Source organism: Robiginitalea aurantiaca (assembly GCF_030380815.1).
GTDB classification, from domain to species: Bacteria; Bacteroidota; Bacteroidia; order Flavobacteriales; family Flavobacteriaceae; genus Robiginitalea; species Robiginitalea aurantiaca.
On record NZ_JAUDUY010000004.1, the window covers coordinates 173,015 to 288,357 of the forward strand.

The 115,343-nt window shown below is 47.2% G+C and carries 114 protein-coding genes (2 of these 114 running past the window's edge); 49 read left to right on the plus strand and 65 right to left on the minus strand.

The window, feature by feature from the left end:
* Positions 1–293, plus strand: partial view of a sigma-70 family RNA polymerase sigma factor gene (locus QU605_RS09805; RefSeq protein WP_289725128.1) — the 3' portion only. Its footprint begins 571 nt before the window's first position; the window shows 293 of its 864 coding nt (coding positions 572–864); its start codon lies off the left edge, out of view; the stop codon is at positions 291–293.
* Positions 294–743: 450 nt separating this feature from the next.
* Here QU605_RS09805 and QU605_RS09810 read toward each other — a convergent pair whose 3' ends face one another.
* The 5 genes from QU605_RS09810 to QU605_RS09830 all read right to left on the minus strand — a co-directional run bounded on the left by QU605_RS09810 (position 744) and on the right by QU605_RS09830 (position 8,786).
* Complete coding sequence (locus QU605_RS09810) at positions 744–1,961, minus strand: YaiO family outer membrane beta-barrel protein (RefSeq protein ID WP_289725129.1); 1,218 nt, start codon at positions 1,959–1,961, stop codon at positions 744–746.
* An 11-nt stretch (positions 1,962–1,972) separates the two neighbouring features.
* Complete coding sequence (locus tag QU605_RS09815; protein ID WP_289725130.1) at positions 1,973–3,271, minus strand: tetratricopeptide repeat protein; 1,299 nt, start codon at positions 3,269–3,271, stop codon at positions 1,973–1,975.
* 4 nt (positions 3,272–3,275) lie between these two features.
* Positions 3,276–4,703, minus strand: coding sequence for a glycosyltransferase family 2 protein (locus tag QU605_RS09820; RefSeq protein WP_289725131.1), 1,428 nt, complete (start codon positions 4,701–4,703; stop codon positions 3,276–3,278).
* Positions 4,696–6,777, minus strand: a complete 2,082-nt coding sequence (locus QU605_RS09825) for a HEAT repeat domain-containing protein (RefSeq protein ID WP_289725132.1) — start codon at positions 6,775–6,777, stop codon at positions 4,696–4,698. Before QU605_RS09825 ends, QU605_RS09820 begins: the two co-directional genes overlap by 8 nt.
* A 278-nt stretch (positions 6,778–7,055) precedes the next feature.
* Positions 7,056–8,786: an ATP-binding response regulator gene (locus tag QU605_RS09830; protein WP_289725133.1), complete on the minus strand. Its 1,731-nt coding sequence runs from the start codon at positions 8,784–8,786 to the stop codon at positions 7,056–7,058.
* Positions 8,787–8,932: 146 nt separating this feature from the next.
* Here QU605_RS09830 and QU605_RS09835 point away from each other — a divergent pair, with 146 nt between their 5' ends.
* Positions 8,933–10,225, plus strand: coding sequence for a dipeptidase (locus tag QU605_RS09835; RefSeq protein ID WP_289725134.1), 1,293 nt, complete (start codon positions 8,933–8,935; stop codon positions 10,223–10,225).
* Here the strand turns inward: QU605_RS09835 and QU605_RS09840 are convergent.
* Complete coding sequence (locus QU605_RS09840; RefSeq protein ID WP_289725135.1) at positions 10,222–10,617, minus strand: acyl-CoA thioesterase; 396 nt, start codon at positions 10,615–10,617, stop codon at positions 10,222–10,224. The two genes, QU605_RS09835 and QU605_RS09840, sit on opposite strands and share 4 nt — an antisense overlap.
* A 422-nt stretch (positions 10,618–11,039) precedes the next feature.
* On the opposite strand from QU605_RS09840, the gene QU605_RS09845 reads away from it, so the two are divergent.
* Positions 11,040–11,453, plus strand: coding sequence for a glyoxalase (locus QU605_RS09845; protein ID WP_289725136.1), 414 nt, complete (start codon positions 11,040–11,042; stop codon positions 11,451–11,453).
* On the opposite strand, the gene QU605_RS09850 is transcribed toward QU605_RS09845, so the two are convergent.
* Positions 11,439–12,119, minus strand: coding sequence for a DUF2461 domain-containing protein (locus QU605_RS09850; RefSeq protein WP_289725137.1), 681 nt, complete (start codon positions 12,117–12,119; stop codon positions 11,439–11,441). The two genes, QU605_RS09845 and QU605_RS09850, sit on opposite strands and share 15 nt — an antisense overlap.
* Before the next feature lie 121 nt (positions 12,120–12,240).
* Between QU605_RS09850 and epsC the strand changes: the two genes are divergently transcribed.
* Entirely contained in the window at positions 12,241–13,035 is a 795-nt protein-coding gene (epsC, locus tag QU605_RS09855; RefSeq protein ID WP_289725138.1) for a serine O-acetyltransferase EpsC, read from the plus strand.
* Positions 13,025–13,909, plus strand: a complete 885-nt coding sequence (gene cysM, locus QU605_RS09860) for a cysteine synthase CysM (protein ID WP_289725139.1) — start codon at positions 13,025–13,027, stop codon at positions 13,907–13,909. The genes epsC and cysM overlap by 11 nt, the downstream gene beginning before the upstream one ends.
* Positions 13,910–13,953: 44 nt before the next feature.
* Here cysM and QU605_RS09865 read toward each other — a convergent pair whose 3' ends face one another.
* From QU605_RS09865 to QU605_RS09875, 3 genes are all read right to left on the minus strand, one after another.
* The gene (locus tag QU605_RS09865) at positions 13,954–14,454 is read right to left on the minus strand and encodes a Dps family protein (RefSeq protein WP_289725140.1); all 501 of its coding nucleotides are present in this window, start codon (positions 14,452–14,454) and stop codon (positions 13,954–13,956) included.
* 133 nt (positions 14,455–14,587) lie between these two features.
* Positions 14,588–15,691, minus strand: a complete 1,104-nt coding sequence (corA, locus tag QU605_RS09870) for a magnesium/cobalt transporter CorA (RefSeq protein WP_289725141.1) — start codon at positions 15,689–15,691, stop codon at positions 14,588–14,590.
* A 20-nt stretch (positions 15,692–15,711) separates the two neighbouring features.
* Positions 15,712–16,509: a tRNA pseudouridine synthase A gene (locus QU605_RS09875; RefSeq protein ID WP_289725142.1), complete on the minus strand. Its 798-nt coding sequence runs from the start codon at positions 16,507–16,509 to the stop codon at positions 15,712–15,714.
* Positions 16,510–16,736: 227 nt separating this feature from the next.
* On the opposite strand from QU605_RS09875, the gene QU605_RS09880 reads away from it, so the two are divergent.
* Positions 16,737–17,237, plus strand: a complete 501-nt coding sequence (locus QU605_RS09880; RefSeq protein ID WP_289725143.1) for a hypothetical protein — start codon at positions 16,737–16,739, stop codon at positions 17,235–17,237.
* A gap of 65 nt (positions 17,238–17,302) precedes the next feature.
* Here QU605_RS09880 and QU605_RS09885 read toward each other — a convergent pair whose 3' ends face one another.
* From QU605_RS09885 to QU605_RS09985, 21 genes are all read right to left on the minus strand, one after another.
* Positions 17,303–18,775 carry an AAA family ATPase gene (locus QU605_RS09885; protein ID WP_289725144.1) on the minus strand — a complete coding sequence of 491 codons (1,473 nt, stop codon included), beginning with the start codon at positions 18,773–18,775 and terminating at the stop codon, positions 17,303–17,305.
* A gap of 14 nt (positions 18,776–18,789) precedes the next feature.
* On the minus strand, positions 18,790–19,932 hold the full coding sequence (locus tag QU605_RS09890) for a vWA domain-containing protein (RefSeq protein ID WP_289725145.1): 1,143 nt from the start codon (positions 19,930–19,932) through the stop codon (positions 18,790–18,792).
* A gap of 52 nt (positions 19,933–19,984) precedes the next feature.
* Complete coding sequence (gene hisIE, locus QU605_RS09895; protein ID WP_289725146.1) at positions 19,985–20,599, minus strand: bifunctional phosphoribosyl-AMP cyclohydrolase/phosphoribosyl-ATP diphosphatase HisIE; 615 nt, start codon at positions 20,597–20,599, stop codon at positions 19,985–19,987.
* Between the two features lie 12 nt (positions 20,600–20,611).
* A complete protein-coding gene (hisF, locus tag QU605_RS09900; protein ID WP_289725147.1) occupies positions 20,612–21,367 on the minus strand; it encodes an imidazole glycerol phosphate synthase subunit HisF in 756 nt (251 codons plus the stop codon).
* A 3-nt stretch (positions 21,368–21,370) separates the two neighbouring features.
* Positions 21,371–21,889, minus strand: coding sequence for a DinB family protein (locus tag QU605_RS09905; RefSeq protein ID WP_289725148.1), 519 nt, complete (start codon positions 21,887–21,889; stop codon positions 21,371–21,373).
* The gene (gene hisA, locus QU605_RS09910; RefSeq protein ID WP_289725149.1) at positions 21,889–22,662 is read right to left on the minus strand and encodes a 1-(5-phosphoribosyl)-5-[(5-phosphoribosylamino)methylideneamino]imidazole-4-carboxamide isomerase; all 774 of its coding nucleotides are present in this window, start codon (positions 22,660–22,662) and stop codon (positions 21,889–21,891) included. The genes QU605_RS09905 and hisA overlap by 1 nt, the downstream gene beginning before the upstream one ends.
* Before the next feature lie 7 nt (positions 22,663–22,669).
* Positions 22,670–23,251 (minus strand): imidazole glycerol phosphate synthase subunit HisH, encoded by a 582-nt coding sequence (hisH, locus tag QU605_RS09915; protein ID WP_289725150.1) that lies wholly within the window; start codon positions 23,249–23,251, stop codon positions 22,670–22,672.
* Positions 23,252–23,259: 8 nt separating this feature from the next.
* Complete coding sequence (gene hisB, locus QU605_RS09920) at positions 23,260–24,399, minus strand: bifunctional histidinol-phosphatase/imidazoleglycerol-phosphate dehydratase HisB (protein ID WP_289725151.1); 1,140 nt, start codon at positions 24,397–24,399, stop codon at positions 23,260–23,262.
* Between the two features lie 7 nt (positions 24,400–24,406).
* Positions 24,407–25,459 (minus strand): histidinol-phosphate transaminase, encoded by a 1,053-nt coding sequence (hisC, locus tag QU605_RS09925; protein WP_289725152.1) that lies wholly within the window; start codon positions 25,457–25,459, stop codon positions 24,407–24,409.
* 11 nt (positions 25,460–25,470) lie between these two features.
* Positions 25,471–26,763: a histidinol dehydrogenase gene (gene hisD, locus QU605_RS09930; RefSeq protein WP_289725153.1), complete on the minus strand. Its 1,293-nt coding sequence runs from the start codon at positions 26,761–26,763 to the stop codon at positions 25,471–25,473.
* A 17-nt stretch (positions 26,764–26,780) separates the two neighbouring features.
* Positions 26,781–27,638, minus strand: coding sequence for an ATP phosphoribosyltransferase (gene hisG, locus QU605_RS09935; protein ID WP_289725154.1), 858 nt, complete (start codon positions 27,636–27,638; stop codon positions 26,781–26,783).
* A 189-nt stretch (positions 27,639–27,827) separates the two neighbouring features.
* Entirely contained in the window at positions 27,828–28,643 is an 816-nt protein-coding gene (locus tag QU605_RS09940) for a prohibitin family protein (protein ID WP_289725155.1), read from the minus strand.
* Positions 28,644–28,654: 11 nt separating this feature from the next.
* Complete coding sequence (locus tag QU605_RS09945) at positions 28,655–30,682, minus strand: VWA domain-containing protein (RefSeq protein WP_289725156.1); 2,028 nt, start codon at positions 30,680–30,682, stop codon at positions 28,655–28,657.
* Positions 30,683–30,844: 162 nt separating this feature from the next.
* Positions 30,845–31,591: a 3-oxoacyl-[acyl-carrier-protein] reductase gene (gene fabG / locus QU605_RS09950; protein ID WP_289725157.1), complete on the minus strand. Its 747-nt coding sequence runs from the start codon at positions 31,589–31,591 to the stop codon at positions 30,845–30,847.
* Positions 31,592–31,630: 39 nt separating this feature from the next.
* On the minus strand, positions 31,631–32,503 hold the full coding sequence (gene sucD / locus QU605_RS09955; protein WP_289725158.1) for a succinate--CoA ligase subunit alpha: 873 nt from the start codon (positions 32,501–32,503) through the stop codon (positions 31,631–31,633).
* 59 nt (positions 32,504–32,562) lie between these two features.
* A complete protein-coding gene (locus QU605_RS09960) occupies positions 32,563–33,498 on the minus strand; it encodes a UDP-3-O-(3-hydroxymyristoyl)glucosamine N-acyltransferase (RefSeq protein ID WP_289725159.1) in 936 nt (311 codons plus the stop codon).
* Between the two features lie 10 nt (positions 33,499–33,508).
* Complete coding sequence (gene efp, locus QU605_RS09965; protein WP_289725160.1) at positions 33,509–34,075, minus strand: elongation factor P; 567 nt, start codon at positions 34,073–34,075, stop codon at positions 33,509–33,511.
* Between the two features lie 2 nt (positions 34,076–34,077).
* On the minus strand, positions 34,078–34,863 hold the full coding sequence (gene lpxA, locus QU605_RS09970; RefSeq protein WP_289725161.1) for an acyl-ACP--UDP-N-acetylglucosamine O-acyltransferase: 786 nt from the start codon (positions 34,861–34,863) through the stop codon (positions 34,078–34,080).
* Positions 34,864–34,868: 5 nt separating this feature from the next.
* Positions 34,869–36,260, minus strand: coding sequence for a bifunctional UDP-3-O-[3-hydroxymyristoyl] N-acetylglucosamine deacetylase/3-hydroxyacyl-ACP dehydratase (locus QU605_RS09975; protein ID WP_289725162.1), 1,392 nt, complete (start codon positions 36,258–36,260; stop codon positions 34,869–34,871).
* Positions 36,261–36,263: 3 nt separating this feature from the next.
* The gene (lpxD, locus tag QU605_RS09980; RefSeq protein ID WP_289725163.1) at positions 36,264–37,286 is read right to left on the minus strand and encodes a UDP-3-O-(3-hydroxymyristoyl)glucosamine N-acyltransferase; all 1,023 of its coding nucleotides are present in this window, start codon (positions 37,284–37,286) and stop codon (positions 36,264–36,266) included.
* Between the two features lie 48 nt (positions 37,287–37,334).
* A complete protein-coding gene (locus QU605_RS09985) occupies positions 37,335–38,561 on the minus strand; it encodes an HD domain-containing protein (RefSeq protein WP_289725164.1) in 1,227 nt (408 codons plus the stop codon).
* Between the two features lie 98 nt (positions 38,562–38,659).
* Between QU605_RS09985 and porX the strand changes: the two genes are divergently transcribed.
* Complete coding sequence (gene porX / locus QU605_RS09990; RefSeq protein ID WP_289725165.1) at positions 38,660–40,204, plus strand: T9SS response regulator signal transducer PorX; 1,545 nt, start codon at positions 38,660–38,662, stop codon at positions 40,202–40,204.
* Between the two features lie 4 nt (positions 40,205–40,208).
* Here the strand turns inward: porX and QU605_RS09995 are convergent, their stop codons facing one another.
* Positions 40,209–40,535, minus strand: a complete 327-nt coding sequence (locus tag QU605_RS09995; RefSeq protein WP_289725166.1) for a DNA-binding protein — start codon at positions 40,533–40,535, stop codon at positions 40,209–40,211.
* A gap of 198 nt (positions 40,536–40,733) precedes the next feature.
* On the opposite strand from QU605_RS09995, the gene QU605_RS10000 reads away from it, so the two are divergent.
* Positions 40,734–41,087, plus strand: coding sequence for a hypothetical protein (locus QU605_RS10000; protein WP_353655883.1), 354 nt, complete (start codon positions 40,734–40,736; stop codon positions 41,085–41,087).
* Positions 41,088–41,114: 27 nt separating this feature from the next.
* On the opposite strand, the gene QU605_RS10005 is transcribed toward QU605_RS10000, so the two are convergent.
* Complete coding sequence (locus QU605_RS10005) at positions 41,115–41,822, minus strand: hypothetical protein (RefSeq protein WP_289725168.1); 708 nt, start codon at positions 41,820–41,822, stop codon at positions 41,115–41,117.
* Positions 41,823–42,345: 523 nt separating this feature from the next.
* On the opposite strand from QU605_RS10005, the gene tsaE reads away from it, so the two are divergent.
* The 5 genes from tsaE to QU605_RS10030 all read left to right on the plus strand — a co-directional run bounded on the left by tsaE (position 42,346) and on the right by QU605_RS10030 (position 45,613).
* On the plus strand, positions 42,346–42,765 hold the full coding sequence (gene tsaE / locus QU605_RS10010; RefSeq protein WP_289725169.1) for a tRNA (adenosine(37)-N6)-threonylcarbamoyltransferase complex ATPase subunit type 1 TsaE: 420 nt from the start codon (positions 42,346–42,348) through the stop codon (positions 42,763–42,765).
* Positions 42,766–42,955: 190 nt separating this feature from the next.
* On the plus strand, positions 42,956–43,189 hold the full coding sequence (locus QU605_RS10015) for a hypothetical protein (protein WP_289725170.1): 234 nt from the start codon (positions 42,956–42,958) through the stop codon (positions 43,187–43,189).
* 119 nt (positions 43,190–43,308) lie between these two features.
* On the plus strand, positions 43,309–43,944 hold the full coding sequence (locus QU605_RS10020) for a hypothetical protein (RefSeq protein ID WP_289725171.1): 636 nt from the start codon (positions 43,309–43,311) through the stop codon (positions 43,942–43,944).
* 100 nt (positions 43,945–44,044) lie between these two features.
* A complete protein-coding gene (locus QU605_RS10025) occupies positions 44,045–45,241 on the plus strand; it encodes an alanine dehydrogenase (protein ID WP_289725172.1) in 1,197 nt (398 codons plus the stop codon).
* 3 nt (positions 45,242–45,244) lie between these two features.
* Positions 45,245–45,613 (plus strand): DUF4258 domain-containing protein, encoded by a 369-nt coding sequence (locus tag QU605_RS10030; protein ID WP_289725173.1) that lies wholly within the window; start codon positions 45,245–45,247, stop codon positions 45,611–45,613.
* 11 nt (positions 45,614–45,624) lie between these two features.
* Here the strand turns inward: QU605_RS10030 and QU605_RS10035 are convergent, their stop codons facing one another.
* Positions 45,625–46,794: a proline dehydrogenase family protein gene (locus QU605_RS10035; RefSeq protein ID WP_289725174.1), complete on the minus strand. Its 1,170-nt coding sequence runs from the start codon at positions 46,792–46,794 to the stop codon at positions 45,625–45,627.
* 93 nt (positions 46,795–46,887) lie between these two features.
* Between QU605_RS10035 and aroB the strand changes: the two genes are divergently transcribed.
* On the plus strand, positions 46,888–47,949 hold the full coding sequence (gene aroB / locus QU605_RS10040) for a 3-dehydroquinate synthase (protein WP_289725175.1): 1,062 nt from the start codon (positions 46,888–46,890) through the stop codon (positions 47,947–47,949).
* A 102-nt stretch (positions 47,950–48,051) separates the two neighbouring features.
* Positions 48,052–48,360 carry a hypothetical protein gene (locus tag QU605_RS10045; RefSeq protein WP_289725176.1) on the plus strand — a complete coding sequence of 103 codons (309 nt, stop codon included), beginning with the start codon at positions 48,052–48,054 and terminating at the stop codon, positions 48,358–48,360.
* A 2-nt stretch (positions 48,361–48,362) separates the two neighbouring features.
* Here the strand turns inward: QU605_RS10045 and QU605_RS10050 are convergent, their stop codons facing one another.
* From QU605_RS10050 to QU605_RS10060, 3 genes are all read right to left on the minus strand, one after another.
* Positions 48,363–48,884, minus strand: coding sequence for a DinB family protein (locus QU605_RS10050; protein WP_289725177.1), 522 nt, complete (start codon positions 48,882–48,884; stop codon positions 48,363–48,365).
* Between the two features lie 18 nt (positions 48,885–48,902).
* Positions 48,903–49,382, minus strand: coding sequence for an Lrp/AsnC family transcriptional regulator (locus tag QU605_RS10055; protein WP_289725178.1), 480 nt, complete (start codon positions 49,380–49,382; stop codon positions 48,903–48,905).
* 101 nt (positions 49,383–49,483) lie between these two features.
* On the minus strand, positions 49,484–50,569 hold the full coding sequence (locus tag QU605_RS10060; protein ID WP_289725179.1) for a M14 family zinc carboxypeptidase: 1,086 nt from the start codon (positions 50,567–50,569) through the stop codon (positions 49,484–49,486).
* A 254-nt stretch (positions 50,570–50,823) separates the two neighbouring features.
* On the opposite strand from QU605_RS10060, the gene QU605_RS10065 reads away from it, so the two are divergent.
* The 3 genes from QU605_RS10065 to QU605_RS10075 are packed head-to-tail and all read left to right on the plus strand — an operon-like array spanning position 50,824 to position 52,416.
* Positions 50,824–51,201, plus strand: a complete 378-nt coding sequence (locus QU605_RS10065; protein ID WP_289725180.1) for a helix-turn-helix transcriptional regulator — start codon at positions 50,824–50,826, stop codon at positions 51,199–51,201.
* A 31-nt stretch (positions 51,202–51,232) separates the two neighbouring features.
* Positions 51,233–51,604, plus strand: a complete 372-nt coding sequence (locus QU605_RS10070; RefSeq protein ID WP_289725181.1) for a DNA topoisomerase IV — start codon at positions 51,233–51,235, stop codon at positions 51,602–51,604.
* Positions 51,605–51,606: 2 nt separating this feature from the next.
* Positions 51,607–52,416, plus strand: coding sequence for a TerC family protein (locus QU605_RS10075; protein ID WP_289725182.1), 810 nt, complete (start codon positions 51,607–51,609; stop codon positions 52,414–52,416).
* A 69-nt stretch (positions 52,417–52,485) separates the two neighbouring features.
* On the opposite strand, the gene QU605_RS10080 is transcribed toward QU605_RS10075, so the two are convergent.
* The 3 genes from QU605_RS10080 to ychF form a co-directional block, all read right to left on the minus strand.
* Entirely contained in the window at positions 52,486–55,125 is a 2,640-nt protein-coding gene (locus QU605_RS10080; protein ID WP_289725183.1) for a DNA gyrase/topoisomerase IV subunit A, read from the minus strand.
* A 26-nt stretch (positions 55,126–55,151) separates the two neighbouring features.
* Positions 55,152–57,005, minus strand: coding sequence for a DNA topoisomerase IV subunit B (locus QU605_RS10085; RefSeq protein WP_289725184.1), 1,854 nt, complete (start codon positions 57,003–57,005; stop codon positions 55,152–55,154).
* A gap of 139 nt (positions 57,006–57,144) precedes the next feature.
* Entirely contained in the window at positions 57,145–58,239 is a 1,095-nt protein-coding gene (ychF, locus tag QU605_RS10090; RefSeq protein WP_289725185.1) for a redox-regulated ATPase YchF, read from the minus strand.
* Positions 58,240–58,410: 171 nt separating this feature from the next.
* On the opposite strand from ychF, the gene QU605_RS10095 reads away from it, so the two are divergent.
* Entirely contained in the window at positions 58,411–59,865 is a 1,455-nt protein-coding gene (locus QU605_RS10095) for a carboxypeptidase-like regulatory domain-containing protein (protein ID WP_289725186.1), read from the plus strand.
* On the opposite strand, the gene QU605_RS10100 is transcribed toward QU605_RS10095, so the two are convergent.
* Positions 59,866–60,219 (minus strand): 4Fe-4S dicluster domain-containing protein, encoded by a 354-nt coding sequence (locus QU605_RS10100; protein ID WP_289725187.1) that lies wholly within the window; start codon positions 60,217–60,219, stop codon positions 59,866–59,868.
* A 105-nt stretch (positions 60,220–60,324) separates the two neighbouring features.
* On the opposite strand from QU605_RS10100, the gene QU605_RS10105 reads away from it, so the two are divergent.
* The 3 genes from QU605_RS10105 to QU605_RS10115 are packed head-to-tail and all read left to right on the plus strand — an operon-like array spanning position 60,325 to position 63,511.
* Complete coding sequence (locus tag QU605_RS10105; RefSeq protein WP_289725188.1) at positions 60,325–61,401, plus strand: acyl-CoA reductase; 1,077 nt, start codon at positions 60,325–60,327, stop codon at positions 61,399–61,401.
* Between the two features lie 52 nt (positions 61,402–61,453).
* Positions 61,454–62,518, plus strand: coding sequence for a 3-phosphoserine/phosphohydroxythreonine transaminase (serC, locus tag QU605_RS10110; RefSeq protein ID WP_289725189.1), 1,065 nt, complete (start codon positions 61,454–61,456; stop codon positions 62,516–62,518).
* A 36-nt stretch (positions 62,519–62,554) separates the two neighbouring features.
* The gene (locus QU605_RS10115) at positions 62,555–63,511 is read left to right on the plus strand and encodes a D-2-hydroxyacid dehydrogenase (protein WP_289725190.1); all 957 of its coding nucleotides are present in this window, start codon (positions 62,555–62,557) and stop codon (positions 63,509–63,511) included.
* Between the two features lie 11 nt (positions 63,512–63,522).
* On the opposite strand, the gene QU605_RS10120 is transcribed toward QU605_RS10115, so the two are convergent.
* Genes QU605_RS10120 through QU605_RS10135 form a run of 4 tightly spaced genes read right to left on the minus strand, consistent with a single transcriptional unit; the run spans position 63,523 to position 66,402 of the window.
* Positions 63,523–64,179 (minus strand): hypothetical protein, encoded by a 657-nt coding sequence (locus QU605_RS10120; RefSeq protein WP_289725191.1) that lies wholly within the window; start codon positions 64,177–64,179, stop codon positions 63,523–63,525.
* Positions 64,176–65,006, minus strand: coding sequence for an ABC transporter permease (locus tag QU605_RS10125; RefSeq protein ID WP_289725192.1), 831 nt, complete (start codon positions 65,004–65,006; stop codon positions 64,176–64,178). The genes QU605_RS10120 and QU605_RS10125 overlap by 4 nt, the downstream gene beginning before the upstream one ends.
* Positions 65,003–65,863: an ABC transporter ATP-binding protein gene (locus tag QU605_RS10130; protein WP_289725193.1), complete on the minus strand. Its 861-nt coding sequence runs from the start codon at positions 65,861–65,863 to the stop codon at positions 65,003–65,005. Before QU605_RS10130 ends, QU605_RS10125 begins: the two co-directional genes overlap by 4 nt.
* Positions 65,860–66,402 carry a hypothetical protein gene (locus QU605_RS10135; protein ID WP_289725194.1) on the minus strand — a complete coding sequence of 181 codons (543 nt, stop codon included), beginning with the start codon at positions 66,400–66,402 and terminating at the stop codon, positions 65,860–65,862. The genes QU605_RS10130 and QU605_RS10135 overlap by 4 nt, the downstream gene beginning before the upstream one ends.
* A gap of 122 nt (positions 66,403–66,524) precedes the next feature.
* Between QU605_RS10135 and QU605_RS10140 the strand changes: the two genes are divergently transcribed.
* The 3 genes from QU605_RS10140 to QU605_RS10150 all read left to right on the plus strand — a co-directional run bounded on the left by QU605_RS10140 (position 66,525) and on the right by QU605_RS10150 (position 68,043).
* Positions 66,525–67,157, plus strand: coding sequence for a DUF937 domain-containing protein (locus tag QU605_RS10140; RefSeq protein ID WP_289725195.1), 633 nt, complete (start codon positions 66,525–66,527; stop codon positions 67,155–67,157).
* An 84-nt stretch (positions 67,158–67,241) separates the two neighbouring features.
* Positions 67,242–67,691, plus strand: a complete 450-nt coding sequence (locus QU605_RS10145; RefSeq protein ID WP_289725196.1) for a DUF6146 family protein — start codon at positions 67,242–67,244, stop codon at positions 67,689–67,691.
* 31 nt (positions 67,692–67,722) lie between these two features.
* A complete protein-coding gene (locus QU605_RS10150) occupies positions 67,723–68,043 on the plus strand; it encodes a DUF6787 family protein (protein WP_289725197.1) in 321 nt (106 codons plus the stop codon).
* Between the two features lie 26 nt (positions 68,044–68,069).
* Here QU605_RS10150 and QU605_RS10155 read toward each other — a convergent pair whose 3' ends face one another.
* Both QU605_RS10155 and folE read right to left on the minus strand, forming a co-directional pair.
* Positions 68,070–68,363 carry a hypothetical protein gene (locus QU605_RS10155; RefSeq protein ID WP_434967925.1) on the minus strand — a complete coding sequence of 98 codons (294 nt, stop codon included), beginning with the start codon at positions 68,361–68,363 and terminating at the stop codon, positions 68,070–68,072.
* A gap of 31 nt (positions 68,364–68,394) precedes the next feature.
* A complete protein-coding gene (folE, locus tag QU605_RS10160) occupies positions 68,395–68,994 on the minus strand; it encodes a GTP cyclohydrolase I FolE (RefSeq protein ID WP_289725199.1) in 600 nt (199 codons plus the stop codon).
* A gap of 160 nt (positions 68,995–69,154) precedes the next feature.
* Between folE and QU605_RS10165 the strand changes: the two genes are divergently transcribed.
* From QU605_RS10165 to QU605_RS10175, 3 genes are read left to right on the plus strand one after another with little or no spacing between them, the layout of a single operon-like run.
* Entirely contained in the window at positions 69,155–69,829 is a 675-nt protein-coding gene (locus tag QU605_RS10165; protein WP_289725200.1) for an ABC transporter ATP-binding protein, read from the plus strand.
* Positions 69,819–70,379, plus strand: coding sequence for a CPBP family intramembrane glutamic endopeptidase (locus QU605_RS10170; protein ID WP_289725201.1), 561 nt, complete (start codon positions 69,819–69,821; stop codon positions 70,377–70,379). The genes QU605_RS10165 and QU605_RS10170 overlap by 11 nt, the downstream gene beginning before the upstream one ends.
* A complete protein-coding gene (locus QU605_RS10175; protein ID WP_289725202.1) occupies positions 70,376–71,143 on the plus strand; it encodes a TIGR02757 family protein in 768 nt (255 codons plus the stop codon). The genes QU605_RS10170 and QU605_RS10175 overlap by 4 nt, the downstream gene beginning before the upstream one ends.
* Before the next feature lie 95 nt (positions 71,144–71,238).
* Here the strand turns inward: QU605_RS10175 and QU605_RS10180 are convergent, their stop codons facing one another.
* On the minus strand, positions 71,239–72,381 hold the full coding sequence (locus QU605_RS10180) for a Gfo/Idh/MocA family protein (protein ID WP_289725203.1): 1,143 nt from the start codon (positions 72,379–72,381) through the stop codon (positions 71,239–71,241).
* A gap of 135 nt (positions 72,382–72,516) precedes the next feature.
* Here QU605_RS10180 and QU605_RS10185 point away from each other — a divergent pair, with 135 nt between their 5' ends.
* From QU605_RS10185 to QU605_RS10220, 8 genes are all read left to right on the plus strand, one after another.
* Entirely contained in the window at positions 72,517–74,010 is a 1,494-nt protein-coding gene (locus tag QU605_RS10185; RefSeq protein WP_289725345.1) for a S10 family peptidase, read from the plus strand.
* 6 nt (positions 74,011–74,016) lie between these two features.
* Positions 74,017–74,595: a hypothetical protein gene (locus QU605_RS10190; protein ID WP_289725204.1), complete on the plus strand. Its 579-nt coding sequence runs from the start codon at positions 74,017–74,019 to the stop codon at positions 74,593–74,595.
* A gap of 70 nt (positions 74,596–74,665) precedes the next feature.
* Positions 74,666–75,367, plus strand: coding sequence for an SGNH/GDSL hydrolase family protein (locus QU605_RS10195; protein ID WP_289725205.1), 702 nt, complete (start codon positions 74,666–74,668; stop codon positions 75,365–75,367).
* 24 nt (positions 75,368–75,391) lie between these two features.
* Positions 75,392–76,396 carry a glycosyltransferase gene (locus QU605_RS10200; RefSeq protein ID WP_289725206.1) on the plus strand — a complete coding sequence of 335 codons (1,005 nt, stop codon included), beginning with the start codon at positions 75,392–75,394 and terminating at the stop codon, positions 76,394–76,396.
* A 109-nt stretch (positions 76,397–76,505) separates the two neighbouring features.
* Positions 76,506–78,422 (plus strand): BatA domain-containing protein, encoded by a 1,917-nt coding sequence (locus QU605_RS10205; protein WP_289725207.1) that lies wholly within the window; start codon positions 76,506–76,508, stop codon positions 78,420–78,422.
* A complete protein-coding gene (locus QU605_RS10210) occupies positions 78,419–79,672 on the plus strand; it encodes a dihydroorotase (RefSeq protein WP_289725208.1) in 1,254 nt (417 codons plus the stop codon). Before QU605_RS10205 ends, QU605_RS10210 begins: the two co-directional genes overlap by 4 nt.
* The gene (locus QU605_RS10215) at positions 79,673–79,999 is read left to right on the plus strand and encodes a hypothetical protein (RefSeq protein ID WP_289725209.1); all 327 of its coding nucleotides are present in this window, start codon (positions 79,673–79,675) and stop codon (positions 79,997–79,999) included.
* The gene (locus tag QU605_RS10220) at positions 79,999–80,667 is read left to right on the plus strand and encodes an alpha/beta hydrolase (protein ID WP_289725210.1); all 669 of its coding nucleotides are present in this window, start codon (positions 79,999–80,001) and stop codon (positions 80,665–80,667) included. The genes QU605_RS10215 and QU605_RS10220 overlap by 1 nt, the downstream gene beginning before the upstream one ends.
* On the opposite strand, the gene QU605_RS10225 is transcribed toward QU605_RS10220, so the two are convergent.
* The gene (locus QU605_RS10225; RefSeq protein ID WP_289725211.1) at positions 80,668–81,162 is read right to left on the minus strand and encodes a hydrolase; all 495 of its coding nucleotides are present in this window, start codon (positions 81,160–81,162) and stop codon (positions 80,668–80,670) included.
* Positions 81,163–81,166: 4 nt separating this feature from the next.
* Entirely contained in the window at positions 81,167–81,931 is a 765-nt protein-coding gene (locus tag QU605_RS10230) for an MBL fold metallo-hydrolase (RefSeq protein WP_289725346.1), read from the minus strand.
* An 88-nt stretch (positions 81,932–82,019) separates the two neighbouring features.
* On the opposite strand from QU605_RS10230, the gene QU605_RS10235 reads away from it, so the two are divergent.
* Positions 82,020–83,480, plus strand: a complete 1,461-nt coding sequence (locus tag QU605_RS10235) for a TonB-dependent receptor (RefSeq protein WP_289725212.1) — start codon at positions 82,020–82,022, stop codon at positions 83,478–83,480.
* Between the two features lie 30 nt (positions 83,481–83,510).
* Here QU605_RS10235 and bcp read toward each other — a convergent pair whose 3' ends face one another.
* Complete coding sequence (gene bcp, locus QU605_RS10240; RefSeq protein ID WP_289725213.1) at positions 83,511–83,966, minus strand: thioredoxin-dependent thiol peroxidase; 456 nt, start codon at positions 83,964–83,966, stop codon at positions 83,511–83,513.
* 45 nt (positions 83,967–84,011) lie between these two features.
* Here bcp and nth point away from each other — a divergent pair, with 45 nt between their 5' ends.
* Positions 84,012–84,674 carry an endonuclease III gene (nth, locus tag QU605_RS10245; protein WP_289725214.1) on the plus strand — a complete coding sequence of 221 codons (663 nt, stop codon included), beginning with the start codon at positions 84,012–84,014 and terminating at the stop codon, positions 84,672–84,674.
* Between the two features lie 222 nt (positions 84,675–84,896).
* Here the strand turns inward: nth and QU605_RS10250 are convergent, their stop codons facing one another.
* The 3 genes from QU605_RS10250 to QU605_RS10260 form a co-directional block, all read right to left on the minus strand.
* Positions 84,897–85,481, minus strand: coding sequence for an RNA polymerase sigma factor (locus tag QU605_RS10250; RefSeq protein WP_289725215.1), 585 nt, complete (start codon positions 85,479–85,481; stop codon positions 84,897–84,899).
* 278 nt (positions 85,482–85,759) lie between these two features.
* The gene (locus tag QU605_RS10255; RefSeq protein ID WP_289725216.1) at positions 85,760–85,903 is read right to left on the minus strand and encodes a hypothetical protein; all 144 of its coding nucleotides are present in this window, start codon (positions 85,901–85,903) and stop codon (positions 85,760–85,762) included.
* A 120-nt stretch (positions 85,904–86,023) separates the two neighbouring features.
* Positions 86,024–86,605 carry an RNA polymerase sigma factor gene (locus QU605_RS10260; protein ID WP_289725217.1) on the minus strand — a complete coding sequence of 194 codons (582 nt, stop codon included), beginning with the start codon at positions 86,603–86,605 and terminating at the stop codon, positions 86,024–86,026.
* A gap of 240 nt (positions 86,606–86,845) precedes the next feature.
* Here QU605_RS10260 and uvrA point away from each other — a divergent pair, with 240 nt between their 5' ends.
* Both uvrA and QU605_RS10270 read left to right on the plus strand, forming a co-directional pair.
* Entirely contained in the window at positions 86,846–89,629 is a 2,784-nt protein-coding gene (gene uvrA, locus QU605_RS10265; RefSeq protein WP_289725218.1) for an excinuclease ABC subunit UvrA, read from the plus strand.
* 143 nt (positions 89,630–89,772) lie between these two features.
* On the plus strand, positions 89,773–91,002 hold the full coding sequence (locus QU605_RS10270; RefSeq protein WP_289725219.1) for a hypothetical protein: 1,230 nt from the start codon (positions 89,773–89,775) through the stop codon (positions 91,000–91,002).
* A 60-nt stretch (positions 91,003–91,062) separates the two neighbouring features.
* On the opposite strand, the gene QU605_RS10275 is transcribed toward QU605_RS10270, so the two are convergent.
* The 4 genes from QU605_RS10275 to QU605_RS10290 are packed head-to-tail and all read right to left on the minus strand — an operon-like array spanning position 91,063 to position 96,506.
* Entirely contained in the window at positions 91,063–92,517 is a 1,455-nt protein-coding gene (locus QU605_RS10275; RefSeq protein ID WP_289725220.1) for a lipopolysaccharide biosynthesis protein, read from the minus strand.
* A complete protein-coding gene (locus QU605_RS10280; protein WP_289725221.1) occupies positions 92,508–93,788 on the minus strand; it encodes a glycosyltransferase family 4 protein in 1,281 nt (426 codons plus the stop codon). The genes QU605_RS10275 and QU605_RS10280 overlap by 10 nt, the downstream gene beginning before the upstream one ends.
* Positions 93,789–93,791: 3 nt before the next feature.
* The gene (locus QU605_RS10285; RefSeq protein ID WP_289725222.1) at positions 93,792–96,227 is read right to left on the minus strand and encodes a YfhO family protein; all 2,436 of its coding nucleotides are present in this window, start codon (positions 96,225–96,227) and stop codon (positions 93,792–93,794) included.
* Between the two features lie 18 nt (positions 96,228–96,245).
* Positions 96,246–96,506: a DUF4834 domain-containing protein gene (locus tag QU605_RS10290; RefSeq protein ID WP_289725223.1), complete on the minus strand. Its 261-nt coding sequence runs from the start codon at positions 96,504–96,506 to the stop codon at positions 96,246–96,248.
* A 77-nt stretch (positions 96,507–96,583) separates the two neighbouring features.
* Between QU605_RS10290 and QU605_RS10295 the strand changes: the two genes are divergently transcribed.
* Positions 96,584–97,612 carry a transporter gene (locus QU605_RS10295; RefSeq protein ID WP_289725224.1) on the plus strand — a complete coding sequence of 343 codons (1,029 nt, stop codon included), beginning with the start codon at positions 96,584–96,586 and terminating at the stop codon, positions 97,610–97,612.
* A gap of 90 nt (positions 97,613–97,702) precedes the next feature.
* Positions 97,703–98,824, plus strand: a complete 1,122-nt coding sequence (locus QU605_RS10300; protein ID WP_289725225.1) for a GTP cyclohydrolase — start codon at positions 97,703–97,705, stop codon at positions 98,822–98,824.
* A 204-nt stretch (positions 98,825–99,028) separates the two neighbouring features.
* On the opposite strand, the gene capB is transcribed toward QU605_RS10300, so the two are convergent.
* The 3 genes from capB to QU605_RS10315 all read right to left on the minus strand — a co-directional run bounded on the left by capB (position 99,029) and on the right by QU605_RS10315 (position 103,690).
* A complete protein-coding gene (capB, locus tag QU605_RS10305) occupies positions 99,029–100,288 on the minus strand; it encodes a cysteate-C-fatty acyltransferase (RefSeq protein ID WP_289725226.1) in 1,260 nt (419 codons plus the stop codon).
* Positions 100,289–100,440: 152 nt separating this feature from the next.
* Complete coding sequence (capA, locus tag QU605_RS10310) at positions 100,441–101,484, minus strand: cysteate synthase (protein ID WP_289725227.1); 1,044 nt, start codon at positions 101,482–101,484, stop codon at positions 100,441–100,443.
* A gap of 70 nt (positions 101,485–101,554) precedes the next feature.
* Positions 101,555–103,690 (minus strand): S9 family peptidase, encoded by a 2,136-nt coding sequence (locus QU605_RS10315; protein WP_289725228.1) that lies wholly within the window; start codon positions 103,688–103,690, stop codon positions 101,555–101,557.
* A 52-nt stretch (positions 103,691–103,742) separates the two neighbouring features.
* On the opposite strand from QU605_RS10315, the gene QU605_RS10320 reads away from it, so the two are divergent.
* On the plus strand, positions 103,743–104,066 hold the full coding sequence (locus tag QU605_RS10320; protein ID WP_289725229.1) for a YbaB/EbfC family nucleoid-associated protein: 324 nt from the start codon (positions 103,743–103,745) through the stop codon (positions 104,064–104,066).
* A 47-nt stretch (positions 104,067–104,113) separates the two neighbouring features.
* Here QU605_RS10320 and QU605_RS10325 read toward each other — a convergent pair whose 3' ends face one another.
* Together QU605_RS10325 and QU605_RS10330 are read right to left on the minus strand one after the other, a co-directional pair.
* Positions 104,114–105,151, minus strand: a complete 1,038-nt coding sequence (locus tag QU605_RS10325) for a threonine aldolase family protein (protein ID WP_289725230.1) — start codon at positions 105,149–105,151, stop codon at positions 104,114–104,116.
* A gap of 9 nt (positions 105,152–105,160) precedes the next feature.
* A complete protein-coding gene (locus QU605_RS10330; RefSeq protein WP_289725231.1) occupies positions 105,161–107,566 on the minus strand; it encodes a zinc-dependent metalloprotease in 2,406 nt (801 codons plus the stop codon).
* Positions 107,567–107,927: 361 nt separating this feature from the next.
* On the opposite strand from QU605_RS10330, the gene prfB reads away from it, so the two are divergent.
* The 4 genes from prfB to QU605_RS10350 all read left to right on the plus strand — a co-directional run bounded on the left by prfB (position 107,928) and on the right by QU605_RS10350 (position 112,432).
* Positions 107,928–109,020, plus strand: a protein-coding gene (gene prfB / locus QU605_RS10335; protein ID WP_289725232.1) for a peptide chain release factor 2 whose coding sequence is annotated in 2 segments (ribosomal slippage) — positions 107,928–107,984 and positions 107,986–109,020 — 1,092 coding nt in all. Because the reading frame shifts where the segments join, the coding sequence is not laid out codon by codon here.
* A gap of 22 nt (positions 109,021–109,042) precedes the next feature.
* Entirely contained in the window at positions 109,043–109,384 is a 342-nt protein-coding gene (gene arsC / locus QU605_RS10340; RefSeq protein ID WP_289725233.1) for an arsenate reductase (glutaredoxin), read from the plus strand.
* Positions 109,385–109,488: 104 nt separating this feature from the next.
* Entirely contained in the window at positions 109,489–109,944 is a 456-nt protein-coding gene (locus QU605_RS10345; protein ID WP_289725234.1) for a hypothetical protein, read from the plus strand.
* A gap of 7 nt (positions 109,945–109,951) precedes the next feature.
* Positions 109,952–112,432 carry a TonB-dependent receptor gene (locus QU605_RS10350; RefSeq protein WP_289725235.1) on the plus strand — a complete coding sequence of 827 codons (2,481 nt, stop codon included), beginning with the start codon at positions 109,952–109,954 and terminating at the stop codon, positions 112,430–112,432.
* A gap of 45 nt (positions 112,433–112,477) precedes the next feature.
* On the opposite strand, the gene QU605_RS10355 is transcribed toward QU605_RS10350, so the two are convergent.
* Positions 112,478–112,651 (minus strand): hypothetical protein, encoded by a 174-nt coding sequence (locus QU605_RS10355; protein WP_289725236.1) that lies wholly within the window; start codon positions 112,649–112,651, stop codon positions 112,478–112,480.
* A gap of 135 nt (positions 112,652–112,786) precedes the next feature.
* On the opposite strand from QU605_RS10355, the gene fumC reads away from it, so the two are divergent.
* Positions 112,787–114,187: a class II fumarate hydratase gene (gene fumC, locus QU605_RS10360; RefSeq protein ID WP_289725237.1), complete on the plus strand. Its 1,401-nt coding sequence runs from the start codon at positions 112,787–112,789 to the stop codon at positions 114,185–114,187.
* A gap of 60 nt (positions 114,188–114,247) precedes the next feature.
* Here the strand turns inward: fumC and QU605_RS10365 are convergent, their stop codons facing one another.
* Positions 114,248–115,135, minus strand: a complete 888-nt coding sequence (locus QU605_RS10365) for a DUF8428 domain-containing protein (RefSeq protein WP_289725238.1) — start codon at positions 115,133–115,135, stop codon at positions 114,248–114,250.
* Positions 115,136–115,294: 159 nt separating this feature from the next.
* Between QU605_RS10365 and QU605_RS10370 the strand changes: the two genes are divergently transcribed.
* Positions 115,295–115,343, plus strand: the start of a protein-coding gene (locus tag QU605_RS10370) for an MBL fold metallo-hydrolase (protein ID WP_289725239.1). It continues 755 nt past the right edge of the window; the window shows 49 of its 804 coding nt (coding positions 1–49); the start codon lies at positions 115,295–115,297; the stop codon falls past the right edge of the window.

Here is a 115,343-nt window from a genome sequence, read left to right on the forward strand (position 1 = left end):
ATTCCAATCTTTACGACGTGTTGAGGTCTGGAGAATCTCCCAGACCGGATAAGACCTTAATGCAACAATCGCTGAATACGGAAATTAACAGGGCTCTTGAAACCTTATCTCCCCGCGAAGCAGATGTCATCAAACTCTATTACGGAATCGGAGATCAGCAATCCATGACGCTTGCTGAAATTGGCCAGACCTTTGATCTGACCCGTGAACGGGTCAGGCAGATCAGGGAAAAGGCGATTCGAAAGCTGCGGCATCAGTCCAGGAGCAAGTTGCTCAAAGCGTATTTGGGTTAATTAAAAAATTGGTTAAAATGAAAAAAGCGGGCCTTTCGGCACCGCTTTTTTCGTTCACACACTAATAAACACTAAGAACAATTAAGTCTGCTTATGTCGAAATCTCCAAGGATTTCATTCAGACTCTGGATAAAATCCAGATAGGCTGCGCTGTTTTGATTTTCTTCTGCCATAGAAATTCGCTTTAGAAATAACCGATAAGGACTAGAGGTAGTCTACTTCGGCCAGTTTGTTTATACTTAAAATTTCATTCAATTCTTGAAGGAATGTTAGGTATTCCTCTCCGTAGGTTTCGTATAGCATAGCAAGATTGGGTTTTGAAATGCAAAAATACTAACGCCGATAAAGTCGACTCTCGTATAAAAATTCCGTTTTTTCCGACTATTTGATGGGAATTTGTGGTGAATACCCCATTTTTTGTGGCCAGAAGCCCCCATTAAAAGAAGACTTTTAAATCTGTAAGCGATAGTTCAGGCCTCCACTGACCACCCAGAAAAATGCACCGGATTCCAATAAATACTCCTGCCGCCCTACGCCGAATTGGGCCTGATACAAGTGCTTTCCTTTACCCGGACCGAACTGATATTCAAAAAACAACTGTTGGGATTCGAGAAATAAAACGGATTCGGCCTGCAGCACATCTCCATTAAAGAGTTGACGCAGTTCAGGGCTATAGCCAAAGGAGGCCGTAAGCCCGAGGTAATTGAAATTGTTTGTCAGATACTTTCGCACCGTCATCGTACCGGAACCTACCGGTCCCCTGCCGCCGACAATACTCAAATAAGGCCGGATGCTGAGGTAATAATTCCCTCTGTATATTCCCACGGATGCAGTCAGCAACGTTGCGTTCACATTGCGGAAATCGAGGAATCTGGCCCCCAATGAGGTCTCCATTGCTTTGGGCAGGTTTGCGTAAACCTCCAAAGCCCCTTTGTGATTCGGATAGAGTTCGGAGTCCGAAAATCCATAATTCACATAGGCATAAAAGGTGTTTGAAAGGGTCGGATAAAGATCGAGGTCGTATTGGAGGGCATCCATTCCAAAGCGATTGCTGTAATTGACCCTTGGAATTACTTTTCCGTATTTGGTGTTGCGCTGATATTCCAGGCTGGTATACATCATCGGGTCATAATACGCATCAAAGGCCTCCAGGCGATTGTAAATTGCAATCCTGTTCTTATAATTAGGCGCCTCTTCTTCTACTTCTGCCAGGGCCTCATCCGCCCTGTAGGTTCCCATGATTTCAGCCCTTAACTTGCTGATCGCCTCATTTTCTCCGAGGTAGTTCAGCGCCTTATTGGCCAGTCCTAGCGCTATGGACCTGTTTCCCGCCTGACGCTCGTTGTATATGGCCGAAATCCAGGCATCCTCATTTTTTCGGTCTCTGGATGTAATCCGGTTTAAGTGTTTTCGGGCCCTGGAATAATCCCCCTCCCAGCGATAGGTATTGGCCAGTAAAGTCTGGGCATCCGAATAACGTGGATACGCTTCCAGGATATCTGTCAGGAGCTGTCTGGCCTCACGCCCATTCCCCTGAAAAGCCAGCCCCTGTGCTTTTGAGAAAACAGTTTCAGGATTCATGGCTTCCTCCTGCCCCACCACACCCATAAAGGGGAACCAGAGCAATACCAAAGTGAAATTGAATAATTTATGATTGATTATTTTCATCGTTTTAGGTTTCAGGAAACAGGGAGGTTTACGGGGTCCAGGCTCAATCCAAGTTCCGGTTCGGCACGGGATTCCTGCTTCATTTGTTCCGCGCGATGCAGCTTCTGCTGCAAGACTTTATTCTCTTTAAAATGCCTGTCTATATGGGATTTTAAGGCAATACTTCTTTTGAAATCCCCACCCCAGTAATAAGTATCGAGCAATGCCGCATAGGCATCCTCATAATGCGGGTGCTTTCGTATGACTTGTTCAAGGATTCCCGCAGATTTCGAAAATTCGCCCTCCCAGGCCAGGATACGTCCCAAAAGAATTTCCGCATCTACATGTGAGGGTACCTCTGATAAAATGTACTGACAGAGTTCTATTGCTTTATAGTATTCCCCTTCATGTGCCAAATCACGGGCCAATTCGAAAGCCCTGTCGTAGTCACGTCCCCGAAAGGTGCTTTGAATCCGAAGCAGTTCCCTCTTTTCAGCCTTCGGATAAGGTAAGTAGCCGTTCGGATGGCCTGAAAATGGATCAGTGATATAACCTGCACCATGGGCCATCCCGGAAATTGCCCCCGGATGAATCAGCGTACCTCCTTCATTTCGATACCCTTGCCAAACCTGGGTTTCTTCCAGGCGATAGATTTCTTCCAGTGGGTCCGGGCTGATTGCATAATGGGTGTTATCCTTTCCTGAAGACTGAAGCGGGATGGTTTTTTGATACCAATCGACCAGGGCGTATTTGGTCTTATTCGCAGTCAGTGGAGCGGATTGCGCCAGTAAGGTTGCCAGAAAAAGCGAAAAAACCGCCAGGGTAAACGGGTACACGCGTCCCATCCATAATTGCATGGGGGCACTCAACTTATACAACCCGTAGAAGCATAACCCAAGTGCCACACATACGGACACAACGGGTAAAATCAAAGAAGATGACGTCTTTGTAAGCTCCAGGACCGCTGCCAAATTGGTGCCTGGCATTTCAAACCGGGTTACAAAAAACACCGTAAGAATTCCTTCCACCAATAAGCATCCGGTGAGCACTACCCCGGTAACATAGAGCCCCAATCGAGGTTTGAGTGCTTCGAGCGCATTAAAGGTAAAATACAGGAAGAGCGATAATAGGGCTGTAAACCCCAGATGCTGGGCAGCGAGGATAATTAGGTTGATTCCGGCAAAGGAATCCAAAACACCCTCCGAATACAGGCTGATTTGCTGATAAATCCCAAGCAATAGCAAGCTGGCATAGAATGCGAGAATTAGCCGGGTATAGTCTCCCATCCCCTTTCGCGAAGTCGCCATCTGTTTTTGAATATCCTTTTCCATGGTTTTATGCTTTAGCAAATCCCTTGCGAACCTGAGTTCCCCATCCGGCAGGCACCCTGAATAATTTTTTATAATTCCCCTGAACAGAAGACCAAACTACAATGGGCTGGAATAAGATCGGCTCGAGGAAGGCACAGGCGATTAGCAGGAAAACATCCTTTGTTCGCTGGTACTGATTGTAAGACCATACTTCCCATAAAATGGCATAGAGCGAAAACATGACGGCAAAAGAGTAGACCGCCAGGGTAATCGCCAGGAAAAATTCGAAATAGAGAATCCCCATGGCCCAGAAGAGTATAATGGTCAGGAATCCAAAGAATTCCAGCAAAGGTGACAGCCATTCGTAGAAAAACCAATAGGGATAACTCAACATTCCCAACCTGCCGAAACGGGGGTTGAAAAGCATATCCCGATGCCTGCGAAGCGTTTCCAGGGTACCACGGGACCACCTGTCACGCTGGTTTACAAGGGTTTTCAGGTTTTCCGGGACCACGGTCCAGCAAAGGGGGTCCGGTAGGTACTCAATGGTGTAAGGCAGTCCCTTTTCATGCATATGCCTTCTCATGCGAAAGACGATCTCCATATCCTCTCCAACCGTATCGGTGTCAAAGCCGCCTACGTCCACAGCGATCTGCCGGTCGAAGAAGCCAAAGGCCCCCGAGATGATTAGCAGGCTGTCCAGACGTCCCCAACCCATCCTCCCAAGAAGAAATGAACGGGTGTATTCCAATAACTGAAATCGAGCCAACCAGCTTTTTGGAAGCCGGATTTCTTTGAGTTGCCCCTCGTCTATTTTACAAGAATTAGCTACGCGCAACACACCTCCAACGGCGATTACCCGTTTTCGGGATCTTTGGAAAAAGGCGCGCACTACATGGAGGAGCGCATCCGGATGCAGAAGGCAATCGGCATCTATACAACCGATATACTTGCTCTCGGACAGGTGAATTCCCGTATTGAGTGCATCGGATTTTCCACCATTTACTTTATCGATTACGGTCAGCCGCGAAAATGAAGGATTCGTGGATTTATAGATTCCCTTAATCGGTTTTGAGGGCCATTCCGAGTCCATTGCATGTGGCTTCTTAACAAGATCATAGGCTTCGACCAAACGTTCGAGGGTATCGTCCCGACTTCCATCATTCACCACCATAATATCGTACTTCGCATATCTGAGGGCGAGGAGTGAACGCACATTGTCGACGATCGTAAGGGACTCATTATAGGCCGGTGCGATTATCGTAATACTTGGAGCCATGGGGGTATCCACTAACCTGGAAATATCCCCGATGCTGTGTTTCTTTCGGTAGTGTATAGAACTTCTTGAAGAAAGATATCCAATGGTCGAGAACAGCGTAAAGAGTACCAGGGCAAACACCATAAAAACGATGTTGATGTACTCAATTCCCATTTGAAACAGATCGTTATACATCGCTCTTATTTTTAGTGCCCTTTATCTGGTTGAGCAATCGGTAATAGCCGTTTTCAGATTCCGGATAAAGCGTATCTTCGGCTTCATCTTCACAAGGAAAACTAAAATCAGGATCGGGGGAGAAACTAAAATATTCATCTTCTGAATCCTCCGAGACTTCGCCGGATTCGACCTCTGCTTCCGTATGGGATGAAGGTTCCCAAAGTACCTTCCCCGGTGGGTTTAAATTGGCTTTGGGATCTTGTTTCATGCGTTTTTTCAAAAGCACAAAACTCCTTTTGGCCTTTTTTTGTATGCTTCGGTCGGGATCTGTAAATAGCCCTTTTAGGAATAGCAGCTCTTTCGGGCCACCTACTATGTGAATCTCATCCAAAAGGATGAGTTTTGATTCGGTATCATAGGACCTGAAGAATTCTTCAAAAATGGAGAAACAGCCAATTTCAGAATCCGTATGGGAAAGTTCGTGTCCACCATCCAATTCATTCCTGGCCTCTTGAATTTCTTCCGGTTCCACTATGAATTCCGGTAAAAGATCCGATAAAGGCAAGGCTTCATCAAAATCACCCGATTCGATGAACTCAGGGGGTTCCTCTCCGCCCAAGACCGGAACAAATTCCGTTTCCAACACATGCTCAGTCTCCCGCAATTCCTCTAACAGTATTTCTCTTAGAACCCCCAGATAGCCCGTTGATCCAGCCAATGACTCTATTTCAACTTCCAGTTCCCGAATCCATTCAGGGGTCAGTGTGCCAGGTTCCATGTCATACGGTTTTTTAATTTGGTCAACAATAAGTGGCAGGAATCCATCATCTGGTTGTGAGGACGAAGCCTTCACGGGATCCTCCCTAAGGATATCCAGGAGTTCTTCTATAATACAATCCTCAAATACGGATTCGTGTTCTTCGGTCCACATTTCAAGCGGGATGTCATCTGGTGTTTCCGACAGGAGCTCCTCAAACGAACTGCTGTTCCTTTCCGTTTGCAAATCCCCTGAAGGTATTGTGAGTAACGAGGCAGAGAAATCCGGCCTGAGTGTATTGATCAATTGGGGTTCTGAAGAAAACAGATTTAAATCGTCATCGGATTCCACAAAAGCATCCTGGGGTAGTTCAGCAGGGATTTCAGGATCTTCTTCGCTGGGTTGGGATGTCCAGAATTCAAATTCACCCTGTGCGGCAATACCAGGTAAGATGTCCGCGGACTGCAATGTATTGATTACCATGCCCGCCTTTGAACGTACCAGAAAGGATTCATCCGAATCCGCCTGTATCTGCAACCATGGAATATCCCTGGAATTTCCAATGGTTTCAAGCGTGCTCAGGATATGAATTTTTATTTCAGCCGTGGCATTTTCAAAACAAGCTATAAGGGCATTTCGCGCCGGCACGTATCTGAAGTCACCTATGCATTCCAGAGCAGCGATCTGAATGCGTTCTGATTTGTGATGCAAGAACATCAAAAGTGCCTGTTGGGCGTCGGCCTGTTTAAATACCCGGATAAGGCGGAGAGAAAACAGGACCACATCCTGGTTTTCCGATATCAGCCAATTCCTGAAACTCGGCGGCGTATAGGCTGATTTCGAAGTCAGAATTTCCATTATCCTGACTTGCTGCCATTGGGAAATCGGAAAGCGCGCTGTATCCAGAAAGTATTTTATACCCTCCTCTTTCAAGCGTATTGTGGCTAATTGAGCTTGTTTGCGTACAATACTATTCTTGCTGTTGATATGCTCTTTTATGGCATCATAAGCCTGTGAAACCTGCATTTCAGTCAATTCAGAAATCGCACGGGAGACCTTATCCCACTTGCGGCTTTCCAGGTGCCGCAGGGGTTGATCGTGTAGGTCAAAATGCTGATACAACTCGGAAATTCGCGACCGGGTGGCCGGCAGTGCCTCCCGCTGCACCTCCAAAATGATTTCTGTGATGACACCCCGATCAACCGGGTTTTTAAGCAGTTGTCGAATCTCCATTTTCATCCAGAGTAAATCCGACTCATTTTCGGAGGCTGACTCTGTCTGTTCCAGGAGATAATTGCGAATTACGGGTTCCAGGGCAGCTTTTCTTGTGCTCACCAGGTGACTTTTCGAAACCAAGCGGTTTCTGAAATAAAAAATCATCAGGAAACAAAAGCCCGCCAAGCCCCCGAAAATCATCACGAGTTGCCAGAGAAAATCCGTCTTAATGGCCAAAACCTCCATTAAGGATACCGTCTGAACTAAGTGTATGCTGTATATCATAATTTCTGTATTCTTCAGCCTGTCCAATCGAGGAACAAACTTTTATGTTGTGGCCGAACCCTTAGTGTACATCTGAAATACTCAGAACTTTCTTGGGGCGGCTTCAACCTTCTTTAATCGCGCGCGTCCATATAGCGTTCCAGCGCATCGGCGACTTCCGGATATCGGTCCAGGTAAACGCTGAACGAACGGATGATTTTATTTTCATCCACACCCTCCACCGAAGCCTTACGGATTTGTGACACAGCGGGTATGAGGCTATGGGCCTTTATCATTTCCAGGGCGATCAATAGCTTTTCGGCCCCTTCTCCGATCCCGCTGTAATCCTGGCGTTTCAACCCTATTCGAGTTCGGCCGGCGAATTCCAGCATGCCGTTTCGCAATGCCCTGATCAGGATATGCATACTCTGGACATCACCCTTGCATTTGGATTCGAGATAACTCAGATCTACTAGCCCGGTCCCAGCAGTGGCTTCCCCACCCGTAACATCCAATGAAGCGGCTTGAACAGGAGCCCCTGCCCTTAAATTCTTTAGTTTATTAAAGAGTGCTTCCTGGGTGAATGGTTTTAGAATTACTTCATCGACACCGGCTTCTTTCAGCTGAAGCCCTGAGGCTTCATTTATATCACCTGACAGTGCCAGTATTGGAAAATTGCGGATGTACGAATTGGCATGAGACCTGATTTCATCCAGTGCCTGCATGTCTTTTTTACTTTGGATCCGAAGGTCCAGCAGTAGCATATCCACGGGTTGCGTTTCGAGTAACCCAATTCCCTCCTTCACAGTGGCAACTGTAAAAACGGCGCAACCCATGACCCCAAGCTGGTGCTGCAGTAAATCCAGGTTCAGGGTGTTGTTCTCCATTATAAGAATACGTTTGCCTTTTAGGGCATTCGTAAAGTCTTTAGAATTCGCTCTGGCTGCACTGATTTCTTTTGCAGGTTTTACAGGACCAAAGGGCAGTGTAAACCGAACCTTTGTGCCCTTTCCTTCCCGACTGGATATCTCAATTTTCCCAGCATTTTTCGCAAGGAGTTGTTGTACGATGCTCAAGCCAAACCCGGTTCCTTTTGCCGCTAAATCCATGGCCTGCTTTCCCTGGTAATAAGGGGTGAATACATGGGGTAATTCTGCCTCGGGAATCCCAATTCCCGAGTCGGAAATTTCAACCCTTAATTCCTGTAGCTTCTCGTTTTTTAAAGCGTTTGCTGTTATATGGATCCTTCCAGATAGGGTATACCGGCAGGCATTTTGAATGATATTCATAAGGATGCGCCTAAAATCTGAGGGATTACCCACCAAGCACTCATGCAGTCCATCCTCCAGATCCATACCAATATCCACGGGCTTATCGAGGATTTGAAGCCTCGCATAGGCTGCTGCTTCTTCCAAAATCCGAGCGGGAGAAAAAGGAATTGTTACGGCTTGTCCGCCCCCGTTTTTCAGGCGGTAAAAAGCCCCAAGTTCCTCCAGGGTTTCCGCCATAGATTCGGAAGCCATATGCATAGAGGCCGCAATGGATTTATAAGGTTCCGCTATGGGCGCCTCTGAAAGTATCTGTGTGAACCCGAGTATCCCGTGCAAAGGATTGCGAAGGTCGTTCCCTATGGCTTCGAGGGCTCCCTCGTATTGCTGATGTGTGGTTTTAGGGCTGTTTTCTGAGGGTATCGTTCCTTTTCGCGCAGGATCCCATATACGGGTTTCAAGCTGTTTCCGGAATATGTCATAGGATTTTTTAACGGTTCGCGCTTCAGCCGCAGTCATTTTTTCAAAGGAATAATCCTCGAGTGCAAGCTGAAGGTCCGTAAGGTGTTCCAGGAGATCTTTCGATGTAATGGGCATATTCTAGGTTTAACTGCAAATTTTATCGGTAAAATGCATTCACTTCCTAAAAATCAATATTTGTGTACCCGTGAACAATTAAATGTTCCCTATCTTTCGATTCTTGTTGTCAAACCCGATTAATTGTAGGTAAAATCAAAACCACCATGCGCATTTACTCCCTTATTTTGAGCATGTTATTGCTTGTAGCGTGCCAGGAAAAAGACCAGAAAAAACCCGAATTGTCTATGGAAGAAGAAGCCCTAAGGATTCACAATAAAGTGATGACGGTAGACACACACGTCGACATCAACGTCCGGAACTTTACCGATAGCGTTAACTATACCCAGCGCTTAAATACCCAGGTAAACCTTCCTAAAATGGAAGAAGGCGGGCTGGATGTCGCCTGGTTTATCGTGTATACGGGGCAGGATACCCTGACGGATTCAGGATATGCGAAAGCAGAAGCGAATGCCCTCGGAAAATTTGAAGCCATCCACCGCCTATGTGAAGAAATTGCGCCGGATCGTATAGGCCTTGCTACAACCTCCGCCGAGGCGCGTGAAATCTATAATTCAGGTAAGAAAGTTGCCATGATTGGTGTTGAAAACGCCTATCCCATGGGAACCGACCTCGCCAATTTTGAAAAATACCACAGCTTGGGTGCCCGCTATGTTTCTCTGGCCCATAACGGACACAGCCAGTTTTCCGATTCCAATACCGGAGAAACTGATGATATATGGCTTCATAATGGTTTAAGTGATTTAGGCAAAGAGGCTGTTGTTGAGATGAATAGACTAGGGATCATGATTGATATTTCGCATCCGTCCAAAGAGGCGAATATGCAGATGCTAGCCCTTTCCAAAGCGCCGATTATCGCGTCCCACTCTTCGGCCAGGGCCCTTTGCGACCACAGCAGGAATCTCGACGATGATCAATTGTTACGCCTTAAAGAGAATGGTGGCGTTGTGCAGACTGTGGCTTTAGCGGGATATGTCAATAAGGAGAAAAGTGCTGCCCGGGATGCTTTTATGAAAGATATTATGGAAGAGGTTGCAGATTCCCTAGGAGTAACGTGGTACGAGCGTTCTGAGTTCCGAAACCTCTCAGAAGCAGAACAGGAGGCTTTTATAGCCGTAATCCCTCAAGTGACCTCTATTGCGGATGAAATAGCTGCAAACCGGCCGGACACCCCACCCGCAGTTGATGTTTCCGATTTTGTGGACCATATCGACTATATGGTAGAGCTCATAGGGATTGATCATGTGGGCATCAGTTCAGATTTTGACGGGGGTGGCGGAATTCAGGGATGGTCAGATGCCTCAGAAACCTTTAATGTTACCCTGGAACTCGTGAGCAGGGGTTATTCCGAGGAGGACATTGCCAAGCTCTGGGGCGGGAACCTGCTCCGGGTCCTGGATGAAGTTCAGGCTGTTGCCGAAAACTGGCCTGCGGATTAGGACTCGGACTCCAGTCGGTCTTTTACATACTCGACTTTTGTTTTCCCGTGTACTTTGGGTTTCCCCTCGGCATCCAAAACAACGAAAATCAGCTGATCTACCGTGGCAATGGCCTCTCGGGTCAGCTTATTGCGCACTTCGGATTTCAAGGTAATGGAAGTTGTTCCAAAAGAAATCACTTCAATGCCAATCTCAATAATCCCCCCCTGACTAACAGGATTGATAAAGTTGATCTCCGACATATACTTCATTACACAATTCTGATCCTCAAGCTGAATGATGCTGTAAAGCGCCGCTTCCTCTGTAATCCAGGACAACAGGCGACCTCCGAAAAGCCGGCCATTGGCATTCAGGTCTTCAGGTTTGATCCATTTTCGGGTATGAAAGCGCATAGGTTCTAAATTGGTTTAAAGGTAACGCCAAAAACCCGGGAGTGTTTGCCGCAATATGGAGAATGGCCGATTTTTCTCAAATCCTAAAAATTGTTAAGCATACAATAAACTTTTCCTAAACCAAGGTCTGTTATAATTTGTTTCCACTAATTTAAAGGAGCCAATTAATAGCAGCGCCATGCAAGTTTTAGTTAAGTATTTAATCCTTATTACCCTGATTGTGCTGAAAACGCTTTTATGATACCCAATAATTGCACGCTACCATCAAAGTCAGGTAATTGGAAGTTTGAAGGGTCTAACACACAGTGAAACCCAGGCCGGTCAGCACACGCCCAGACGTGTTTATAAACCCGTTGACAACTTCTTGACCCCAGCATGCCTCACCACGAGCTTTTGGCTAATTTTAATCAAACACTCCCATCATGAGTTCTCGCTCCACCGATTTGATTCGAATCAGACCGGATTTGTCCTCCTCGTTTCGCACACAGGCCGATACCACAAACAACGAACAGTTTCAGAACGGCACGCTCAGGCCCGTCATTAAATTTCAGAATGACCTCCTATTGGCTGCCTTTCGGAATTATGCTGTGAAACACAAAGGACAGTTTTTCGAAATGTCCCAGGAAAAAAAAGTGAAGTATATCGAGAATGCCATTCAAAAGGATATTAAGTTCCGCAATTCTCTTAAAGGCATGCTGATCGGCCAATTTACACTGGAAGAATACGAACGTTATATCCAGAACTCCTCTGCGCTGAATAAACGGATGATGCAGATGGTTATCGAACGACTGAAGGACCAGATGCAACTCTTACACCCCCCTTTAATCCAATATTGATTCGCCGTTCAGGTCTGTGGTCAGGATTTCGCTCATCAAATCAAAAAACGGCCTGATTTCCCGGTATGAGGAACTGATAATCTCCGGAAACACGGAGGCCTTTACTTCTTTATCCGTAAAGTTACGCGTGAATATAAATTGTTTTTTGCGAATCAATTCAATATTGGGATGTTCCCTTTCGAAACCTTTTGGGGCAGTTTTTACTGCATCGCCCTGCAGATCTCCCCAGACCGATTGAAATTCAGGATTGTCGATCACCCGTTTAAAGGGCTCTGCGTCCAGTTCGAGTTCTTTGCGGATTCTCAGTAAATCCTCCTTATTCGGATCCCAGAATCCGCAGGCAATAAAGGACGCTCCGGGTCGAATCCTCAAATAATAGCCACCCCGTCGCTCGGCCCCGGATCTGGAAAATGAAACGGCAAAATGGGGTTTGTAGGGAGTTTTATCCTTTGAAAAGCGAAGGTCCCTATGGATTCTGAACAATTTCATCTTTTCGATTTCATCGTGGCTCTGCAATGCCATTTTTTGGGCTTCGCTGAATTGCAGCATGGATGAGCGCGCTGCCTCATAGGCCTTGCGATTGGCCTCAAACCATTCACGGTTATTATTTTTCCCCAGTCCTTTTAAAAATCCAAGTATTTCGTTTGAAATCAGCGGTGTTTGCATGTATTTGAATTTAATACGGGCCACCTGCCTTCGCCGGGCCTGCTTACGTCCTAAAGTTAACGGTTTTTCAACAGGTCTCCACAGGATTATTAGATACCTTTGAGATGTAGAAACGGTAATTATGGATTTAGATCAAATCATCACTGAGATTAAAGCCTGCAAATCTGAAAATCCGCTGCGATTTCGCCTGAAACGCCTGATGGAGTCTTTTACGGATCGGCTTTTTCTTATGCTTTTTGACTGTGAAACCCGTGTGGCAACGCAGATTAAACCCCTTGAAAGCGAATTTGAAGCCATTCTCCTGCTTTGCGGTTGGGAGTCCAACCCACCGTGCCGCGACCTCTGGAGGACCTATATGGCAGAATTACCTGAAATTCTGAGGATGCTTAAACTGGACGCCGAGGCGATAGCCGAATGCGATCCCGCTTCGACTTCAAAAAAGGAAATATACCTCGCTTATCCCGGATTTTACGCCACAGCTATTTATCGTCTGGCACATCCGTTCTATCGCTACGGGTTGCCGCTGCTTCCCAGGCTGATGACGGAATATGCACACAGGCAAACCGGGGTTGACATCAATCCGGGTGCACAGATCGGCGAGTCTTTTTTCATCGACCACGCAACCGGTGTTGTGATTGGGGAAACGGCTAAAATTGCAAACAACGTCAAGGTTTACCAGGGTGTTACCCTGGGTGCACTCTATGTCGCCAAAGACCTGCAGAAAACAAAACGACATCCTACGATCGAAGATAATGTAACCATTTACGCCAACGCTACAATTCTGGGTGGCAAAACGACCATCGGTGCAAATTCCACAATCGGAGGAAACGCATGGATTACACAATCGGTACCCCCGAATTCAAAAGTGTACCACAATCCTGAAATTCATATTAAAACTGAAGAAGATGCCCTTTGATATGTTTGACCTGATCGGCAAGACCCCCCTTGTAGCTTCCAGAAAGTTATTTCTAAAGCCCGGGGTCACCCTGTTGTTTAAATTGGAAGGACAGAACCCCGGAGGAAGCGTTAAGGACCGGGCTGCGCTTAATATGATCCGGTCGGCCCTTGAAAGAGGTAGCATTCACAAGGATTCTAAACTTATTGAGGCTACAAGCGGGAACACCGGAATAGCACTGGCAATGATCGCCAGCCTTTTCAACATGGAAATTGAGCTCGTTATGCCCGAAAATGCGACCCGGGAACGGGTTCAGACAATGCGCGCATATGGCGCCAGGGTAACCCTTACTCCCGCTGAGGAAGGGATTGAAGGTGCGCGGGATTTTGCCGAAAAGCGCGTGGAGCAAATGGGGTACGTGATGCTGGATCAATTTTCAAACCCCGATAACTGGAAGGCCCATTACCAAACAACCGGACCCGAAATCTGGAGGGACACCATGGGAAGCGTCACACATTTTGTGTCTTCCATGGGGACTACCGGAACCATTATGGGTACTTCTTCCTATTTGAAAGAACAAAACCCCAATATTTCTATCATCGGCGTCCAACCGGATGGAGATTCAAAAATTCCAGGAATTCGAAAATGGCCCGAAGCCTACCTGCCACGGATATTCGAACCCTCAAAAGTAGACCGGATCATTGAGGTTAGTGAAACCCAGGCACGCGATACTGCCAAAGCGCTGGCGGTACATGAAGGGATTTTTGCGGGTATGAGCAGTGGAGGGGCCACAGCGGCGGCTATACAGCTCGGGCAGGAACTCGAGCAGGGCACCATTGTTTCCATAATCTGCGACCGGGGGGATCGGTATCTTTCCTCTGATTTATTTGAATAAAAAAACGCCCGAAGGCGTTTTTTTTATTTATATAATTATGTCGACTAGGCCAGTGTCGGCTCCTTTAGGAATTCAGCGTCGGCGCGGTTCCAGGCGGCCAGCATCCAACTCGTTTTTTCTAACTCCCGAATATAGGCTCCGATCAGGTCTATAGTTCCTTCATCTCCTGCCTTTTCGGCCTTTTCAGAGGTTTCGTACATCCTTTGAATGAGGATCTGATGCGCTTCGAGCAAATCCCTGACCATTTCTGAATCTGATAAATTGGATTTTGATTCGCCAATAGAGGCTGCTTTGAGGTAGTCACTCAAATTGCTTAACGGCCGGTAGCCCAGAGTGAGTACCCGCTCAGCAATTTCATCTATTTTAGTTCGGGCGTCAGTATAGAGTTCTTCAAACTTCTCATGGAGCTGAAAGAAATTGCGCCCGTGTATGTTCCAGTGAAAATTTCGCAGTTTTTGATAATAGAGATGGTAGTCCGCCAACAACTCGTTCAAAGAGGCGCCAACAATTAATAACTCTTCATCTTTATTTTTCAAATAATTCATAATATATCTATAGGATTTATAAGAAGGGTAACTCCCCTCCTTTGGTTAAACTTACACTATATAATATATTATTTATTTAACTAATATCCAGTTATTTAACAATTTTAACGCTTATTAAGAAATCGATAAGTATTTACAGCCAATCCTTGCGTTTAAAATAGACCAGAAGGACTATAAAGACCCCGAGCATCACTCCCAGGATAGCAAAATATCCGTAGTTCCATTCCAGCTCAGGCATGTTCTTAAAATTCATTCCGTAGATGCCCGCAATAAATGTGAGGGGAATAAAAATACTCGCCATTATGGTCAAAACCTTCATGACCTGGTTCATTTTGTTACTCACCTGGCCCATATAGAGTTCCATTAAACCAAAGGCCATTTCACGCTGTATATGGAGTGTTTCATTAATTTCAATGGTATGGTCCAGGATGTCCCTGAGAAAAACCTTCGTATCCTTCGTAATCAATGGGGATTCCGTTTCGATAAGTCGTGCGATAAGTTCGCGGACGGGGGCCATAGACTTCCGGATTTTCAGGATATCCTTTCGAAGTTGCTGGATTTCGTAAACGGTTTCCTCCCTCGGATTTGTATAAACGACCAGTTCCAGAGCGTCCAGTTTTTCTTCCATGGTTTCCAGCACCATAAAATAATGATCAATCACGGCATCAATCAGGGCGAAGAAAAGATAATCACTCCCCCTGCTCCTAATCCTGCCCGTATGTTGTTCAAGCCGGTTGCGAACCCCGTCGAAAATATCATCTTCAATTTCCTGATAGACAAAAACCCGACCCGGCTTTAAAACCAGCGCGAGGTGTTCTTTTACGATACGACCCTCCTTATTGGGATAAAGCATTTTAAGAACCACAAAAATGTACTCCGTATACTCATCAATCTTTGGACGACTCTCGGTATTAACGATATCTTCCATCACCAGAGGATTCAGGCCGCTCACTTTGGCGAGATTCAGCATGGAGGCTTCATCATTGAGACCTTTTATGGTAAACCACTGGGTTTTGGTTGTCTGTGCACCTATATCCAAATCCTCTGAAACCTTTACCTCTTGTTTCACTAAGTCGGAGTCGTCGTAGGCGATTAAATTCAGTGAGGATTTCTTCGCTTTTCGTTGTCCTATATAGGTTACAGTTCCCGGAGCCTTACCGAGCTTAATACTCCGCTGGCCTTTTGGTCGCTGAAGCGTTTTTATCATCTGGAGGGTTGACTTTGCTTGTTTTCTCATCGGTACATTCTAAAAATCGTTTACATTGAAAGGTCCATTTGGACATCCGTTAAATGCAGGCCGGATGCGGGAGCAATGCGCTTTACAGGCGGGGAAATCCCATTTAGCAGCGCATCCCGGAGCGCTTCTTCATCAACTTCCCCCCGACCCAGAGCGACAAGGGCCGCCATCATTAAACGCACCTGGTACCGTCCAAATCCGGGACCTGTAATTTCCAGATAATACGTATTTTTCGGGAAAAAGCTGGCTGTCAAAGCAGTATTATGGCGTACTTCACAGGATATTATTTCCCGAATCAGGAGCGTGGCAGGACTCGGCTGGGCGATAAATCCTTTAAAATTATGGGTTCCTATGAAAAGGGCAGCCCCATCGATCATTCGTTCGAGGTCCAGCGGTCCCGGGAAGTAGCCCAGAAATGGTGCGCAATAGGGATGAGGTTTGGATCCAAAACAGAAATAGTATCGGTACGTTTTGGAGTTACTGTCCCGTATTGCGTTGAAGTCTTTCGCAACCGGGATTGCCGATTCCAGCAGAATATCCGCGGGTAAATTCCGATTCATTTCTTCAACAAACTCAGGAAGTCCGGCAAGGGGCTTCCCTTTAAGAAGCAGTTGTGCCGCAAAGTGGTTTGCGGACACCCGGGCATCTGTGCGCCCTGCCCCCAAGAGTTTTACAGATCTGCCAGGAAGTACAAAACCCAATGTCTTTTGTACCATCCCTTCGATAGATTTCACCCCGGGTTGCTGCTGCCAGCCCTGGAACCTAAATCCCAGAAAGCTCAGGCGAAGTAAATAATAGTGTTTCCCTAATTCGGTCATTGGAGGTATTCCATGAGAGGAAAGATATCAATTTGTCTTCACAAAAAGGGACAGATTTCAATTCAGGAGGTATCCGAACCGGCTTTTCGAATTTGACTACTGCCCAGGCCCTGCATTTCACAACACTTTGGGCGTGCTTGACAACAAGACCAGCCGTTCATCGAATTCCCTGAAATATCCCCGACAAAAGGTCGTTTTTTAATTTCAAACAAACCCCCGAAACCCTCGTGAGTTTACACAAAGAAATTCAAACACAGAATCGATCCTACCTCTGGAAGTTCTGCTTGTATACTTCTCTGCTACTCCTTTCTGCCTTAATCGTGTTCAGCTTTTACGGCCTGTATAGCAATCGCTTTTATTTTCTGAAAGTCGACAATTACATCTTCCCTTTGTTCAGCGTACTTCACTTTGTGTTCCTGTACGTCCTGAATTTTAAGATTCGGGAGGGCGAATATCCGGATCCCATTATGCGAAACATCGAGTACGGAATGTATGCCGTACTCTTGATCTATATTTTTAAGTGTTTTGATACCTATTATATCCTGATGAGCTATGAGGAGTACCAATCCTATATGATTCCTGAAACGTTTATCCCCATAGGTTTGCTGATCCTCTCACTCCACCTCCTGCTGGTAGGATTTACGTTCCTGAGTTTTTATCAGCGAAAAGTGTTGATCGGTTCCTATGAATTCGAACAGATCGATAAAAATATGAATTCCTGGCAATAGCCGGTATTCTTGTGTTGTGGCAAAAAAAAGCCCCGGTTTTCCGGGGCTTTTTTGATTTTGATAACTCAGAGCCTGCTGATATAGCTCCCGTATAAGTCGCGAAACCTGAAGCCTTCTGAAATCCTTTTTTTACTGAGTTTTTCAAAGCCTTCAAGACCCCAGAGTACCATTTCATGGGCAAAAGGAAGGTCGCGCTCCTCGAGCTCCGGGAGGTGCTTTCCTACCAGCGCCCGAAGCGGACCGATTTCCGTGAGCACGCTTCGGTACTCCGAATCCGTGAGGTCATCCATCAGATCAATGCCCTCGGATTCAAAAAACCAGGCAATCAGGGCGTCATACGGGGTTTCTTCATCTTTGCGTTCCAATTTCCTGATCTCTGGAAAATGGGTTGAGAATACCGTCTTAACCGCTTCCTCTACAAGGATCTGGGCAACATTATCCGCTCCTTCCTGCTCTCCTTCATAGACGAGCTCTATCTTTCCCGTGATGGCCGGAAGCACACCCATAAAGTCGCTGAGGCGTATGGTCGTGGTGGTATCTCCTGTTTTGAGCATTCGTCGTTCAGCGGTACTGAGCAAATTTTCATAGGCCGTAATACTCATTCGGGCACTAACCCCACTTTTCCGGTCCACATACTCACTTTTCCGGGCCTCAAACGAAATTTGCTCCAATAAATCCCTGGCCAGTTCCGGAACGTGAATCCCTTTTTCCTGAGCAGGTACAAGGGCTGCCTCCTGGGCAGTAATCCGCCGGGCCGTCTGAAGATCCTGCGGGTAGTGGGTCAGAATCTGAGACCCAATCCGATCTTTCAATGGCGTAACAATACTCCCCCTATTGGTGTAATCCTCCGGGTTGGCCGTAAAAACAAACTGCACGTCCAGGGGCAGCCGCACTTTGAATCCGCGAATCTGAACATCTCCTTCCTCCAGTATATTAAAAAGGGCCACCTGAATCCTCGATTGCAGATCAGGAAGCTCATTGATCACAAAGATGCAGCGATTTGCACGCGGTATCATCCCAAAATGAATCACGCGGTCATCTGCATAAGACAGTTTTAAATTTGCAGCTTTAATAGGATCCACATCCCCTATAAGATCTGCCACCGTAACATCGGGGGTTGCGAGTTTTTCATAGAACCGGTCCGACCGGTGTACCCAGTTGATTTCTGTATCATCGCCCTTTTCGCGGATCATCTCGCGCGCATATCGCGATATGGGCTGAAAAGGGTCATCGTGAATCTCACTTCCGGCCACCTCAGGGATCCATTCATCCAAAAGTTCCACCATCAGGCGGGCGAGACGTGTTTTTGCCTGTCCCCTCAGCCCCAGAAGGTTTATGTGGTGCCTGGAGAGGATCGCCTGCTCCAATTGCGGGATCACAGAATTCTCATATCCCCATACCCCCTCGAACGAAGGCTTATCCTCCTTCATCCTCAAGATGAGATTTTCCCGGAGTTCATCTCTTATAGGCCGGGTTTTATAACCCGATTTCTTTAGGTCTCCGAAAGTTCTAATTGCGGGTGCTTTTTCCTTGCTCATGTATCCTTGACTAATTAACCTCTTAAACGTTTTTTTCGGTTCTGTTCGTAATCTTCAAAAATCATTTCCCCAAGGCCTTTTAAACCTGTAAAAAAGGCTTTACCCTTATTTGCCTCTGTAAAATGCCTGACAAATTGCATCAGATACGGGTCCTGGGCAATCATAAAGGTGGTGATCGGGATGTGTAATTTGCGAGCCTGGCTCGCCATATTGTAACACTTTTCCACAATGTAGTCGTCCAGGCCGACACTGTTTTTGTAATACGTTCCATCAGGCATACGCAGACACGAGGGTTTGCCGTCGGTGATCATAAAGATCTGTTTGTTTGTATTGCGCTTCCGCCTGAGTAAATCCATCGCCAGTTGTAATCCTGCAACGGTGTTGGTATGGTAAGGCCCCACCTTCAGGTAAGGCAATTCAGCTACACTTATCGGCCAGGCGTCATTCCCGAAAACCAGAATATCCAGGGTGTCCTTTGGGTATCGGGTAGTGATCAGTTCAGTAAGTGCCATAGCCACTTTCTTGGCCGGAGTAATCCTGTCTTCCCCATAGAGGATCATACTATGGCTGATATCGATCATCAGCACCGTACTCATCTGTGCCTTGTGATGGGTATCCTCCACCACCAAATCATTTTCTTCCAGCCTGAATTCATCCATGCCGTGGTTCACCTGGGCATTTCGCAAACTTTCAGTCATCGAAATCTGTTCCAAACGGTCTCCAAAACGATAGGCTCGAAAATCCCCTGTGTGTTCGTCTCCCTGCCCGGTTTTACCCGTTCGGTGATTCCCGCTTCCTCTTCTCTTGAGCTTACCGAAAATCTGGTCCAGGGCGCGCCTGCGCAGCATGCGCTCAAGTTTTGCCGTCATCGAAAAAGAAGGGTCACCGGACTGGCCCTCACCGGAGCCCTCAGGGTCCAATTCAATTTCCTCCCGGAGGTAACCTTTGGCCTTAAGATCTTCTATAAAATCATCGATCGTATAGTCGTCATCGGTGAGTTCGTATTCCTTGTCGAGCTCCCGCAACCAATCAAGAGCCTCTTCCACCTCACCTGAAGTATGGGTGATGAGTTCCTGGAAAATATCGAATAGCTTATCAAAAGGAGATTGTTCAGCAGCCTTATAGGAAGTGAACCTGAAGCCTAGTCTTCTGTTCATAGCGTACTAAAAATACGACTTTTGGAGCAGGTAGTCCAAATATTAAGAAATCTTAACGTGTCGGCTGGTGCCGCGTTTCGAGAACAGAAACAACGTCTTTGAGCGTAAATCCCTTGGCCTGAACCAAAACCATCAGGTGAAACAACAAATCCGCACTTTCATTCAGAAAAAGTTCGTCCTGGCTGTCCATAGCCTCAATAATCGTTTCCACAGCCTCCTCCCCCACTTTCTGAGCGATTTTATTGATCCCTTTATCAAAGAGGGATGCGACGTAGCTGGATTTTGAGGCACCTGAACCCGCCTCCTCCTTCCGGGATGCGATCACAGCTTCAAGTTGGTCCAGAAAGCCAACCCCTTCGTTGACTTCTCCCCAGCAGGTGTCGGTCCCCTTGTGGCAAACCGGACCCAAAGGCCGTACCCGAACCAGGAGTGTATCGTTATCGCAATCCACCCGAATCCCTTCCAGGTGCAAATGGTTGCCGCTTTCCTCTCCTTTGGTCCAAAGCCTTTTTTTAGACCTGCTGTAAAAAGTGACCAAACCAGTAGCCTTGGTTTTCTCCAGGGCTTCCCTGTTCATATATCCCAGCATGAGAACTTTGGCTGTTTGTGCGTCCTGAATTACGGCAGGAACCAGCCCGTCCCCTTTGGTAAAATCGATCTCTTCCATTCTATTGTAGTTTTACAAGCGGACAGGGATGTTCCTGCCCTTTAAAAATTCTTTCAATCGGGGAATCGGAATTTCGCCAAAGTGAAAAACACTCGCAGCCAGGGCTGCATCTGCCCTGCCTTTGGTAAAGGCCTCTTCAAAATGCACCAAATCCCCCGCACCCCCGGAGGCGATAATAGGGATATTAACCGTTTCAGACAGCTCCTTAAGTGCTTCGTTCGCGAAGCCATTCTTGGTCCCGTCATGCTCCATACTGGTAAAGAGCAATTCCCCTGCACCCCGTTCGGCCGCTTCCCGCGCCCATTCGAAAAGGGCGACATCTGTGGGGATTTTGCCTCCCATCAGGTGTATTTTCCAAACCTCGTCAATCCTCCGTGCATCAAGGGCCACCACGATACACTGTGACCCAAATTTGGATGCAAGACGATCGATTAGTTCAGGGTCCCGGACGGCTGCCGAATTTACGGAAACCTTATCCGCCCCATTGTGCAACAGCACATCCACGTCTTCCACGGAGCTTATGCCCCCTCCGACTGTAAACGGAATATCGATGCGTTCAGCCACCCTCCACACGAGGTCCGCCAGTGTTTTGCGATTCTCTTCTGTGGCAGAAATATCCAGGAAAACCAATTCATCTGCCCCTTGTCTGGCGTAGGTTTCCGCGAGTTCCACGGGATCACCGGCATCCCTGAGGTCCACAAAGTTAACCCCTTTAACCGTGCGGCCATCTTTGATATCCAGACAAGGTATGATGCGTTTAGTCAACATGGCTTATTCGTTTTTCTGATTCAAGTCAAAATCCCTGTAAAACCCGAGATCAATATTCCGGTACAATTTTGTCAGGTATGCGATCTGACCCGTGTGATAGCTCAAATGCTCAACCACGTGAAGGATGATACCTAGCCCTGAAAGCTCAAAACCCTGTACGCGCTTTCGCTCCAACAAGACCGAATCGGGTACGGCCCGAATCAAATCTTGTGCGTTCCGGGCCACCTCGACGAAGGATGAGGTTATCGTCTCCCGATCCGCGTCGGTCGATGCGTCAAATTCTGCCGGACGATCCCTGAGGTCGGGGTTCCCGCCAAGGCCGCTTATTATATACTGCCCGATGTTCCCCTGTAAATGTCTCAGTAACTGGGCTACCCCGTTGGAATTTTCATTGGGTATCGCCCAAAACATCGTATCGTCCAATTCCTTCAGACACCCCTGGATTTTATCCATGGATTCCTGAATTCGCACAACTGCCTGCTCCTTAAAATCCTCAGACAGGGAAGGTCCTGTTTGTTCCATTATTCCTCTATCAAAGTTGGAAGGTCATCCAGACTGATCTGCCCTTCGTACAACGCCTTTCCGATAATTGCGCCTTCACAGCCGATGCGCCGCAGCTTGCGAAGGTCATCCAAACTGCTCACGCCTCCGCTTGCAATAAGCGCAATTCCAGGCTTTTCAATATCCTCCACACCGCTCATCCCTATACGGGTTTCCAGAATAGAGGTTCTTTTAAGGAGGTCTTTGTAGAGGTCAAATGCGGGGCCCTCCAACATGCCGTCCTTGCTTATGTCGGTACATATGACATAACGAACTCCTTTTTTCTGGTAACCACTCACAAAGGGAACGAGCTTCTTTCCGGTAGCTTCCTGCCAGCCCGAGACTGAAATAAACCCATCTCTCGCATCTGCTCCGAGAATAATCCGATCCGATCCATAGGTGTCAAGCCACTGTAGAAACTGATCGGGGCGGGAAGCCGCAATACTTCCTCCGGTAATTTGTGATGCCCCGGATTCAAAAGCGATCCGGACATCTTCATCCGACTTAATACCTCCTCCAAAATCCACTTTCAGGCGAGTATGAGAAGCTATACGCTCAAGAACTTTGTGGTTTACTATGTGCTGGGAACGCGCCCCGTCCAGGTCCACAAGATGCAAATGCCTTACCCCTGCCCCTTCAAAGGCCTTAGCCATTTCCAGGGGATCTTCGCTGTATATTTTTTTAGTTGAATAGTCCCCTTTGGTCAGACGCACACATTTGCCGTCAATCAGGTCTATGGCTGGAATTATACGCATGGTCAAATTATATTTTAAGGAAATTAGCAAGGATTTGGGCGCCGGCCTTTCCGCTTTTTTCAGGGTGAAACTGGACGCCGTAAAAATTATCACGCGCCAGGGCAGCACTGTAGGCACCTCCGTAATCACTCACAGCTATGGTTTCTTCAGACAAAGGGGCATAGTAACTATGGACGAGATAGATGTATTCATGCTCAGAAATCCCCTGAAACAGAGGAGACTTCAATTCGTGTATTCCATTCCATCCGATCTGGGGAACTTTTAAATCTTCAGAAAAGCGGACAACCTCGGTTTGGAAGATACCTAATCCTTTGGTCGCACCCTCTTCGGAGTACCGGCACATCAGTTGCATTCCCAAACATATGCCAAGCACGGGTTGTTTTAACTCAGGAATGAGGTGATCCAGGCCAGAGTGCTCCAATTTCCGCATGGCGCTTGAAGCCTCTCCCACCCCCGGAAAAATTACTTTGTCTGCACTTCGAATCCGATCCGGATCCGAGCTGAGCTCCAGGTCATACCCCAATCGCTGAAACGCAAAGCGAATGCTCTGTATATTCCCAGCCCCGTAATTGATAATAACTAAGTCCATGTCTAAATCTAGAGTAATCCCTTGGTTGTCGGAAGTATTTGCTTATCAGGATTTCGGTGAACAGCCATTTTAATCGCTTTGGCAAAGGCCTTAAAAATAGCTTCAATCTTGTGGTGTTCGTTTGTTCCTTCGGCCTTGATGTTCAGATTTGAACCTGAGCTGTCCGAAAAGGATTTAAAAAAATGCATGAACATCTCGGTAGGCATATCACCCACTTTTTCGCGTTTGAAATCCGCATCCCATACAAGCCACGGGCGGCCTCCGAAATCGAGGGCCACCTGAGCGAGGCAATCGTCCATCGGCAGGCAAAAACCATATCGCTCAATGCCCATTTTGTCCCCCAGCGCCTTAGTTACTGCGGACCCCAGGGCGAGTGCTGTATCTTCAATGGTATGGTGTTCATCTACGTGAAGATCCCCGTCGACCTTTATATAAAGATCGAGTTGTCCGTGTCTGGCTAACTGATCGAGCATATGATCAAAGAAAGACAGGCCGGTACTTATCTCGCTTCTGCCGGTGCCATCGAGATTAATCCGTATCTCGATTTCGGTTTCTGCCGTCTTTCGGGACACATCAGCCTGTCGAGCTCCCTGAGCCAAAAATTCATAAATACCTTGCCAGGAACTACCCTCCCATGCAATAAATTTAGCGAGATCCGATTTTGCCGTTTTAACTTCCTCCGTCCCGAGCTCTGCATTATTATTGATGTACATTCCTTTGGCATTTAGGTTTTTGGCCAGCTCCATATCGGTTAATCGATCCCCGATCACAAAACTGTTGGCCAGGTCGTACTCCGGACCAAAATAAGCCTGTAAAAGCCCGGTTCCCGGTTTACGGGTTGGGGCATTGTCTTGAGGAAATGTCCGGTCAATAAGTACTTGTTCAAAGGCAATTCCCTCCGCTTCGAAGGTGCTCATGATAAAATTGTGAACAGGCCAGAAGTCCTTCTCGGGAAAAGCCTCCGTACCCAGTCCATCCTGATTGGTAATCATGACCAGTTCATAGTTGAGGTCTTTGGCGATTCGCCCGAGGTATTTGAAAACCTCTGGATAAAACCTTAATTTTTCGAAGGAGTCAATTTGTTCGTCCTCCGGTTCCAGAATAAGCGTTCCATCCCTGTCGATAAACAATATCCGTTTTTTTTCCATTTTACATTCAGGTATCGAGTGCTGTTAAAGTGTTAAGCAGTGTGGTGTTTTCCTCCGGGGTCCCTACGGTAAATCTGAGGGTGTTTTCGCAATGCATCTGAGAAGACCGATCCCGCACTACAATCCCCTGGTTGATTAACTGCCTGTATCTCAGGGGAGCGTCATCCACACGCGCCAGGATAAAATTAGCGTCCGTGGGAAAAACCGACCTGACAAAGGGAACCTCTTTCAGGCCCTCCAGCAATGCCAAGCGTTCGGCCTTTAGTTTCCCTATTTCCATCTTTATTTTTTCCGGGTCCGCCAGGGCTTTAAGCGCGCGTTGCTGTGTGAGTTCATTCACGTTGTAAGGAGGCTTGACGCGTTTTAAAAAAGCGATAATTTCGGGGGCCGCAAAACACACCCCTAACCGAATACCCGCAAGGCCATATGCTTTTGAAAACGTTTGGGTAACGACCAGGTTTGGAAAGGTATCCAGGAGTGGGACATAACCGTCTGCATCCGAGAAGTCTATATACGCCTCATCGATGACAACGAGTCCGGGAAATTCATTTAACAATCTGATGACCCGGTCCGAATCGAGACTATTGCCCGTCGGATTGTTCGGAGAGCATAAAAAGATGATTTTAGTGTGTGCTTCTGCGCTTTCCAGGATCTCAGGGACATCGGGCTGGAAATCGGAAGTTAAGGGGACCTCAATATTCTCAATGGCATTGATACCTGCCAACACCGAATACATTCCATAAGTAGGTGGAAGGGTTAGCACGGAATCCTTATTGGGCTCACAGAAAACCCGGAACAGCAGATCTAAGACTTCATCACTTCCATTACCCAAAAGGATCTGCTCCGGCGAAACACCCCTGAGACGCGCGATCTCCTCTTTTAAGGACTTTTGATGCGGATCCGGATAGCGGTTTACGCCATTGTCGAAGGGGTTCTCGTTTGCATCCAGGAAAATCATGGAATCCCCCCCTCCGCTATATTCATCACGGGCCGAGGAATACGGTTTCAGGCCCAATACGGTGGGCCGGACTATCGCTTTAAAGAATCCATCCTTTTCCATGATCTGTTTTTCTACTGAACCTTGTTCAGGGTGTTGAGGCGGAGGGTAACCGCATTGGCATGAGCCTGCAGTCCTTCTGCCCGGGCCATGGTTTCTACTGCGGGTCCAATCCCCTGTAACCCTTCAGGGGTAATACGCTGATAGGTAATGCTTTTTGTATAACTCCCCAGGTTCACACCCGAATACTGACGGGCATATCCATTGGTTGGGAGGGTATGGTTTGTTCCAGAGGCGTAATCCCCAGCGCTTTCCGGGGTGTAATTCCCCAGGAAAACCGACCCGGCGTTTTGAATATGCTCAAGCATAAAAGCTTCCTCCTTATGTGCAATAATAAGGTGTTCCGGAGCGTAGGTATTCACCATGTCGGTTATCGCTTCCCTGTCCTTCAAAACAATCCCCCGGCTGTTGGCCATGGCACTACGCGCGATTTCCTGCCGGGGAAGTTTTGCCAGTTGCGCCTCCAGTGCGTTATCCACCGCTTCCTGAATATCCGGGTCGTCCGTGAGGAGGATCACCTGGCTGTCCGCTCCGTGTTCGGCCTGGCTCAGAAGATCTGAAGCAATAAATTCCGGAACGGCTGAGGCATCGGCCACTACAAGCAATTCGCTGGGTCCTGCAGGCATATCTATGGCAACCCCCAAACGGCTCGCCCATTGCTTTGCTGCCGTGACGTACTGGTTACCCGGACCAAAAATCTTGAATGTCTTAGGTACGCTTTCAGTGCCGTAGGTCATGGCAGCTACTGCCTGAATTCCACCTACCCTGCAGATGGTGGTTACACCACAGCGCGAAGCGGCGTATAAGATTGCAGGATGCAAATTTCCCTCAGTGTCCGGGGGAGAACAAAGTACTATCTCCGTGCAACCAGCAATCATCGCAGGAATCGCGAGCATGAGCACAGTTGAGAATAAAGGGGCACTCCCCCCGGGAATGTAAAGACCTACCCTGGAAATGGGGCGTTTCTCCATCCAGCACGATACCCCAGTCCGGGTATTGACCCGCACAGGACCGGTACGCTGTGCAGCGTGGAAGGCATAAATGTTTTCATAAGCGAGTTCTATGGCCTCCTTGAGCTGAGGGGATACCGCTTGCCCGGCGGCAGCAACCTCCTCTGGACCAACCCGTATCTCCTCCAGGGTCGCGCCATCAAAGGTGCGGGTATATTCTTTAAGGGCTGTATCGCCTTCAGAGCGCACATTTTTAAACACCCCGTCTACCAGGTCTTCCAGGGCCCTGAAATCCTTCGCAGGCCTTTTTAGTATTTCTTCCCAGGAGTTCGTTTCAGGCAAATACACCCATTCCATAGTCCTTAATTTTAAAATCAGACGATCATCTTTTCTATAGGGCATACCAGAATGCCCTCTGCTCCTTCTTTCTTTACCTGGTCGAGTACTTCCCAAAACCGGTCCTTGTTAATAACCGTGTGAATGGAGCTCCAGCCACTTTCTGCCAGTGGTAAAACAGTTGGGCTCCGCATTCCCGGTAAAAGCGATATGATAGCTTCCAGGCTTTCATTGGGCGCATTCATGAGTACGTACCGGTTGTTTCGGGCCTCCAGAACAGATTGAAGACGGAAACGCAATTGTTCCAGTATTTTATGCTGTTTCGCCCCCGCCTTAGGCGAAACCGCCAGTACGGCTTCACTTTGCAGCAGGACTTCAACTTCTTTCAGGTTATTTTTAAAGAGTGTACTGCCGCTGGAAACGATATCGCAAACGGCATCCGCAAGACCGATATTCGGGGCGATTTCCACCGAACCATTGATAATGTGTAAATCCGAGGTTACCCCTTTCTGATTGAGGTATTGCAATACAGTATTCGGATAAGAGGTCGCAATGCGTTTTCCCTCAAGGTCATTGATCGAATTGTATTCCACGTTTTTGGGAACGGCAATAGAAACCCGGCACCTTGAAAACCCAAGTTTTTCGACTACAGGGATATCGGCTCCTTTTTCTATCAGGACATTCTCCCCGATAATTGCGATATCCACTACCCCATCCTTGAGGTACTGGGGAATATCGCCGTTGCGAAGGTAGAAAACCTCCATGGGAAAGTTCCGTGCCGAAGCGCGCAACTGGTCCCTTCCATTGTCAATAGAAATACCGCAATCCTTGAGGATTCTCAGGGAATCCTCATTCAGGCGTCCACTTTTCTGGACCGCTACTTTAATCGTTTCCATTTCCTGCAAATTTTTTACGATAAAAAACCCCGTTTGATCACTCAAACGGGGTTTCGGAATATGATGGATTCACAACACATCTTCCCTACCACGCCTGAGCGCCGATAGTAAAGTGGTGATGTAATCTTGTTTTTTTCATCTCACGACAAAAATAAGGGATAGTTTCAGAAACTCAAAAACTGTAACCTATTAATTATTTCCTAAAATCAGGGGTAACCCCGAATCTCCCGAACCAACCACGACCACTTTGGCATTAGGCGACTCTGAGAGTTTCAGTGTGGCTTCGATCCCTTTATCCTGTAGGATCTTATCGGTCAGGGATGCGCTCAGGATACGGTTCGCATCTGCCTTACCCTGGGCTTCGATACGCTGCCGCTGTGCTTCCTTATCGGCACTGACCAGGCGGAACTCATATTCCAGGGACTCCTGTTCCTGCTTGAGCTTACGCTCAATAGCGTCCTTGATCGTCGCGGGCAGGGTTACGTCGCGCACCAGCACTTCGTTTAACTGGATGTACTGATCTTCTACGATTCGTTTGGTTTCCTCAAAAATTTCATTTTGGATGGCATCCCGCTTGGTGGAATACAAATCTTCCGGAGTATATCGGCCCACAACTGAACGCGCCGCAGAGCGGATTGCGGGTAGCAAAATACGTTCCTTGTACTGATCCCCTTTCTCCTGGTGAAGCCGGCCTAAATCCTGAAATCTGGGCTGGAACCAGGCAGAGGCATCGAGTTGAATATCCAATCCGTTGCTGGAGAGTACTTTCATTTTCTCAAAGACTTCCTGCTGGCGAACTTCGTAAATAAAGACTTTGTTCCAGGGAGCAACCAGGTGAAAGCCTTCCCCCAATGGCGGCTCATCGATAACAACCCCTTCACCAAATGTTTTGTACAAAACACCTGCCTCACCAGAGCCGATGACAATGGCCGATTTACTGACCAGAATAATTGCTACGATAATAAGTAAAATTGTCGGTAATGCTATTTTAGGTAATTTATCCATTTGCTTTTTTTTTATAATAATCCGTTGTACTTCCTGATAAACCACTCAATTCCCAGAGTCGCAACCACAAACCCGAGGAGCCAGCGGAAATCTATCAAAGATACTACATTTCTCTGGGTTCGGCTTATGGGTCGAAAGCGTTCTGAAGTCATCAGACTATCTTTAAGATCATTCAGCTGGGATGGATAATACAAACCTCCCCCACTCGATTCTGCGAGTGCCATCAAGGACTCCGGATCACTGCGGACCTGCTGGTTTTCCAGATCGAATTCCTGCATGCGGAACTGGCCTGACCTCCTGTAATCGGTATCCAATACCTGAACGTCAAAGGCATAGGTCCCGGGGGGCAGATTGCTGATATCCGCCTGATACTCGCCCCTTGCCAGGGCCATGGGAAACGAATTCATAACGGTACCCGTACTGTCTTTCAGGTCAAGCCTGAGCCGTGCTGTCGGATCGAAGCGGAGGGCTTCATCAAAAAACCGGGCCCGGATGACTGCAGCCTGTTGTCCGTCCAACAAGCTTTCATATTCAAGGTTGAGGCGTTCGCTTTCTTTTCCTGCACCCAGGAACAACCAGATTTTGCTAAATAGCGCATCAAAATTCTCGAAATTAGCATCCCGCTTAAAGGAGTGCATCCGCCACTTCCAAATCCCACTTCCGAAGATGACCGCCTCGCGTCGGTCGGACCCTTTCAATAGCGCCATAAGGGGCTGGTTCAATGCGACTCCACGAACCCGCTGGCCAAGCAACTCCTCATTCGGCTGAAGAATCAGGTATTCCCCCAGATCTCCTGAGAGGGGTGGATAACCACTGACATCCCATTCACTCGCATCAAAATAGGCGAAGGCGGCATTGGAAACGGGCAGGAGTTCCTCAGAAGGCCCGGAATCCTCCAGTCGGAATGCCGTTTGCACAGAGTTCAGGAAATTCCAATTTGCAAGGTCCCCGGCGATCGTAAGCAAAGGCTTACGTGAATTCGCTATAGTTTCATAAGCTCTCCTGAAGGACGGATCTGGTTGATAAAAGATCCAAATATCCGTTTCAGTGGCGTATGCCGGAACTTCCTCTGGTTTAATGAAGGACACCTGCCGCTGTTCATTGGCTTCTATAGACCGGGTAAGGGCACCGATATCCGGGTGAGACCGATTGGATACAATACGTACCCTGGTGGTCTCATCGATAATTTCAATCCCCGTTGTCAGGCGGTTGTTCCGGGTATTGCGTTCATTTTCGAGGGCCGAGACCTCTGCAGTAAGGGAGTGAAAGCCCACCTCTTCAGCGGTCAATAAAACCGAGATGCGCTCCGTGGCCCGTCCGGCAGACATTCGAAGGGTAGAACCGTATACCTGTTTTCCATTATCCCTTAGGACAATATTGGTATTTACAGGCTCGGCCCCGCGATATGAAATAAGGATCTCAATCGGATACTGATTCCGTAAAAAGGCGTATCGGTTGGCATTTAAACCATCGATCCGAATATCCCTGTATGCTGTTGTATCCCCTACTACAATCGGGAAAACGGTGGTGGACCCCGAAGCTGAAGGGGTAATGCCCTTTCCCTGATTTTGAATCCCATCTGTGACTAACACCAAACTGCTGTTTCCGTCCAAATGGGCTTTAGACAGTGTTTGGATGGCTGCAGAGATATCCGTGCGTTTCTCTGAAAAATCCAGAGTATCCGAAGGCCGGACCCCTCCCCCGAAAGTATACGTTTCCAGATCGAAGCGCTGCGACAGGTCCGTGTCTTCCCTGAAAAAATCCCGGACACTTAAAAGCTCCTCACGGGATGGGCTGCGCCCGGCAGAGGCGCTATTGTCCAGAAGGAGCATGAGGCGATGTGGTTGGGTCGTAACCGTGTTCTTTTCGAGTTGCAAAGGAACGAGAAGCAACAGAGCCCCCAGAATACCTAAAAACCTGAGGGAGGCTAAAAGGTATCTGTAAGGTGTTTTTCCTGATTTATAGAAATAGCTAAACCAGGCTAACCCGAAAGCCAGGGCTGCACTCAGGGCGATCCAAAGTACATTTTCAAGGGTCATTCAATGGGGTTTTATAGAATTGCTGACCGCCGTCTGTTTAGGCGATTATACTGTCCTGACCACAAAAATCGGGAAAATAAACCGACCAGCCGCATTACATATATTGCGGATGATAAAAGGTAACCTTAGGACTTAATAAGGGATTTGAATGGCCGTACGGTATCAGGTAAGCATGCCACCATCTACGTTGAGGACCTGTCCGGTAATATAGGCAGAGAGGTCTGATGCCAGGAAAAGGCAGGCATTTGCGACATCCGCAGCAGAACCGCCCCGTTTGAGGGGAATTGCATCCCGCCAACCCTGAACTGTTTTTTCATCCAACTTTTCGGTCATCTCTGTTTCGATAAACCCGGGGGCAATGGCATTACATCGAATATTCCGGGAACCGAGTTCCAGGGCAATACTCTTGGTAAAACCAATCATTCCAGCTTTGGAGGCTGCATAATTGGCCTGGCCTGCATTGCCTTTGACACCAACCACACTGCTGATATTGATAATGGAGCCGGATCGCTGTTTCAACAGGGTGCGCTGGACTGCCTTAGTCATGTTGAAAACAGATTTAAGGTTGGTAGCGATTACCGCATCGAAATCCGCTTCACTCATGCGCATCAGGAGATTGTCGCGTGTAATACCCGCATTGTTGATCAACACATCAATGCCGCCAAAATCACTGAGGACATCGCCGACCAGGGCTTCTGCTTCTTCAAAACTCGCTGCATTGCTCTTGTATGCCTTGGCAAAAACACCCAAAGCCTTCAATTCACCTTCGAGTTCCAGAGCAGGTCCTTCACTGCTGCTGTAGGTAAAAGCCACATCGGCTCCCTGTTTGGCAAAAATCTCAGCGATCCCACGGCCAATGCCCCGGCTCGCTCCTGTAATAATTACTTTTTTCCCTTCCAGCATTTTCATATGCATTGTGTATTTAGTCAGGCTTACAACGGCAGCCGATCAGCTTAAAACTTCTTTTACTTTCATCCCGATTTGAGCCGGAGAGTCCACCACATGTATTCCGCACTCCTTCATGATCTGTTTTTTGGCCTGGGCAGTATCATCACTACCACCAACGATAGCGCCGGCGTGACCCATGGTCCGACCTGCAGGTGCCGTTTCTCCAGCGATAAAACCGACAACGGGTTTCCCGGAGCCACTTGCTTTGTACCAGCGTGCAGCCTCAGCCTCGAGTTGTCCCCCAATTTCTCCGATCATTACCACACATTCTGTCTCGGGATCTGAAATCAGCAACTCCATTGCCTCACGAGTGGTCGTTCCAATAATAGGATCCCCGCCAATTCCTATGGCCGTCGAAATCCCCAGTCCCTGTCTGACCACCTGATCCGCTGCCTCATAGGTAAGCGTTCCTGATTTGGAAACCAGGCCAACTTTTCCCTTTTCGAAAACAAAGCCCGGCATGATGCCAACCTTGGCTTCCCCAGGGGTGATAACTCCGGGACAATTGGGTCCGATGAGGTGTAAACCGCGGCTTTTAACATAGTCGTAAGCCTTAATCATATCGGCAACAGGAATTCCTTCCGTAATGGTAATTATCACTTTGATGCCGGCATTTGCAGCCTCCATTATAGCATCGGAGGCAAAGGCCGGTGGTACAAAAATGATACTTGTATCGGCTCCGGTCTGCTCGACTGCTTCCGATACCGTATTAAAAACGGGTTTGCCCAGGTGCTCCTGTCCGCCTTTGCCGGGGGTCACCCCACCAACGACATTCGTTCCATACTCGATCATCTGCTCCGCGTGGAATGTGCCCTCGCTTCCGGTAAAACCCTGTACAATGATTTTAGAGTCCTTATTTACCAATACGCTCATATTCTTTTTTTTTATTCGGTCAAAAATAGGCCTTACTTAAAAACAGACCCAGAGAAAACTCATTGTTTTTTAATTTGTTTGACGATTTCGGGCATTTGTCGCATGATGGCCAATTGCTTCATCTGTTTTCGGGACTCCATCGCCGGACTGCCAAAGTACCCCTTCCCTCCTTCCAGGGATTTAGAAACTCCTGCCTGTGCCATAAGTACCGCTTTGGCCCCGATGCGGATTGCGCTGGTTACGCCCACCTGCCCCCAGATCGTTACCTCATCTTCAATAACAACACATCCTGCGATCCCGGTTTGGCTCGCAATCAAACACTTTTTACCAATCACGGTGTCGTGCCCAACCTGTACCTGGTTATCCAACTTACTCCCTTTACCAATGCGGGTGTCCCCACTTACACCCCGGTCAATCGTGCACAATGCACCAAGTTCCACCTCATCCTCGAGGATTACACGACCACCTGAAAGGAGGCGGTCAAAACCCGCAGGCCGGTTTTTATAATAAAAGGCATCAGAACCGATAACCGTACCGGACTGCACAATTACGTTGTCCCCGAGAATACAGGATTCCCGGATGATTACGTTGGGGTGGATGATGCAATTGCTGCCAATCTGAACATCCCTTCCGATAATAGCCCCCGGTTCGATCACCGTACCCTTCCCAATTACTGCTGAAGGATCGATTTGGGCAGTTGAAGGAAGAAAAGGTTTAAAATGTGCCGTCAGGCGGTTGAAATCCGTAAATGGGTCCTCAGAGATAAGAAGGGCCTTCCCTTCTGGGCAGGGAACCTCCTTGTTAATAAGAACAATGGTCGCAGCCGATTCCAGGGCCTTCTGGTAATACTTCGGATGGTCGACAAAAACAATGTCCCCCGGTTCTACCACGTGGATTTCGTTTATTCCCTGAACAGGAAAAGCCGCATCACCGACGAAGGGTACGCCCAGAAGTTCGGCGATTTCCTCCAGTTTATAAGTTCTAGGGAATTTCATATGCTCTCCGTTATTCCTTGGCGCGCTCCATGTAAGCGCCCTTTTCGGTATCAACCTTAATCTTATCCCCTTCATTTATGAAAAGTGGGACATTGATTCGGGCCCCGGTCTCTACCGTGGCCGGTTTAGAGGCATTTGTAGCTGTATTTCCCTTGACGCCCGGTTCTGTATGAGTCACCTCTAATATAACACTGGCCGGCATGTCCACAGAAAGCGGCATGCTATCCTCAGTATTAAACATGATCGTGACGATCTCTCCTTCCTTGAGGAGCTCCGGGGCGTCCAATGCACTTTCCTGAAGGGCGATCTGATTGTAATCGTCCGTATTCATGAAGTGATAGGTTTCCCCTTCAGCGTAGAGAAACTGATAGGAACGGGTCTCTACCCGAACATCTTCAATTTTATGTCCCGCGGAGAAAGTATTGTCTATAACCTTTCCTGTAGTAACACTTTTGAGTTTGGTACGCACAAAGGCCGGGCCTTTTCCCGGTTTGACATGTAAGAACTCAATTATTTTATAAATGTCGTGGTTGTAGCGAATGCACAAACCTTTTCTGATATCTGATGTAGAAGCCATGCTTAATTGTTGCTAAAATATCCTTTCATAATTCCCCTTTGCGAGTCTCGGATAAACTGAAGAATCTCATCCCTTTCCGGGGTAGCCTCCATTTCAGCTTCCAAGATCTGTGCCGCCTGGGAGTTGTTGTAATTCATTTGATACAGAATGCGGTAAATATTCTGGATTTCACGGATTTTTTCTGTTGTAAAACCCCGTCTTCGCAGCCCTACGGAATTTATCCCCACGTAGGACATGGGTTCACGCCCCCCCTTTACAAAAGGAGGCACATCTTTACGTACCAGGGATCCCCCGGTCACGAAAGCATGTGATCCTACAGAGACGAATTGTTGCACAGCGACCATACCCGCCAGAACGACGTAGTCTCCGATTGTCACGTGTCCTGCGAGGGTTGAATTATTTGAAAAAACGCAAAAATCCCCCACAATACAATCGTGGGCCACGTGGCAATAAGCCATGATAAGGCAATTTTTTCCAATGACCGTTTTCTGGCGGTCAGAGGTTCCCTTATTAATGGTCGCGCATTCCCGTATGGTCGTATTATCTCCTATTTCTACGATGGTTTCCTCCCCTTCGTATTTAAGATCCTGGGGAGTGGCCGATATAACCGCTCCTGGAAAAATACTGCAGTTCTTACCAATCCGTGCACCTTCCATTATACTCACATTGGAGCCAATCCAGGTTCCTTCACCAATAATGACATTATTATGGATGGTCGCAAAAGGTTCAATAACCACATTCTTGGCTATTTTGGCACCCGGATGCACATAGGCGAGCGGCTGATTCATGCTATTTATTTTTTAGTTTTAACAATCTGAGCCATCAGCTCTGCCTCTGAAACAAGTTTACCATTGGCATAGGCATACGCCTGCATATGGCATATCCCTCTTCGTATGGGGGAAACAAGGTCGCATTTAAATATAAGCGTATCCCCTGGTACGACCTGTTGCTTGAATTTCACCTTGTCGATTTTCATGAAATAGGTAAGGTAGTTTTCGGGGTCAGGCACCGTGCTGAGCACCAGGATCCCTCCGGTCTGCGCCATAGCTTCTACTTGGAGTACACCAGGCATTACCGGGGCTCCCGGGAAATGGCCTACGAAAAAGGGCTCGTTCATGGTGACATTTTTCAAGCCCACAACATGGGTGTCTGAAAGTTCCAGGATGCGATCGACAAGCAGAAAAGGAGGACGGTGTGGAAGCATTTTCATGATCTTCGAGACGTCCATCAATGGCTCTTTGTTCAGATCGTATGTCGGTACCTTATTGCGCTTATCCAGCTTGATGATTTTTGACAGCTTTTTGGCGAACTGGGTATTGACATAATGCCCGGGCTTGTTCGCGATTACCTTACCCCTGATACGGGTTCCAATGAGCGCGAGGTCTCCGATTACATCTAATAGCTTATGCCGTGCGGCTTCATTCGGATAATGCAAAGTGAGGTTGTCCAGGATACCATTGGGTTTCACGGAAAGCCTGTCCTTATTAAAGGCCTTCTGCAGGCGCTTCATGGTATCTTCAGAAATCTCCTTGTCTACATATACAATGGCGTTATTCAGGTCTCCACCCCGGATAAGTCCATGCTCCAGTAGCATTTCCAATTCATGCAGAAAACTAAAGGTACGCGCATCCGAAATTTCCTCCTTAAAGTCTGAAATCTGTTCCAGGGTCGCATTTTGAGTTCCCAGGACCTTGGTCCCAAAATCAACCATGGTGGTTATCTGGTATTCTTCCGCGGGAATTACGGTAATCTCGCTTCCGGTAGCTTCATCCCTGTAAGTGATGACATCCTTAACCACAAATACCTCCCGCGCGGCGTCCTGTTCAACCACCCCGGCTTTTTCGAGCGCCTCAACAAAGAATTTTGAAGAACCATCCATAATAGGAGGTTCCGGCGAATTGAGTTCGATCAGGACATTATCAATATCGAGTCCCACAAGGGCCGCCAGAACGTGTTCAGAAGTCTGGATTTTCACTCCATGCTTCTCCAGGTTTGTGCCCCTTTGGGTATTTATGACGTAAGAAGCATCTGCTTCAATTATAGGTTCCCCTTCCAGGTCTACCCGTTTAAAGGCAAATCCGTGGTTTACAGGAGCCGGGACAAATTTCATAGTGACTTTTTCACCCGTGTGGAGTCCCACACCCTTTAAGGTCACCTCATTTGCTATAGTTCGTTGTTTGGTCATTGTTTAATTGCCATTTGACGATTCCAGTTTCTCAATACGCTGAACCAATCTGGGGAGGTTTCTGAAGTGAACGTAGGATTTATTGTAATCCCCGTAGACCATGGCTGGCGAACCCTGCAGGACTTCATCGTCTTTAATATTCCTGGAGATTCCCGACTGCGCCTGAATCCGCACCCGGTCTCCAATGACGATATGCCCGACAATACCAACCTGACCGCCTATCATGCAATGCCTGCCGATTTTCGTAGAACCAGCGATCCCGGTTTGGGCGGCGATTACGGTATGCTCCCCAATTTCAACATTGTGGGCAATCTGTATTTGATTGTCAAGTTTTACTCCCCGTCTCAACACTGTGGACCCAAGGGTAGCCCGATCTATGGTAGTTCCGGCTCCAACATCCACATTGTCCTCTAAAACCACATTGCCGGTTTGGGGTACTTTTGTGAATTCCCCGTTTTCATCCGGGGTGAACCCAAAGCCGTCTGCTCCTATGATGACACCACTGTGGATGACACAATCCTTGCCGATCTGGGTTTCTGAATAAATTTTCGCCCCGGCAAATACGATCGTATTACTCCCGATGGTCACGTTATCCCCAATGTAGACATTCGGGTAGATTTTCACGTTTTCCCCTAAAACCACGTTAGCTCCTATATAGGCGAATGCGCCCAGATAGACATCGCTTCCATATGTTGCAGAATCGGAAACAAATACCGGATTTTCAATACCCTTTTTATTGTTTTTCACCTGATTGTAGTAAGCCAGTAATTGAGAAAATGCCTTATAGGCATCATCCACCTTAATCAGTGTTGAGTTTAGTTCCTGCTCCGGGGTAAAGTCCCGATTTACAATAATAACAGAAGCTTCCGTCTGGTAAATGTAGGGCGTGTATTTTGGATTGGCCAAAAAGGTAAGGGAACCTGCTTCTCCCTCTTCTATTTTAGACAATTTGTGAACGGCAACTTCTGGGTTACCATCCACCTCACCTTCGAGGATGCCTGCGATCTGACTGGCCGTAAATTCCAAAGGAATGCTAAGAATTAGATTCGAATGTGGCAAAAGTAAGAAAAATTGTCATATCCTTTTTTTTGGATAGCACAGATAATATCTGGTTTGGGTTTCGGAAAGGGATTCCAGGTTTAAATGGGCCGAATGGCTGGTCACATCGGATACCCTTCCATTTTTTTGAAGGATACGTACCTGGGATTCCTGACTATAGGTCTGATTGCTGATTTCCCCGGTAAAAACAAAGTAGGAGGCCTCTTCCGCACTTAATCCGCTAACCTTCTGAAATTGTTTCAATTTTTTGCGAATACTGTCTCCGGGTATAGGGGTTTCCTTAATTTTTATAGATACCAGTCTGCGATCCAGTATCATCTCACACAATGAAGCCAGAACCCGATCGGTCGATTGTCGCCAATGTTTAAGTGCCGCTAGAATATCTACATCGTCCAGGAGGGCAAATTGTTCCAGGGATTCTTTGGGGAAACCATCGCGCGTTTCCGTTTGCCTTAAAAAATACATCAGGGAGTGCGCATCACATTCAAGATCCCCAAGCTGGATGAGCTCTCGAGCCCTTCGGATAATCCGAATCAGCAACTGCTCGGCTGCCAGGCTTGTTTTATGAAGATAGACCTGCCAGTACATGAATCGCCGGGCCATCAGAAACTTTTCCACCGAGTATATGCCTTTTGCCTCGAAGACGAGGTCTTCATCGTGAACCGACAGCATGGCGATGAGTCGTTCTGCATTGATGTTTCCCTCCGACACACCTGTATAGAAGCTGTCCCGCTTGAGATAATCCATACGGTCGATATCGATCTGCCCGGACACGAGCTGATTCAGAAAAGGTTTCGGATGTGTTTTTTGAAAAATATCGATACCTGTCTGCAACCTCCCATTGAATACCTCGTTGAGTTCCAGCATAAACCTGAGGGAAAGGCTTTCGTGATCAACCCCCCGAACCAACTCATTCTCAAGGGCATGTGAAAAAGGCCCATGTCCGATATCGTGCAGCAGGATAGCGCAGCGCAAGCCTTCCGCATCCCGATCACTTATATCAACCCCTTTCTGACGGAGCATTGAAATTGCCTGATTCATCAGATGCATCGCACCCAGGGCATGGTGGAATCGGGTGTGGTGTGCCCCCGGGTAAACCAGATAACTGAGCCCCATCTGAGAAATCCTGCGAAGCCGCTGAAAATACGGATGGGCGATAAGATCAAAAATCAGGTTACTGGGTATGGGTATAAATCCGTAAATTGGATCATTGAAAAGTTTCAACTTGGGAGATCGCTTCAAAGGAACGGTTTTTGTGATCTCAAAGGTAGAAAATTGCTTTCAGAATCATCAATCAACAGCCGGTTCTAAGGGACTACCCGTCCCGTAAACATCTTGTCATGAAAAAAATTAACATCCTTTGGGTAGACGATGAAATCGATTTACTCAAATCCCATATCCTATTTCTGGAAGACCGGAACTACGCCGTAGAAAAGTGTCTGAGCGGACAGGACGCCATCGAAGCTTTGCAGGAGCGGGCTTTTGACATTGTATTCCTGGACGAAAACATGCCCGGTCTGTCCGGTCTGGAAACCCTTACGGCCTTAAAACAAATCAACGCCTCCCTTCCGGTTGTCATGATCACCAAAAACGAGGAAGAGAGCCTGATGGAGGAGGCTATCGGATCCAAAATTGCAGATTACCTGATCAAACCGGTCAATCCGAACCAAATTTTGTTGTCCCTTAAAAAAAACCTGGACCATTCCCGGCTGGTATCCGAGCGGACGACGGCTACTTATCAGCAAGAATTCCGGAAAATTGCCATGGACCTTTCTATGGTCAATTCCTATGAGGGATGGGTGGAACTTTATAAAAAATTGATCTTCTGGGAGCTCGAGCTCGAGCACATTGAGGATAGCGGAATGTTCGAGATCCTGGAATCCCAGAAGTCCGAGGCGAACAATCAGTTTAGCAAATTTGTCGAAAAGGCCTATCCCCAATGGTTCACGGCAGATGATGCCCCCATAATGTCGCATACCCTTTTTCGCAAAAAAATAGTGCCGGCGCTGGCCAAGGGCCCTACCCTTTTGGTGGTCATAGACAACCTGAGGTACGACCAGTGGATGATCCTTGAAGAAGTCCTTCTGCCCTACTACAAGAAAAATGAAGAATCGGCTTATTTCAGTATTCTTCCCACGGCCACCCAGTATGCCCGAAACGCAATTTTTTCAGGACTAATGCCCGCTGATATGGCAAAACAGTATCCAAAACTCTGGAAAAATGACACGGATGAAGGCGGTAAAAACCTGCACGAGGCTGATTTTATGGAAGCCCAGTTAAAACGCCTTGGGTTGAACCTGAAATGGGAGTATCATAAAATCAGTTCCTTAAAACAGGGGAAAAACCTCCTACAGCATTTCAAGTCGCACAGGGATACAGATTTAACCGCTGTGGTATACAACTTTGTAGATATGCTCTCTCACGCGAAAACCGAGATGGAGGTAATCAAGGAACTGGCTTCCAACGATAAAGCCTACAGATCCCTTACACTGAGCTGGTTCAGGAATTCACCCCTTCTCGAACTCATCCAGCAGGCACAGGCGATGGGAACGCAACTAATTATCACGACGGATCACGGAACTATTAATGTAAAACAACCTTCCAAGGTTATCGGTGACCGGGAAACCAGCATGAATTTGAGGTATAAGACCGGAAAAAGCCTTACCTATGAACGTAAGGATGTGCTCGAATGCAAACGCCCATCCGATTTTCATTTACCAAGCATAAACGTCAGCAGCTCCTACATTTTCGCGAGGAACGACCTCTTCTTTGCCTACCCCAATAATTACAATTATTACGCCGGATACTACAGAAACACCTATCAGCACGGAGGGGTATCCCTTGAGGAAATGGTCGTGCCCTTTGCGGTATTACAACCCAGATAGGATCTTAGAGGTACTGCTGTTTTTTGAAAGCTTCTGACCTGGAACGGTTCTTAAAGTAGCTTCCCTCGAGGATTTCAGTAACTTGATCCGGACTTCCAATACATATGGAAAAATTTACTTCAAGCACAAAATCATCTTTGTAAAAATAGGTTTTGCGACCCCGATCATATCCGATCCGGGCTTCGTAATCACGCAGTTGTTCGATAAGATAATAGACGGTGCGTTCACTGATCCGAAGCCTTTCCGCAATTTGTGCAGGAGAGCCGGTGCATTCCATTTCGATAAGGTTGTGAAGACGCTGAAGACGTTCTACATGCTTAATTGTTTTCATAAAGTCAGTTTTAGGGTTACATGAGGGACCGAAAAATGACAATGTCAAAATATAGATTATTTTCTATTTATACAAATTATTTACTACAATATTCTCAATTTAACAGTTCTATTTAGACTATTTTCTAAAATCTAAAAAACCTTGTATATTTGTGCAACGAAGTAGCAGGATGCCGTGTTAAAGACGATCGACCGACTTATGCTTTTTATCAAACACACAGGCTTAAGTGCCCGTCAGTTTGATTTATCCATTGGGGCAAGCAATGGATATACACTTCGAATGCAAAAGAACAAAGCCTCTATTGGGAGTGACGTTATAGAAAATATCCTGAACACCTACCCGGACCTGAATGTGGTTTGGTTACTTACCGGATCGGGAGAAATGCTGAAATCAATGCAGGCGGCTGATATCCTCGACTTTGATAACCTACCTATGGATAAAAAGGAGGAAATTGAGCGTATTATTGAAGCAAAAATCAAAGAGCGCCAAAAGGAAGAATTGAAGAACCTGCTACGTGAGGTCACCGAGGAAATGGGGAAAGAAGGATCCTAACCCAAAAGGATTTAGTCCCAATGGGTTCTAGAGAATTTCAGGATTGTGTACTTGCATCTGAAATAGTCGGCTTTTCGCCTTTTCCCTGCTTAATTCACGTAACCCTTTATCCAGCTCGCTTTTCAGTAACGTTTGATAGACTTGATTCTCAGATATACGCTTTATCAGCGCCCATAGAAGAGCTACTGCTGAAATAGTAAGTGCGATCAGGGGCATGATTTTCAGGTTTCCCTCGCTCTCTAAAACGGGCATGGGTTGAAAAATTTCCCAAAACTGGTACAGATAAAGCAATACAGGGGAAAGGATTGCCCCGCGCCACCAGTATTGGGTATTCAAAAGCCATATAAGCCCTAAGACGCATAGGACAAATTTATTTGAGGCATAGAATAAAAAAGTTGACAAATCGCGAAACCCAAAGCACCCGATTTCGAGCCCGAGAATTTCAATTTGATTTTGACCGTCCGGGATCCAGTGATGCACAAAAATCAACATACTCAAAAACAGAAGCAAAGCGATACGACTTATATTTTGCCCTCGACTCAGGGCCCTATGCTCAGGCTGCTGCCTAGAAACCTTTGTATTGTGCATATCCAATAAATCGGAATAGTAGTAAACGCGATAGAGGTACTCTTTCAAGGGCAAGGTAGATTTCTGCGCCAGGGTTATGCGTATAGCCCGGTTCCATTGGGAATTCCAATCGTCCAATAATTCACGAAACCCAGTTTCAAAATTCAAGAACACATCCCGTCTTTTAGGCCTTGCCCTTAGCCAGGCGTCCGTTTCCAGGACCGGAAAGAGAATCAGGAGGCCCAAGAGTATACCCGCGCTACTCAATACAAAATCTGAAAAAATTATCCTATCAGTAATTACCCACAATGAATAAGCCATGAAATAATACATAGGAATAAACAGCACATACCTCCAGTAACCCCTGGAGAATAAAAACACCAGGCATACAAAGGCAAATGAGGAAAGGTGCATCAGGAAAAACCAAACAAAAACCTGATTATTGGAAAAGCTGTGCTCCAAATGCACGCCAAGCAAGCTGAATTGACCTAAATGTTTAGAAAATAATAAATGTATAAAGGAAGTAAAAGGTAATAAAAGTACAATGATGGCTGCACCGATCCCATGAGTTGACCGTCTTTTGACGGAAATAAAACCGCTGACCGTATCTTTAGTTTGTATTTTTATCTTCACGGGATTATTTTCTCAATTTATGACTTAATGGACACAGACATCTACTAAATATACGAAAATGTCGAATATAATCTATAGTTTGAGTGAAATGGCGGAAGCCTCCGCATTTATCCGGAATTGCGGCCCCTCCAGGCTGTTCTGTTTTTATGGGGATTTAGGGGCTGGTAAAACCACACTGATCAAGGCATTACTTCGGGACCTCGGGGCTACAGATGCCGGACACAGTCCCACCTTTGGTTTGGCCCATGAATACCATACTCCTGACGGGGCACTTTTGGCCTACCACCTGGATTGCTACAGGATCGAAAACCTTGAAGAAGCCCTGGATATGGGTATTGAGGAATATCTGAATGCAGATTGCTACACCTTTATAGAATGGCCGGAACGCATTGAGGACCTGTTGCCAGGAGCTCGCACAGACCTGTTTCTGGAAACCATCAACGCTACTACACGCAAATTGACGGCTATTTTGCACTGAGTGTCGTTCATCGAGGCATCGCTCGGGCGCCTTTTTTATTGTAAAGAATTCGATGAACTGCACGGTATTCGATAAACCGTTTGTTTTTATCGATGAAATGCACTATATTTGCCTTATATCGTGGGAAGTCAGTAAAGGTTTTTCCTACTTTTGTTGAACACACTATAAGCAATCCTAAATTCCTCCAATTATGAATGCTAGAAAATTTTTGTACGGAATCCTTACCATTGGAATTCTCTCAGGTGCTGCATGCACTGCGGAAAATGATGGTGAATTATATGAATCATCAATAAAACGAGATAAGGTTAGGAAAAATAATGACCCAAAATCCATAGATCGCGATAAGGTCAAGAAAACTAATAATCCAGATGCCATAGATCGTGACAAGGTTAAAATAACCAATCGACCTAAATCCTCGAGTTAAGAAACAGGGTAAATAGGTCGTTCAACGTAGAAATATACATTTAAACGAATCGCTAAAAGGGTTAACAAATATGTTGGCCCTTTTTTCGTTGTGTTTTTGATCCATTTAAGACTACTTTGATGAAGAAAGATCAGAAGCAAATCACCAAGCGCCGGTTTACCCTGGAATCCGTTGGGATTATTTTACTCCTTATTACGCCGTTTGTATTTAAAGCCCATGAATACTTCCCCGAGACTGAAGAGCCTGTTTCATTTCTCTGGTTCGAAATAGGGGCCAATGGGTTTGGGGAGGTTTCAACCCATGTTTGGTTTCTATTGGGAAAGATAATTCCACTTTACCTTCTCACGTTTTGGTTTTTCACATGTAAACACTGGTGGTACCACATCATCCTCATACCCCTGTGCATGTATGCCTTCCAGATATTTGAGGTAATGTATTCGCTGGACAATGCAATTGACACCAAAAATGTCCTCTGGATCCTTCCGGTATGTATGATTGTCATTCCCTTCGTATACTTTATACGTCTAAAGCTTTTCGACAAATACGTGCACGGTATCGATATGGAAGCCATGGCGGCCGAACTCGATTATTACAAAAACAAAGAAAAGGCCGAGCTGGACAGAGCAGGCGTAAAAGTGAATTCATTCACTGCTGAGAATGTTCAGGAAGACCTTTCCAATAAGGCCCCTACAAGGACCCTGAATGAGATCATGAAGCAGATGCAGACAGCTATGAAAAGCCTGCTTAGCCTCTAATAGAGCCCCCAATTGAGCTCACTTTGAGCGCCTGAATTTTTCTGGAATTTGTTGTACATTTGGACTACAGTCAAGTACGTCAGATTCCTACCCGGCTTTCATGAATCAACCCTCCTCCCCTTTCAGTAAACAGCAATTACTTCCGCAGGAAGAGAAACTCGAGGTCTTAAAACAAAAAGGGGAACTCTTTATAGGCATGCCCAGGGAGGGTCAACTCCAGGAGCGTCGTATTTGCCTGACCCCGGATGCCGTAAACGCTCTGAGTGCCCAGGGGCACAAGGTCCTGATCGAGGCCGGGGCGGGAGAAAATGCCAGCTTTACAGACCTTGAGTATTCCAAGGCCGGAGCTTCAATCACCAGGGATACCAAAAAGGTTTTCGGATGCCCCATTATCCTAAAAGTAGAGCCCCCTACCCTTGCCGAAATTGAGATGATTAACCCTCAGAGCATCCTGATTTCCGCCCTGCAAATCAAAATGCAGCACAAAGCCTTTTTCGAATCCCTTGCAAAAAAACGAATTACCGCCATCGCCTTTGAATACATTCGCGATGAAGAAGGAAAATATCCCGCCGTCAGGGCCCTCAGTGAAATTGCGGGGATTTCTTCCGTACTCATTGCTGCCGAAATCATGGCGGCAAAGGAGGGAAATGGATTGATGTTTGGGAACATCAGTGGCGTACCCCCGGTGGAAGTAGTGATACTCGGGGCTGGTACAGCCGGTGAATTCGCTGCCCGGTCTGCTCTGGGACTCGGGGCCAACGTAAAGGTCTTTGACAATTCACTGACCAAACTGCGCAATATTCAGCGAAACCTGAACCAAACCCTGTACACCTCTACGCTCCAGCCGAAAAATTTATTGAAATCCCTCAAGCGATGTGACGTAGCCATAGCTGCTGTCCGTGGAAAGGACCGCGCCCCTGTGCTTGTATCACAGACTATGGTCGAGCAAATGAAGAAAGGAGCTGTTGTGATCGATGTCAGCATCGATATGGGAGGATGCTTCGAAACCAGTGAGGTCACCACCCACGACAAACCTACCTATGAACGTTGTGGGGTAATTCATTACGCCGTACCCAATATTCCAGCCCGTTATCCGAAAACCTCCTCGATTTCCATCAGCAATATGTTTACGCCTTATCTGATGCAATTAGGCGAAGACGGGGGACTTGAGAATTCCCTCCGCTTTGATAAAGGGCTAAGAAACGGCTTGTATATGTATCACGGCATTCTTACCAATCGCACCGTGGGTGAGTGGTTTGGCATGAATTTCAGCGATATCAACTTTCTTATTTTTTAGCAGATGCCGTTTTTAAAAAGACTCGGGTATTTTCTGGTCGGGTTATCCATAGGCCTTATTTTCCTCGCCTTTTTCCTGAGAAAGAAAACAGATGAGACCGGGACTGAATTCTGTTATTTTCCCAATTGCCGCGTCTTAAAAGACCTGCGCTCCAAACCCCTCAGGATCGATAGTGCCCTGACAATTTCCGTGGATACCTTACTGGTGCAGGAAATGCTAAAGGAGGGATCCGTGGATTTTAGCTCCAGTGACACTGAGGCCACCCCCTGTAAAATCTATCGCATAGAATTCGAAAATGGGGATCAGGATTCCAGGATCACTGTTCACAATTGCGAGTCCTACATCCTGCTTACGGAATATCAGCCCCAATAAAAGCCTGGAGATCAGAGTTTTCTTCGTATTCGTTCACTTCGGAGTAACTCCAGTTCCCGATTGGTTTGTCCGGCGACAGAGGTGTTTTCCTCTGCCCTGCGAATCAGGTAAGGCATCACATCCCTCACCGGGCCAAAAGGAAGGTATTTGGAAACGTTATAGCCCGCTTTGCCCAGATTAAAGCTGATGTGGTCACTCATGCCGTAGAGTTGCCCAAACCAGACCCGGGGATCGTTTATTGAAATTTGCTTCGCTTCCATCTCTGCCATCACCTTATAGGAACTCTCCTCATTATGGGTTCCGACGTACAGGGAAATATCCTCCAGGTGGTTCAGGCAATAAGTAACGGCAGCATCAAAATTCGTATCCGTATCCTGTTTTGATGCACAAATAGGGGAAGGATATCCATTTTCCTGAGCGCGCTCATTCTCCTTTTCCAGATAGGCACCCCGAACCAGTTTGATCCCAAGCTTAAAACCCTGTTGTTTTGCGCGTTTGTGAAGTTCCTTGAGGTATTGCAGGCGATCCGCCCGATACATCTGAAGCGTATTAAAAACGATGGCATCTTCCTTATTGAAGGTTCGCATCATATCCTCTACAAGGTCATCAGCTGCATCCTGCATCCAACTTTCTTCTGCGTCTATAAGCAAAGGGACATTCAGATCGTATGCCTTCTGACAGGTTTGTTGAAACCTTTCGACAATCCGGTCCCATTCCTTGGATTCTGTAGCGCTTAAGGGTTGACCACTGCCTCTTTTTTGATACAGGGCCAGCCTGCCGTACCCGGTGGGTTTAAATACCGCAAAGGGAATGGCCTCGTGCTCCTTTACGAAATCCATGATTTCCAGGGTCTTGGAAAGGGCATCGTCCAGGGGGTCCTCCGTGTCTTTTCCTTCGACAGAATAGTCCAGGATTGTACTTACACCCTTTTCCCACATGCGCTCCACGACAGGCATACAGTCCTTCTCACTCACCCCCCCGCAAAAGTGATCGAATACGGTAGTTCGTATAAGGCCTTCGACCGGGAGTTTTGCCTTGATGGCAAAATTTGTGACACTTGTGCCAATTTTTACCAACGGCTCGATGGAAATAAGCTTAAAGAGAAAAAATGCGCGTTCCAGTTCCGCGTCCGATTTAAGGGCAAAAGCCGTCTTTGTGTTTTCAAAAATTCGCTTGGTCATTCCTTTGCGTTCTATTGTTCACAAATATAGTAGCTACACAAGGAAAATTTATATCAAAAATTTAGGTTATTTTGAAACTTCTAACCCCTAGGTATGACTATTCTAAAAAGTGGCTCTTGTGAAATTTTATTCAACGCAAATGCCTACCCCGCTTTAAGCCGCCTGCTCTCCGAAGGAAGTTTTTCAAAGGTTTTCCTCCTTGTGGATTCCAACACCAGGACTGCGTGCTTGCCGGTATTGGGGAAGGCCTTTCCTGAGGCCGGGAAATGGGATGTGCTGGAGATTCCGGCAGGCGAGTCGTTTAAAACCCTCCATACCTGTCTGGATCTTTGGAAACAACTCGCCTCCATGGGCGCGGACCGGAAGAGCCTGCTGATCAACCTCGGCGGAGGGGTGGTTACGGATTTGGGTGGATTTGTGGCTTCGGCGTATCAAAGGGGCATTCGTTTCGTCAACATCCCGACCACCCTGCTGGCTATGGTAGATGCTTCGGTAGGCGGCAAAACGGGGGTAGATCTGGGAAACCTCAAAAACCAGATCGGCGTGATCAATAATCCGGAATTGGTCCTGATTCAACCCGAATACCTAAAGACCCTGGATGAGCGGCAGATCAGGAGTGGTTTCGCAGAAATGCTTAAGCACGGGCTAATCCTGGACCGACCGTACTGGGATAAATTAAAAGCCCTGACCTCCTATGACAAGCTCAATGAAATGATATTTACAAGTGTAGCGCTCAAAAAAGATGTTGTGGAGGCTGACCCCAGGGAACAGGGCCTGAGAAAGATCCTAAACTTCGGGCATACGCTCGGGCATGCCATTGAATCCCACTACCTTTCAAATGATAACGGCAAGGCCCTGCTGCACGGAGAGGCCATTGCTGCGGGTATGGTCATGGAAGCTTACCTTTCCGCAGTCCAGTGCGGAATGCCCATGGCTCAATGTGAAGAAGTAAAGGCCACCTTCTTTAAATTCTTTCCAAAGGTGGATATTTCCGAGCGTGACCAGGCCGATATCTTAAGCCTGCTCCGCTACGATAAAAAAAATGTAAAAGGACATATTCTCTTCGCCCTACTCCGGGAAATTGGCAAAGCGCAAACAGATCAGGAAGTAAGCGCCGATCAGCTCCACGCTTGCTTCGATTACTACAGGGAATAATTACTTCACCTACAAATAGTTACACTTTTACAACTCTTATAGGTTTTCGACTGAAAAATTTTCTAGCTTGGTTATATTGAAAATTGCCAATCGAAACAAACCATGAAACGAATCATTATTGACTACAAAAAGCTGACGCCTGAAATGGCCGGCATGCTACTGGAGCAATATCCCGAAGGATATGGGGACGAGGATCTGATTTCATTTAAGAGTCCCAAAGGAGATTGGATTGAAGCCGTGGAGCTTCAGACAACAGAAGCTCTTTACCTGGTTAAAATAAGCAAAAGCTTAGCGAGTTTTCTGGCTTCATTAGATGAGTTGGACACCCTCCCGGATGTGGAAGATCCGATTCAGGATGACCAGAAGGAATACGACGGATCTCTGGAAACAGAGACGAGTCTGGACGAATAAAATCAGCGTTCCAGATAGCGCTCACGCAGGATATTCCTGTGATGCTTCTGATGCCCGCAGATAATAAAGCCGAGCGCTCCAAGACTAATGCCCTGTCCACTGGCATTGCCTTTAAACAAAAACCGATCTTCCGGGAACGACTTAAACAGCAATAGCGTGGACTCCCGAATCACCTTATATTCTTGCACCAGCGTATCTATACTTTGGTTTTCCGCCAGACTTTGAGGCACATATGTATCCTGGTCGAAGCCAGGCAAAGGGGTTGTATCTCCCCTTCCAAACCTCAGGGCCCTGTATTGAAATATGCGTTCCGTATCCAAAACATGCACCAAGACTTCTGCTACACTCCATTTGTCCGGAGCGTACCTGTGGTGCAAAAGCTCTTCGGGTATGCTTTGAATGAACTGGGGGAAATTCCCCATCTGACGCTCCATAAGGTCTGTGAGATTCGAATCTCCCAAAACCTTCAGATACGGCAGATAATATTCAGGGCAATCTCCCTCCTTTAGGCTGGAAAGTTTCATATAGACGGGGTTTCAGGATTATAGTTCGTTGAAAATAGTATGCATCAACCGTTTCTTATCATTTATGCTCTCTTCCAGGGAAATCATGGTTTCAGTACGACTGATACCTTCGATATCATCGATCTTAAAAATGATGTTTTTGGCATGGGTTGTGTCCCTGGCCCGGATTTTACAAAAAATATTGAACTTCCCGGTGGTTATATGTGCTACCGTAACATAAGGTATCTCTGCCAGGCGCTGTAGCACAAACTTGGTCTGGTGGGTTTTCTCCAGAAAAATGCCGACATAAGCAATAAAGGAATACCCCAATTTTACATAATCAAGTGTAAGGGAACTCCCTTTTATAATCCCGGCTTCCTCCATTTTCCGCACGCGGACATGAACAGTTCCCGCCGAAATCAGTAATTTTTTTGCAATGTCAGTAAATGGCGTCCTCGTATTATCGATAAGCATATCGAGGATCTGGTGATCGATTTCATCCAATTTTACTTTTCCCATTTCAATAAATTTTTATGCAAAAATAGGCTTTTAAGAAATATAATGTAAAGAAACCTATGTTTTTGTGAATTATATGCAAAATTTTAAGGAGTCATGCCCTTCTAAGCACCATTTATATCACCGAGCTCAATCAGCATCCGAAGATCGTCACGTACGGAGGCATCCAGGACCCGGTGTCCAAAAAGCTCCTGCGATTCCCCCATTTCACTCATTTTGGGCTTAAAATCGATCTTCCCGTCCCGAAAAACTTCTTCAAATTGCAGCCCAATTGTACTTCCGGAAGGTAGTCCGGGAATGATTCTATCGGCGTTGTGAACCAAAACGTCCACAAAAGGGGTGGCGTTTGCGGGAATTCGTTGATACTCCGACAGCGGAAGGGTTAAATGCGCACCGCTGGCAATACCCTTGAGGGCTCGCACCAGGGACTGATACACATAGAAACGGGTGACTTCGCGCTGGTAGTCCCCTGGGTAGTGACCTGCCTCCAGCAACAAAGTAGGCACTCCCGCGGCCTGAAACGTATCCCCTACGCAGTTTATATTGAAAGTATCATCATAACGGCCAACCCCAATTTCCGAACTGACCCCGTCTGAAATCAGCGCAATCAGGCGGGCCGCCCTACTTCTGGGGTCCGTAAAGCTCCGCTGGGGGTCGGCTGCCGGGGCCAGAAAGGATAAGGTAGCCGGAATGGGCGGCGTCTCGATCCCATATATGGTGCGCTGGTCATGCAAATTGAAGCAATACGCCGGTTTAAAATCCTCAAAAACCCTCCTTAAAGCAATACTTTCCGGTTGACTCAAGTCCTGAGCATCCCGATTCAGGTCAATATTGTTTATGTTCTGACGTGTATACGCTTTAGCTCCATCCGGGTTCAGTATGGGCACCATCAATAATTCAAGGCCATCCAACCATTTTGGTTGCTTTAGGTGGATGTCCTGAATAAGGTCCAACAGGGCTTTTGTCGTCGTCGATTCATTTCCGTGCATTTGAGACCAGAGCAGCACCCGAACAGGGCCATTTCCCATTCGTACCGTTTGGATCTTCTGCTTCGCCACAGAGTGCCCACAGACTTCGACATGAATTGAAGGGGGGAGTGATTCCAAAAAACGATGGACGGGTTGCGGGGGCAGATAACGCCCGCTAATCGAGTTAACTTTTACTTCCCCGTACGCTGTAAATCCTTTCATATACTTCGGAATGCTTTACAAAGGTAGGACCTATTTATGTTACAGTTGTAACAACATTTGGGCCTTTATTCCAATGTACTGGGTTAAGAAATTTTATATTGTTACATTTGTAAACATCAAAATTAAATAGGTTTATATCTATCTGTATATCATTGTTTTGAATACTTTTATAATTATTTTTAATTTAATGTTTGGCATGTGCATCGAGCGTCTTAAAGCCATAGAAGGGCAACCTCCTGCCAAAATAATTTAAGATGGTAAACACAACAGCATTTAAGCAACGGCTGGAACAGATTCTCACATACTACGAGTTGAGCGCTTCTGCATTCGCGGATGCCATCGGTGTCCAGCGATCGAGCATTTCCCACTTGCTCAGTGGCCGGAATAAACCCAGTCTGGATTTTGTTTTAAAAGTGGTCAGGGCGTACCCCGATGTCAATTTGTACTGGCTTTTAAATGGAAAGGGTGTTTTTCCAGAAGCAAAAACCAATATACCCGAAAACCAAACCCCTTCTCCTGAACCCCGGGCTGAAATTGATCCCAAACAGCCCGATTCGGACATTGAATCCATCGTGGTTTTTTACACCGACGGAAGTTTTAGAAAATTTTTGCCTTCAGCGCATAAAAAATAAGAGGTCTTGGCTTAAGTTTTATCTTTGCAGCATGAAAGCATTCCTTCCCCTCTTATTAATCGTTTTGATCAGTTCTTGCCAGGAGCCCGCCAGGGACTGCGAGCAATTTCATACGGGCACCTTCCGATTTACCGCTATGGTGGGCGATACAGAAGAAACAACCCTATTTACACGTACTGGAGATCTGGAAATCTCACAATTCAAGGGCATGACAGATTCGGCTTCGGTGAGATGGATCAACCCTTGCGAATACATCGTAACTAACCTTAACCCCGATTCCCGTGAGGATGAAAAGTCCATCCATATGAAGATCCTGTCCACGACGGATACCTCCTATACTTTTGAATACAAATTGGTAGGCAGCCCTCAAGGCTCAAGGGGAACCGCCTACAAAACAGACTGATCATGCTGGAAATCTTCACCACTGCGGATGCCTGGATCGCCTTATTAACCCTGACATTCCTCGAGATCATCCTGGGGATAGATAACATCATTTTCATTTCTATCGCCGCCGGGAAGCTGGAGGAAAAACAACGAAAAAAAGCGACCAACCTCGGGCTCGTACTGGCCATGGGCCTCCGGATTGTATTATTGTTCGGTATTACATGGCTGACCTCGCTGGAAAACCCCTTTTGGGTGTTTGAAAGCAGCTGGATCCGGGGAGCTATAAGCGCCCAGGCCCTAATTCTTTTTGGAGGTGGATTATTCCTATTGTATAAGAGCACTCGGGAGATCCATGAAAAAGTCGAAGACCGGGGCCATGATGAACGAGAGATCAAAAAATCAAGGTCCTCATCCCTGGGAAGTGCCATTCTTCAGATTACGGTAATCAACATCATCTTTTCCTTTGACTCGATTCTTACGGCAATCGGAATGACCAACGGCATATCCCCCAATCCCAAAGACGCCCTGTTGATTATGATCGTCGCCGTGGTGATATCTGTGGTGATTATGATGCTCTTTGCGAATCCGGTGGGAAGTTTTGTTCAAAAACACCCTTCCATTCAAATTCTCGGCCTCTCTTTTTTGATTCTAATCGGGTTTATGCTAATTGCGGAAGCGGCTCATTTATCCCACCTGGTTGTCTTTGACAATGAAATCGGGAGCATCCCCAAGGGTTACCTCTATTTCGCCATCGCCTTCTCCCTCATGGTAGAATTCCTGGATTTGAGAAGGCTGAAGAATACAGGTGAAGAAATGAACGGGGAGGCTTGAGGAGTAAATAAATTCCTAATCAAATACTTAAAATACAATTATTTAAGTACATTATTTTAAAGTTTTACTTTAAAATAATGTAGGCTGATCCGTATCCGTCACATCCGGTTTGGCCTTGGAACCACTGTCCCCGGAATCATCCTTGTCCGTCACAATATCCTCTTCAATCACCTCCATATCCCTTGCCTCCTTCCTTGCGGGCGGCTCATAAGGCAGCGGATCGAGCACGTTGATCTCCAGGACTTTTTCGCGCGTGAGCTGATTGCCCATAGCCGCAATTCCCTTCACTCCGATAAACTGCTCCAGGTCAACTGTCTGGTTTGTCTTGCGATCCTTGCCCCTTTTCTTGGCAAACACAAGCTCAGCAACAGGCCGGTAATCGGTAAGTACAGCTTCCAGATAGGTTTTGGGATGATCTGTGAGGATTTGCTCTTGCTTATCCGGGTTTTCAATCAAAAAGCGCTTTACATAGAACAACTCCTTCTCACCTTCCCAATAGATCGCAGTTATGGCTTTCTCCGGAATCCACTTCTCCAGCACAATCATATCTGCATTGAAATGCATGGTCAGTTCCGGAATAGGTGTTTTGACGACTCCTTTCTGGGTGATGATCAGCAGGCGGTCTTCAGAGGTGAACTCCCCAAGCAATTCCCCCCGCTCATCGACATTCAGCCGCTGAACGGTATCGTCAAACCATATTTTTCTCGGCTTGAGGGTGGAGAGCCCCTTTTCCTTTAACTCGATGCGCTTCACGGGGTATTTAGTGACGATATTCCCTTTCGCATTGCGCCCCTTAATCATGACATCAGCAAAGTCCAGGTCCCATTTCAGTTTTTTAATACTTCCTTTCTGCCGCAACAAAACCGTCACTACTTCAGCTTCCCCGTTGGGATTCGCGCTAAAATACAGCACCTGAGACCCGGCCTTATCGCCTGTAAGGCTGTACATCCTGTCCCGGGTAATGGAGGTGACATTAAAGCGCTTTACATAACTCGCCCCGCCCCGGCCCACCTTGTATATCATATTATAGGTGGTTCGTTTGTCCTTTTTCTTGAACACTGCCACGTGCATGATGTTCTTGCCGATAAAGGTTTTACTATCGACTTTAGTGACCATCATTTCGCCACCCTCTGTAAAGACGATTATATCGTCGATGTCGCTGCAGTCTGTGACGTACTCATCCCGTTTCAGGGACGTACCTACAAAGCCCTCTTCCCGGTTAACATAGAGTTTAGTGTTGCGTATAACCACTTTGGTGGCCTCAATTTCGTCAAAGACGCGAATCTCTGACTTACGCTCCCTGCCCTTGCCGTATTTCTTTTTAAGGGCCGTAAAATAATCGATCGCATATTCGATCAGGTGTTCCAGGTGGTACTTGGTCTGGGCAATGCGCTCCTCTAGTCCGTCGATGAGTTGTTGGGCTTTATCCAGGTCAAAACGCGATATCCTTTTGATTCGGATTTCAGTCAGTCGTATGATGTCAGCCTCGGTAACCGCTCGCTTCAAATGAGCCGTGTGGGGTTTTAGTCCGTCAGCAATGGCCTGAATAACCCCCTCCCAGGTCTCTTCTTCTTCAATGTCGCGGTAAATACGGTTTTCGATGAAGATGCGCTCCAGGGAGGCAAAGTGCCATTGCTCTTCAAGCTCCTCCAGCTGAATCTCCAGTTCCGCTTTGAGCAATTCAACGGTATGCGTTGTCGAGCGCCTTAACATTTCGCTCACCCCGATGAAGATGGGTCTGTTGTCCTCAATGATGCACCCCAGGGGTGAAATAGAGGACTCACAGGCCGTAAAGGCATAGAGTGCATCGATGGTTTTATCCGGGGAAATTCCCGTTGGAAGATGCACAAGTATTTCCACTTCCGCGGCGGTATTGTCTTCTATTTTTTTGATTTTAATCTTGCCTTTATCATTGGCTTTCAGAATAGAATCTATTAAACTAGAAGTATTAGTGCCGTGTGGTATTTCGCTTATTTTAAGTGTTTTATTGTCCACCTGTCCTATTCTGGCGCGCACGCGAATTTTACCCCCGCGCTCACCGTCATTGTAATTCGTCACATCGATTATCCCAGCCGTCAGGAAATCGGGATACAGCTTAAATCGCTGTCCTTTAAGATGCTTAATCGAGGCGTCAATAAGCTCGTTAAAATTGTGTGGTAATATTTTTGTCGATAGCCCTACTGCGATCCCTTCCGCCCCTTGCGCCAGCAGGAGGGGAAACTTTACGGGCAGGTGAACAGGCTCCTTTTTCCTTCCGTCATAGGAAAGCTGCCACTCGGTGACCTTGGGGCTAAAAACAACTTCGAGGGCAAATTTAGAAAGGCGTGCCTCAATATATCGAGAAGCAGCCGCTCCGTCTCCGGTAAGAATGTTCCCCCAGTTTCCCTGGGTATCAATAAGGATATCCTTCTGACCCAGCTGCACCAGCGCATCGGCAATACTGGCATCTCCGTGGGGATGAAACTGCATTGTACTCCCCACCACGTTGGCGACCTTGTTGTAGCGCCCATCATCCATTTCCTTAAGGGAATGCATGATTCTTCGCTGAACAGGCTTAAAACCATCATCTATAGCAGGTACAGCCCGCTCGAGAATAACGTAAGAGGCATAGTCCAGAAACCAGTCCTTGTACATCCCGCTTACCCGGGTTAAGGCTTCCTGGTCCTGAGAATTTTCCTGTGACCCTAACGGGGCTTCGTTTTCTTCCATAAATGAAGGAAACTATCGCTTTAGTATTATTGTTCTTCTATCAGATCTAATTCCACCCTTAGGTTTTCAATGATAAAACCCTGTCGGTTCGGAGTGTTTTTGCCCATATAGAACTTAAGTAATTCCTCAATGGACATCGCCTTATCCATCATTATGGGCTCCAGGCGTATATCGTCTCCGATAAAATGCTTGAATTCATCAGGTGAAATCTCACCAAGTCCTTTGAATCGTGTGATTTCAGGCTTTCCAGACAGTTTGGCGATTGCAGATTTACGCTCCTCTTCGCTATAGCAATAGATCGTTTGTTTTTTGTCGCGTACCCTAAAGAGGGGTGTCTGGAGGATATAGAGGTGATTCTCCTTGATAAGCTCCGGGAAGAACTGGAGGAAAAACGTAATGAGCAACAACCGAATATGCATTCCATCCACATCGGCATCGGTTGCGATTACGATATTGTTGTACCTCAGGTTTTCAATGGAGTCCTCAATATTCAGTGCAGCCTGGAGCAAATTGAATTCCTCGTTTTCATAAACGATCTTTTTGCTCATACCATAGGAATTCAGTGGCTTACCCCTCAGGCTGAATACCGCCTGTGTATTGACATCCCTGGATTTGGTTATCGATCCTGAAGCAGAATCCCCTTCAGTAATAAAGAGGGTCGTTTCCAGGCGCCGGTCACTTTTCATATTGTCCAGGTGAACCCGGCAATCCCTTAATTTTTTATTATGCAGACTGGCCTTTTTGGCTCTTTCCCGGGCGAGTTTCCGAATGCCTGAAAGCTCTTTGCGCTCTTTTTCAGCCTGCATGATTTTCCGCTGTATCTTTTCAGCTATCTCGGGGTTCTTGTGAAGGTAATTATCCAGATTCCTGCCTACAAAGTCATTCACATAAGTCCGCACCGTTGGCAAATCACCACCCATATCCGTGGAGCCCAGCTTTGTTTTGGTCTGGCTTTCGAAAACAGGCTCCATGACCTTTATCGAAATGGCCGAAATGACCGATTTCCGAATATCTGAGGCGTCGTAATTCTTCCCGTAAAAGTCCCTGATGGTCTTTACAAGAGCCTCCCTGAAAGCGGATTGATGCGTCCCCCCCTGCGTAGTGTACTGCCCATTGACAAAGGAGTGATACTCCTCGCTATACTGCGTTTTGCTGTGGGTGATGGCAATTTCAATATCATTGCCTTTGAGGTGCACCACAGGATAGAGAAAGTCATCCGGGTTGTTATAATCTTCAAGCAGATCCTTAAGGCCGTTTTCCGAGTGAAATTTCTCCCCGTTAAAAACGATTGTCAACCCCGGGTTCAGATAGACGTAAAAACGGAGCATGCGCTCAATGTACTCGTTGCGGTATTTGAACTTCTTAAATATCTCGGAATCAGGCACAAAAGAAACTTTAGTCCCTCGTCTTCTGGATGATTCATCGAGCAATTCTTCGGTCTGGAGCTCGCCCCTCTCAAATTCTGCAGTTTTGGACTTCCCTTCCCTGTTGGATTCGACCATAAAAAAAGAGGAAAGAGCATTCACAGCCTTGGTACCCACCCCGTTAAGGCCTACAGATTTCTTAAAGGCACGGGTGTCGTATTTCCCACCCGTATTCATTTTGGAAACAACGTCCACCACTTTACCCAGGGGGATACCCCGCCCGTAGTCACGGACAGTTACCCGATCGTCCTTAATTCCGATCTCAATGGTCTTTCCGGCCCCCATGACAAATTCATCGATACAATTGTCGATGACTTCCTTGAGCAGGATATAGATGCCATCGTCATGAGAAGAGCCATCACCGAGCTTACCGATATACATCCCCGGACGCATTCGGATATGCTCTTTCCAGTCAAGGGAGCGTATATTGTCTTCAGTATACTGCGTCTGCGACATGTATTTGGGGCTTTTCCCCTGCAATATAAAATTTAGGGGAAGAAATCAAAATGCAGGGCTCCGAAAGTAATTAACAAAGGAACTCCTGTAAATGTTGATAGTTTACTGTGACCTGTGGTTTAATATGCCGAATCCCGGATCAAACGTTAAACCTGAAGTGCATTACATCGCCATCGCGCACGACATATTCCTTGCCTTCAACTTTCATTTTACCCGCTTCCCGGACTTTCGCTTCGCTTCCAAAGGTGACATAATCCTCGTAGGCGATTACCTCGGCGCGGATAAACCCTTTTTCAAAGTCGGTATGTATAACCCCGGCGGCCTGAGGAGCCGTAGCGCCTATTGGGATGGTCCAGGCCCTGACTTCTTTTTCTCCCGCAGTAAAGTACGTCTGAAGGTTTAACAGGGCGTAGGCCGCGCGAATTAACTTAGAGGATCCGGGCTCTTCAAGCCCAAGGTCTTCAAGAAACATCTGGCGTTCCTCAAAGGTTTCCAATTCGTTTATATCGGCCTCGGTAGCTACTGCCAGTACAAGTACCCCGGCGTTTTCGTCAGCGACCGCCTCGCGAACCCGGTCCACGTGCGCATTACCTGAAACTGCCGACCTCTCATCCACGTTACACACATACAGCACGGGCTTATCCGTTAGCAATTGAACAGGCTTGACATAAGCCTCATAGGCATCCTGTTCGACGGAAATCGCCCGAACAGATACCCCTTGCTCCAGGCCTTTCTTCAACGTTTCGAGCACCTGTGCCTCACTCATCGCCTCTTTATTCCCGGTTCGGGCAGCGCGTCCAACCTTCTCCAATTTCTTTTCGACCGTCTCCAGATCTTTGAGCTGCAATTCAATGTCGATGGTCTCTTTATCGCGGATCGGGTCTACAGAGCCATCCACATGAACAACATTGTCATCGTCAAAACAGCGCAGGACATGCAGTATCGCATCGGTTTCACGTATATTCCCAAGGAACTGATTCCCCAGACCCTCACCTTTGCTGGCCCCTTTCACGAGCCCTGCAATATCCACGATTTCAACGGTAGCAGGTATAACTTGCTGGGGCTCAACCAGCTTCTCCAGCATTTCCAATCTGGGGTCTGGTACGTTGACCACACCCAGGTTCGGTTCAATCGTGCAAAATGGAAAATTTGCACTCTGTGCCTTGGCATTGGAAAGACAATTAAACAACGTGGATTTACCTACATTTGGCAATCCTACAATACCTGCTTTCATATCGTTTAGAACTAATCGTTACCGAATTCTCATTTAGTCAAAAGTGGCGCAAATATAGTCCTATTTCACGTCTCCTGCTATTGCAATTACATCCTGGGAAAGAAATCCTACTTTCGCCGGTAGCTGGTCGTAACATTTGGGGCCCGGTATCGTCTAACAAAAAAATCAAGTATGAAATCGCATTTCCTGCTAATTCTGCTGCTAGCACTCCCCTGCCTAAGCCAGTCTCAAACCCTGAATGGTCGGATAGTCGACGGACAAACCGGAGAAGCCGTACCCTTTGCAACGGTTGTTACCGGGGTAAACAAAGGAACCATATCGAATGAGGAGGGTTACTTTTATCTGGACACCAGCGGATTGACGGCAGCAGGTATTAAAATTTCCTGTATGGGTTACGAAACCCTGGAAATTCCCGCTGATTCCCTGGACTCCCTTGACGTTTTGCGCCTCAACCCAGCTGCTATACGGCTAAATGAAGTGCGCGTCGGGGAGCGGATTCCGGAAGCTGAGGAGATCATCCGGAAAGTAAACGAAAACATCCCGGTAAATTATTATACGGACGAGCGTAATTACACATTCTTCTACAGGGAGTCCGAATACATGAATTGGGATCAGCTCGACATGGAAGTGGAAAAAGATTCCGAACTAAATCGGGAGGAACTCGGGTCTGCTCAGGAAGAATTAAAGGCGCTGAGCCGCTATATCAGCGAAAGCCAGGCGGTTTCCTACCTGGACTATAACGGGGCATACAGGCAACTTAAAGACTCCAGTCTGATATGGATTGATCGGGCCACCGAACTAATCGACACCAAAAAGGATTTTTCGATGGATAATCTACAGGCGAGAGCTCAGAAAATCGTGCTCTCCCATTTGGACAGCACCCAGACCTATAAGGTCAAAACAGGCATTATAACCGTGGAGGACAGTATTTCCATAGATGAAGAATTCGGACGGGAAGGCTTTGGGGACAGTACTTCTGTGAATGCGCTCAATGGCAGGGTATCGAACCTGTTGTCGGTTGCGGGATTTGAAAACGAAGATCGGCTCAGCGATTTTCTGGATGAGGGGTTGTACCGCTATGAATTGGTCAAACCGACTTACTTCAATGGATTTTACGTATATGCGGTCCGGTTTACCCCGAGAAAACGCAAGGCGAAGTTTGCGGGCACACTTTATGTTGATGCCAGCAACTTTGCTGTACTCAAAGCGGATTATAAATACGCCGATGGGAGGAATGGCCAGAGCGTGAACCTCAAACTCCTGCTCGGTATTAAATACATTGAAAACAAAGACCAGGGTACTATCGTATTCCAACAAGATGACTCAGGAAAATATAATCCCCATTACATTCAAAAAGAGTACGGTAATTACGTTTACCTGCATCGAAGCTTAAAATTTATTGAAAACAGTTCTTCCCGTAAAAAAGTCCTGTTCGACTTTTTACTGGAAGGAGGTGTGCGCCAAAAGGAAAGCCTTTTGATACGCCCTTCAGAACCGATGACTTCCCAGGCTTCCACAGACAAAATACTCGTTCAGAAACTGGACGCATACGAGCCGACGATCTGGCAGGATACGGAAATTATTGCGCCTTTGGAGGAAATGAAGAATTTTAAGGTCTCGAACTGATCAACTGTCCGGGTGCATAAAGCGCTGTTTGGCGAGTAATACCTCCTCGCTTTCAACATGGCTTTCATCCGGGACACAGCAATCTACCGGACATACAGCTGCACACTGGGGCTCTTCATGGAATCCCATACACTCCGTGCACTTATCCGGTGAAATATAATATACTTCGTCACTTATGGGCTCCTGTACAGCGTCTGCATCCACAGACTTACCATCGGGGAGTACCACATTTCCCTTCAGGGAGGTTCCGTCGCTGTAGCGCCATTCGTCCGCACCCTCGTAGATCGCTGTATTAGGGCATTCGGGTTCGCAGGCCCCGCAGTTTATGCACTCATCAGTGATGATTATAGCCATGGTTTATTTCTTTTTCAAAGATTGGATCGTACAGGATTTGTCCATAGCTGCGCGATCCGTATTTTTGCGCAAAGTTAAGGGCTGATTCCCGTACCCACAAATTTCATGACAGTCAAAGACCCATCCTTTTATGCTTTAGTTCAACTGGGGGAAGCACTCCGCAAGATTCCCGGGAAAAACAAAACGCCGATGTCAGTTGAGGGAGTCCCGTGGGGCGATCTTGAAAGTCTTCTTGAACAGACCTACCAGCAAAACGCCTGGTTTACCAGGGAATCCTGTTTGTTTGCGCTCAACTATTGGGGAGAAGCGCTCAAAGAAGCATCTCTGACCCAATGGCTAGCGAATTATAAGACCCCTGAAGGGAACCCGCTGAGGGTGGCCCTGATCATGGCGGGAAACATCCCCCTGGTTGGGTTCCATGACCTTATTTCCGTATTGCTTACCGGAAACAGCGCTGAGATTAAATGCGCCTCCAAGGATACCCTCCTGTTAAAATACCTGGTTCAAAAGCTTGCAGATCACAGCCCTGAATTGCGTAACCGCATTTCGTTCACAGAAGGGAAACTCGGCCCCTTCGATGCCGTCATCGCGACAGGAAGCACAAATACAAGTCGCTATTTTGAGTATTATTTTTCGAAGAAACCCAATATCATCCGAAAAAACCGGCATGGAGTAGCTGTACTCACCGGAGCGGAAAGTCCCGGCGAACTGGCAGGCCTCGCCGAAGATGTTTTCCGGTACTTCGGTATGGGCTGTCGCAGTGTCTCGAAACTCTTTGTTCCCAAGGGATATGACTTCGACCCCTTGTTCAATGCTTTTTTTAGATTTAAACACCTGATTGATCACCAGAAGTACGGAAACAATTACGATTACAACAAGGCGGTTTTTCTGATGGGAGGCAGCCCGATGCTCGACAATGGCTTTCTTTTGCTGAAGGAAGACCAGGGCCTCGGATCACCCATTGGCACTTTGTTTTACGAAACTTACGATGAGCAGGAAACTGTAATTGAAAAACTAAAGGCCTCAGAGCACGCGATTCAGTGTATTGTAGGAGGTACCTGGTTACCCCGGGCTGTTCCTTTCGGAAACTCCCAAAAACCGGAACTCGCAACCTACGCGGACGGCGTGGATACTGTTGACTTCCTGTTGAAAACATCCTCGGAATCTACTGCCCTGCATTAGACCTTAGCCCACTATTTTTTCGGAACTTTACATTCCCTAAAGCAAAATATCGATGAAGAAACACAATTTTAGTGCTGGTCCCTGTATCCTGCCGGAAGAAGTACTGCAAAAAGCCGCCCAAAGCGTCGTAGATCTGGATGGATCAGGACTGTCCTTAATCGAAATTTCACACAGGAGTGAGGCCTTTGTAGCCATTATGGAAAAGGCCAGAACCCTGGCCTTAGAACTCCTGGGGCTCGAGGGAAAGGGATATAAAGCTCTTTTCCTGCAGGGAGGAGCCAGCCTGGAATTTTTAATGGTGGCCTATAATCTTCTGGAATCCTCCGCGGGCTACATCAATACGGGTACCTGGAGTCAAAAAGCCATAAAGGAAGCGAGTGCTTTCGGGAAGGTAGTCGAAATAGCGTCCTCAGAGGATGAGGGTTTCAATTACATCCCCAAAGGCTTTGCCGTACCCGAAGGCCTGGATTATCTGCACCTGACTTCAAATAATACCATCTTCGGAACACAGTTTAAAAAATTCCCTGCTACTTCTGTACCTCTGGTAGCGGATATGAGTTCCGATATTTTCTCCAGACCCCTGGACTATTCCATGTTCGACCTCATCTATGCCGGAGCCCAGAAAAACATGGGACCAGCGGGTGCTACACTGGTTGTGGTAAAAGAAGAAATCCTGGGTAGGGTTACGCGTAAGATCCCATCCATGCTGGATTATACGGTGCACATTGGGAAGGAGAGCATGTTTAATACGCCTCCTGTATTCGCGGTTTACACCTCCATGCTGACGCTCGAATGGCTGCAACGGCAAGGCGGAATTGCAGGTATAGCGGAACAAAATGAAAAGAAGGCGCGCCTCCTGTATTCGGAAATCGACCTGAATCCACTCTTTGACGGATATGCCAAAAAAGAGGATCGATCCGATATGAATGCCACCTTTACACTTACAGAACCTGCCCTGAAGGATACATTTGATGCAATGTGGAAAGCCGCTGGAATCAATGGATTAAACGGACATCGTTCCGTTGGCGGGTATCGCGCATCCATGTACAACGCCCTTTCGATGGAGAGTGTTGGTGTGCTGGTAGACGTAATGAGCGACCTGGAGCGTAAAGCCTGATTGGGATTTTGAACAGATCGCTATATTTGCACCCCTATGATTGTATTAGCAAACGACGGAATTACCTCAGGTGGGAAAGAAACCCTTGAGAAAGCAGGTTTTGAAGTACACACTGTACGCGTAGCTCAGGAACAACTCGCCAACTACCTCTTGGAAAACAAGGTAACCGCCCTTTTGGTTCGCTCCGCAACACAGGTGGACAAGCATATCATCGACAGTTGCCCGGATTTACAGCTTATTGGACGCGGGGGCGTTGGAATGGACAATATCGATGTGGCTTATGCCAAAGAACGTGGAAGACACGTGATTAATACCCCGGCTGCATCGTCAGATTCCGTGGCTGAACTCGTTTTTGCCCATTTATCGGGTGGGGTCAGGTCGCTTCACGAATCGAACCGACTCATGCCCCTGGAAGGGGATATACATTTTAAGGCGCTTAAAAATTCATTTGCCAAGGGATCTGAGCTCAGGGGTAAAACCCTTGGGATTATCGGATTTGGAAGAATCGGGAAGGCTGTTGCTCGCCTCGCACTCGGAGCGGGAATGAAGGTGATCTATAACGACCAGACGACTCCAAGGGGAAGTGTGGAAGTCTCTTTTTTTGACGGGAGGTCCGTCCCATTCGAATTTACTACAACACCCTTTGAAGAGCTCTTACGCACATCCGATTTCATCACCCTTCACGTACCTGCTCAGAAAAAACCTGTAATCGGGGCCGAAGAGATCAAAAAAATGAAAGCCGGGGCTGCCCTGGTGAACACTTCCCGAGGTGGGATTGTGGACGAAGTTGCCCTGATAGATGCCCTTGAGGAAGGAAAACTGCGGTTTGCTGCACTGGATGTATTTACATCCGAACCCAAACCGGAAGTTCAAATTCTGATGCAACCCAAATTATCCTTGAGTCCCCACATAGGGGCTTCAACTGTTGAGGCTCAGGAGCGGATTGGTGAAGAACTCGCACAGGGCGTTATTCGCTGTTTGCAGACCGCATAGGTCCACAGGGTTTATAAAAGGGTAAGCCCTCTATGTGCCAGGCGGAGATAAATCGCTCCGCGCTCCTGCGGGTCCTGATCTTTTTTATCTTTATCTATCTGGGTGTCGCGCCCCAGAAACCTCAATGGAATCTTAACCCCAGAAACCTCAAATTCAACCCGGATTTCAGAAGGCAACGGGTCTTCTTCAGCCTGGTAGGTGTAGAAGATATCATAAACCCCGTTCTTCTTTGTACTAATCTGAGATTTAAGCACATGTAAGGTTTCACGATCCACCCATACTGAGGCGATTGAAAAGTCTGACGCTTCAGTGGTGGGGATAATTTTGATTAAATCGCATTCACGTCCCTGCAGTTGCACCTTTCCAAGACTCAATGTCATAAAAGGGTATCGATAGAGTTCGTTCAGGGTCAGGTCGAGTCCGCGCTTGGGAATCATCACGAAATCTTCAGAGGTAATCGCGATGGGCTCCCCTTTTACATAGCTGATTTCAGCTTCTTTAACAGGCATAGTCACAAAACTGATGTCGACTTCCATTTCCACTGAGGCTTCAAATGCAACTATGGAGTCCATACGCGACTTAATAGCCGTCAGAACAGGGTCTACTTCCTGGGCGGGGAGAAAGGACCCTCCCAGAAGTACGGCAATAAAAAATGAAATCAGTTTCATGTAATATCTCTTTTTTCAAAAACCCGCATCCCCAGTACGCCAAAAACCAGGGTATATACGATGAGTACGGCGTTCTTTTTCACAATCACGCCATAAGGTATCTCTGCAAAGAATACATACTGCCAGTTGTCCGTGAGTTTCGGAAAAAACAGCAAATTGACCAGGTCTGAATCAAATTCAAGGCGTAAAACAAGGGTGGTCCCGATAAGGAACAGGGCGGCAATGATCCAGGTAATCGTGGCTTCCTGAAAAAGGACACCCAGGGTAATGCTTACCGTGGCGTAGAAAAACATGGTGATCGAACCCACTAAAAATGCCAGCAGCAAACGCTCCAATGCCTCTGCCGAGTCAAAAAAGCTAAGGCCATCGAGGAAAACCACAAGATCCCCTTTACCAAACAACAGATAGGAAAATGCAAAGGTAGAGAGAATCAGGACGATCAGAATAAAGGCGGTAAATACGAGGGCAGCGATATATTTACTCAAAATAAACTGACGTTTTGAAACGGTTTGCAAAAGCACCGCCTCCACAGTGCGATCCTTGTACTCCGAGGTGAGGAAACCTGAAACCACTATCATAAGAATCAGTGGGATATGAAACCAGAAAGCGTTTAAAACCAGGTAGATTATCAGGTTTCCATTGAGCAGGTTACCCTGAAACTCAAAGGACTCCCTGAGATTATCCAGGAATACGTCGAGAAATTCTTTTCCCTGATAATATGCACTTACCATGATAAATGCTTCGAGTACAAAAACCGCGGCAATAGCGTAAAAGGTCTTGCGCTGCCTGAAGATTTTAAAAAGCTCGGTACGTATCAGGTTTCTCATCCTGGCGTTTTTTCAAAAAGGGCCGCAAGATTGGTCTGGGGAACGCAGGCGGTCAGGGTAATCCCGGGTTCCGAAGTCAGGTGCTGGAGTACCTGATGTATATTAGGGCCTTCCAGGTGCAACAAGGCGCTTCCTGTACGAAATTCCACATCTGCCGAGGCAAGCGTTTTAGAAGCTTTCAGTCCTGTGCCGTAGATCAGGTAGGACTTGGCTGCCTGTTGCAAAATCTCCCTTGCGGGTCCATGCCTGATTATTTCACCCTGATTGATCACATAGAGCCTGTCGCACAGATCCCCCAATTCGACAAGATTGTGGGAAGAAATCAGGATTCCGATTCCCCTGGAACCAGCTAGCGTACGTATTTCGTCCTGAAGGGTTCGAATTCCGATCGGATCAAGGCCGGAGAACGGCTCGTCCAGTACGACACATTCCGGATCGTTTAACAAGGCTATGGCAAGCCCTAGCCGCTGCTTCATACCCATGGAGTAATTCCGAACAGGATCGGTCCGGTCCGGGGAAAGTCCTACCTGCAGGAGTTCGTTTTCTAGTTCTGCTTTTGTGAGTTCCAAACCCTGGATACGGGCAAATACCCTGAGGTTTTCCAGGGCCGACAAATACCCGTACAAGGCTGGCTTTTCAATGATTCCCCCGAGGGGTTTTGAAGATTCGGAGTGGATTTGAAGTGATCCTGAGTCCCTGCTTACAAGCCCCAGAAGAATCCGGAATAAAGTCGATTTACCCGCTCCGTTTGGGCCGATAAGGCCACAGATTTCCCCTTTATGAAGTTCCAGGGAAACTCCTTTGAGGACCTTAAGAGAATCATAGGATTTACAAACGTCCCCGGCAGACAGAATCATGAGACGCCTTGTGGTTGAAGGTTGGAAAAGTTGTATTTAGGCCGGTAGTATTTCTCCATAAAGGTCCGGCGCCAGAAAGCCCTCCGGATCAGAAATAACGGATCCATCACCATAAAATAAGGGATGTAATGGTACCACTTAACTCCTTTTTTCTGGTAATATTCTTTGAGGTCATCTTCAAGTCCGAGTTCCCTGGCTGCCTGCAACGCCGCATTTCGCTGACATTTTGAACCGATAAAACGATTCGCCAGCCTGGGGCGCAACCCATAAGAGTAGAAAAGATCTTTTGCCTTCTTGTAGTCCTGAAACCTTGACCATGCATCCATGATCGTAAGGAAAATATGGACGAAGGAAAAGAGGAAAAAACTGGTCCAGAAAATGATCCAGAATACACTGCCTGACTCTATGGATAGTAGCAGCATATAACCGTACAACCAGGATTCCAAAATAAAGAGTACCAGAGAACCGTGTAGTAATCTTCCTACCCGGTAATAAGATACCAGCCAGTGGGGTTGTTCTGGCAAATGCACATGGACCATCGTCAAATATAATACGTTTGTTAAAGTTTTTCTAATTCTACTCTTGATAAATCCTCAGAGCGATAAAAAAATAGGTGATTACTCCTATTTTTCCTACTTTAAGGAACCAAAATTTAAACAAAATGCCAGGATTACAGGATTTACTGAACAGTTCAATGGGAACGGAACTCATTAAAGGATTAGCGGGTGAAACAGGCCAGCCGGAGGACAAAACCGCCGAGGTGCTCGCAATGGCCATGCCTACCATGCTGGGTGCCATGAAAAAAAATGCAGGAAGCCCACAGGGGGCAGAAAACCTGATGAATGCGCTTTCCTCCAGACATACAGGGGATATTCTCAATGATCTTGGGGCCCTGTTTAGCGGTGGCGTAGACCCGAGCATCAAAAATGATGGTGCCGGAATCCTGGGTCACCTCTTTGGTTCCAGACAGGCCACGGTGGAAAACACATTGAGTCAGAGATCCGGGATGGATCCTGCCGCTATTTCCCAAATTATCCAAATTGCAGCTCCCATCTTAATGGGCCTTCTGGGCAAACAACGCGCTCAGAATGGTTTTTCGGATCCAAGTGGTTTGAATGATGTTTTAGGAGGCTTATTAGGCGGGGAGTCTCAGTCTAATCTCAGCATGGTAACATCGATTCTGGATGCCGATGGAGATGGCAGTTTTCTGGATGATGTCGCAGGCATGATGGGCGGATCCTCCAAAAACTCAGGCAGCCTTGGCGGCCTCCTGGGCGGCCTGTTCGGCAAATAGGTAAGGTCAAAACCACATCTTAAAAACCGAAATCTCTTGGCCTATTGCGGAGATTGTGTTTCTGCTTCACTCTAAAGCGACCTTATGAAGTTGATTAAACTTTGTAGTTTTTTACTGGTTGTACTCCTGGGCATGGGGTGTAAAAGCCAGGCGGAAAGCCTTCAAATCAGCCCTTCTGAAAAAGCGGCCTTCGAATCGTCCTCCGGGCAAGCCGTAGTCATTGCAGACGAAGCGACCGAATATGAGATCGTAATCATCGATCCGGGGTTCTACAGCTGGCTCAAGGGGTTCGCCCGACCGGAAGGGTATTATTCACAGACCTTCCTGGAAAACAGAAACGCGATTTATGTCATGAATTGGAATCAGCGTGTGCTTTTGCCTTCAGACTATCCGAAAGACCTTTATGAATGGCCGATTGACTACGATCCGCAAATCGATTACGGGTATGAGGTAAATTATAAATTGTATAATTATTTTATCTACTTTCAGCGGAGGTATAATCAGCGACTCGGTCCTTTTATTCCCAGATTATAATTTTTTTACCTTTGCCACTTTAAAAAAGGGAATGCAAAAACTCAAAGAACGCTGGGGCATCCATTCGACGTTCCAATTACTGGTTATTTTTACGGTCTTTGCCATTACCGGGTCTTCTTCGGTATATGTTGCGAAACCCTTTCTGCAATGGGTTGGGCTACAACCCGAAAATTTTGGAGATGCCTGGTGGGGACCCTGGATCTACTGGACACTCAGAATCCTGATCATTTTTCCTATCTACCAGGTCCTGCTGGTACTTTTCGGCTGGCTTTTCGGGCAGTTTAGATTTTTCTGGAACATGGAGAAGAAAATGCTCAAAAGAATGGGGCTCGGCTTTCTGCTCCCTTCCTGACTTACTGATTTATTAATTCCATGTGTTCAGGACTTTTGTGATTCCGTGGCCGGATATGCTGCCTTATCGATCATATAGGTATAAAGCCACATAAGTGTAAAAGATGGAATCAGGTCAAAACCGGGGAGCAACTCTTCCAAAAAAGCAATAACACCGGCAATTTTTCCTTTCCGACCCGGATACATCCGCGTCATAAACCATCCGGCCACAGGAGCCCAGAGGATGTCCAGAAATTCGCCAAGGCCCGGTATCGCAAGGGATATCATACCTATTCCATCCAGGAGGAGTCCGTAAAAAAGCTTTTTATTTTTGCTACTCATCTTCATTTCCTCTGGAACTAAACGCCTTACCTCAGGAGAGGTCTGAGCTGATGAGTTTCAGGAATTCATTACGGGTTTCAATTTTTTCAAACTGACCCCGAAAGCCTGAAGTAGTGGTTACCGAATTTTGCTTTTGCACCCCCCGCATCATCATGCACATATGTGCAGCCTCGATCACCACGGCAACTCCTTTTGGATTTAAAGTTTGGTTAAGGCATTCCAGGATATCATCCGTCAATCGCTCCTGTACCTGCAGCCTCCTGGCAAAAACATCAACTACCCTGGGTATTTTACTCAGACCAACTATATGGCCATCCGGAATATAGGCCACATGGGCCTTGCCGAAAAATGGCAGCATATGGTGCTCGCAAAGTGAATATAATTCAATATCCTTAATGATGACCATCTCGCTGTAAGACTCCTTAAACATGGCGCCCTCCAGAATTTTGACTGCATCCTGACGGTAACCCTGGGTGAGAAACAGCAGCGCTTTTGCGGCCCGCTCCGGCGTTTTCTCCAGGCCTTCCCTTTCTGTGTCCTCCCCTATTTCCTTCAATATTCGGTCGTAAAAGCCACGTACTTCCGAGGTGATTTCAATATTGTACTCTTCGAGATATTTGTAAGGGGCCATAGCTGTATTTTTCCTAAATATCCTAAAAATTTACGACTTTAAGGATATAACTTCCCTATGAAGGCAACCGGGATATAAAGGGAAAAGACGTGGTATCCTTCGCTTTTTCATTTTGACAATTCTCCCTTAATGTGTACTTTCAGACCCGTTAAAAAAATTCATGATCCAGGCTGAAAACATACATAAATCCTACGGGGAGGTAGAAGTGCTTAAAGGAGTTAGCCTGAATATAGCCAAGGGAGAGATTGTGTCTATTGTCGGCGCTTCGGGTGCTGGAAAAACAACACTGCTCCAGATACTCGGAACCCTGGATACTCCCGCTCCTGAGCACCCTTGTCAGATTCAGATCAATGGATCGGACATCACCCGATTAAACGAAAAAGGGCTCGCCAGATTCAGGAATGAACACATTGGTTTTATTTTTCAGTTCCACCAGTTATTGCCCGAATTTACTGCCCTGGAAAATGTTTGTATCCCGGCATTTATAAAAAATACAGACCGGGGCGAAGCCGAGAAACAGGCCATGGAGTATATGGATTTCCTCGGCTTGAGCCATCGGCTTCACCACAAGCCCTCAGCCCTTTCTGGAGGTGAACAGCAGCGGGTGGCCGTGGCCCGGGCACTCATCAACCAACCCTCTGTTATCATGGCGGACGAGCCCAGCGGAAACCTCGATTCTGCCAGTGCAGATCGCCTGCATGAACTCTTTTTTGAACTTCGGGATCGCTATGGTCAGACTTTCGTTATTGTCACGCACAATAAGGAGCTGGCTGCCATGGCAGATCGAAAACTCACCATGGTGGACGGCAGGATCATCGCTGAAAATGGGGATTAATTCACTTATTAAATTTCTCAGGAAACCAGCATATGAGGTGGATCCTGAGCCATCGCCAGCATACCGCCTTCGCACTTCCGCCTCATTACTGGCCTGGGCGCTTCTGATCGGGCTCGGTCTGGCACTCCTCCTCGGCCTGATCGAGGCCTACGTTCCATATGATCTGGACGAACACGCCCTGGAAACCCTCATGGAAACCTATTCCCCCCTTACCATCCTGATCCTCGCGAGCCTGGTCGCACCCGTACTGGAAGAGCTCCTGTTCAGAGGGCCTATGTGGTACTTCAGGAATTCGAGGTATTTCCCTGCTTTTTTTTATCTGTTCACCCTGGCATTTGCCCTGGTGCATCTCGGCAATTACCCGAATCTCTTTGAAATCTGGCCGATTTCACCCTTACTGATAAGTCCCCAGTTTATCCTGGGGCTCTTTCTGGGGTTTATCCGGATCCGATTTGGCCTGATTTGGTGTATTGGATTTCACGCGGCGTATAATACCGTGTTGTTGGCCCCGCTCCTGCTTCTTCATGAACTTGAAATTCCGCTTTCATGAACAGAAAAGAACTCAAAGCCTTCCTGGATGCCAAAACCCTGCAGTATCAGCGGCCGGATTTTTTGAGTTCAGACCCCATTCAGATACCGCATAGATTTCAAGACCAATCAGACATTGAAATCGCGGCTTTTTTGACAGCCACCATCGCGTGGGGCAACCGCCTGAGTATTATACGCAGCGCAAACAAAATGATGGAAATCATGGACGAGGCACCTTATGACTTCGTCACCAGCGCCTCCGAAAAGGAATTGAATAAATCCGCCCAGTTTGTACACCGCACTTTCAACGGCATCGATTTTACAACCTTCGTAAAAGGTCTGAGGCATCTATATAAGAACTATGGTGGAATGGAACCTTTATTTACCCAATACGCCAAAGGCGATGACCTGCAGGAAGCCATCACCAAAGTACGCAGTCACTTTTTTGAAATCCCCCACCTCAAGCGAAGTGAAAAACACTTCTCTGATCCCGGCAGGGGTTCCGCAGCCAAAAGACTCAACATGTTCCTGCGCTGGATGGTCCGGCCTTCAGATTCAGGCGTGGACTTTGGATTATGGAACCAAATCAGCCCCGCCCAACTCTCTTGTCCATTAGATGTGCACTCCGGGAAAGTAGCCCGGGCACTGGGCCTTCTGACCCGAAAACAAAACGATTCCCGTGCGGTTCAGGAATTGGATTCCGCCTTACGCGCACTCGACCCTGAGGATCCTGTAAAGTATGACTTTGCACTTTTCGGCCTCGGGGTTTTTGAGAAGTTTGAGTAGCCTGACGCTATTTTAGGCAAGTACATATTGTTTTGCTTTTAAAAGCGCTTATGCCCTGTGGAAAGTTTTCACGTGTACTATCGGGGATTATTTCTTTACCTGTCCACAATCCCATACCGCTCCGGCAAATCAAGCGCAATACGGCGCCCCCCTTCTCTTATGGAACGGTAGATGGCCTCTACGATGACCATATCCCTTCTTCCCATTTCACCGGGTGCCAGATTCGGGCTTCCCGTCAGGATGTGTTTGGCAAAATCGTCCATTTGCAACTTTTGCTGGCTTTCATGCGGAAAAGAAAGCGGGCCTTCGGAAGTACTGCCGCTTAATGGCCCATAATTGTTGGCCGGGTTTAATTCGAACCAACCCTTGTCCCCGGATCCATAAAGCCGGTTAACATTGGCATTGTGCGAAGTCATCATATGCCCCATAGTGGTCCCTTGGAAATCAAACTGGGCGGTAATTGTTTCGTCTGTGTCCCTGAAATACCCGGGGCGTGTACTGAATTCCTGTGCCGATACAGCTGTTGGGTTTTTTCCACAGCTGTAGATGCAGCTCTGAATGGAATAGACCCCCATGTTCATTAAGGCCCCTCCACCAGACAGGGCCTTGTTCAATCGCCACTGATCCGGATTCCCTCTCGAAATATAGGCGGCATCCGCCGAGACAAAGTTGATATTACCCATTACATTTTCCCGGACCAGTCGCTGGATCTCCTGGGTATAGGGCTCCGACTGAAGCCGATACCCTACACTGAGTTTTACACCTGCCGACTTGCAAGCTCCGATAATGGCGTCGCATTCTGCAACCGACATCGCCATGGGTTTTTCACAAATCACATGTTTTCCGGCCTCTGCCGCCCGAATGGAAAATTCGGCGTGCATGCTGTTGGGAAGCACCACATACACGATATCCACCGCATCATCCTCGGCAATCTGGTCAAAAGTTTCGTAAGAATACACATGGGAACTATCAATATTGTACTTCTGCTGCCATTTGGATCTTTTGGAGGGCGTGCCCGTCACGATGCCGGCGAGATGGCAGAACGCAGTTTGTTGGAGCGCAGGGGCAAGTTGATACGTACTGTAGCTTCCGAGACCCACAAGGGCTACCCCGAGTTTGTCTTTCTGAAGTTCCCTGCCCGATTTCTTTGCCGAAGCCCCAAAGGCCGTTGTCAATACCCCGCCGGCAACCCCTCCTGCTAGCTTTTTACTAAATGTTCTCCTTGTGATATCACTCATACTGCGCTTTTCCTCCAAGTTACAATTTTTTTTAGCGCGCGAATACCTCTCAGAACACCTTCATTTTTTAAAAACAAAGAGAGTTAAACATTTTAAAAATGCTATTTTTAAGGCACACTAATCAAAAATGCAATGATGAAATATTTTAGCAGCACCCTGTTTGTTCTTCTGTTTTGTTTTTCAGGCTCGATTCAGGGGCAGGAACGCAAATTACCTATCGACACTACGGTTGTTACAGAACATAGTGTTACGGTTAACGGGGAGCGCTTTTCCTATAAGGCTGAAACGGGTACACAACCCGTATGGGATGAAATGGGAAAGCCCATCGCAGCACTTCATTATACATATTACACCCGAAATGACATAAAAGACCGGGGTGCCCGCCCTCTCCTGATCTCCTTTAACGGCGGTCCGGGCTCGGGATCCGTCTGGATGCACCTGGCCTACACAGGGCCACGCGTGCTTAAAATTGATGATGAAGGGTATCCGGTGCAACCTTACGGGGTCAAAGAGAATCCGTTTTCGGTCCTGGATGTCACAGATATCGTTTATGTTAACCCGGCGAATACGGGATATTCCCGAACCATCCCGGAAACAGGCAAGGAAGTGGATCGGGAAAAGTTCTTTGGCATTAATGCCGATGTCAAATACCTGGCGGAATGGCTCAACACTTTTGTGACCCGCCACAACCGTTGGAATTCACCTAAGTATATCATAGGGGAAAGCTACGGGGGAACCCGGGTTATGGGCCTGTCCCTCGCCTTGCAAAACCAGCAGTGGATGTACCTCAATGGCGTTATCATGGTATCTCCCGCTGATTATAAGGTCATTCGTGTAGGAGGACCGGTCAGCAGCGCAATGAACCTCCCCTACTATACCGCTGCCGCCTGGTATCAGAAGGCCCTGCCCGCGGCTCTACAGCAAAAAGACCTGTTGGAAATCCTACCCGAGTCCGAAAATTTTACAATCAATACACTTATTCCCGCAATTGCAAAAGGCGGGTTCATCGAAGACTCGGAACGGGATGCGGTTGCAGAGAAAATGTCCTATTATTCCGGCCTGACCAAAAAGGAGATTCTTCAGCACAACCTGGATGTTCCCACTTCGTATTTCTGGAAAGCCCTGCTCCGCGATCGAAGTGGCTATACCATCGGCCGACTGGACAGCAGGTATTTGGGTCTGGATAAGTCGCTTACCGGCAGCCGTCCGGATTACAATGCCGAGATATCTTCATGGCTGCATAGCTTTACCCCAGCCATCAATTATTACCTCCAGGAGGAGCTCAAGTTCAAAACCGACATCAAATACAATATGTTCGGGCCCGTAAGGCCCTGGAATAATGAAAATGACAATACCAGAGACAACCTGCGTCAGGCCATGGCACAGAATCCATATCTGAATGTACTGGTGCAATCCGGTTATTACGATGGGGCGACCACCTATTTCAATGCCAAATACACCATGTGGCAGGTCGATCCCAGCGGACGGATGAAGGATCGATTCGAATTCAAAGGGTATCGGAGTGGACATATGATGTATCTCAGGAGAGCAGATCTGAAAGAGGCCAATGATGACCTGAGAAACTTTATCATGCGCACCCTCACCAAAGGCGAAAGCGCCAAATACTAAACAACTATGAAAAAGCTAGCCCTAACGCTTGTGAGCCTTTGCCTTACCGGAACTCTTTTTGCACAGGAAATTCCGCCTTCAGACTGGCAGATCAAAACCGCCCTTATGGCCGTACCCTCAGATTATAAGGATGGAGCTGCCGTTTACGGGTATGATGCCGATGGGAACTTCACTAAACTCAGAGAAGGAACCAACGAGTATATCGCTTTGGCAGATGATCCGACCCGGGAAAATTTTTCAACTGCGGCTTACCATAAAGAACTGGATCCCTTTATGGCCAGAGGGAGGGAATTGCGAAAGCAAGGTAAGACTGCCGATGAAATCTTTGATATTCGTGAGGCTGAAGTGCGTGCCGGCACCCTCGCCCTACCCGATAAAACGACGCTCTGTATCTTTTCTGGGAAGGTGAACCCGGAGACAAAAGAGATCGAAGACCCTTATGTACGCTATGTATTTTATGTGCCTTTTGCCACTGGCGCCTCCACCGGCCTGCCTACCACGCCTACCCCGCCGGGTCATGCGTGGCTCATGAATCCCGGGACGCATCGGGCACATATTATGATCACCCCACCCAGGCAGGGGTAAGTTAAGCCGGTGAACCCAGCAGATGTATAGTCCTTTAGGGAGGTCTGTACTTCTGCCCATACCTCTTATTATGTCAAAGACTGGTCATTCCATATCCTTTCTATTTCTTATGCTATCCCTTTTTACCTCAAAAATCACCAATGCCCAGGACTGGGCAGGGCTCAAGGTGTTTGAAGAAGCCAATAAAGAGCTTGGAGATCCGGGCCCCGGGGAGGCACGGGTTGTATTTATGGGAAATTCGATAACCATAGGCTGGCTGCAGAAAGTACCTGGTTTTTTTAAAGGTAAACCCTATATCAACAGGGGCATAAGCGGGCAGACGACCGCCCAGATGCTCCTGAGATTCAGGCAGGACGTTCTTGCCCTTCAGCCCAAAGCCGTGATCATTCTGGCCGGTACCAATGACATTGCCGGAAATACCGGGCCAACAACACTGGATCAGATTCTCGACAACCTGATCTCCATGACCGAACTCGCCCTGGTAAATAAGGTTGAACCCATATTGTGTTCTGTGCTGCCCGCCCGGAGGTACCATTGGAAGCCCTCCAAACAACCTGATAAAAAAATTCCGGAATTAAACGCCATGATCCGGGATTACGCGGCCTCGCGAAACCTGATTTATGTCGACTATTTCGGGGCGATGGCAAATCCGGATAACGGATTGGATCCCAAACTGGCCCAGGACGGGGTGCACCCAACCCCTGAAGGGTATGCCCTGATGGCTCCCCTGGCGGAAGCAGCGATCCTGAAAGCGATCAGCAGGAATCCCTGAATTGCGTCGATAAACCCCTGCTCCATGATCCCTCTTGTAAGCATACTCATGCCTTTTAAGAATACGGAGGACTTTCTGGTCGAATGCATCAGCTCCATTCACAGCCAGGACTTCTCGTCCTGGGAACTCATCGCAGTCGACGATCATTCAACAGACAACAGCCGCGCCATTGTAAATGAATGGGCCAAAAAGGACCCCAGAATTAAAGTGATCTCAAACATTGGAAGCGGGATTATACCAGCCCTGAGAACGGCTTTTGAAATTAGTGCGGGCACTATGGTCACCCGAATGGATTCCGATGACCGAATGGCCTCCGGGCGGCTTTCTCAGATGGTATCGCAATTGGAAGCCCATGGATGCGGGAATATTGCCCTGGGACAGGTTAAGTACTTCTCCGATCGCGGTATTTCGGACGGATATGCGCGGTATGAACGGTGGCTGAACCAACTAATAGAAAAAGGGACCAATTTCAAGGAAATCTATAAGGAATGTGTCATCCCCTCGCCATGCTGGCTGGTATACCGGAGTGACCTGGAGGATTGCGGGGCTTTTGAACCTGATCGTTACCCGGAAGACTACGACCTCTGTTTCAGGTTTTACGCCAGGGGCCTGACCTGCCTGCCTTCTGGTCGCGTACTGCACTTTTGGAGAGATTACGACACCAGAACTTCCCGGACCTCTGAACACTACGCCCAGAACTACTTTCTGGACCTAAAGCTGGACTACTTCCTAAAGCTCGACTGGAATGACTCCAGGCCTCTGGCGCTTTGGGGGGCAGGATTTAAAGGCAAGCACCTTGCGAAGAGCCTTGTCCTCAAAGGAATAAAATTCGATTGGCTTTGCGACAACCCGAAAAAAATTGGAAAGACTATTTACGGGGTTCCCCTGTTGCATTTTGAGCACCTGAAGACGCTGAATAAACCACAAAGCCTTATTGCCGTGGCCAATGAATCGGCCCAGGGAGCAATCCGGAGCTTCCTTCTGCAGACCGATCAGGATCCGGGCAAAGACGCTTTCTTTTTTTGTTGAAATGCACAAGGGTGGCAGAAAAAAATAGCTTTAACTATTGTTCATTTATAGATTCGTTAATACGGTGTGGTAAACGAATTGGCTATATTTGAACCTTTCCCTATTGTCTATGCAACTACAGCACCCGGAACTTCTTTGGGGATTATGGCTTCTGATCATTCCGATTTTAGTGCATCTGCTACGTTTACGCAGGTACCGCAAAACCCCTTTCACCAATGTTAAGGTCCTCCGGAAAATCTTTTCGGAATCCAACCGGAGCAGCCAGTTAAAAAGATGGCTCTTGCTCTTCACCCGCCTCGGTTTGATCGGCGCTTTGGTTATCGGTTTTTGCAAACCTTTTATACCTTCTGAAGGTCTTGATAATAAAAAGGATATAGTCGTTTATATCGATAATTCATTTAGTATGCAGGCAAGGCTTGAAAATTCAAATCTTATGGAGTACGCCTGCCAGCAAGTCCTGCAAAATTTTCCGGAGGATTTCCAGTTTTCACTGGTCACCCAGACTGAATCTTTTGAACAAGTCACTATAAAGGAATTGCAGCAGCAACTGCTCAATTTGGACTTCAGCCCGTCCACCCTTTCGTCAGATGAAATCAGGTTGCGTACTTCGGCCATGTATGCCTCTGCGGATTCTACGGACCGGGAACTCTGGGTTCTCTCTGACTTCAAGGGTTGGGATTCGGATGCATGGGAAAATCAGGATGGGATAACCTTAAAGGGCGTACAGCTGCAGACCGAGGCGCCGGCAAACATCTCCGTAGATTCGGCATATCTGCAAGCGGGGGATGCAGAGAACCTGGAGGTTGTAGTTGCATTAAACGCCACAACTAATCAGGAAAACGGGGCTGTTTCCCTATACAATGAAGGAGTCCTTATCGCAAAGACAGGAGTGGAAGAACTCCCGGACGGCAGTTTTCAGGCCCAATTCACCATCCCGGCAGACACAGAAATCAACGGTACCCTGCAGGTCACCGATAATGGTTTGTCTTATGACAACACCTTGTACCTTACCCTAAACAAACCCGAAAAAATAAAGGTTCTCAGTATAGGGGAGGATCCCGCAGCTTACCTTGGGAGGATTTTTACGGATGATGTCTTTACCCTGGTTCAGACCTCCCTGAGGGAACTGGATTACAGCAATCTGGAACAACAGCACTTAATTGTGCTCAATGAACTTGAAACCCTGCCCCTATCCCTGGGCAGTGCACTTAAGGAATTTGTAGATCAGGGGGGCAGCCTAATTGTCATTCCTTCCTCAAAATCGCCAGTCACTTCATTCAATAGCTTTTTAAAGGGATTTGAGATTGGGTATGGGCCACGCAGAACGGGTGTAAACCTGATTACTACCATCAATTTTGACCATCCGGTCTACCGCGAGGTTTTTGAACGTGCGATCGATAATTTCGAATATCCTCAGACTCAGGTATCCTATCCCCTCCAGGGCCCGCTTCAGCAGATCATAGGGTTTCAGGATGGGACTGCATTTCTTTCTGAAAGGAATGGCATCTATCTTTTCGCTGCCCCACTGAGTACTGAGAATAGCAATTTCACCAAGTCCCCATTGATTGTGCCCACCCTGTATTCCATCGGAGTCAAAAGTCTGCCCAGGCCCGACTTATATTTCGAAATCGGCAAAGAGGCGCTTCTGGATCTCGAAATAATCGTTCAGGAAGATGAAATCCTAAAACTACAGGGACCCCGGTACGAGGTGATTCCACTTCAGCAGTCTTTCGCCCGAAAGACACGTCTGTATTTTGGAACGGAACCCTCTCTGAGCGGGAACTACCAGGTTACATATGGTGATGAATCGCTGCGTACGGTAAGCTTTAACTACCCCAGAAAGGAGAGTTTTCAGGCTGCATCCGCAGCAACAATTCCAGCATCTTTTACAACCTATTCGGATGTCCCAAGCCTAATTTCCGAGTATCAAAACACGACCCGTGTAACTTCCCTTTGGAAATGGTTTATTATTTTAGCACTGCTATTTATGATGGCTGAAATGATACTTCAAAAAACCATGCGATGAATCTACTGATCAAATCCGCAACCATCATCGACAAATCCCAGCCGTCGCTACACTTAAAGAAAAGGGATATTCTCATTGAAAAAGGGCTGATACAAGCTATTGGAGTTCGTATTGAGGCGGGAAAGAAAACCCGGGTAATCGAGCTCAAAAATCTTCACGTTTCTCCGGGCTGGTTTGATAGTAGCGTAAGTTTTGGGGAGCCCGGATACGAAGAGCGGGAAACAATTTCCAACGGCCTGGAAGTAGCTGCATCAGCTGGTTTCACCGGAATTGTATTAAACACCAACACCCACCCGAGTCCGGACACTAGTGGCGATATCGTCTTTCTAAAAGAAACGGGCAAAGGTCACAGTACATCCTTATACCCCATGGGAACGGTAAGCATGGGCGCTAATGGGGCGGAACTCTCGGAAATGTACGATATGAGTCTTTCGGGAGCGGTAGCCTTCAGCGACTATAAACACGCACTGGACAATCCAAACCTGTTAAAACTGGCCCTGCTATATACACAAAACTTCGATGCCCTTGTGTATTCATTCCCTCAGGACGGACAGTTGAGTCCGAAAGGTCAAATGCACGAAGGGGAGGTTTCCATGCGCCTGGGGTTGCGAGGAATTCCAACACTCACTGAAGAACTCCGGATAGCCCGCGATCTGGCCATCCTCCAATATACGGGAGGAAAACTGCATATTCCCACCATCTCAACAGCCTCATCGGTCAACCTGATCGCCGCCGCAAAAAAGAACGGCCTGGATGTGAGTTGCAGCGTTGCCATCCACCATTTGTGGTTTACCGATGAAGTCCTTGACGGATTTGACAGCCGGTATAAAACCCTGCCGCCCCTGAGAGGCAAAAAAGACTCTAAAGCCCTTCAAAAAGCACTGGCAGAAGGGGTTATCGATTTTGTCACCTCTGACCACTGCCCCCTGGATGTGGAAGAAAAACGCCGGGAATTTGACCAGGCGGCTTTCGGAGCTTTGGGGCTGGAGGAATCTTTTGGGGTTCTTAACCAGATTTACGGACCTGAAGTAGCCTCAGAAATCCTCGGAAGGGGTCGAAAGCGATTTGGTCTCGCAGAGGCGAAGCTGGCCGCCGGCCAGCCGGCCGAACTGACTTTATTCGACCCGGAGGCCGAATACACTTTATCCCGCGAGAGTCTGTTGAGCACCTCCGGGAATTCAATGTTCCTTGGAATCCCTTTGAAGGGAAAAGCCTATGGCATCATTCGGGGTGAAAAAACAAGTATATAGATGCAGCAACCGGATTCCAATGGGAAAACCATCGCTATAATTTCCTATTTGACCATGGTTGGGGCGCTTATCGCCATCACCATGAATGCAGAACCCAAATACGATTTTGCCCGGTTTCATATTCGCCAGGCCTTCGGATTACACCTGGGATTTCTGGCGTTTGCACTTTTCCTGAGTCAATGGTGGCACCCTTATGCCTGGTTCGGCCTTTATCTCTGCTATTTTATCCTTTGGATCTATGGTTTTCTGGGTGCTGTTCAGGGGTACAAGCGATTGGTTCCCCTTGTTGGATCCCTTTTTCAGCGTTGGTTTTTATTTATTAATTAATGGCTTTACAAAACTCTGTTCAATTACCCCTGGAATACCTGATCCGGCCTGGTACAGGTGAAAAGGGGCCTTACCCCTGCCTTTTTATGCTGCACGGATACGGAAGCAACGAGGCCGACCTGTTCTCCTTTGCAGCAGAATTACCCCAGGAGCTTTGTATCATCTCCCTAAGGGCACCCTATGATTTACAGCCTTTTGGGCATGCGTGGTACGCCATTAACTTCGAGAGTTCCCAGGGGAAGTGGAATGATGTCCCCCAGGCAGTGGAGTCCAGAGATCTGGTCCTCAATACCATAGACCTTGCCATTGCCGGATATGACCTGGACCCGGAACGAATCAGTTTACTGGGTTTCAGCCAGGGCAGCATCCTGAGTTATTCCCTGGCCCTCTCCTACCCGGATCGGGTTAAATCGCTGATTGCCCTCAGCGGGTACATCGATCCTGAAATGCTTGTGAAAGGTTTTACATCAGGAGATTTGACTCAGCTGCAAATCTATGCTTCCCATGGCCAGGTAGATCCTATAATACCCTCTGCCTGGGCTCAGGAGTCCGTTGCCTTTCTAAAATCACATGGGATTACCGTTACTTACGAAGAATACCCTGTAGGACACGGGGTTTCTGCTGCAAACCTGTCTTCCTTCAAGAGATGGATGGCCGACAAATACTGATTATTGGCTCCGGGTATATAAAAGGTGGTCTATCAGGGTGAAGTCGGCGCCGAGATCCTCTCGGATTTCATATCCGATAAGCAGTTCACCCCAGTATTTACCATCCGAGAAATCCGCAATGATCCAGCGATGGTTCAGGAGTTTAATTTTGTTGATCTTAAAATCACCCTCCATACCTTCATACGGAACAAGGGGATTGTTTCCCGGCATCTCATTGGTTTCTAGTAGTTTATCAGCTATATACCGCATAGGATCCTCAAGCTCATATGGATCCGTATAGGCCAGGGCATCGTCGTTGTTTTCAAGGCTGAAGTATTGAAGGTCCTGAATGGTGAGCTGATACTCCTGAAGTGAATCCCGCAGATCGCGGGTGGTCTGCTGCAGCGCATCGATTTCAGCCTCCCGGCTCTTGAGTCTCCGCGAACCACTTACCGCAAGATAAAGCGCTACCAGGGCGGCGAAAACAAAAAGATATTGAAACAGGTTTTTTTTCATGGGGTTACAGTGTTATGGTCAGATTGTCGTAGGCCAGTCTTACGTGGTCAGGCAATTCCTTTTCAACAGCTTCGTGAAACCCCAATTTATGACTGATATGGGTTAGAAATGCACGCTCGGGTTTCACGCGGTCTATAAAAGCAAGTGCTTCCTCCAGATTGAAATGGGAATGATGTGATTCCTTTCTTAACGCATTTATTGTTAATACTTTAAGGCCTTCCAGGTATTGTATTTCTTCAGGCTCTATGGTCTTTACGTCCGTCAGATAGGCAAAATCCTTTATGCGATATCCAAAAACCTGAAGTCGGTTGTGCCAGGCCTCAACCGGGGTAATCCATAGCCCGTCCAATTCAAAGGGCCGACCCCGTTGTACCTCGTGAATCTTTACCGCCGGGGCACCCGGATAGCGATTTTCTCCTGCAAAAATATAATCAAACCGATGTTGTAAAGAAGCTATCACACGTTTGTGAGCATAGACCGGAATATCACCCTGTTTAAAAAAATAGGGGCGGATATCGTCAATTCCAGCCGTGTGGTCTGCGTGTTCGTGAGTGAATAAAATGGCATCCAGCCGCTCGATGGGATTCCGCAGCATTTGCTGCCTGAAATCGGGTCCGCAATCTATCACAAAATTGTAGCCATCGGTCTGCACCAGAACCGATACCCTTAATCGTTTATCCCTCGGATCTTCACTAAGACATACCGGATCTGAACTCCCGATAACCGGGATGCCCTGAGATGTTCCGGTGCCCAAAAAAGTAATCTTCAACCGCTGGTCTATTTTATCCAAATTTATAACATATTTATTACTTGGATCGTTCAATCTTTATACCTTTGTTTATTGTAATACCTCCAATATGGCCACTGTGCAAAAGAATGAATTTGCCTTTGAAAACGTTCCTTCCGTCAAAGCAAAGACGCTTCGCATTAATTTAAACCCCGATATCTATGGCACTTTTGCGGAAATAGGCGCCGGACAGGAAACAGCGCGTCATTTCTTTCGGGCTGGTGGTGCCTCTGGCACTATAGCCAAGGCGATGAGCGCATATGACAAAGCATTCAGTGATGCTATTTACGGTGTGGAGGAAGATAATCGCTACGTTACCCAGAGCCGCCTGAAAAAAATGCTTTCCCACGAAATGCGGCTTATGGAAGAGCGTATTCCACGTGCTGAGCATCCCGACCGTCTCTTCTTTGCCTATGCCAACACGGTGGCGACAATTGATTTCACCAAACGGTATAAAGGCCACGGTTGGATGGGGATCCGGTTTCAGCTGGACCCGAAACAAAAAGAATTCGACGAAATTATTCTTCATGTTAGGTTTCGTCAGAACGAGGCCCGACTACAGCAAGAAACCCTGGGTATAATTGGGGTTAACCTGATTTATGGCGCTTTTTTCAAATACCACAAACCGCGTAAACTCCTGAAATACCTCTATGATCACATCGATAAGGATACCCTTGAAATCGATATGATCAATTTTTCCGGGCCGAGTTTTTCTGAGGTGGATAATCGACTGATGAGCCTGCAACTGATCAAAAACGGCATGACCGACGCGGTGATGTTCGGCTCTGATGGCAACAACCTCTTGCCTGCAGCTGTTCTTTACAAGAAAAATATCATGGCTTTAAGGGGTAGTTTCCGCCCTGTGACCAAAGTCAACATGGACATGTTTAAAAAGTCCTATGATATCTTTATCCGGGAACAAACAGTTAAGGAAGAAAACACCATTGTGATTTTTGAAATTACCCTTTCCAACTTAAAGGCTTCAGGGGAAATCGATGAGCAGGACTTTATGGATCGGGCAGAATTGCTATGCTCCTTGGGGCATATGGTAATGATCTCTAACTTCCAGGAATATTTCAAACTTGTCGAATATTTCAATAACTACACCAAAGAGCGCATGGGGCTCACCATGGGCGTGAGCAACCTCATAGATGTTTTTGACGAAAAGTATTACCGCCATTTGAGCGGCGGTATTCTCGAGGCCTTCGGGAAGTTATTTTTCAAAAACCTCATCGTCTACCTCTATCCGATGCGGGATCCGGAAACCGGAAGAATCCTCACCAGCAATAACATCAAGGTACATCCGCGTATGAAGGAGCTCTATAAGTTCTTTAAGTACAATGGGAAGGTTATGGACATCATTGACTACGACCCTGAGGTTCTCGATATATACTCCAGGGATGTATTGAAGAAAATTACCAACCACCAGGAAGGTTGGGAAGAAATGCTGCCTGACGGCGTGGCAAACACGATAAAGGAGAATCACTTATTCCTGCCCAAGAAAAATACGGCTACCCAGGAAGTTGAGTAAATCCCGGGTAATCCGATTTCTTTAAGACTATTACCCCTCGAGAATTTGAGCAGCGTGATCTTTTGTCTTGACCTTATCTATTACGCGGGTAACGGTTCCGGAACCATCCACAATAAAGGTCTTACGGTGAATACCATCGAACTCCCTTCCCATAAATTTCTTAGGCCCCCAGACACCGAAAGCGTCGATTACCGTACGGTCCTCGTCGGCCAGAAGCGGAAATGGAAAATTGTATTTGTTCCGAAAATTAGCCTGCTTTTTTTCAGAATCGGCGCTGACACCCAATAGCGAATAGCCGGCCTCCTGGAGTTCGGCATAATGATCCCTTAGATTACATGCTTCTGCCGTACAGCCTGGGGTACTCGCCCTGGGATAAAAGAATACGACCAGATCCTGCCCCTTATAATCGGAAAGGGAAACCACATTTCCGTCTTGGTCACTGGATTTAAAATCCGGTACTTTGTCACCGGCTTTGAGTGTGTTCATACGTTTTTTTATTTGTTTATTTATTTTTTTATAAAGTTAAACAATATGACCAAAAAAGAAAAGGCGGATTTTGTTGTATCTACATTGGAATCGATTTACCCGGAAGTCCCTGTACCTCTTGAACATAGGGACCCTTACACCCTGCTTATCGCCGTTTTACTGTCCGCTCAAAGTACGGATGTAAGGGTCAATAAAACCACACCTGCCCTATTTGAAAAAGCGGATAATCCCGAAGCCATGACGAAGTTGCCCGTCTCGCAAATCAGGGAAATCATCAAGCCGGTAGGACTTTCCCCCACAAAAGCCAGGGCGATTCACAGATTATCGGAGCTCCTTCTTGAACATCATCAGGGAAAAGTACCTGCAGATCTCGAAGCCCTCGAAGCCCTTCCCGGAGTTGGACATAAAACTGCCAGTGTCGTTATTTCTCAGGCATTTGGGATACCGGCATTTCCTGTGGACACCCATATTCACAGACTGATGTTTCGCTGGGGGCTGTCGACCGGGAAAAATGTCATTCAGACTGAAAAAGATGCCAAACGCTTATTTCCAAGGGAATTATGGAATAAGTTGCACCTGCAGATCATTTGGTACGGCAGGGAATATTGCCCGGCAAGGGGCTGGAACCTTGAAAAAGACGTGATTACAAGTACTATTGGAAGGAAATCAGTACTCAATGCCTATAGGGCAAAAAAAAAGACCCGCTAGGCGGGTCTGTTGTTTAGTTTAAGCTGGCTTCAAATTTGAAGTCCTGATAGCCAGTCACATGAAGTGATCTCGAATATTGAAGCAAAAAATCTATCGTTTCCTGCTTAACCTTGCATCCTTTGCATGTATTGGCTTGTTCTGAGTAAATTCTTTCCATATACCTAGAGTTCGTTACAACTAAATAACGCAACCCCTATGGAAATATTGCTCGGTATTCTATGATTAGTAATTTGTTAAGACAATTTTGTTGCGCTGAATGATTTTCCTCAAGTTGATAAGTGCATAGCGCATGCGGCCGAGAGCAGTGTTAATACTGACTCCAGTAGACTCGGAAATTTCCTTAAAACTCATATCCTTGTAGATACGCATAATCAGAACTTCCCGCTGATCATCAGGTAATTCATCGATCAGAATCCCAAGATCGCTATCGATCTGATCTTTGATCATTTGCTTTTCAGCATTTAGCTTGTCATCGCCAATGACCGAAAATATATTGAAATCCTCGCTCCCCTCAAATTTGGGCATTCGCTTGTTTTTCCGAAAATAGTCAATGATCAGGTTATGGGCAATTCGCATTACCCAGGGAAGAAATTTCCCTTCTTCACTGTAGTTCCCCTTTTTCAGTGTTTTGATAACCTTAATAAAGGTATCCTGAAAAATGTCTTCCGTAACATCCCTGTCCAGAACCTTAGAATAAATAAAGCTGGTGATGCGCTGGTTGTGTCTGTTGATTAGGACCTCGAGGGCTCTTTCTTTACCACTGATGTATTCCTTTACCAGGATTGAGTCTTCGATCTGTAGTTCCATAGTTTTTTGTTCTGTTAAGGACCTTAAGCTGGTTTTGCTTCTGATGCTGTTTTCGGTTTGCTCGGTTTCAAATACAAACTAAAATTAGCACAAGGGCCTGCCCACGAAAAAACATTGTTGTAAAACCGCCGAATCTTGATGTAAAACCCCGAATTTGAATTTTTAACAGGAATTGAAATCGAAAAGACCGTCCGGAAGCACGCCAATTCGTTCCCCTGGATCCATAAAAAAGCCCGGTCGTCTGCCCGGGCTCATATTGTCGTTATGAAATGTTTGGATCAGTTCAGGTTCCTTTCAAAAATAAGTCCCCCCGTTTCTACAACGCTGTAGGATCTGGAAAAGTCCAGTAGAAAGTCAACCGTTTCTTTAGAAGCCTTCAGAGTGTTGGTCTTCGTATTGGTATTGTAGTTGGTGTTCTCCATGAGATTGCTTTGTTTCTCAAAATAACGCAATCTGCCTGGAAAGCTGTTTGGCGGTTCGATCTAGGACATATTAATTCGTCCAAAAAACGCGGAGCGCCGGGTATATCGACCTACCACCAATTAATCCGTTAAAACAATCTGGTTTTCCTCTATGAGTTTTCGCAGGTTGATAAGAGCATACCGCATGCGGCCCAGGGCGGTGTTAATACTAACCCCGGTATTATCTGCAATCTCTTTAAAACTCATATTCTGATACATCCGCATGCGAATGACATCCTGTTGCTCGCCGGGAAGCTTGCATACCAGTCCTCCCACATCCGAGGCGATCTGATCCTGAATAAGCTGCTTTTCGGCATTCAGGGCATCATCCTGCATTACGGAAAAGACATGGAATTCCGAACTTCCTTCGTATCTCGGCATACGGTTGCTCTTCCGGTAATAGTCTATAACCAGGTTATGGGCAATCCGCATAACCCAGGGTAGGAATTTTCCTTCTTCATTATATTTCCCAAGTTTCAGGGTGCGGATAACCTTTATAAAGGTATCCTGAAATATATCCTCGGTCACCTCGCGGTCGAATACCTTGGAATAAATAAAATTAAAAATTCGCTGATTATGGCGATCGATAAGAAATTCAAGCGAGCGTTCGTCGCCATTTAAATAATTTCGGATCAGAGAAGCGTCATCTACATGGAGTTCCATACACATTACTTTTTTGATTAAGTCTGACATCGCTCCTTTATAGGTAGCTGTCAGAGAAGCTATTTTAAATTCAAAAAAAGTAATAGTGCTTTATAGGCAGTAGATATTTTGTGTTAGACATTTCAAATATAGAAAAATTTTTACTGCATCGAAGAATACACCATCATTCTCCTTTAAAGAATTAACAGCAGGTGGCTATTGGCACTTACAAATTGTATCTTTGCACCTTATTTTCAGCGCATGGATTCAATTGTCGAAACAGATCCCAAAAAGGCTATTCTTATCAAGGGGGCGCGCCTTCATAATCTTAAGAATATCGATGTCAGCATTCCCCGAAATCAACTGGTGGTTATAACGGGAATGTCCGGATCCGGCAAATCCACGCTTGCTTTTGATACCTTATACGCTGAGGGACAACGGCGCTATGTCGAGAGTCTTTCCTCCTATGCACGCCAGTTTCTCGGGAAACTGGATAAACCGAAAGTAGATTATATCCGGGGCATTGCACCTGCTATTGCCATTGAGCAGAAAATCAACTCCACAAACCCGAGATCTACGGTGGGCACTTCCACTGAAATCTACGACTATCTTAAATTGCTCTATGCGCGCATCGGAAAGACCTATTCTCCAATTTCCGGAAATGAGGTCGTAAAACACCGGGTAAGCGATGTAGTCGATTATGTCCTCAGCCAGGAAAAGGACCGGAGATTCCTTTTATTGGCCCCCATTACCATATCCGATGACCGGGACATACAGAAATCCCTGGATCTGCTCTCCAAGCAGGGGTATGCGAGAATAAAACACAAGGGAGAAGTACTCCGTATAGGTCCCGAAATGACTGATATCGGCAGGTCTTTCGATCTGGTCGTCGACAGGGTGGTTGTAAAAAAAGAGGATGAAGATTTCATCAACAGGCTTGCTGGGGCCATAGATACCGCCTTTTTTGAAGGTAAGGGAACCTGCCTCATCGAAGAGGCCGATGGAGATCAGCGAATCGCATTCAGCAATAAATTCGAGCTGGATGGCCTGGTTTTTCCAGAACCCAATGTCCATTTATTCAGTTTTAGCAATCCTTATGGGGCATGTCCTAAGTGCGAAGGATATGGGGATGTCATAGGTATTGACGAGGATCTGGTAATTCCGAATACGGAGCGGTCTGTCTACGATAATGCTATCGCCCCCTGGAAGGGAGAGAGTATGAGTGTGTACCGGGACGACCTGGTCAACAATGCATATACTTTCGACTTCCCCATCCATAAGCCCTGGTTTGAATTAACCCCTGAGCAGCGCAATTTAGTATGGGAGGGCAATAAGCACTTCACCGGCCTCAATGCGTTCTTCCAGAAACTCGAAGAAAAGAGTTACAAAATACAAAACCGGGTAATGCTTTCACGATACCGTGGTAAAACCCGGTGCAATCAGTGTTCAGGAACTCGCCTGAGAGCCGAAGCTTCCTATGTTAAGGTAGGCGGAAAATCGATCACCGAACTGGTCGATATGCCGATTTACAAGCTTGCCAAATTTTTCGATGAACTGGAACTGGATCCGCACAGGACAGAAGTTTCAAAAAGGCTGTTGCTTGAAATCCGGAACCGGATCCGGTATCTGCTGAAGGTCGGGCTGAGCTATTTATCCCTAAACCGAAAGTCCAATTCGCTCTCCGGGGGCGAAAGCCAGCGCATAAACCTGGCTACTTCGCTGGGAAGCAGTCTGGTCGGATCTATGTATATATTGGATGAACCCAGCGTGGGATTGCATCCGAGAGATTCTGAGAATCTGATCGAAGTATTAAAGGCCCTGAAAGCACTGGGCAATACGGTAATCGTAGTGGAACACGACGAAGAGATGATGCGGGCAGCTGATCGCATAATCGATATCGGACCTGAAGCGGGAACCCATGGAGGTGAAGTCGTTGCACAGGGAACCCTTTCAGAACTTTTGAAATCCGATTCCTATACCGCCCGTTACCTCAGCGGCGCCATGGAAATACCCGTACCGGCCAAAAGGCGAAACGGAAAAGGGCATATAACGGTCCTCGGGGCCCGGCAACATAACCTGCAAAACATCGACGTGACCTTCCCCTTGCAAGTCCTTACAGTGGTTACCGGTGTTTCGGGAAGTGGCAAAAGCACTTTGGTCAACAAAATCCTCTATCCTGCGCTTCAGAAGAAGCTCGGCGGTTATGGACAAAAAGCGGGACATCACAAGACGCTGGAGGGTGAATTCGGGTTTATAAGTCATTTGGAGTTTGTCGATCAGAATCCCATAGGCCGTTCCTCCAGATCCAATCCCGTCACCTATCTTAAAGCCTATGACGATATCCGAAATCTTTTTGCCAGCCAGAAGCTCAGCAAACTCAGAGGTTATAAGTCCAAGCATTTTTCCTTTAATGTAGACGGGGGCCGATGCGAAAAGTGCAAAGGTGAGGGAGACATTACGGTCGAAATGCAATTCATGGCAGATGTGCACCTGGAATGCGATCAGTGCAAAGGAAAGCGGTTTAAAAAGGAAATTCTGGAAGTACAATTCCATAAGGCTTCTATTAGCGATGTCCTGCAGATGACCGTCGACGAGGCCATTTCATTTTTCCAGGACCACAAAGCCGATAAAATTGCTTCAAGGCTCAAACCACTTCAGGACGTAGGACTGGGATATGTTGCCCTGGGCCAACCCTCCTCTACCCTTTCCGGCGGAGAAGCGCAGCGCATTAAACTGGCTTCTTTTCTGGGCAAAGGTCAGGGGCGGGAAAAAGCGCTGTTTATCTTTGATGAACCCACTACAGGCCTGCATTTTCACGACATTCGTAAATTACTGGATTCCTTTAATGCACTTCTGGGTAAAGGACACTCCATTATTGTGATCGAACACAATATAGAACTGATCAAAAGCGCAGATCACGTAATTGACCTCGGACCGGAAGGGGGGGATAAAGGAGGGCAGCTACTCGCCTTCGGAACTCCGGAGGAGGTCGCCAGCAACCCGGATTCCATCACAGGCAGGTATCTGAAGCAAAAGCTTAGATAGGACACCACACTGCTCACTCCCCGGGTTAATCCTATCTTACTGTATTACAATATATTACATAATCATATTCCATTTTGGCACGGTGATTGTTTCTCGTTGGGTGGATGTAAATCGTTTGCATCCCTAACTTAAAACCTATCGCCATGAAAAATCTAGTCTTCTTTTTAACCGCGTTAGTATTCGGAACAGGAACCTCTTATGGAGCCGAGATGGCTGCCACAGTTTCCTCCGTAAACTCCAGGTCTTTTATTTTTACTGAAGGGGATATCACATTTTCGGTATACCCGGATGGTGAATTCGATTTTTACCTCAACAACCAGGTGGGGTTTCAAGCCGGGGTGATAGGAGGTCAGGGTGCAATATCCTTTAATGCAGGGTATAACTACAATCCCTACGTGCAGTACGACGATTTTGGGGCTGTCATCCAGATATCACAGCTTCCGGTCTATTACGATTATTACGGAAGGGTCAACCGCATCGGGAACATACATATGACCTATAGAAATGGACGTTTATATCGCCTGGGCGGTATGCGTATATACTATAACGGATTCGGATACTACAATTACCATCTGGGTTACATCAACCCGTATAACAGGGTTTATGTTTACCAGCCGTTCCACAGCTATTTTGTTAGACCAGCTGCCGCGTATTGTATGGTTTATCCACAACCCTACAGACATTACTATAACCCTGTGCGATATACCTATTACAGGCCGTATCACAACAATGTCCGAAGAGCGTACGCACATGTAGGCAAACCTTACAAATACCAGAATCGTGCTGAGCGAAGCAGGGTATATAAAAATGATCGTCGGGTGGTTGCACGTAGTACTGCGGGAGCGCGCAGTAACTCGAGAAGTGTTGCGGGTCGCAGTAGCGGGGACCGCACAATAAAAGCAACCCGAACGCAGCGCGCATCGACAAGTCGTTCCAGCTCCGCAATACGGACCAAAGGCAACCTGAATAGCGGTCGGAGTTTGGCTGAAAACCGAACTAAGGGCCGTACGATAAGGGACAATGGAAAGTCTGGGAACCAGCGCAGCGTCGCCAGCAGTCGGACAAGTACCCGGACCGTTAAATCCAACGGTAATGCCTACAAAGGTCGAAGTATCGCGGGCAACCGGACAAGCGCCCGCAAAACAGGGAAGGTTTCCCCTCCTTCTAAAACTGTGAGCAAGCAAACGTTTTCACGGACGGCTAAGAAAGAAAGCGCAAGCAATGTAGCTGCTGCCAGGCGAAGTGGAAGTAAAATGACAAAACGCAAGGATGGTATACGTACCTCTAATGCCAAGTCGAACCGGTCTGCTACAGCCTCCAGAAGCACAGATAGAAATTCTGGCCGTACCTCCAGAAGAAGTTCTGGATACTAAAACTTCTCAGTATTAGCTAAAGCATACACAGGCCCCGTGGACAATTAAAATCTACGGGGCCTATTTTTTCAAACCTTTTCGAAAGAGCTCCCAAAGATCTTCGGAAACCCTGAATTTTAAAAGTACCCCCAGATAAACAACTGCGATCAGCACACTTTTCAAGGTAATGTTAACTATCGGATGGAAGGGGAAATCCATCCAGTAAAACAAGACAAACGTCCCAAGGGCAATCCCAAAAACCTTGAGGCTCTCCAGGCTCCAGGGAGTCAATCCAAATTTCCACTTCACAAAGAGCATTTTGACGAAATTGTAAAGTCCTGCGGAGATAAGTGTCGCCATTGCAGCACCCGTTAGTCCATGGGTCGGGATAAGCCAGGCATTTAATAAAATGGTAAGCAAAGCGAGGATAACCCCCATCATAAGCAAAGTCCCATAGTATTTTGAATTATAGAGGATGGCGGTGTTGATTCCCAGGAAGGCGTCAAAAAGACGTACCAGTCCCAAAAAGAGAACCACGTAATACCCGCCCCGATAGTTCTCCGGGAGCAGTAAATAAAGATCTCCCAGGTTTAGCAGGATACCGATAAAAATAAGGGCAGTTATTGCCAGAAGGGTTAGGGAGCTGCGTTTATAGAGTTTTTTTAAGCCATCCAAATCCCCGGCATTCATAAGGGATGCGGTCAGCGGATAGGTGATTTGATTCATCGAACGGAAGGGTACAATAATGACCGTGGCGATAAAAACAGCGACAGTATAGTAGGCCACGTTTTCAATTCGGATGTATTGATTTATCATAAATCGGTCAATTTCAAGAAGTACTACAGAAACTGATCCGCCCAAGATGATCAGACTGCTGTATTTCAGGACATCCCTGTATCCGTCAGGTAAGGCAAGGTGGAAATGAAACGGCTGTAACCTGAGGGCATGCCAGGCCATGAGAAGAACCCGAAATCCGTAAAGCGATACAAGCCAAATAAGGAATTGGCCCTCCGAAAGGTAGCCCATGTACAGGAGCAGCAACAGAATACTAACCCCAATGCGGATAAAGACCTCTTTCAGGAATGTTCCAAGCGTGGACTTCAAACAGACTTTGCTCCAGGCGAAAAAAATTTCAAAATAGGCCATAAACAGGCCGATCCAGAAAATGTGCCAGACATAATCCCCAACGATAATATTCTTCCGGGCGAGGAAACCACCAATCACATCGTTTGCAAAATAGCTATATGCGCCGAGGGGAATGATAATGAGCAAAGGGAGGATAAATACAAGGCTCAAGAAATCCTGCAGGCCACCCCGCTCTTTATAGGCTGAATAGAACTTTACAAGGGTATTCGGAATCCCGAATGACATAACGGGCATTAAAAGTGTGGCCGTGGAGAGCAAAACCCCTACCAGCCCGAAGTAGGCATCCGACATCACCCGTGTATACAAAAAGAGCGTATTTACAGCACCCAGGGCAAAACCCAGGTAGGTAATCGCCGTATTGGCAGCGGTCTGTCGGAGTACTATACCCATAGGACTTCCTTTACGAGTCGTTCAGTTAATGCCCTGCGATGGAAGCCATCCACGCCTTTAGCGGTTATCGTCAGGGCACCCTTTTTATACCGCTGGTACCAGTCACTCAGTACGCGTTCCATCTCTTGCTGGTCTCCGTATTCGAAAGCTTTACCACATTTGCACTGGTCAATGAGGGACGCCACCTCCCACTCCCTGGGACCGATGGCCAGAATCGGACGGGCAGCTGACAGGTACTCAAAAAACTTGCCCGGGATAATCCCGCGGGTTTCGGGACTGTCAATTTCGATCAGCAGTAATACCTGGGTATTCTGCTGTTCCTCAATTGCCTTTTCATGGGGAATATAATCTGTAAGGTGCAGGTGCTCCTCCAAATTTTCATCCCTGAGCGCTGCCAACACTTCACCACTGACCGGACCGATCAGATCTATCTGAAGGTCGCGCTCAAAGTCCTTATCCTTTTCCGAAAGCGACCTGAGGGCCTTCCAGAGCGCTTTGGGGTTTCGACCACTTAGCAGGCTGCCGATATGGGACAGCCGAAATGCGCCCTCGGGTTGTTTACTATCGCCCTGAGGTCCCGAAAAGCCATTGGTGATTACATGTATAGGGCGCGTCGTAAGGCCGCTGAACTCATCCCGGGTCAGGGAACTGGTGGTGATAAGGGCATCGGCACTATTGAGTACACTTTTTTCAAGAATACGATGTTTCTTTTGGGCCCACCGGCTCAAAAGCAGTGCCTTGTGATACCCTATCGTAGTCCATGGATCCCGGAAATCGGCAATCCACCTTACGTCCATTTGTTCTTTTAAGCCTTGCCCGATCAGATGGATACTGTGAGGTGGGCCTGTTGTAATTACGCTATCTATACCCTCCTGATTCAGGATACCCCTGAGATAGCGGACGGAGGGTTTTACCCAATATTTCCGGGCATCCGGAATAAAGAGGTTGCCCCTAACCCAAAGCATCAGGCGTTCCATACGCCCTGGATTATCGCGGTTAATGATGCCCGAACTTATTCGCTTTGTCCTTGAAGCACTCAGCCGTTCCGCCAATTGATAAGGTTCCCAGATTTTTTGTTGGTACACCTTTATGCCCGCGGGGACATGCACTTCCAGAGATGGATCCTCGAGGGGGTAATGTGCATTTTCCGGAGTATATATCACAGGTTCCACCCCGAATTCACGCATATAGGAGGCGAAGTACAACCACCGCTGTACTCCGGGACCTCCCGCAGGGGGCCAGTAATACGTGACAATAAGTACTTTTTGCATCTGTTAAGCTTCCTGCTTTCTGCGTTTGCGCAACAGGGTAAATCCGGTTCCGCCGAGAAGCAAAAGGGCCAGTAATACATTACTTGCCAGACTGATCTGACTTCCCTTTTGGATCACTTCAGGCTCAAACCTGAATTCGATTTTATGGGTCCCTGGAGGAACCAGCATACCTCTGAGGGCGTAGTTTACGCGAAAGTGCGTATGGGGTTGCCCATCGAGATAAACCTGCCACCCCTGGGGGTAATACATCTCTGAGAAAACTGCCATCCCTGCATTGGGATTTTCTGACGTATACGTCAACGCATTCGCTTTATAGGAATCCAGGGTAATCCGGGAGGTGGAATCTACCGCGAAGGTACCTGGAGTTATATCGGTAAACTCCCTGGTATTGACAATCGCTTCCCTGCCCGGGAGTACGCTATCCAAGGCCTGAATCGCCTGATCGGGGGAAGAGACTCCCTTTACGCGCTCTACAAACCAGGCGTTTCCAAGGGCATCCGGATTTACCGAGGCCCGTGGGTTTCCATCTTCATCGGTCTGAATGATATATTTGGTGTTGAGCATATCCAAAACACGCCGGTTGTTTTTATAAATGTGGAATTCGAACAAATCCCGCAACCTTTGGGGTTTCGCCGCGTGATAACCGCCCAGTGATTTATGGAAATAAGAAGTCCTGGCTCCATTCAGACCCTCGCCGAGATTCAGGACCCTGTAATAGCCCGTATCCTGGAGAATTTGTTGATCGGCCTGAGTCATGGCAAAGCTATTCCCCAATTGCCTGCGGGAGACAAAGTCTTCCTTGTTTACATACCGAAGGTCCACTCCTACCAAATCGGTAACGATAAGAACACCAAGACCCAATATCATCCATTTCGCAGGTAAACGCTTTTTGAGATTCATCCACAACAGGACTGCCGTAAGTGCAATAAAAACCATGGTACGGAACGTATCCTGTAAATAAACAGCCTCCCTGTCCCGACGAATCAAGCCGACGAGTTCTTCTCCGTAATAGCGTTTTAGCACTTCGTCACTGGCGCCTGTAAAGTCAAAAAATGACTTCGATATAAATAATAGAACTCCCAGACCAAGCATTGTGATAAAACTAATGGTCAAAGCTTTTCGTTTCTTGTTTTCTGGGGTCTTGGGATCATTCCAGGCCCGTATGGCCAGAATTGCCAGTATGGGTGCACAGAGTTCCAGAATCACCTGTATAGAGGAAACCGCTCGAAACTTATTGTAAAGCGGGAAGTAATCGATCATCAGATCCGTAAGGGCGGAGAAATTTTTACCCCAGGACAACATCAGGGCAATCAGCGCTGCGGCCATTAACCACCAACGGGCTCGCCCTCGCACCAGTAATAACCCCAATAAAAATAGAAATGAAACGACCGCACCTATATAAGCGGGGGCAGCCACAATGGGCTGATCGCCCCAATAGAGTTGGAGGTTGTTGCTGAAATCCAGGGCTTGAGATCTGGAAACCCCCTGATCTGTAAGAAACTCAAAGGTTCGCGATTCGTCACCAAGGGATTCCACAGAACCTCCGCCATAAAGCCTTGGAACCAACAGATTCAAGGATTCCGAGATCCCATAACTGTATTGCGTAATATAGTCCTTATCCAGACCGTTCAGGTCGGCCTTGGGACTCCCATCCGGATTTATCGTCAAAACAGATGGCCCCCTCGTACTCCAGTCCGCATACTCACGTGTTGCCATAAGGGACGTGGCATTGACTGCGATTCCGAGCAGTGCTGCTATTAGAAGCAGGCCTGTAGATGTGAAAAAAGCTTTGAGTTGTTTGTCTCGTATGGCATCTGCCAGGTAAACAATACCCAGAGGGATTGCCAAAAACAGAAAGTAAAAGGTCATCTGGTAATGGTTGGCCTGTATCTCAAGGCCAACGGCAACTGCCGTTAGCAGGAATCCCCAGAGGTAATTGCGCCTGAAAGTTAGGATAATACCTCCCAGGACCATCGGCAAATAACCAATCGCATGTGCTTTAGCATTATGCCCTACGCCCAGAATGATAATGAGGTAGGTGGAAAAACCAAAGGCAAGTGCACCGAGGATCGCCAGGCGGTATTCTACTTTCATACAGCACATCAGGATATAGAATCCCAGGAAGTACAGAAAGAGATAATCTGCCGGGCGGGGCAGAAAACGAATAATGCGATCGAGTTTTTTTATGTAATCGTCCGGGTATCGGGCACCCAGCTGATAGGTGGGCATACCCCCGAATGCACTGTTGGTCCAATAGGGTTCTTCATCGAACTGCCGGCGAAAATCCTCCTGTTCCTGGGCCATCCCCCTGTACTGAACAATGTCTGACTGGTAAATCACTTTACCCTGCAACACGGGATGGAAGTACAGTAGTGCTACTACGGCAAAAAAAGCGATCGCAAAAAAATGGGTGAGGAAATTCCTGAAAACTGGATTCATAGAGGGGTTTAACCGAAATTATTCAATCTCTTCATATTCTATGTACTCTCCAACTTTTTTTCCTGAACGGGTTCGTATCGGAGGTTTTTTATCAATGATAACTTCACCTTCAGGGGTAGGATGTGATTGGTAGTTCGGGCGGTTTGTCGATGCCTGTTGAAAAAACTCACTCGTCTTTTTACGGGCAAATGCCAGGAGCCATGGCCGAAGGAGCCTGCCAATTGCCTTTAGCAAAAAGTACCCCATAAGAATCCATAAAACCGTTTTCAATACTCCCATTATCTCGATTCCATTTATATCAAAATTACAATTTGCGCGTTGTATATACCGTACAAATGTCCTAAAATATAATTAATATGGCAGTTTCCCACCGCAACAACATTTGGAAAACGCAGCTTTTCGGACTATTCGCACTGGCATTTCTCAGCAGTACGTTGAGTAATGCACAATATACTGAGGTCATCAATTCCAACCGGCCCGGAGAATCCGTAGGTGCTTTTGCCGTGGGAACAGGGGTTATTCAACTGGAATCGGGATTTTTCTATGAACAGAGAGACCATTCCCTTTTAGAGACGGATTCCCAGATTTTTGGTCTTGGTGTAGCCCTCAGGTACGGGCTGATTTTTGAATCTCTTGAGCTCTTTTATGAAGGGGCCTATCAGACTCAGAATATCACCTACAAAACTTCAGGGCTTGAGGATAAATTCAGCGACTTTGGAAGGAATCGCCTGGGGCTTAAATACCTGATCTTCGATCCTTTTAAAGATCCGGAGCGTTCCAAACCCAATTTGTACAGCTGGAGGGCCAACAACACTTTTCAATGGCGCAACCTCATCCCTGCTGTCTCCGTTTACGCGGGTGCCAATTTCCTGTTTGGGGATAATCCGTTCTTTGGGCCGGATGAGCCCAGTATTTCACCACGGGTTATGGTGGCCACCCAAAGCCTTCTTACCCCCAGATTTGTACTGACCGGAAATATTATTTACGATCGCATCGGTACGGATTTCCCGGCATGGAGCTATGTGATTTCGCTTTCACATGCTCTGAGAAATCCCAGATGGAGTGTTTTCGTTGAGAATCAGGGAATTAAAAGTGATCGCTATTCAGATGTGCTGCTCAGGGGAGGAACGGCCTATCTTTTTAGCAAAAATTTTCAGGCAGACCTTTTTGTCGGCGGCAGTTTTAAGAATACTCCAAGTCGATTCTTTGGCGCTGTAGGTGTATCTTATCGACTGGACAAACACCAGGATAAACTCAAGCCCATTGAAGATCAGGATCCAAAAATTGGACGCAAAGACATGCGTAAAAAACAAAAGGGATCCGACAAGCCTAAGAAAAAGAAGGGGAAAAAGAAGAAAAATGACGCGTCAGAAATCGATTGGTAATGCAAGCTGCATACCTAAAGATGCCATTTTCCAACCTTCCCTTCTCCCCCTTGACATTTATGCCTAATTTTGCCTTTGAAACTAAAGGCAATGCTCAGGATCAAAGAAGTCCATTCGAAAAAAGAATTCAAGGCATTTGTCACCTTTCCTTTTGCGCTCTATAAGGATTCCCCTTATTGGGTCCCCCCGATTATAAAAGATGAACTGGACAGTTTCAATCCTTCAATTAATCCTGTTTTTAAACAAGCCGAGGCGCGATTCTTCCTGGCATGGAAGGGAAAACGTATCGTGGGGCGGATAGCGGCTATCGTCAATTGGGTCGAAATAGAGCAACTGGGGTTTTCCAAGATGCGATTTGGCTGGATGGATTTTGAGGACGACCCCGAGGTATCAAAGGCATTGCTGAGCAAAGTTGAAGAAATCGGCAAGTCGCACAACCTGGAGTATATGGAAGGCCCCATGGGATTCTCAAATCTGGACAAGGTCGGGGTCCTCACTGAGGGTTTTGAACACATCGGCAGCATGATTACCTGGTATAATCACCCCTATTACAAGACGCATTTACAGGACTTTGGCATGACTGTAGAAAAGGAATACATCGAGAGTAAATTTCCAATGTCAAATGTAGATCCCGTAAATTTCGTCCGGGTCCAGAAAGTGATTCGGAAGCGGTATAACCTAAGGCCCCTCAATTTTAAAAAAACTTCCGAAATCCTGCCCTGGGCAGATGAAATGTTTGAGGTCTTCAACACCGCGTATTCCCGTCTGGCCTCCTTTGTACCTGTATCCGAGGAGCAGAAGGAGTACTTCAAAAAGAAATATCTTACGCTCATCGATCCGAGATACATCAAATTTGTCGTTGATCAGGACGATCGCCTTATTTCGTTTTCCATAGTCATGCCTTCGTTTTCAAGAGCGCTTCAGAAAGCCCGCGGCTCTTTGTTTCCCACAGGTTTTTATCACCTGTTAAAGGCCCGAAAACAAAGCAAAGAGGTATTTTTCTACCTGATTGGCATTCTTCCGGAATACCAAAAGAAAGGGGTTACCTCCATTATTTTCAATGAATACTACAAGGAATTTGACAGACGCGGAATCGAAATGGGATACCGCACCCCTGAACTCGCGGATAATATCGACGTGCATCAAATCTGGAAACACTTCAAACCGGAGATTTACAAACGACGCTGCACATTCCGCAAATCCATAAACTAGGCACCGAAGGATCCCGTATATCCTCTTAAGTTTATTCCGATGGGGTCTCCTGATTTTAAAAGGAAGCCGCACAAGTGGGTCGTCCCCCTTCAGTCTTCTAATCCAATCCGGCACAGGTTGGCAACGGAAATTTCCAAAACCTTGTGAAGACAAAAAAACCCCGGAAGTATTTCCGGGGTTTTCATAGTTGTATAACAGGATTCCCTATTCCCCCATTGCGGCAGCCACAGCAGCAGACAGACGTTTATACGTTCCGTTTTGCAGGCGCTCACGTATTGTGGAAAAAGCGATCAGTGTTTCTTCGATGTCCTCGGCCGTATGGGTTGCCGTTGGAATCATCCTAAGCAATATAAGGCCTTTTGGAATTACCGGGTAAACCACTATTGAGCAGAAAATACCGTGATTCTCCCGCAGATCTTTGACAAGAGCCATAGCTTCCGGGATGCTACCGTTCAGGTACACAGGGGTGACACAGCTGGTGGTGGTTCCGATATCGAAACCGCGGTCTTTCAGGCCGTTCTGCAGCATATTGACATTTTCCCATAACTTGTTTTTGAGCTCGGGTCTGGTTTTTAACATGTCCAGACGCTTGAGTGCCCCTTTTACATAGATCATGGGAAGGGATTTAGCGAACATCTGAGAACGCATATTGTATTTCAGATAATCGATAATCTCAGTGTCCGCTGCCAGGAATGCTCCAATTCCCGCCATGGATTTTGCAAAAGTGGCAAAATACACATCAATATCCTCCTGTATGCCCTGTTCTTCTCCAGCTCCGGCTCCGGTTTTTCCGAGGGTTCCAAAACCGTGGGCGTCATCCACGAGCAACCTAAAACTGTATTTTTCCTTCAGGGCTACGATCTCTTTAAGTTTCCCCTGCTCTCCGCGCATTCCGAATACACCCTCTGAAATCACCAGGATCCCACCCCCGGTCTGTTCTGCCATGCGGGTAGCCCTTTCGAGGTTTTTTTCGAGGGATTCAATATCGTTATGCTTAAAGGTGAAGCGCTTACCTAAATGAAGCCGGACTCCATCGATAATACAGGCATGCGAGTCTACATCATAGACAATGATGTCATCCTTTGAAACAAGGGCATCAATTGCCGACATAATCCCCTGGTACCCGAAATTAAGAAGGTATGAAGACTGCTTCCCCACAAATTCAGCCAGTTCTTTTTCCAGCTGTTCGTGAAATGAAGTATGACCGCTCATCATACGGGCGCCCATAGGATATGCCGCTCCGTATTCAAGTGCTGCTGCCCCATCTACTTCTTTAATTTCCGGCAAATTCGCCATTCCCAAATAGTCGTTGATACTCCAGGTAATCACATCTCTGCCCTGGAATTTCATCCGATTCGAAATGGGTCCTTCCAGCTTCGGAAACACAAAATAGCCTTCAGCCTGAGCTGCCCATTTACCCAGTGGCCCTTTGTTTTCAATAATTCTATCAAATAAATCTCTCATGAATTCGCAGTAAGAATTTGTGCTCTTTTGGATTTTTCGTGCGCAAAAGCACGTGCCTTCAGGAGGCAAAAGTAGTTAAATTTATATAGGAATCATAGCACCGCAAAGGGATCCTTGCGGTCAGGGGTTTACTTAACTTTGAAAAGGAGGTATTACTTTATAAATTCTACCTGTTCCACTTTTTCCTCCCCTTCCAGGGCCTCGTCGAATCCCTGGTCCTGCATCCATTGATCGCTGTAGATTTTACTCATATAGCGCGATCCGTGGTCGGGAAAGATCACAACCACCCTGCTGTCCGGGTTGAAAGTTCCTGCTTCCTTATATTGTTTCACAGCCTGCATGACTGCTCCACTTGTATAGCCTGCAAAAATTCCCTCAGTCTTGCAGATCTCCCGTGCCATGCGGGCACTTGCCTCATCTGTAACCTTAATAAACTTGTCGATAAGGTTAAAATCGGTAGCTTCTGGGATCAAGTTTTTGCCCAAACCTTCAATGCGATAGGGATAAATCTCGTCCCTGTCCAATTCCCCTGTCTCGTGATACTTCTTAAGAACAGAGCCATAGGCATCCACCCCGAGTACCTGGATGTCAGGGTTTTGCTCCTTTAAAAATCTCGCTGTACCAGAGATCGTACCGCCTGTTCCGCTGCAGGCCACCAGATGGGTAATCTGTCCACCTGTCTGTTTCCAGATCTCGGGACCGGTGGTCGCGTAATGTGCCTCAGAATTCAGGGCGTTGAAATACTGATTGATATATACCGAATCAGGGGTTTCTCTGTGAAGCCTCTTGGCAACTTCGTAATAAGACCTGGGATCGTCCGCGCTCACGTGGGCCGGGCATACATATACGCGTGCCCCCATGGTACGGAGCATATCGATCTTGTCCTTTGAAGATTTTGAACTCACGGCAAGGATACAGTTATATCCTTTGATGATGCTTACCATCGCAAGGCTGAATCCTGTATTACCAGAAGTGGTTTCGATAATCGTACTCCCGGGTTTGAGAATACCCTTTTTCTCCGCCGCTTCAATAATATAAGCAGCAATCCGATCCTTGGCTGAATGTCCCGGATTAAAGGATTCGAGTTTGGCATAATATTCCCCGGGGTAGTCCGCAGCGATATTGCCGAGGTGCACCAAAGGAGTATTACCAATAAGATCTAGGAGATTCGCGTGGGCCTGTATTTTTGGATCCATGCAATTTCAGGTTAGGCTGTGGACCGGAAAAAAGGTCCTGTTTCGGCTACAAAAGTAATATTTTTTTATTTTATGGGAGTTTTCCCTCAAGGTCGAGGATAAAGGTATACTCCCGGGCTGTTTCCTTCAGGGCATTAAACCGGCCGGAAGCCCCCCCATGCCCCGCTTCCATATTCGTATGAAGGAAAAGTTGGTTTTGATCCGTCTTCAGCCTCCTGAGTTTGGCAACCCACTTTGCAGGCTCCCAATACTGTACCTGAGAATCGTGTAATCCCGCCGTCACCAGCATATTTGGATAGGCCCGGGCTTCGACGTTGTCATAGGGGGAGTACGACTTCATATAATCGTAATACACTTTTTCCTCGGGATTCCCCCATTCATCGTATTCTCCGGTGGTCAGTGGAATCGATGCATCCAGCATTGTGGTGACTACATCTACAAAAGGTACCGCAGCTATGACCCCTTTATAGAGCTCGGGCTGCAAATTGACCACAACCCCCATGAGCAGACCTCCGGCAGATCCGCCCATTGCATAGAGGTGCTCCGGGCTTGTGTACCTTTCGGAAATCAAATAGTTCGAGCAATCGATGAAATCGGTGAAACTGTTCTTTTTATTGAGGAGTTTCCCGGATTCATACCAGGGGCGTCCGAGGTATTCCCCTCCCCTAACATGGGCTATTGCATAGATGAATCCCCGGTCCAGCAAACTCAGTCGTGGCGTTGAAAAAAAAGGATCAATGGTACTCCCGTAAGAACCATAGGCATACTGCAGCAAGGGACTTGTACCGTCTAACGGGGTATCCTTGTGATACACCAGGGAAATAGGAATCTCCACGCCATCCCTGGAAGGTGCCCAAATGCGCCGGGATCTGTAGTTTTCTTTCTTAAAGGCAGGATCGAGAACCTCTTGTTCTTTTCGAACTACGGATTCCCTTGTTTTCATATTAAAGTCGATGATACTGTAAGGAGCCGTCATGGCGTTGTAAACGAATCTCAGTTCTTCGGTATCAAAGTCGAGATTTACGTAGGGATAGGCCACATAGGTTTCATTGTCAAAAGGGAGATAGTAGCTCTCCTTCTCATCCCATCGGTTCACCTGAATTTTAGTGAGTCCCCTGTCCCGCTCTGAAATGACGTAATAGTCCTTGAAAATTTCGATATCCTCTATCAATACTTCCTCCCGATGAGGGATCCAGTCCTCCCAATTTTCGGACCGGGTCTGATCCTCCCGTGCTTTCATGACTTTGAAATTCCGGGCACCGTCTTTATTTGTGACGATATAAAAATGGTCTGCGTAGTGATAAATGGAATATTCCATGCCCCTTTCACGCGGTGAGAATATCGCAAAACTGCCCTGTGGATTGTCAGCATGCAGTATCCGGTATTCCGAAGTCAGCGTACTGACGGAACCAATAATGATGTATTTTCTGGACTTGGATTTATAAACATAGGTGTTAAAGGTCTCATCTTTTTCCTCGAAAACGAGTTCATCTGCGGTGGCTTCAGTTCCTAAAACGTGTTTATATATGCGATCCGAGCGCAGTGTTTCAGGATCTTTCCGGGTATAAAAGAGGGTTTTGTTGTCCGCCGCCCAGACCGCACTTCCCGTTGTATTCTCCAGTAAGTCTTCCAAAACTTCACCGGTTTCAAGGTTTTTGATGCGTATGTTATACTGTCTTCTCGATAGGGTATCCACACCAAAAGCGGACATCCGGTTATCCGGGCTTATCGAAATTCCCCTTAGGTCAAAAAACTCATACCCCTCGGCCATTTGATTTGCATCGAACAGAATTTCTTCGGGTGCACTCAGGATTTCTTTGTGCCGTGTGTAGACCGGATATTCCTTTCCTGTTTCAAAGCGGGTAACATACCAATATCCATTGCGTTTATAAGGCACGGAGGAATCATCTTCCTTTATCCGGGATTTCATCTCCTGAAAAAGCGATTCCTGAAAAGCATCGGTGGCCGAGGTCATTGCCTGGTAATAGTCGTTTTCAGCCTTTAAATAGTCCAGCACTGAATCGCTTTCCCGCTCCCGCAACCAGTAGTAGTCATCAATCCGAATGTCCCCGTGCTGCTCCATCGAATGTGGAATTACCGGGGCTATAGGAGGTGTGATTTCAGGCATCGCAGTGTGTGAATTTTGACAGGAAACCGCTAAAATAGCACATACTGCCAGAATGAGTAGTCTGTAGGTGGAATTCATCAAAATGATTCTAACTTTGTATAATTAATGTGTAACCTTATAAGAGCGTATAATGTTTGGTGATTTAATGGGAATGATGGGTAAACTCAAAGAGACCCAGGAAAAAGTAAAACTAACCAAAAAAAGACTTGAAACGGTAACGTTACAGGAATCCACTCCTGATGACACGCTCAGAATTGTAATTTCTGCAAGTCGCGAAATCCGGGAAATTCATATTGAGGATTCTCTTTTGCAGGACAAGGAACAACTCACCGACTACCTGGTGATTACCCTAAATCGGGCCCTTGAAAAGGCCGGGGAAATTCACGATGCCGAACTTGCAGCTGTCGCCAAAGAAGGTATGCCCAACATCCCTGGGCTGGATGCCTTGATGTAGGGGTTCGTTTCCCGAAACCCAACTTTGGTATTCCACGATTTCCGGGATCAGCCTTTAACAGGCTCAAGCTCCCCTATTGTGGCAAGTACATATTCATGCATCTGCTCGGTATAATCCGAATGGGTTACTAACCTGAGCTTGCCTTCTCCCATTCCAATCAGGCGAATACCCTTTTCGTTCAGGGCGGTCACCATTTCCGTATCTGAGGCCAGCTCCGGCTCCAGTTCGAATATCACAATATTGGTCTCAACCGGGGCAACGTGTTTTACGAATGTCCGGCTTGCAAGGGCCTGACCGATTTCCCGGGCCCTGCGATGGTCCTCCTTCAGGCGCTCCCGATTGTTTTCAAGGGCATACAGGCCGGCAGCTGCCAGATATCCCGCCTGCCGCATTCCCCCTCCCAGAACCTTGCGAATCCGCAGTGCTTTTTCCATCGCTTCTTCGGAACCAATCAACAGGGAACCGACCGGGCAACCCAAACCTTTACTCAGGCAGACGCTGATCGTATCAAAAAGAGCTCCATAGGCTTCGGGGCGTTCGGGTTTGGACGCCAGGGCATTCCAGATCCGAGCCCCGTCGAGATGAAATTTCAGTTGATGTTTCTCACATACCGATTTTATCTGCTGGAGTTCCTTAAAATCCCAACAAGCCCCGCCTCCTTTGTTTGTTGTATTCTCAATACACACCAGTGTGGTTCTTGGACTGTGGTAGAAATCGGGTGGATTGATCGCTTTTTCCACCTGACCGGCCGTCATCATTCCCCGATTTCCATCGATTAGGCGACAGGACACCCCACTATTAAAACTTACTCCCCCGCCCTCATAGTTGTACACATGGGCATACTTATCACAAATAAGCTGGTCCCCCGGATCCGTATGGATTTTAATGCCGGTCTGGTTCGCCATCGTCCCGCTGGGAAAAAAAAGGGCAGATTCTTTACCAAAGAGACGGGCTACCTCAGCTTCCAGTTCGTTTACCGTGGGATCTTCCTTAAAAACATCATCTCCCACTGATGCATGCATCATCGCTTTGAGCATTCCGGAGGACGGACGGGTGACGGTATCACTGATCAAATTTACTTCCATAATCGAGTATTATTCTTGTGAACAGGCCATTCCGATCGGCGACCCATCCGGAATCTTAGGTGCGGTCCCTGGCTTAAATTTCTCGGGGTGGGCTTCGAATTCGGAAATACGTCTGAGCATTTCCCGGGCCAGTGCATTATCCCCTCCGGTTTTCAGCAAGGATTTTTTCTGTGCATTTATCGCCTCCAATGCGGCAGCATTGACCTGGGGATGTACCTCAGCGTGACTCGCCAGTACCATGATATGTTTTAAAACCCTGAAATTAATGACCTGTTGAACACTGGATAAATAGGAATCTTTCTTTGGATTATCAATCGTTTCCGCAACAAGGGAGGTCAGGACCTCTTCCAGTCCCAGCTGGCCCGGTTCCAACCCCTTCTGATTCACAAGTCGGGAGGCCCGCTCCGGATTCAGAAGTAACCCAAGGGTCATATCAGCAGCTGTTTCTGCTGCGCCCAGGGCATCAAAACTCACGCCTGTCCGCCCCTTGAAGGATTCCCGCGTCTGGGAGTACCCAATCGCCCTGGGGGGAAACCAATTGAGAATTCGGGGTGGAATGGCAAGTTGTTCCGCATCGAGTGTTACAAGGACACTTGAAAGGGCTTTTTCCTGATCTTTCCTGGGCAAAAATTCCCAGGGTTGGGTTCCGTCTTCACGAATGGCATAGCTGTAATCCATGCCACCGACCATTTTAACGGCTGCTTCGGTTTGATAACGATGGAAGAAATAAAGCGGGACAAAGACATCCTCCAGTACAGAATAGGGTTCGTCCGAACGGATGTTTGAGGGGGAAAACTGATCAATGGCAGCTTTTCGCACCTCCAGCACCCGGTCAAGTTCCTCTGAAGCACTTTTTCCATTATCCCAGAGATGCGCACTGGCATGGGCACCTCCCTGGGCCCGGGCATCCCTGTCCGAAATATAATTCAACCCCGCTGCCCGCGCAGAATTCAGGAGTTCATTTAAGGCGTTTCCGACGTCCGTTCCCTCCGGAAAGTCCGAGTATGAGTAAGCTACGGTTACTTTATCCCAATCCCCAATCCCGGTTTCATAGGCTTGTGAGAAATCGATTTTTCCACCGGTCAACCTAAAATCCGGATGGGGATAATCCATAACTGAGGTCTTTCCGGTACTGCTGGCAGCAAAATTATGGGCAAAGCCCAGGGTATGGCCAATTTCATGGGCAGAGAGCTGCCGAATCCTGGCCAGGGCCAGGTCGAGTAGCTGCTGATGATTCGTATCGGAAGTCTCAAAGGGTTTATCAGCCAGAGCCTGGGCAATCATAAAGTCCTGCCGAATTCTGAGGCTGCCCAGACTCACGTGGCCCTTTATGATTTCACCTGTTCGCGGATCGGTAATACTGCTGCCATAGCTCCATCCGCGGGTCGACCGGTGTACCCATTGGATGACGTTGTACCGGACATCAAGCGGATCGGCATCATCGGGAAGCATCTTTAATTGAAATGCATCCTTATAGCCTATCGCTTCAAAAGCCTGATTCCACCATCGACCCCCTTCGAGGAGTGCAGAACGCACGGGTTCCGGCGTCCCGTTGTCCAGATAATAGACGATGGGCTCGACCGCCTCGCTCACGGCTGCTGATGCATCCTTTTTTTTCAGGCGGTGGCGGGTTATATATCGCTTCTGGATCGGGGACTCTACAGGGGTTGCATAATCGAAATACGAGAAAGGATAACTCCCGCATCCCGGATCAAATTCCCTCATTTGATAGCCATCATCCGGTAATTTGATGAAGGAGTGGTGTTGGTTTACCGTGATCAGATTCGGATTCGGGGTTACGGACCTCACAAGCCTTCCTTTAGGTTCCCCTTTAAAAGTGAGGAGGGCATCAAACTCCACGTTCTCGGGAAAGGCCTTTGTCCGCTCCAGGTTAATTGCACTTCTGGAGGTATCCACCGAGTAACTTCCCTCCCCTGCCCTTTTCAGGCGAGCACTTACCCCATGGGAATCCTGCATAAGAAACCCTGTCAGGTCGATAAAATGGGAGGACCCTATGGTTTCCACTATCGGAAACCCATAGATGACCGATTTGGCGAATGCCTGTTCCACCGACTTTTTCTCCAGGGTATTTTCGGTTAACGCCCGATAGTCCAGATTCGGTTGCACCAGAAGTAATTTGTTACCGGCTTTCTTAAAGTAAACCACCTGTTCATTCCCCAGCTGGCCCCGGTCCAGCCCAATATCATTACTGCCCATGCCACTGCTGAGGGAATACACATAGAGAAACTCAGTGTCAATGGAATTTACTTCGAGGTAGATTTTGTCTTCGGACTCATCGTAATAGTAGTTATAGAAGCCTTCGTACTTTTCATATCCCTTGAGTTTTTCTGAGATCTGAGAAAATGAAACAACAGGAGTTAAAAGCAGAAGGAAAAGTATCGTTCTAAGTTGCATATGGGAAGGGGTTAAGAGAATAATTTTGTTGCGGACCCTAAAATACATCCCCCGGCATAATCGACCAAAGGAGTCCCCCTTTTTTTCTGTCTTTTGTAACAACCGGTTCAGATCCACGCCTTGATCCGTGAGGAGGCTTGGGATTCTAAACTACGCTTTGATTTTGGATGGAATCGGGGTCTTTACCACATAAAGCTTAATAACAAAACCCTCATACAGCAGGCATTTCGGTCACTTTTGAGCACAAATTGCGAATTTTACATCCTGCCTGGCACTGCTCTTTTCATTACAACAAATACGGGGACCCTTTGCCTTTAATCGTTTGAAAGGGCGTATTTTTACCCATCTAAAATAGAAACGGATGCACGAAAAGCTTAAGTCACTTATTGAACGCCTTGGTGCGTTAAGGAGGTATCTTTGACATAGATGCCAAACGCATCGAAATTCAAAATGAAGAGGAAAAGACTCTGGAACCCAATTTCTGGGATGACCCCAAGCGCGCCCAGGTAGTCATGAAACGCCTACAGGGGCAAAAGAACTGGGTAAAGGACTTTGAGGAGGCAGAAAGGCTCATTGGAGACTCCGAGGTACTGCTCGAATTCTTTGACCAGGGTGAAATCACTGAAGCCGAAGTAGATAACCAGATTGAAAAGGCATCCAGGAGTATAGAAAACCTTGAATTCCGGAACATGCTCTCGGAAGAAGGTGACGATCTTACGGCCGTACTTCAAATTACAGCTGGGGCTGGTGGCACCGAGAGTTGCGACTGGGCTTCCATGCTTATGCGAATGTATATCATGTGGGCTGAAAAACAGGGCTTTAAAGTAAAGGAGCTCAATTATCAGGAAGGAGATGTCGCCGGGATCAAAACGGTAACCCTGGAAATCGAAGGGGACTTTGCCTTTGGATGGCTTAAAGGGGAAAATGGAGTCCACCGCCTGGTGCGTATTTCACCCTTCGACAGCAATGCCAAGAGACATACATCTTTTGCCTCGGTTTATGTATATCCGCTTGCGGACGACTCTATCGAAATCGATATCAACCCGGCGGATATTGAAATCACCACAGCCCGTTCCAGTGGCGCGGGAGGTCAGAATGTGAATAAGGTGGAAACCAAAGTCCAATTGGTTCACAAACCCACGGGCATCCAGATTTCCTGTTCGGATTCCAGGTCCCAGCACGATAACCGGGCAACCGCCCTGAAGATGCTGAAATCCCAATTGTATGAAATTGAATTGAGGAAGAAACAGGAGGCAAGGGATGCCATAGAGGCCACCAAGATGAAAATTGAATGGGGTTCTCAAATCCGGAATTACGTCATGCACCCCTATAAATTAGTGAAAGATGTACGAACCGCAGCAGAAACCGGAAATGTGGATGCGGTAATGGATGGGGATATCGACGCCTTTTTGAAGGCCTACCTGATGATGATGGGACAGAAAGACCCTGCCTAAGCCCACTTTTAAGCAAAAAAAAATGATTCAAATTTACCACAACCCCAGATGCCGTAAATCGAGGGAAACCCTGGCCATGGTTGAATCGAGCGGACAGCCCTTTGAAGTAATTGAATATTTAAAGACCCCTCCAACCCCCGGGGAACTCAAAGCCTTGCTTCAAAAATTGGAATTGGAAGCAAACCAGCTGGTGCGCAAGGGAGAAACGATCTGGAAAACACAATTCAAAGGGAAGGATCTAACGGAATCTGAAATTCTTTCCGCAATGGCGCAATACCCTAAATTAATAGAACGGCCTATAGTTGTAAAAGGTCCGCGGGCCATACTTGGACGACCACCGGAAAACGTCAGGGATCTCCTCTGAATTCAGATCGCTGATCAAGCCGATGGCTTGTGAATTCATTTAACAAACATTTAACGACGCCGGATTAAACCCAGCGCATATTATCCGGTCTAAAGCAGTGACAAATGAAAAAACTGATTCTTTTATTAACCCTATCCACTTTCTGGATTTGCAGTACCCAGGCACAAATGGGACGTTATGGGACCTTCGACTCCCAGCGCTCCGCCCTACCAAGGGGCCCGGGACCGGAAGCACAGAAAGAAGATCCAAAAACGGCTGAAGAACTCGTAGAAGAGCAAATGCCGAAGATTACCGAAGCCCTTGAACTCAACGCTTTTGAACAGGCCGTAGTGAACTCTATCCTCACAAAGTACGTCCAGCAGCGCATTGAGCTCAGGATCCTCGAATTGCCTAAAGACAAGGCAAGAGAAGCCTACGAGCGGATTGCCGATGCTCAGAAGGAGGAACTGAAACAGGGGCTGCCCCCTGAGAAGTTTGAGGAGTTCATGACGCTGATGGAAAATGGATTTAATGCTAAAAAGGTTAAAAAGGATCGGAAAAAGAAAAAGAAGAAAACCTGATCCCTTCATGACCAAAATTCTCGTGCCGTTACTGGCGCTTTTTTGCCTCGGATTACACGCCCAGCGTCCAACTGCTTCCCAGGGCAGAAACATTACCCTAACGGGTACCGTAATGGACAAAGACACGGGAACTCCACTTGAATTTGCCACTGTAGTGGTACAGAATGCAAACGATCCATCCAAAATCACCGGGGGAATGACGGATCTCGATGGAAAATTCTCGGTGGAAACTCCGGCCGGGGTTTACAACATTCGGGTCGAATATATTTCATATGAGTCCTATTCCATTGAATCTAAAGAACTAAGGCAGTCCCAGGACCTGGGGAATATCCGGATTTCCGTGAGCGCTACCCAGCTCGAAGCGGTTGAAGTCGTCGGTGAGAAGACCACTGTTGAGGTACGGCTGGATAAAAAAATATACAATATCGGCAAGGATATTACCACAAGCGGGGGAACCGTTACAGATGCCCTGAACAATGTACCTTCAGTGGCGGTCGATGTAGAGGGAAACATCAGCCTTAGGGGTAACGACAACGTGCAAATCCTGATCAATGGCCGACCCTCCGCCATTGCCGGTTTTGGGTCTACAGACGCCCTTCAGCAGCTCCCTGCCGACGCCATTGAAAAGGTTGAAGTCATCACCAGTCCATCGGCCCGATACGATGCGGAGGGAACCGCGGGAATCCTGAACATCATTTTAAAGCGCGAAAAAACACTCGGATTCAACGGGTCGGTAAACTCGTTTATCGGGTATCCCACGACCAGTGGAATTACCTCCAATATCAATTTGCGTTCGGACAAATTCAATATTTTCAATACAACGGGCATCCGATACAGGTACTCACCGGGGAATGGATTTTTTGACAATACCTACTCCAGTGGCTCCTTCGACCGGATTACTGAAGATCGGGAAATCGATCGCAAAGACCGGAGTTTTAACACCAACATCGGGATGGAGTATTTCATCAATGAGCGGTCGAGCATAACCGGAAGTTTTTTCTGGAGGTATTCAAAGGATGAGGATGTCACCTTAAACGAATCGGAGCGCTATGTAGAAGACAATATTCAGAGCCTGACCTTACGACAGCAAAACGAAACCGAGGATGACAACAGTTATCAGGTTTCCTTTAATTACCTCAACAAGTTTGACGACCAAGGGCATGTGCTAACGGCCGATGTGCAGTATTCAATCGACAAGGAAAACCAGGAGGCCGTCATCGAGGAACTGATCACTTTTCCATCCGACGACTTGCTCGCCCTGGAAAATGTGATGCAGGCCGATGACCAGACGGAGTGGCTCATACAGGCAGATTACGTCCGTCCTATGGAAGATGCCCAGTTCGAAGCAGGATTCCGCTCCAATATGGAGGAACAAATTACGGACTACCGCCTGGATTCCCTGGACCAGGCCACGGGAGAATTCGTGATAAATGAAGCCCTGACCAACATTTTCACCTATAACGAAAACGTCCATGCAGTCTACACCCAGTATGGGGATAAATTCGGAAAGTTTTCCTTTCTCGCAGGGCTCCGCCTGGAATATACCCAGCTCAAAGGGAATGTGGAATCCGAATTTGACCTGGAAGACCTGGAAGAAATCCTGGGTGATGATGTGGACTTTAATTTTGACAAGGAGTATCTCGGCTTATTCCCGACGATAAATCTGATCTACGAGCTGCAGGAAAACCAAAATATTACCCTTGGATACAACAGGCGTATCAACCGGCCGAGAGGCTGGTTTATCAATCCCTTTCCTTCCCGAAGCAGCCGGACCAACGTCTTCCAGGGAAATCCCGATCTGGATCCTGCCTTTTCCGATGCCTTCGACCTGGGGTACCTGAAGCGATGGAATGAACTCACCCTGACCTCTTCTGTCTATTACCAAAGGGAGACCGGATCCTTTCAGCGTGTTCAGGAAGCCACAGGCATAACAACCCCCGACGGGATTGAGATTATCAGGACCATACCGATCAACCTATCGACCAACCAGCGCTATGGGGCCGAAGCGGGAATCTTATACAACCCCACCCGATGGCTGCGCATCAATAGCAGTTTTAATTTTTTCCGGTTTGTAACCGAGGGAGAATTCAACGATGTGGACTATGGTGCTGAGAATAACAGCTGGTTCGGCCGATTCAGTTCCAAAGTAACTTTGCCGGGCAAGGTGGACTGGCAGACCAACATGTTCTACCGGGGGCCTTCCAACAATGCGCAGACTGAATTTAAAGGGATCTTTTCCATGAATATGGCCTTAAGTAAGGATATCATGGACGGGAATGGAACGATATTACTAAATGTACAGGACTTGTTTAATTCCCGTAAGCGAAGGTCCTTTACGGAGACGGAATTCTTTACCTCAGACAGCGAATTTCAATGGAGGGTGCGGTCTTTCAGGCTTTCTTTTGTGTACCGCTTCAACCAGCCTAAGAAACGCAACGGACGCGGGGGTGGTGAGAATTTCGAGGACGAAGGGGACTTCGGGAGCTAGACACCGGGGGTTTCAAATAAAAAAAGCGGGATATCCCGCTTTTTTTTATGCTTCTCGTTCTGCTTTTTTTGCCTCTCTGCGCTCTTTCCAGAGTTCGATGAGGTTACCTCCCAACCAATATGGGACGACAAATAAGAGCAGGAACATCATTAACCAGAAACCGATGGTAAGAATGGTTAGAAAGGCTAAAAATCCGAGATATTGATCAAATTCAAACATGCGAACCGCTTTTGAGGTACAAAGATAGCGGGTTTTGGTTAATTCTTCCAACTTCTTAAAAAAAAACTGTCAGCATACACCTCCGCTTGGCAGTCAGGGTCCGGAATCCGTACCTTTGTTTAAAATCACTTTCATATGGAATTCCGAATCGAAAAAGACACAATGGGCGAGGTAAAAGTACCGGCCGACAAGTACTGGGGCGCCCAGACGGAGCGGTCCCGGAATAATTTCAAAATCGGCCCTTCTGCTTCCATGCCCAAAGACATTATTTACGGATTTGCCTATCTAAAAAAGGCAGCTGCCTACGCCAACTGCGACCTGGGGGTACTCCCCGAGGTGAAGCGGGACCAGATCAGCGCCGTATGTGACGAGATCCTCCAAGGGGTCCATGATGATCAGTTTCCGCTGGTCATTTGGCAAACCGGCTCGGGGACTCAGAGCAATATGAATGTCAACGAGGTAATTGCAAACAGAGCCCAAGAACTGGCCGGTAAAACCATAGGCGAAGGCGATAAAACGCTCCAGCCCAATGACGATGTAAACAAATCCCAATCTTCCAATGATACTTTCCCAACCGGGATGCATATCGCGGTGTATAAGAAGATCATGGAAGTGACCATCCCCGGTGTTACCGCCCTGCGAGATACGCTTCAGAAGAAATCCGAAACCTTCATGGATGTGGTAAAAATAGGCCGGACCCACCTAATGGACGCCACTCCCCTGACCCTTGGCCAGGAATTTTCGGGTTATGTCGCCCAGCTGGACCACGGTCTGAAAGCCCTGCGCAATACACTGGACCATCTCGGAGAACTCGCCCTGGGCGGAACAGCTGTCGGAACCGGGCTCAATACCCCCGAAGGGTATGACCAGCTCGTGGCTAAGTATATCGCTGAATTTACAGGGCTCCCTTTTACATCTGCGCCCAATAAATTTGAAGCACTCGCGGCCCACGATGCAATCGTGGAAACCCATGGTGCTTTAAAACAATTAGCGGTTTCCCTGAACAAAATTGCAAACGACATTCGAATGATGGCCTCAGGGCCGCGTTCAGGTATAGGTGAAATCCTGATTCCGGCCAATGAGCCTGGCAGTTCAATTATGCCCGGAAAAGTGAACCCCACCCAATGTGAGGCATTAACCATGGTGTGCGCCCAGGTAATGGGCAATGACGTCGCCATAACCGTCGGGGGTACACAGGGCCACTACGAACTCAACGTATTTAAACCCCTTATGGCGGCCAATGCACTTGAGTCTGCCACTTTACTCGGGGATGCATGCAGGAGTTTTGACGCCCATTGTGCTTCAGGCATCGAACCCAACAGGGATACGATCAAAAAGCTTCTGAACAATTCCCTGATGCTTGTAACCGCCCTGAACACCAAAATAGGATACTACAAGGCTGCGGAAATTGCGGTATCTGCCCATGCAAATGGCACCACACTCAAGGAAGAGGCCATCCGCCTCGGTTATGTAACGGCCGAGCAATACGATTCATGGGTGCGACCGGAGGATATGGTAGGCAATTTAAAATCGTAACACTCCAAAAAAAAAAAGGGATCCGAAATGGATCCCTTTTTACATTCTTATAAGTCGCTCTTAATTCAACTCAAACTTCGAAGTTCCAAGAAGCTTCAGGCCGTCGTCATAGACATTGACCATATAGTTTCCTTTCTGAAACTCCCCGGCGTAGTTACTGATGTAGTCACATACATCCAGGGCAGCGTTTTCGTAGTAAAAATTCGTGTTCTTGGTATAGGTGATCGAAGGACCTTCTTCCAGAGTTTTGGCGTTTGTCCCACCCATCACGTTTCCGTTGGGATCCAAAACTTCAATATAGAATTCCCGATCTCCGGCTTCAGCGATAACGTTGTCTGCAACCGTGAAACACACTTTCAAACGATCCGTTCTCCTGGCGCTCTTAGTTGAACGCAACGTCCCGTTGTTACGCTCGCGAACTGCGTCTACTACAAATCCCGTAAGATTAAGTGCAGAACCACGTTCTACGGCATCTGCCAATTGAGTGTTCTGAACAACCAGTGAGTCGTTGAACATGTTTTGTTTCTCAAGTTCAACAAATGTGCTGTCCCGCTGCATCGCAATCATGGTATTTGACTGCTTGAGAGAATCTACCTGCTTGAGCAGTTCCTCGCGCTCACGCTTAAGCACACTAACTTGCTGACGGTATCGGGAAAGAGAAGCCAGGTCCGCTTTCATACTGCTAACTGAATCGATGTATTTAGCAATATTATCGCGGGCAGCCACCAATTCCTCATTGGTCTGGTTGCTCTCCATAATCGCCTTGTCGTATTCCGACTTCAGGCTTGTCAGGTCCTCTACAACCAACTCTTTTTCTTTCAAGAGAATCGACTCATTCTTTTTTGAGTCCTGATAGAGATTGACCGCATAAATTATAGTACCCAAGAGGATTACTCCCAAAATACCGGCCAATACTTTAAGTCCGTTGTTGTTTTTTGTCTCTGCCATAAGTGTAAAAATTAATTTCTAAAACTTAAATTTTAAGTTGTTTACAGATTATATACGGAGGAATTGGCGATTTAGATTTCAGCATTGAAAATATTTATTACCCTGTCCCTGTTGGGGAGGTACACCTTTGTACCTTTAAGGCAACCAGAAACTCAGATCATGAATCCTTTCCCGTTAAAAAATCTTTCAGCCCTGCTAACCTCCTTTT

Coding starts and splice junctions, on each gene's coding strand:
- QU605_RS09810 (WP_289725129.1), bottom strand. CDS start 1,961: ATGAAAATAATCAATCATAAATTATTCAATTTCACTTTGGTATTGCTC.
- QU605_RS09815 (WP_289725130.1), bottom strand. CDS start 3,271: ATGGAAAAGGATATTCAAAAACAGATGGCGACTTCGCGAAAGGGGATG.
- QU605_RS09820 (WP_289725131.1), bottom strand. CDS start 4,703: ATGTATAACGATCTGTTTCAAATGGGAATTGAGTACATCAACATCGTT.
- QU605_RS09830 (WP_289725133.1), bottom strand. CDS start 8,786: ATGCCCATTACATCGAAAGATCTCCTGGAACACCTTACGGACCTTCAG.
- QU605_RS09835 (WP_289725134.1), top strand. CDS start 8,933: ATGCGCATTTACTCCCTTATTTTGAGCATGTTATTGCTTGTAGCGTGC.
- QU605_RS09840 (WP_289725135.1), bottom strand. CDS start 10,617: ATGCGCTTTCATACCCGAAAATGGATCAAACCTGAAGACCTGAATGCC.
- QU605_RS09845 (WP_289725136.1), top strand. CDS start 11,040: ATGAGTTCTCGCTCCACCGATTTGATTCGAATCAGACCGGATTTGTCC.
- QU605_RS09850 (WP_289725137.1), bottom strand. CDS start 12,119: ATGCAAACACCGCTGATTTCAAACGAAATACTTGGATTTTTAAAAGGA.
- epsC (WP_289725138.1), top strand. CDS start 12,241: ATGGATTTAGATCAAATCATCACTGAGATTAAAGCCTGCAAATCTGAA.
- cysM (WP_289725139.1), top strand. CDS start 13,025: ATGCCCTTTGATATGTTTGACCTGATCGGCAAGACCCCCCTTGTAGCT.
- QU605_RS09865 (WP_289725140.1), bottom strand. CDS start 14,454: ATGAATTATTTGAAAAATAAAGATGAAGAGTTATTAATTGTTGGCGCC.
- corA (WP_289725141.1), bottom strand. CDS start 15,691: ATGAGAAAACAAGCAAAGTCAACCCTCCAGATGATAAAAACGCTTCAG.
- QU605_RS09875 (WP_289725142.1), bottom strand. CDS start 16,509: ATGACCGAATTAGGGAAACACTATTATTTACTTCGCCTGAGCTTTCTG.
- QU605_RS09885 (WP_289725144.1), bottom strand. CDS start 18,775: ATGAGCAAGGAAAAAGCACCCGCAATTAGAACTTTCGGAGACCTAAAG.
- QU605_RS09890 (WP_289725145.1), bottom strand. CDS start 19,932: ATGAACAGAAGACTAGGCTTCAGGTTCACTTCCTATAAGGCTGCTGAA.
- hisIE (WP_289725146.1), bottom strand. CDS start 20,599: ATGGAAGAGATCGATTTTACCAAAGGGGACGGGCTGGTTCCTGCCGTA.
- hisF (WP_289725147.1), bottom strand. CDS start 21,367: ATGTTGACTAAACGCATCATACCTTGTCTGGATATCAAAGATGGCCGC.
- QU605_RS09905 (WP_289725148.1), bottom strand. CDS start 21,889: ATGGAACAAACAGGACCTTCCCTGTCTGAGGATTTTAAGGAGCAGGCA.
- hisA (WP_289725149.1), bottom strand. CDS start 22,662: ATGCGTATAATTCCAGCCATAGACCTGATTGACGGCAAATGTGTGCGT.
- hisH (WP_289725150.1), bottom strand. CDS start 23,251: ATGGACTTAGTTATTATCAATTACGGGGCTGGGAATATACAGAGCATT.
- hisB (WP_289725151.1), bottom strand. CDS start 24,399: ATGGAAAAAAAACGGATATTGTTTATCGACAGGGATGGAACGCTTATT.
- hisC (WP_289725152.1), bottom strand. CDS start 25,459: ATGGAAAAGGATGGATTCTTTAAAGCGATAGTCCGGCCCACCGTATTG.
- hisD (WP_289725153.1), bottom strand. CDS start 26,763: ATGGAATGGGTGTATTTGCCTGAAACGAACTCCTGGGAAGAAATACTA.
- hisG (WP_289725154.1), bottom strand. CDS start 27,638: ATGGAAACGATTAAAGTAGCGGTCCAGAAAAGTGGACGCCTGAATGAG.
- QU605_RS09940 (WP_289725155.1), bottom strand. CDS start 28,643: ATGGATAAATTACCTAAAATAGCATTACCGACAATTTTACTTATTATC.
- QU605_RS09945 (WP_289725156.1), bottom strand. CDS start 30,682: ATGACCCTTGAAAATGTACTTTGGATCGCCCTGAGTGCAGCCCTGGCT.
- fabG (WP_289725157.1), bottom strand. CDS start 31,591: ATGAAAATGCTGGAAGGGAAAAAAGTAATTATTACAGGAGCGAGCCGG.
- sucD (WP_289725158.1), bottom strand. CDS start 32,503: ATGAGCGTATTGGTAAATAAGGACTCTAAAATCATTGTACAGGGTTTT.
- QU605_RS09960 (WP_289725159.1), bottom strand. CDS start 33,498: ATGAAATTCCCTAGAACTTATAAACTGGAGGAAATCGCCGAACTTCTG.
- efp (WP_289725160.1), bottom strand. CDS start 34,075: ATGGCTTCTACATCAGATATCAGAAAAGGTTTGTGCATTCGCTACAAC.
- lpxA (WP_289725161.1), bottom strand. CDS start 34,863: ATGAATCAGCCGCTCGCCTATGTGCATCCGGGTGCCAAAATAGCCAAG.
- QU605_RS09975 (WP_289725162.1), bottom strand. CDS start 36,260: ATGACCAAACAACGAACTATAGCAAATGAGGTGACCTTAAAGGGTGTG.
- porX (WP_289725165.1), top strand. CDS start 38,660: ATGAAAAAAATTAACATCCTTTGGGTAGACGATGAAATCGATTTACTC.
- QU605_RS09995 (WP_289725166.1), bottom strand. CDS start 40,535: ATGAAAACAATTAAGCATGTAGAACGTCTTCAGCGTCTTCACAACCTT.
- QU605_RS10000 (WP_353655883.1), top strand. CDS start 40,734: ATGCTTTTTATCAAACACACAGGCTTAAGTGCCCGTCAGTTTGATTTA.
- tsaE (WP_289725169.1), top strand. CDS start 42,346: ATGTCGAATATAATCTATAGTTTGAGTGAAATGGCGGAAGCCTCCGCA.
- QU605_RS10015 (WP_289725170.1), top strand. CDS start 42,956: ATGAATGCTAGAAAATTTTTGTACGGAATCCTTACCATTGGAATTCTC.
- QU605_RS10020 (WP_289725171.1), top strand. CDS start 43,309: ATGAAGAAAGATCAGAAGCAAATCACCAAGCGCCGGTTTACCCTGGAA.
- QU605_RS10025 (WP_289725172.1), top strand. CDS start 44,045: ATGAATCAACCCTCCTCCCCTTTCAGTAAACAGCAATTACTTCCGCAG.
- QU605_RS10030 (WP_289725173.1), top strand. CDS start 45,245: ATGCCGTTTTTAAAAAGACTCGGGTATTTTCTGGTCGGGTTATCCATA.
- QU605_RS10035 (WP_289725174.1), bottom strand. CDS start 46,794: ATGACCAAGCGAATTTTTGAAAACACAAAGACGGCTTTTGCCCTTAAA.
- aroB (WP_289725175.1), top strand. CDS start 46,888: ATGACTATTCTAAAAAGTGGCTCTTGTGAAATTTTATTCAACGCAAAT.
- QU605_RS10045 (WP_289725176.1), top strand. CDS start 48,052: ATGAAACGAATCATTATTGACTACAAAAAGCTGACGCCTGAAATGGCC.
- QU605_RS10050 (WP_289725177.1), bottom strand. CDS start 48,884: ATGAAACTTTCCAGCCTAAAGGAGGGAGATTGCCCTGAATATTATCTG.
- QU605_RS10055 (WP_289725178.1), bottom strand. CDS start 49,382: ATGGGAAAAGTAAAATTGGATGAAATCGATCACCAGATCCTCGATATG.
- QU605_RS10060 (WP_289725179.1), bottom strand. CDS start 50,569: ATGAAAGGATTTACAGCGTACGGGGAAGTAAAAGTTAACTCGATTAGC.
- QU605_RS10065 (WP_289725180.1), top strand. CDS start 50,824: ATGGTAAACACAACAGCATTTAAGCAACGGCTGGAACAGATTCTCACA.
- QU605_RS10070 (WP_289725181.1), top strand. CDS start 51,233: ATGAAAGCATTCCTTCCCCTCTTATTAATCGTTTTGATCAGTTCTTGC.
- QU605_RS10075 (WP_289725182.1), top strand. CDS start 51,607: ATGCTGGAAATCTTCACCACTGCGGATGCCTGGATCGCCTTATTAACC.
- QU605_RS10080 (WP_289725183.1), bottom strand. CDS start 55,125: ATGGAAGAAAACGAAGCCCCGTTAGGGTCACAGGAAAATTCTCAGGAC.
- QU605_RS10085 (WP_289725184.1), bottom strand. CDS start 57,005: ATGTCGCAGACGCAGTATACTGAAGACAATATACGCTCCCTTGACTGG.
- ychF (WP_289725185.1), bottom strand. CDS start 58,239: ATGAAAGCAGGTATTGTAGGATTGCCAAATGTAGGTAAATCCACGTTG.
- QU605_RS10095 (WP_289725186.1), top strand. CDS start 58,411: ATGAAATCGCATTTCCTGCTAATTCTGCTGCTAGCACTCCCCTGCCTA.
- QU605_RS10100 (WP_289725187.1), bottom strand. CDS start 60,219: ATGGCTATAATCATCACTGATGAGTGCATAAACTGCGGGGCCTGCGAA.
- QU605_RS10105 (WP_289725188.1), top strand. CDS start 60,325: ATGACAGTCAAAGACCCATCCTTTTATGCTTTAGTTCAACTGGGGGAA.
- serC (WP_289725189.1), top strand. CDS start 61,454: ATGAAGAAACACAATTTTAGTGCTGGTCCCTGTATCCTGCCGGAAGAA.
- QU605_RS10115 (WP_289725190.1), top strand. CDS start 62,555: ATGATTGTATTAGCAAACGACGGAATTACCTCAGGTGGGAAAGAAACC.
- QU605_RS10120 (WP_289725191.1), bottom strand. CDS start 64,179: ATGAAACTGATTTCATTTTTTATTGCCGTACTTCTGGGAGGGTCCTTT.
- QU605_RS10125 (WP_289725192.1), bottom strand. CDS start 65,006: ATGAGAAACCTGATACGTACCGAGCTTTTTAAAATCTTCAGGCAGCGC.
- QU605_RS10130 (WP_289725193.1), bottom strand. CDS start 65,863: ATGATTCTGTCTGCCGGGGACGTTTGTAAATCCTATGATTCTCTTAAG.
- QU605_RS10135 (WP_289725194.1), bottom strand. CDS start 66,402: ATGGTCCATGTGCATTTGCCAGAACAACCCCACTGGCTGGTATCTTAT.
- QU605_RS10140 (WP_289725195.1), top strand. CDS start 66,525: ATGCCAGGATTACAGGATTTACTGAACAGTTCAATGGGAACGGAACTC.
- QU605_RS10145 (WP_289725196.1), top strand. CDS start 67,242: ATGAAGTTGATTAAACTTTGTAGTTTTTTACTGGTTGTACTCCTGGGC.
- QU605_RS10150 (WP_289725197.1), top strand. CDS start 67,723: ATGCAAAAACTCAAAGAACGCTGGGGCATCCATTCGACGTTCCAATTA.
- QU605_RS10155 (WP_434967925.1), bottom strand. CDS start 68,363: ATGAGTAGCAAAAATAAAAAGCTTTTTTACGGACTCCTCCTGGATGGA.
- folE (WP_289725199.1), bottom strand. CDS start 68,994: ATGGCCCCTTACAAATATCTCGAAGAGTACAATATTGAAATCACCTCG.
- QU605_RS10165 (WP_289725200.1), top strand. CDS start 69,155: ATGATCCAGGCTGAAAACATACATAAATCCTACGGGGAGGTAGAAGTG.
- QU605_RS10170 (WP_289725201.1), top strand. CDS start 69,819: ATGGGGATTAATTCACTTATTAAATTTCTCAGGAAACCAGCATATGAG.
- QU605_RS10175 (WP_289725202.1), top strand. CDS start 70,376: ATGAACAGAAAAGAACTCAAAGCCTTCCTGGATGCCAAAACCCTGCAG.
- QU605_RS10180 (WP_289725203.1), bottom strand. CDS start 72,381: ATGAGTGATATCACAAGGAGAACATTTAGTAAAAAGCTAGCAGGAGGG.
- QU605_RS10185 (WP_289725345.1), top strand. CDS start 72,517: ATGAAATATTTTAGCAGCACCCTGTTTGTTCTTCTGTTTTGTTTTTCA.
- QU605_RS10190 (WP_289725204.1), top strand. CDS start 74,017: ATGAAAAAGCTAGCCCTAACGCTTGTGAGCCTTTGCCTTACCGGAACT.
- QU605_RS10195 (WP_289725205.1), top strand. CDS start 74,666: ATGTCAAAGACTGGTCATTCCATATCCTTTCTATTTCTTATGCTATCC.
- QU605_RS10200 (WP_289725206.1), top strand. CDS start 75,392: ATGATCCCTCTTGTAAGCATACTCATGCCTTTTAAGAATACGGAGGAC.
- QU605_RS10205 (WP_289725207.1), top strand. CDS start 76,506: ATGCAACTACAGCACCCGGAACTTCTTTGGGGATTATGGCTTCTGATC.
- QU605_RS10210 (WP_289725208.1), top strand. CDS start 78,419: ATGAATCTACTGATCAAATCCGCAACCATCATCGACAAATCCCAGCCG.
- QU605_RS10215 (WP_289725209.1), top strand. CDS start 79,673: ATGCAGCAACCGGATTCCAATGGGAAAACCATCGCTATAATTTCCTAT.
- QU605_RS10220 (WP_289725210.1), top strand. CDS start 79,999: ATGGCTTTACAAAACTCTGTTCAATTACCCCTGGAATACCTGATCCGG.
- QU605_RS10225 (WP_289725211.1), bottom strand. CDS start 81,162: ATGAAAAAAAACCTGTTTCAATATCTTTTTGTTTTCGCCGCCCTGGTA.
- QU605_RS10235 (WP_289725212.1), top strand. CDS start 82,020: ATGGCCACTGTGCAAAAGAATGAATTTGCCTTTGAAAACGTTCCTTCC.
- bcp (WP_289725213.1), bottom strand. CDS start 83,966: ATGAACACACTCAAAGCCGGTGACAAAGTACCGGATTTTAAATCCAGT.
- nth (WP_289725214.1), top strand. CDS start 84,012: ATGACCAAAAAAGAAAAGGCGGATTTTGTTGTATCTACATTGGAATCG.
- QU605_RS10250 (WP_289725215.1), bottom strand. CDS start 85,481: ATGGAACTACAGATCGAAGACTCAATCCTGGTAAAGGAATACATCAGT.
- QU605_RS10255 (WP_289725216.1), bottom strand. CDS start 85,903: ATGGAGAACACCAACTACAATACCAATACGAAGACCAACACTCTGAAG.
- QU605_RS10260 (WP_289725217.1), bottom strand. CDS start 86,605: ATGGAACTCCATGTAGATGACGCTTCTCTGATCCGAAATTATTTAAAT.
- uvrA (WP_289725218.1), top strand. CDS start 86,846: ATGGATTCAATTGTCGAAACAGATCCCAAAAAGGCTATTCTTATCAAG.
- QU605_RS10270 (WP_289725219.1), top strand. CDS start 89,773: ATGAAAAATCTAGTCTTCTTTTTAACCGCGTTAGTATTCGGAACAGGA.
- QU605_RS10275 (WP_289725220.1), bottom strand. CDS start 92,517: ATGGGTATAGTACTCCGACAGACCGCTGCCAATACGGCGATTACCTAC.
- QU605_RS10280 (WP_289725221.1), bottom strand. CDS start 93,788: ATGCAAAAAGTACTTATTGTCACGTATTACTGGCCCCCTGCGGGAGGT.
- QU605_RS10285 (WP_289725222.1), bottom strand. CDS start 96,227: ATGAATCCAGTTTTCAGGAATTTCCTCACCCATTTTTTTGCGATCGCT.
- QU605_RS10290 (WP_289725223.1), bottom strand. CDS start 96,506: ATGGGAGTATTGAAAACGGTTTTATGGATTCTTATGGGGTACTTTTTG.
- QU605_RS10295 (WP_289725224.1), top strand. CDS start 96,584: ATGGCAGTTTCCCACCGCAACAACATTTGGAAAACGCAGCTTTTCGGA.
- QU605_RS10300 (WP_289725225.1), top strand. CDS start 97,703: ATGCTCAGGATCAAAGAAGTCCATTCGAAAAAAGAATTCAAGGCATTT.
- capB (WP_289725226.1), bottom strand. CDS start 100,288: ATGAGAGATTTATTTGATAGAATTATTGAAAACAAAGGGCCACTGGGT.
- capA (WP_289725227.1), bottom strand. CDS start 101,484: ATGGATCCAAAAATACAGGCCCACGCGAATCTCCTAGATCTTATTGGT.
- QU605_RS10315 (WP_289725228.1), bottom strand. CDS start 103,690: ATGAATTCCACCTACAGACTACTCATTCTGGCAGTATGTGCTATTTTA.
- QU605_RS10320 (WP_289725229.1), top strand. CDS start 103,743: ATGTTTGGTGATTTAATGGGAATGATGGGTAAACTCAAAGAGACCCAG.
- QU605_RS10325 (WP_289725230.1), bottom strand. CDS start 105,151: ATGGAAGTAAATTTGATCAGTGATACCGTCACCCGTCCGTCCTCCGGA.
- QU605_RS10330 (WP_289725231.1), bottom strand. CDS start 107,566: ATGCAACTTAGAACGATACTTTTCCTTCTGCTTTTAACTCCTGTTGTT.
- arsC (WP_289725233.1), top strand. CDS start 109,043: ATGATTCAAATTTACCACAACCCCAGATGCCGTAAATCGAGGGAAACC.
- QU605_RS10345 (WP_289725234.1), top strand. CDS start 109,489: ATGAAAAAACTGATTCTTTTATTAACCCTATCCACTTTCTGGATTTGC.
- QU605_RS10350 (WP_289725235.1), top strand. CDS start 109,952: ATGACCAAAATTCTCGTGCCGTTACTGGCGCTTTTTTGCCTCGGATTA.
- QU605_RS10355 (WP_289725236.1), bottom strand. CDS start 112,651: ATGTTTGAATTTGATCAATATCTCGGATTTTTAGCCTTTCTAACCATT.
- fumC (WP_289725237.1), top strand. CDS start 112,787: ATGGAATTCCGAATCGAAAAAGACACAATGGGCGAGGTAAAAGTACCG.
- QU605_RS10365 (WP_289725238.1), bottom strand. CDS start 115,135: ATGGCAGAGACAAAAAACAACAACGGACTTAAAGTATTGGCCGGTATT.